The sequence below is a fragment of the Endobacterium panacihumi genome (genome assembly GCF_050847465.1).
GTDB classification, from domain to species: Bacteria; Pseudomonadota; Alphaproteobacteria; order Rhizobiales; family Rhizobiaceae; genus Neorhizobium; species Neorhizobium panacihumi.
Genome location: NZ_JBOZRA010000001.1, coordinates 113,593 through 227,080 on the forward strand (window position 1 = coordinate 113,593; position 113,488 = coordinate 227,080).

The following is a 113,488-nucleotide window of genomic DNA, read 5'->3' on the forward strand; positions in this document are numbered from 1 at the left end:
GTCAGCACCGGCCGCCTGACCGACGAGGAGATACAGGCACTCTATCGCAAGGCTGCGGCGCTGGTGTTTCCGAGCATTTACGAAGGGTTTGGCATTCCGCCGCTGGAGGCGATGGCGGTCGGTTGCCCGGTGATCGCCAGCGATATTCCACCGGTGCGCGAGGTCTGCCGCGATGCCGTTGTCTATTTCGATCCGCATCACGTCGCGTCGATCACCTCGGCCATGCGCGATGTGGTTGACGGAACCGTCGATATCGCTGCCGTGCGGGAGAGGGGGCTTGCGCGAACACGAGATTTTTCTTGGAAAAACAGCGCCGAACGGCTGCTGGCCATGGTCGGTGACGTCGAGCGCGACAACCGGATTTCATATCGAACACATGCAGGTTCTCAAGACTGAGAGCCAGAGCTGACAAGAACCAGCGGCAGTCTCGTCGCGCTTTGGGAATGCCGATACATGCGAATTCTGAAGAAGCTGAACAGTTTTGCGAACCTTGGCCTGCGGGCCTCGACGCTGGTCTTTCGCTTCCTGCTCACCTTCTACATCGTCAAATATCTGGGTTATGAGGCAGCCGGTATTTATGGCCTGACGCTCGGTGCCGTCGGCATCATGCCGGCTTTGATCGGCTGGGGGCTGAACTATTTTGTTGCCCGCGATGCGGTCGGCGTGCCGGTCGTGACGGCGGCGGCAAAGATCAAGACGCGGCTGGTGGTGACGACGATCTCGCTGACACTGGCGACGCTTCTCGCCATCGGGCTGGCTTTCGCCACCGGTTATCCGCTCACCGCCATCTATATCCTCATCATCGCGCTAGTCTGGCTGGAAACCTATGCGCTCGACCTGCATGTGCCGATGATCGCCATGGAAATGGCTTTGCAGGCGAATATTCTGGTGTTCATCCGCTCGGCGCTGTGGGTGCCGGTCATCGTCGGCCTTGGCCTGTGGTTGCCGGAACTGCGAAGCCTTGAGGCGGTGTTTGCCAGCTGGATCCTCAGCTATGTCGTTGTCTTCGCAGTGCTCTACTGGCTGATCCGCAAGTGGCCGCTGGGCGAAATCGCCAAGGCGCCGCTGGAAGGGGAGTGGATCAAGGGGCGCCTGAAAAAATCCTGGTTCATCTATTTCAGCGATCTCGGCCTTGTCGGTCTGGTCTATGCGGACCGTTACATCGTTTCCTTCATGCTCGGCCTGACGCTGACCGGCGTCTACACCTTCTACTGGTCGCTCACCAATGCGCTGCAAACGCTGATGACCACGGCCGTGGTGCAGCTGGCGCTGCCGGTCCTGTTCAAGGCCTATAATGCCGGCTCGGCTTCCGACTGGAAGCGCATCATGAAAAACCAGTTCATCAAGGTGGCCGCACTTTCGGTGGTGCTGGGGGCGGGTGTGTTCGTCGCCAGTGAAATCCTCATCCATTTCCTCGACATGAAGGATGTCACCGAATACCGCTCGATCTTCATCATGTTGCTGCTAGCGGCCGTCATTCGTTCCTGCTCGGATCTCCTGAATGTCGGCCTGACCAGCATGAAGAAGGACAATCATTACGCCACGATCAATCTTCTCGGCGTTTTCCTGTCGGTGGCCATGGCCTTTGCCATGATCGACATCTTTGGTTTTGCCGGCACCGGCATCGCGGCACTGGCGACAGCGATCCTCGTCGCCATCGCCCGTGCGATTTTCCTCTTCAGGTTCTCGAAAACCATCGGAGTGGCGGCGTGATCGTTCTTCCGAAAAGTGACAGTTGCGCAGATTTATGCTGCGTTGCGGTAGACAGGGCTTGAATCATTGATGTACGTTTTAGCTGTCCGTCAAACGACCCATTGCGGCGGCAGCCAGATCAACCTGGTGGGGGTCGTTGTGACCCCACATCGCGCGAAAGGGTAAACATGCGCTATCTCATTACCGGCACTGCGGGCTTTATCGGTTTCCACCTGGCCAAGCGGCTGCTCGACGAGGGCCATTTTGTCGTCGGTTTCGACGGCATGACGCAATATTACGATACGAAGCTGAAAGAGAAGCGCCACGAAATCCTGGCCCGCTCCAACGGCTTCAAGGCGGTTGTCGCGCAGCTGGAAGACAAGGATGCACTGGACAAGGCCGCCGAGCTTGCCGAACCGGACGTGATCGTCCACCTCGCCGCACAGGCCGGCGTGCGTTACAGCCTTGAAAACCCGCGTTCCTACGTGGATTCCAATCTGGTCGGCTCGTTCAACATCATCGAGCTTGCCCGCCAGATCCAGCCGAAACATCTGCTGCTGGCCTCGACCTCATCCGTTTACGGCGCCAACGAAAAAATCCCGTTTGCCGAAAGCGACAAGGCCGACGAGCAGATGACCATCTATGCCGCGACCAAGAAGTCGATGGAGCTGATGGCGCACAGCTATGCGCATCTGTTCAAGGTGCCGACCACCGCCTTCCGCTTCTTCACGGTCTATGGCCCATGGGGCCGCCCGGACATGGCGCTGTTCAAGTTCGTCGATGCCATCCGCAACGATCGTCCGATCGATATCTACGGCGAAGGCAAGATGAGCCGCGATTTCACCTATATCGACGATCTCGTCGAAGGCATCGTCCGGCTGATGGCGGTGCCGCCATCCGAGGAAAACCGCGTCGTTTCCGAAGGTGTTGTCGATACGCTGTCGCAGCACGCGCCGTTCCGCGTCGTCAATATCGGTGGTGGCCAACCGGTGGAGTTGATGCGCTTTGTCGAGACCATCGAGGAAGCCATGGGCAAGCCGGCGATCCGCAACATGCTGCCGATGCAGAAGGGCGATGTGCCGCGCACCTTTGCCTCGCCGGACCTGCTGGTGGCGCTGACGAAATTCAAGCCTGAGCTGGATCTGGATTATGGCGTTCGGCGCTTTGCCGAGTGGTATAAGGAATTTTACAGCTAAAATTCGTGACAACGTCACACTTTTGCCAGATGATGGGGTTATCAGGCACCCGCCTGACGCTGATCTGACGGCCTTTAGGAGCGCTGGATGCGGAAGACAACGGCGAAAGCCTGCATAGCGATAACAGCCATGCTGATGCTTCAGTCGGGTGTCGTATTCGCGGCCGACAGCGCTTCCATTTCCTTCGACCGGGCCGATCTGGTTGCCCGTCCGGAGCCTCTGGTCATCGGCGTCGGCGTGCATTTCGGCATTGGCGGCGAATACAATTACGTGGCGGGAAAATCCGCCGCGCTCATCAAGGATATGGGTTTCAGCTCATATCGCGATGATCTGGCATGGCCGGCATTCGATCAGCCGGGTGCAAAACAGGGCCGGCCCGAGCCAAAGCAGCTTTTCGACTTCATGAAGCTGAAGCCGGCGCGGCCGCTGCTGATACTCGGCCATGGCCATCCGCAGGTGGCAGGCGGCGATCCGCCGATCACCGAAGCGGGGCGCAAGGCATTCGCAGACTTTGCAGCGCGGGCAGCGGCGGCGGCCGAGCCGTTCGATCCGATCTATGAAATCTGGAACGAATGGAACCTCACGGCGCGTTTCTCGTTGCCGTTCCTAACCGGACCCGGAAAACCCGATGATCCGCGCGCGGCGATGCATTATGCGGCGCTTGCCAAGGCGGCTGTTCCGGCGATCGCCGAGGCGGCGCCGGGCGCTCCGCTTCTGGTTGGCGCCGTTGGTGTCGACAGCGGCTGGCAGTGGACAAAAGCTGTCGTCGATGATGGTGCCGTGATGGCGCCAGCCGGTCTGTCGGTACACATGTATAACCACTGCGAGCCGGACGAGACCAAACGCAATGCGACTGAGCTGGTCGACCGTCTGGAAGACCTGCAGAAAATGCTGTCTGAAAAGGACGGCAAACAGGTGCCGATCTCGGTGACGGAATTCGGTTGGCCGACGGCAAAAAAGCCCTGCGTGATCAGCACCCAGGCACAGTCCGATAATATCGCGCAGTTTCTTCTGTGGTCCGCCGCAACGCCCTGGATGAAAGGCGCCTGGGTCTATCAGTTGAAGGACCAAGGCCGCGACGAGAACGATCTGGAGGCCAATTTCGGTCTCTTCGATTACGACTACAAGCCGAAGCCCGCGGCCTGCGCCGTGCATGAAGTGATCCGGCTTGTGAAAGATGCGAAATCCTTTCACCTGAGCCGCCCGATGCCCGACGTTTTTGTTCTGGCGATGGGTAACGGCGAGGATGTGAAACTGGCGGCATGGACGACACGCCCGGAAATCCGGGCCGAAATGTCGATGCCGGCGGGAAGGGTGGCAAAGGCGCAAGCCTTGTGCGCTTCCGAACCGCTGGCCGCGGATGCAGGTTTTGAAATAGGGGCGACACCGGTTCTGGTGGAGCTTGCAAAGCATAATACTACAGATTTTTCAGCAGATATTTCAATCAAGTAAGACGTTTTACGCCCGATTTTAAAACGGGTGGTGATGATTTCGGCGGCGCAAGGCCGACCGAGCCGGAGCAAACCAAGCGGACATAGTTCCGCGCTCCAGGCAGCATTTACCGGGGAGGGACGACCGCGATCTGCATCCAAGGGTGCATCGCGTCCCGGCTTTGGGCCGGCAGATTTGGGCAGGTGCCGCGCGGGATCGCTTGACGTGTCCCCGGCCGACGCCCTGTGCCGACACGGCACAATGTCAGGTTTCGCGGTGCGCAAGCGTCCGAAAAGCGATCAGGGTCCGGTCGTTAAAATGCAGTCCAATCCCAAAAGGGGCGATTTACAGGTTCATGTTTCACTAATTTAACGAACGGGGATGAATGATGACGGAAAATCATACAGTGGTCAGTGCGGCGACCTTCGTGAACTCCATTGGTATCAATACCAAGGGATCCACCTATAGCGACGGCTACAAGAACTCGAGCCTGATACTCGAGAGCCTGGACTATCTCGGGATCAGCAAGGTTCGCGATTCCTTCGCCGAACACGGAAAGGCCTCTCCTGTCGTTGATGCGATGGCAGATGCGGGCGTACAGTTCGATTTCCGCGTAACCTACACGCTGCCGGCCAAGGGCGACGAGGGCATTGAAGGCCACATCACCGGTCTCAAGGCATTCATGGCAAAACACCCGGGTTCGGTTATCGCCATCGAAGGCGTCAATGAAGCCAATGTCAACAGCGTCAGCTTCAACGGAATGGTCGGGCTCGATGCGGCCATTGCTTTCCAAAAGGCGCTTTACACGGCAGTGAAAGCGGAGCCGGAGCTTGCCGGCGTCACCGTCATCAACCTCAGCCTCGCCTATGACAATATCGCCGATTATGCCAAGCTTGGTGATCTCGGCGACTATTCGGATGCAGCCAACGCCCATACCTACACCCATACCGGCAAGGTTGCAGACGGGCAGGTGGAATATACGCTGGATCTGGCCAAGGGTGCTTCTGTCGGCGACCGGCTGATCGTCACCGAAACCGGTCATACGACGCTGAAGAGCGAGCCGGGCATCGGTACGTCGGAAACCGCGCAGGCCAAGTTGTTGCTTTCGGACCTTCTGCTGTCCTACGAGAACGGTGCGTCGGAAACCTATATCTACGAACTGTTCGACAACGAGGCGAGCGCACCTCGCGGCGAAAAGGAAGTCTATTTCGGCCTGTTCGAGCAGGATGGAACGCCTAAGGAAGCAGCCATCGCGCTGCATAATCTCACCACCATCCTCGGCTTCGGCGATGATGGCACCGCCGATGGCGTGCTGGATGTCGATTACACGCTCACCGGCGAACCATCCGACACGCACACGATGCTGATGGAAAAATCCGGCGGCGTCTACGATCTGGTCGTCTGGCGTGATGCTCTGGTCTTCAACGACATCACCGATACCGACATCGTCAATCCGCCGCAGACCGTGACGATCAATCTCGGCCGCACCGAAAGCATCATCCGCATCTATGATCCGATGCAGGGCCTGACGCCGATTGCCGTTTACCAGAATGTCAGCGAGTTCACGATCCCGCTCAGCGACAGCCCTCTCATCATCGAGGTTGGCGCACCCGAAGCCGTGCATGAGCCGGTCACCACCGTCGATGCCGACCTCACCATGACTGCCGCCGATTTCGTGTCGCAGATGCACAAGCTCGATGATGCGCAGGGGCTGGAAACCGTAACCCTGACGGATGGCAACGTGCTGGCCGTCTCTTCTGTCGAGACCATGGCCTACATGATCGCCAATTACGGCGCGCTGCTCGCCAAGGTGCAGGGCGGCTTCTCCTTCTCCGTCACCTATGGCGAAGCGCAGTGGACCAAGGTGCAGGAATTCGATTCCTCCGGCAATCTGACCCTCACGACCGATTACGGCATCGAAGGCGGCATCCCGGTCAGCAAGGTGAACTATTATACCGATGGTTCGCACGAGACCTGGAATTATTACATCACGGGTCAGGATTACGCGACGATCCACCAGAAGTTCGACACCAACGGCAATCTCACGCTGCTGGAACGTCTGTATGAGGATGGCTCGTTCAATTACCGGGAAATCCGGTCCGCTGATGGCACCAAGGAATACATGTATTACGATGCCGCCGGCCGGCTGGTGAACGATGTGACGGTGACCACCGATGGCACCAACACGACGCTGACCTATGACCCCGCCACCGGCAATCTTCTGACCAAGATGGTGAAGGAGGCCGATGGCGACATCTTCACCACGCAATATACCAATGGCGTGCGCACTGTTTATGCGGTGACCAGCAACGAAGGCTGGAAACAGCAGATCACCTATGATGCCACGACCGGCCAGATGCTGACCGATTACGTGGTGCAGGCGAATGGCAGTGCGGTCAACAAGACCTATGTCGACGGTGTTCTGACCAAGCTGAACACCAAGAATGCCGACGGCACCTATGACAACTGGTCCTACAACATCAAGGGCCAGGCCTATGAAACGATCCACCAGAAGAATGATGCAGCCGGCAATATCACCCTGATCGAGCGTCTGCGGGCCGATGGCACCTATGAATATCGCGAGGTGCGTGCGGCCGACGGCTCCAAGGAGTTCTTCTATTACAATACCGCCGGCAAGCTGGTGACGGATGTGCAGGTGGCCTCCGATGGCACCAGCACCACCTTCACCTATGATCCGGCGAGCGAGCAGATCATTTCCAAGGTCGTCAAGGAAACCGATGGCGATGTCTTCACCTCGCAATATACCAATGGCGTGCGCACGCTTTACGCCGTCACCAGCCATGAAGGCTGGAAGCAGCAGATCACCTATGATGCCAAGACCGGTGTCATTCTGGTGGATTACAAGCTCAATGCCGATGGCAGCGCCGTCAACAAGACCTATGTCGGCGGCGTGCTGACCAAGGAAAACACCCAGAATGCCGATGGCACCTATGACAGCTGGAACTACAACATCACCGGCCAGACCTATGTGACCATCCACCAGAAGAGCGATGCCAACGGCAATGTCACGCTGATCGAGCGCCTGCATGCGGATGGCACCTATGACTACCGCGAAATCCGCGCGACCGACGGTTCCAAACAGTATCTCTATTACGATGCGGCCGGTCGTGTGCTGAACGACGTGCAGGTGGCGGCTGACGGCACCAACACGACGTTCAAATACGATCCGTCCAGCGGCAGCGTGATTTCGAAAATGGTCAAGGAGCCGGATGGGGACCTGTTCACCAGCACCTATGTCAACGGTGTGCGCACGCTCTATGTCGCCACCAGCCATGAGGGCTGGAAACAGACGATCACCTACGATTCCAAGACCGGCATCATGCTGACCGATTACATCGCCAATGCCGATGGCAGCGCGACGAACAAGACCTATGTCGGGGGCGTACTCACCAAGGTGAACACCCAAAATATCGACGGCACGCTGGACAACTGGTCCTATAATATCAAGGGTCAGACCTATGTGACCATTCACCAGAAGAATGATGCGGCCGGCAATATCCTGCTGATCGAACGGCTGCACACGGATGGCACCTACGATTATCGCGAGGTGCGCTCCACCGACGGTACGCGCGAATACATGTATTACGACACAGCCGGCCGGCTGCAGAACGACGTGACGGTGGCGCCTGACGGCACCAACACGACGCTGAAATACGATGTGGCCAGTGGCGACATGGTCTCCAAGATGGTCAAGGAGCCGGATGGAGACCTGTTCACCACAACCTACACGGATGGCATCCGCACCGGTTATAATTATGTCGGCCACCTGGGGGACAAGCAGACGACGACCTATGACAAGGCCGGCGTGATGCTGACCGACTATGTGCTCAACACCGACGGCAGCGCATCCAACAAGACCTATGTCGGCGGCGAGCTGATGAAACAGAACATCCTGAATGCCGATGGCACCATGGACAACTGGGCCTATAACGTCACCGGCAAGACCTATGTCACCGAACATCAGTCGACCGATGCCAGCGGCAAGATCACGGCGATCGACCGTTTTCACGCGGATGGCTCCTACGATTACAAGGAGCAGCGCTTCTCCGACGGATCGAGGGATGTCAGCACCTATGATGCCAAGGGCACGATCCTCTACAAGTCGGAGATCGAGGCCGATGGTTCGCGCATCGTGCATGCCTACAAGCAGGATGGCACGGGCGATATCTGGAGCGATCACATGAACGCCAACGGTGACATCTTGTCGCGTGACATCACCCATGCGGACGGCCGTCACGATCTTTATGCCTATGCCAACGGCCAGACGCTGGATGGCGGCGCCGGCAACGACACCTTCTATTTCCGCACCACCAGCGACGGAAAAATGCTGTACGAAGGTGGCAAGGACACGGTGTTCAACTTCAACAACGATGCCAGCGGCCCAGACTATATCGATATCGACAGCAACTGGGCTGCCAGCTTCGACGACCTGAACATGGCGCAGCAGGGCAATGACGTGCTGATCACCTTCAACGACCAGAACTCGATCCTGATCAAGCAGTCGACGGTTTCCGCCCTCCAGCAGCATCACGACAACTTTGTCTTCAGCTGATCCTTGCTGAACCCGCAAGCTTGGAACCCGTCGCCACATTGCGTGGTGGCGGGTTTTCTGTTCATGCTTTTCGGGATGGCCAAGTGCGGCTTTGCTATGGGCCTGTCCGCCCTTATGGTCGCTCGCAGTTAAGGCGGGTGGGACCATGAGTTTTTCGAACCACGACATCATCATCGTCGGCGCGGGTTTTTTCGGCGCCACCATTGCCGAGCGGGTGGCGAGCGAACTCGGCAAGCGCGTTCTGCTGATCGACCGCCGTCGCCATATCGGCGGCAATGCCTATAGCGAAAACGATCGCGAGACCGGCATCGAGGTGCACAAATACGGCGCGCACCTGTTCCATACGCCAAATCGGGTTGTGTGGGATTATCTCAACCGTTTCACCCAATTCACCGATTATCGCCATCGGGTGTATTCGACCTATCAGGGTCAGGTTTATGCGATGCCGATCAATCTCGGCACGATTTGCCAGTTTTTTGGAAGGCATATGAGCCCCGATGAAGCGCGGGCGCTGATGGCGGAACAGGCAGCGGAACTTGCCGGGCGTGAACCGCAGAACCTTGAAGAAAAGGCGATCTCGCTGATCGGTCGTCCGCTCTACGAGGCCTTCATTCGCGGTTACACCGCCAAACAGTGGCAGACCGATCCGCGCGAACTGCCGGAAGGTATCATCACCCGCCTGCCGGTGCGATACACGTTCGATAACCGCTATTTCAACGACCCCTATGAGGGACTGCCGGTCGATGGCTATACGGCGATTTTTGAGCGCATGCTCGGCAATCCGCTGATCGAGACCCGGCTTGGCGTCGATTATTTCGACGTGAAATCTGAAGTCCCGGAGTGTGTGCCGCTCGTCTATACCGGGCCGATTGACCGGTATTTCGACTATCGTGCCGGCGAGCTGAAATGGCGCACGATCGATTTTCAGGAAGAGATTTTGCCGGTCGGCGATTTTCAGGGCACGGCTGTCATGAACTATGCCGATGAGGATATGCCCTATACCCGCATCCTCGAATTCCGGCATTTTAATCCGGAGCGCAGTTACCAGACGGAAAAGACCGTCATCGTGAAGGAGTTTTCACGGTTCGCCACCCGTGCGGATGAACCCTATTACCCGATCGATACGGTTGAGGACAAACGCGTCTACCTTGCCTACAAGGCGCTGGCGGACGAGGAAAAAAACGTCATCTTCGGTGGGCGGCTCGGCACCTATCGTTATCTCGACATGCATCAGGCCATTGCCGCAGCGCTAAAGTCTTTCGAGAGTGAGGTCAGGCCGGCACTGACATGAATATTTCCCCGGCAGAGTTCATCCGCAACAACCTGCGTGTCGAGCCCGCTCGGTTTTTGCCGGAAATTTCTCTCTACACAGCGCATCCCGGCAGTCGTCTCAGCCAGCTCGGCGGGTATGAAGGTGAACCGCCTTACTGGGCTTATGGTTGGGCCGGCGGCACGGTTCTGGCGCGGCATTTGCTGGATTTCCCCGAGACGGTGCGTGGCAGGCGCGTGCTCGATCTCGGTTGCGGCTCCGGTGTGGTCGGCATCGCTGCCGCCAAGGCTGGTGCCTCACATGTTCTGGCTTCGGATATCGATGCCTATGCGCTTGCGGCGACACGGCTCAATGCGGCGCTGAACGAAGTGGAGATCGATCTTGCGGAGGGTGACCTGACCGGTGGTCCGCTGCCGGAGGTCGATATCGTTCTGGTCGGTGATCTGTTTTATGACAAGGCAACGGCGGCAAGGATTTTGCCGTGGCTGTCTGCCTGTCGGGCGGCTGGCAAAACCGTATTGATCGGCGACCCATTTCGCGCCCATCTGCCCCAAGACAGTTTAAAGCTTGTCGCCAGCTATGACGTGCCGGATTTCGGCTCGGGCAATGGCAGGGCAGGCGTGTTCAGCCTGCCCTGAATTGCTTCAGGCCTTCACCTTCGGCTTTTGCCAATAGGCGCTGATGCTCATCAGCTTGCGATCATGACCGCGGCTTTTCAGAAAATCGCGGATGGCACGGGCCTCGGTCTTTTCGCAGCCGCCCCAGATATAGGTGTTTTCAGGCGCAGTCTCGGCGGCTTCCTTTACGCGCGCTTCCAGCAGGCGCATCGTGCCGGCCTTGCCGCCATTGCGGTGCAGCCATGTCACTTCGAGATTGGCCTTCGAGACGAGTTCCTGCTCTTCCGCCGCATTATCGACTTCGATAAAGGCACGGATGGTCGAGGTTTTTGGCGCTTCCGCCACCATGCGGCAAATGGCGGGCAGGGCGGCTTCATCGCCGGCGAGGATGATCGAGCGCGCATGCGCCACGCCGTCGCCTCCCGGGCCCATGATGCCGATCACGTCGCCGGGCTTGGCCGACACGGCAAACTCTGCGCCCGGCATCGCTTCGCCATCGCTCTCATGCAGCACAAAATCGATATCCAGCTGGCCACGTTCGCGATCGACGCTGCGGATCGTGTAGATGCGCACCGCCATGTCCTTTTCGTCCGGCCATGCCACGCGCCCGTCCGGGCGCATGCCGGGCCAGACCGGCGTGCCGTCATGCTGGGGGATCAAGAGACGCACATGCAGACCGACGCCGATGAACTGCTCGACATTGCGGCAGGAGACAGTGACCCGGCGCATATGCGGCGTGATCTCTTTCGTCCCGACCACCGTCGCCTCGCGAAAACTCGGCAGCGCATCCGGGTTCGGTTCTTCCGCCCAGATCAGGTCCAGCGGCTCGTCACCGGCGAATTCAAACAGGTGTTCGGCGATCATGCTGCGCGCCGACACGATGAATTTCTGAGCCGGGCAATCGAGCTCGATGGCGAGTTTGTTGTCGACGATATCGATCCGCGCATTGCCGATGATGGTCACCAGCGTCGCGCCGTTTTCATGGCGGTGCACATCGGCATGTTCGACAAAATGCTCGCAGATTTCCTCCAGCATGCGGTGGGTATCGGCGGGCACGGCGGTGCCGGAGAGGGTGAAATGTTCAGCCATCATCATGGCACACGTCCTTTCGGTTGATCAAACGGGTTTGCGCCGGCATCGGCGTCACAGAAGGTAGCTCACCGGTTCCTGTCGAACCGGATGCATGAAGACGCCCATGTCGATGCCAAAGATTTCCTGCAGCCTGTCGGCGCGGACGATATCGGCCGGTGTGCCGCGCGCAACGATACGGCCATTGCCGAGCGCCACCATGCGGTCGCAATAACGGGCGGCGAGATTGATGTCGTGCAGCACGACGATGACGGTCAGGTCGCGCTCGTGGCAGAGATCATGCACCAGCGAGAGCACGCTGGCCTGATGCGAAAGGTCGAGCGCCGAGGTCGGTTCATCGAGCAGGATGCAACGGGCGTCCTGCGCCAGCATCATGGCGATCCAGGCGCGCTGGCGCTCGCCACCCGACATGCTGTCCACCAGCCGATCCTCGAAACGGACAAGATCGGTGCGCTCCAAAGCTTCATCCACCTTGGCACGGTCGGCATCGGAAAAACGGCCGAGCGCGCCATGCCACGGAAACCGGCCGAGCGCCACCAGTTCGCGCACCGTCATGCCGTCGGTCTGCGGGGTAAACTGCGGCATATAGGCGAGATGCCGCGCAAACGCACGATTGCCCCATTCGCCGGTCGCCTTGCCATCCCACACGATATTGCCGGCGGTGGCGCCGATCTGACGCGCGATGATTTTCAAAAGCGTGCTCTTGCCCGATCCGTTCGGGCCGACAAGCCCGTAGACATGGCCCGGCTCCAGAGAAAGGTCGATATCGTGGAGGATATCCTTGCCGGTGGCCGAATATCTGATGCCGGAAAGTAAAAGGAATGTCTGGGCCACTTTTGAGAAAGCTCCGGTCGGAAATGCATAAGGGCGGAAGGATGATTTCCTTCCGCCCCCGATTACCTGCAAAACCTTTCCGACAATGTCAACTTACCAAGTCTTGCTGACCTTGAAAGTGATCGTGCGGGCGTCACCGTAACCGCATGCACCGTTGGTGCGGCAGGATTCGACATAGGTCTTGTCAAACAGGTTGGTTACGTTGAGCGATGCCGCCCAGCCTTCCTTCTTGTAGCGGATGGCCGCGTCGAAAACGGTCGAATCCGGTACCTGCAAGGTGTTGAGTTCGTCGGCCCAGGATTTGCCCTTGTGACGGACACCCGCACCAAGGCTGAGGCCTTCGAGAGCACCTTCGGTGACACTGTAATCGACCCACATCGAGGCCATGTAATCCGGCACGATGTAAGGGGTCTTGCCGATCAGGTTCGGGTTTGGATCGTTTCGGGTGACTTCGACATCATTGTAGCTGAACGAGCCGAGCAGCTTCCAGTTTTCGTTGATGTTGACCTTGCCTTCAAGCTCGAAACCCTTCGATTCCACTTCGCCAAGCTGGTCGGTGAACGGGGCGACGGGGATGGATACCGAGTTGTTCTTCTTGTTGATGTGGAAGACGGACGCCGTGAACGAGGCATCCATGAAGGTCGGATCGTACTTGATGCCGGCTTCGTACTGTTCACCTTCTTCCGGCTTGAGCGGTCCCTGGGCACCGCGACCGACCAGAGGGTTGAAGAAGGTGGCGGCGCTGACATAGGGCGTCACGCCGTTTTCGAACTCGTAGGCCAGACCTGCGCGGCCGCTCCAGGCGCTGTCGGAATCCTTGAAGCTGCCGGAGGGTGTCAGGCGGTTCTCGAAGTCGGTGTCGACATAATCATAGCGGCCGTTGAGGGTGACCAGCCAGCCGCTACCGAAGCGGATCTGGTCTTGCGCGTAGAGGCCCACCTGGTTCATCGTCACGTCTTCGCTGTAAAGCGCGCCGGGCGTCGGCTGGGTCTGGCCGTAGTTCGGGTTCAAGACATCAATGTTGCCGTTGTAAGGCTGTGGCGGCGAGAAGCCCGCGCCAAAGACCGAGTTCTGGACGTTGTCGATATGGTAGAGACGATAATCGACGCCGACCATGATCTTGTGTGTCGCGCCACCGAGTTCGAATTCGTTTTCAATGCGGTTGTCCCAGGCCAGCGTATCGCTGCTGGTATCACCCATGAAGTTGATGCGCTGCAGTTCGGTCGGGCTGGCCCAGAGCGACGGGTAGACAAGGTACTCGTACTTGTCGAGATGGCCATAACGCGCGTTCGAGGAGAACTTCCAGCCGCCTTCGAATTCATGCTCGAACTCGTAGCCGATCATCTGCTGGTCGTAACGGCCGGTGTCGAGATCCGGTTCGCCGGGGAAGAACTTTCGGGAAATCTTGCCGACGCCGGGGCGATCGACGACCGTGCCTTCGTAAGGCAGGAAGCCATTGCCCGTATGAACCTGATCGAGGCCACCGGCATAAGCCCAGATGGTGAATTTGGTCGCTTCATCCGGAGTGAAGGTGAGCTGCGGCATGATGAAGCCGCGCAGGTCGTTCGTGTAGTCGGTATAGCCGTTGCCGCCGGCAATCTTGCCGGTCAGGCGGTAGGTCATCGTTTCGCTGGCACCGACCTTGTCGGAAATATCGAAACCGGTGAAGGCATTGCCGTTCGTATTGATGCCGGCCTCGGTGTAATAATAGGGTTCGTCGGTCGGCCGCTTGCGAACCATGTCGACGATACCGCCGGCATTGGCGCCGCCGTAAAGAACCGATGCCGGGCCCTTCAGGATGTCGACGCGTTCCAGCATGAACGGATCAACCTGGAAATTGCCGAAACCGTAAGCGAAGAGATTGAGGCCATCCAGATAGACGCCGGTCTGGCTCGCATCGAAACCGCGGATGTAATACCAGTCGGTATCCGGGTCGGTGCCGAAATTCTGGGTGGCGACGCCGGCCGTGTAACGCAGTGCCTCATCGACCTTGTTGACGACACCGCGGTCCTCGAGTTCTTCCCGACCGACGACAGAAACCGCCTGCGGTACCTCATTCAGGGGCGTATCCGTCTTCGAGCCGGCTTTCGTCTGCTTGGCGACGTAACCCTTGACCGGGCCGGTGCCGGTGCCATTGCCCTGACCTTCGACGACGATCGTCTGGAGCTGCGTCGAATCCTGCGCGACGGCCGGGAAAGCCGCCATGATGGCAATCGCCGCCGCAGAGGCCTTCAGGCCGAGACCGATATTCACAGACTTAGTTTTCTTACGCATATGCACCCCTCAATGCCCCCTCGGGCCTTGTCATTAAGTTGAGCAGTTAACTCAAATTAATCTTCGCGGATTGCTGCGATCTGGGAAAATTGAAGCTTTTTGGGCAAAATTGAATGCGGCGAGCAAATGTCGTCAAAGTGTTGCCAAAAGGGCAGCGCGGCTGTTCTCAGGTGATCTGCGTTCGTTTCCAACGCGCCGGTGTCGTGCCGATATGCTGGCGGAAAACGCGGGTAAAATGCGCCTGATCGGAAAAGCCAATTTCGGCCGCAATCGTGGTCAACGGTTGGTCTGAACCGGTGAGCAAGGCCTTCGCCTTGTCCAGTCGCGCCTTCATCTGCCACTGGTGTGGCGCCATGCCGGTCGAAACCTTGAACGAATGGCTGAAATGCGATTGCGACAGGCCGGTCAGGTCCGCCAGTTCTTCCAGCCGAATATTGCGCAGGCAATGCGCGTCGATGAATTCGGTGGCGCGCCGCAATTGCCATGGCGCGAGCGCGCTGCGTTTACGGGCACTAACTTTTTCGATCTTCAACGCCGAGATGATCAGCGCCAGGCAAAGGCTGTCACCGTAGAGGTCATGCAGCGGGGTCGGATTGGAAATCTCGGCTGCAATCAGTTCTGCCAGCGACATGATGCTGGCATCGGCAAAAAGCAGGTTGGGATGGTTGAGGCGGTCGGGGTCGATCTCGTCCATCAGACGACGGCCGATGCCGTTTGCGTCAAAATGCAGATCGAGATGGCGCAGGCGCTGAACGCCTTCGATGTCGACCCATAATTCCATCTCGGCCGGTACGTAGGAGATCGGGCTGGTGTTTCTGTCCTGTCGGCCGCCGCCCTCCGTAGGGGAGCGCTTGACCGTCGGGCAACCCTTGCCGCTGTGATCAAGAACGATGAACAGGCGAGGGTCCTGGGCCACATAATGGCCGCCGGCATAACTGCCGCATTCGACATCCCAGAGATCGGCAACAATACCGTTCCATGCACGGCGGTGCAGGCTGCCGACGGCAAAGCCCTCAATCCTGTTCTGCATCCTCGGTTGGAATGTCATGTGCCCCTCAGGCTTTTCTTCTTAAACCTTCCTTTCTTTATCAAGTATTTTTCAGGCTGGCAATCCGAGCCCATAAGCGTTTTCTGATAAGCATGGCGCCGCCTTTACGCCCGCCACTGCCCATATCGGCCATCCAGCGCCCGATCGAGATAGAACGCGGCGCTGATCAGGGCGAGATGCGTAAAGGCCTGCGGGAAATTGCCGAGAAAGTTGCCCTTGCAGTCGAACTCTTCCGCATAGAGCCCGAGATGATTGCCGAGCAGCAGCAGCTTTTCGAAATTGAAGCGGGCTTCCGGCAGGCGGCCGGCGCGGGCGAGGCATTCGACATACCAGAAGGAGCAGGTCGCAAACGAGCCTTCGTCGCCATCCAGGCCGTCTGCATCCTTGTAGCGCATGACGAGGCTGTCATCGGCCAGTTGTTCGCCGATCACGTCGAGCGTCGACAGCCAGGCCGGATCGGTGGCGCTGATGAAGCGTACCAGCGGCATCATCAGGATCGCGCCATCCACTTCCGTTGTGCCCTTGGCTTTCACGAAATGGCCGCGCTCGGCATCGAAAAAATTCTCCCAGATATCGTGGGTGATAGCATTACGCGTCTCGATCCAGCGGCCGAACGGGGCCGCGAGCGAGCGTTTCTGCGCCAGCCGCAAGGCGCGGTCGACCGCGACCCAGCACATCAGCCGGGAATGGAGATGTTCGCGGTCCTCGCGGCGGATTTCCCATATGCCCGCATCCGGCTGTTGCCAGATCTCGCAGACATGGTCGACCACATCGCAGATGCCGAGCCAGTCGCGGTGGGAAATCGCCTCGCCGTATTTGTTGCTGATATAGATCGAGTCCAGCAATTCGCCGTAGATATCGAGCTGCAATTGCGTGGCGGCGCTGTTGCCGGCGCGCACCGGCTGGGCGCCGCCATACCCAGCCAGATGGTCGAGATCGGCTTCCTGCACCTGGGGGCCGCCGTCGAGCTTGTACATGATCTCCAGCCGGCCGCGATGGGAGATATCGGCGCGATCGGCCACCCATTTGGTGAAGGCGGTCGCCTCTTCCTGATAACCGAGCCGCATCAGCGCATAGACGGTGAAGGATGCATCGCGGATCCAGCTGGCGCGGTAATCCCAGTTGCGGCTGCCGCCCGGCGCTTCCGGCAGGCCGAACGTGGCGGCGGCGGCGATCGAGCCATGCTGTTTTGAGGTGAGCAGTTTCAGCGCCAGTGCGGAGCGGTTGATGGCCTCGCGCCAGCGGCCACGATAGCTGGAATGGCCGGCCCATTGCTGCCAGTATTTGATCGTGTCCTTGATCTGCGCTGTTACGTCTTCGGTGGAAAGACGCTTGTTGTTCTCCTCTTCCGAGGTCAGATCATCCAGCACGAGATCGATCTGCTCGCCTTCCTTCAGATCGATCTCTGCCGTCAGTTCGTCATCGCTGAACTGGAGAGGGATGTCGGTTTGCAGGCGCAAGGCCAGACCGTTTTTATCGGTGACGAAAGCAAAACCGTCTGCCTGTTGGAATGTCGGAATGTTTCGGGCGTAATCGGTGCGCGGCCAGAAGCGCAGCCGGATTTTTGCCTTGCCGCGGGTCACCTTGAGGCGACGGATCAGGCGGCCCTGCACCTTGCCGTCATCGGAAAGAAGCGGCATCAGATCCACCACTTCGGCACTTCCCGTGTCACCCAGCCAGCGGGTCAAAAGCACGTTGGTATCGGGAATATACATCTGGATCGGACGGGCACCGGGAATGTGTGGCGCGAGCTCAAAACCGCCGCCATGCTCCGGGTCCAACAGCGCGCAGAACAGGCTCGGGCTGTCGAGGTCGGGCCAGCAGAGGAAATCGATCGTGCCATCGGTGGCAACCAGCGCCGTTGTCTTCAGGTTGCCAATCACGCCGTGTTCGGAAATCGGGCGCGGGATTTCTTCGGTATGCCTCGATTTCCGGGTGGTTTCGGCTGCATCGGGTCGGCCGCCATTTTCGTCGATCCGCTTCATGCGCTTTCCTTTCGTTAGATCGGAGAACGCAAGGGGAGAATATCAGTTGCAAACCGAGCAAGGTTCCCAGAATTCAGATGCTGTCGCCCACCATTTCGCGGCGGCGCAGTTCCAGTTCTTCGGAATAACGGCGCAGCGTATGGCTTTCGCTCAGCTGGCCAACAACCTTGCGTTCGATCATGTTGTCGATCACGGCCAGCGCTTCGCTCTGGGTCTTTTCAAAAATGGCCGCCGCCTGCTTGGCGTTCATCTGGGTTTGCAGCACATCGTTCTTGAACCGGACATATTTTTCCAGGCTGTCTTCCTGGTCACCGGTATCGGTCAGCGAGCCATGCACTTCCGGCACAAGCACCATGCCGGCATATTTGCCGCTATCGTCGGTGAGGATGACGCGCTGGGTGGCGCCGAGCGGAAAATCGCGGCGGAAATCACCGAGCGACATGGTGGCCTGTGCGGTCTTCACGTCGGAGCGCATCATGCGGCCGACGGTGAGGTTGCGGATCCAGCCGACATCGTGGGCGCTGCGAATGCTTTCACCGCGCAGGTGGAAACGCCATGTGGCGAACGAGTAACCAAAGGTGGTGCGCACGATCAGCGACGAAGTGATGACGGCGGCGAGCACGAGTGCGGTGATCGGAAAGTCGCCCGTCAGTTCCAGTGCCAGAAACGTCATGGTCAGTGGCCCACCGATGATGGCGACAGCCAGCGCGCTCATGCCGACAATGGCGAGCACGACCGGTGCGAGCAGGACGAGACCGAGGGCGGCGGTGGAGAAGGCAAAGATCTTGCCGAGCAGGGCACCGAGAAACAGCGAGGCGAAGAACAGGCCGCCACGAAAACCGGCGCCGATGGACACCGCCGAGGTTGCTGCCTTCATCAGAAAAATGCTGATGAGAACGGGCAAGGCAACGTCGTGGGCAAGGTTGAGATGCAGCGCGCCGTGGCCACCGGACATGACCTGCGGGCTAATCATCGCGAACAGGCCGACGACGATGCCGCCGAGCGTGGGGCGCAGCCATGCCGGAATGGAGCTTTTGCGGGAAAGCTCCTCGATGGTCGCGACGCCCTTCATGAGCACGATGCCGACGCCGGCGCAGCAGGCGCCGAGGATGATGGCGGGGACGAAATCGCTCGGGCTGACGCTTTGCAGCATGCCCATTTCGACAATGAAACTGATGTCGATGAACTGGCGGGCGACCAGCGTGGCCACTAGTGCCGAAACGACGACCGGGGCGAGCGAGGCGGTGGTGTAGGAGCCAATCACCAGCTCGAAGGCGTAGAATGCGCCGGTCAGCGGGGCGTTGAAGGCGGCGGAGATGGCGCCGGCAGCACCGCAGCCCACAAGAATGCGCATGTCGGCGCGGCGGAGAGCCAGCTTGTTGCCGATCTTGGAGGCGAAACCGGCGGCAAGCTGGGTGTAGCCGGCCTCCAGGCCGACCGAAGCGCCAAAACCGTTGGACACGAGGTTCTGGTAGACGATGATAAAGCTGTCGGTGAGCGACAGTTTTCCGCCATGCAGGGCATTGGCCTCGATCGGGTCGACCATCGGGCGTTTGCGGAAGCGGGCCAGCACCAGAATGGTGATGCCGAGAATGATGCCGCCGACAATGGGGGCGGAGAGGAGCAGGATCGTGTCGCTGACCTCGGATGAACTCAGGCGCTCGTCGCTATTAATGCCGAAAATGTTCTGATGCATGGCGGCGGCGGCAAGGTTCATTGCGGTGACGACGAGGCCGGAAATGACTCCGATCGCGGCGGCGATGACGATGATGCCCCATTCGTTGCGGCGCACGAGAATGCGCAGGTCAAGCCCGGCAAGATAGCGCCACAGCATTCGCAACCGTAACGACGCCCTGTCCGAAATGTCCGATCTTCGCGAGGCGACCTGTTCCTGAACGTCTGGCCGTTCAGCCTCGGACTGTTCTTGTGGTTTTACCTGCGACTGTACCTGTGACTCGGGCGGCGGCGTCATTACGGGAACCTGGGGCTATGCCCATTGGATGCGAATAAGGATGTGCGGCGTCGGGATAAGGCAGGACTTAGGCGATAAACGTCATTTTCAAGTCCGTTGCTACCCTCTCAAGCAGTCAAATGCGGCGAAAGATCAACGATCCGGTGATTGCGGCCGGTCTCGTTGTGAAGCTTGATGATCATCATCCTACGCGAATCGGAGGATTGACAGCCCGGTCGCTTGAGTTATTCTGTTATAAAAATGCACATAACATAATAATGGAACATCAAGAAAACCGGGAGCCTGTCATGAAGTTGAAGCTCGCATTCCTTGTCGCCACGGCGCTCATTGCCGCACCATCTTTCGCTGCCGCCCAGGAAAAGGGTGGTGTCATCAATGTCGCGACGATCGGTGAGCCGCCGACGCTCGACCCGATGGCCTCGACCGCCGATCTGGTCGGCATCGTCACCCAGCACATGTTTGAAACGCTCTATACGTTCGACAAGGGCTGGAAGACCGTGCCGCTTCTGGCTGAAAGCCTGCCGGAAATCAGCGCCGACGGCAAAACCTACGTCATCAAGCTGCGCTCCGGCATCAAGTTTCATGACGGTTCCGACATGGCGTCGGACGATGTCGTCGCCTCGCTCAATCGCTGGGTAAAGGTTGCCTCGCGCGGCAAGCAGGCGGCAAGCTTCCTCGACAAGATCGAGGCCACTGATGCTTCCACCGTGACGATCACGCTGAAGCAGCCTTATGCGCCGCTCGTGTCGCTGCTCGCCTTCAACAATTCGGCGGCGATCATTCTGCCTGCTGAAAAGCAGGACGAGCCGATGAAGGAGTATATCGGCACCGGTCCCTACATGCTGAAGGAACGCAAGGCCGACCAGTATATCCAGCTTGCCCGTTTCGACGGCTACAAGTCGCGCGGCGGCGAGGCCGATGGTTATGGCGGTGCGCGTCACCAGTATCTCGACGAGATCCGTTTCGTGCCGGTGCCGGATGCCAATACCCGCGTCGAGGCCGCAGTGTCCGGCCAGTATGATTATGTCGACCAGCTGCCGGTCGAATCCTTTGCCAAGGTGGAAGGTTCTTCGACCACCGAGCCGGTCGTGCTGAAGCCGTTCGGTTATCCGGTCTTCGTGTTCAACACGGCGGAAGGCGTTGCCAAGGATGTCGCCATGCGCAAGGCGATCCGCCAGGCGCTGAGCATGGAAGACATGCTGGCCGCCGCGTTCGGCAGCACCGATTTCTACGCGCTCGACGGCAATATCTATCCGAAGAACTTTGTCTGGAGCACCGATGCCGGTGTCGAGGGCAATTACAATGTCGCCGATCCGGAAGGCGCTGCGGAAGCTGCCAAGGCTGCCGGTTACGATGGCGAGAAGCCGATCCGCATTCTGACGAGCCGCCAGTACGAGTTCCATTACAAGATGGCGCAGGTGGCGGCCGAATATCTGAAGCTTGCCGGCTTCAAAGTCGACATGCAGGTGGTGGACTGGGCAACGCTCACCCAGCGCCGCGCCGACAAGGGCCTTTGGGATATCTACATCACCCACAGCCCGTTCCTGCCGGAACCGGCGCTGATCGGCTCATTGGCGCCAAGCTCGCCGGGCTGGTGGGATACGCCTTTGCGCAAGCAGACGGTCGAGGCTTTCTCGGCCGAAGCCGATCCGGACAAGCGTCTCGCCCTGTGGGCCGATGTGCAGAAGGCCATGTATGAGGAAATCCCCTACATGAAGATCGGCGATTTCAACGCCGTCGCCGCCAAGAAGAAAACGGTTGAAGGCGTCGAGCCTGCTCCGTGGCCCTACTTCTGGAATGCTTCGATCAAGAAGTGATTGGGGATGGCAATGATCTCTTACTCCCCGTCATTCCTGTACCTCGGGTTTTCCCGAGGGATGTCACAGGAATCCAGCAGCGCCATGTCCATGGCGCGGAAAAGTCCTCTCACGGCGCAGACGCGCCGTGGCTGGATCCCTGTGACAAGCACAGGGATGACGGAAGTAGAGGTCGTTGCTTCTCATGACCTGCATCTATCTTTCAGACACGGAACCATTTTCCCATGATCCGTTATATTCTCCAGCGCCTGGCCGGCATGATCGTCGTGATGTTTCTCGTCGTCACGATCGTTTTTGTCATCGTGCGCGTCACGCCGGGTGATCCGGCCGCCGTCATGCTCGGGCCGGATGCATCGGCCGCCGACATTGCCGACCTGCGCACACGATTGGGCCTCGATCAGTCTCTGGCGGTTCAATATTTCTATTATATCGGCCAGATGCTGAAGGGTGATCTCGGCCAGTCGATCTTCCTCAACATGCCGGTCACCTCGGCTTTGCTGGATCGCGCCGAACCGACATTCTTCCTGACGCTGTTCTCGCTGGCGATCGCCACGATCATCGCGCTGCCGATCGGCATCTATGCCGCCTATCGCCGTGGGTCCTTCGTCGACCAGGCTGCGACCACGATCGCCATGCTGGCCGCCAGCATTCCAAGCTTCTGGCTCGGCCTGATCCTGATGCAGTTTTTTGCCGTGCGGCTGAACATCTTTCCGGTCTCCGGTTATGGCGGGCCGGGCTCCAGCTTCATGGATCGCATGTATCATCTGACGCTGCCGGCCTTCGCGCTCGGCATCGTTTCCTCGGCGCTGATCCTGCGTTTTACCCGCGCCTCCATGCTGGATGTTCTGGGTGACGATTATATCCGCACCGCCCGTGCGAAAGGTCTGGTCGAGCGCCGGGTGATCATGAAACATGCGCTCAAAAACGCGCTGATCCCGATCCTCACCGTCATCGGCCTCACTGCCGCCGTGCTGATCTCCGGTGCCGTCGTCACCGAGACCGTGTTCGGGCTTCCGGGTGTTGGCAGCCTCGTCGTTTCGGCGGTGCTGCGACGTGACTATCCGGTCATTCAGGGGGCGCTGCTCGTCATTGCAGCACTCTACGTTCTCATCAATTTCGCGATCGACATGCTCTATCTGCTGATCGATCCCCGCGTGCGTTATTAAGGGGGCGACGGATGACGGATATCGCTGTTACCGAGACCAAACCCGCCGAGAGCGAAGGCTCGAAATTTTTCAAGCGGTTCATCAAACGCAAGACTGTCGCCTTCGGTCTGATCGTGCTGGTAATTTTCGTGACGCTGGCCGTGCTGGCGCCGTGGATCGCGCCTTATTCGCCGTCGAAGCTTTCCATCGTCAACCGGCTGAAGCCGCCGGGCGAGATGTTCTGGTTCGGCACCGACGAATTTGGTCGCGACGTGTTTTCCCGCACGATCTATTCGGCCCGGCTGTCGCTGCTGATCGGTGCCTCCGTGGTGATCCTGTCGGCGGCCATCGGCGTCACGCTCGGCCTGCTCGCCGGTTTCTTCCAGAAACTCGACACGCCGATCGCCCGCCTGATCGATGCGATGATGGCCTTTCCCGACATTCTGCTCGCCATCGCGCTGGTGGCGGCATTGGGTCCGTCGCTGACCACGGTCATCGTGGCGCTGTCGATCGTCTATTCGCCGCGTCTTGCCCGCATCGTGCGCGCCTCGACGCTGGTGATCCGCGAATTGCCTTATGTGGAAGCGGCGCAGGCGCTCGGCATCTCGACCTTCCACATCATGACGCGGCATGTGCTGCGCAATCTTCTGTCGCCCATCCTCGTTCAGGCCACTTTCCTGTTCGCCAGCGCCATGCTGGCGGAAGCCGGCCTGTCGTTTCTGGGGCTTGGCGTCAGCCCCGAGATTCCGACCTGGGGAACCATGATCGCCGCCGGCCGCCAATATATCGGGCAGGCCGACTGGATGACCTATTTCCCCGGCTTTGCCATCATTCTTTCCGTGCTCTCGCTGCAGATGGTCGGCGACGGGTTGCGGGACATGCTCGATCCAAGACTGCGAAGGGACCTTTGACATGACCGGTGAAAACAACACACCGCTCCTCCTCACCAACGTCAAGCCGATGGCTTTTGGCGCGACCGCACAAACTGGCACGACCGACATTCTCGTCGGCGGCGACGGCAAGATTGCTGCCATCGGCCAGTCGATTGCGGCTCCTGCCGATGCGCGTCGTGTCGATGGCAAGGGCGCCTGGGTTTCTCCGGGCTGGGTCGATCTGCATGTGCATATCTGGCATGGCGGCACGGATATTTCGATCCGCCCATCCGAATGCGGCGCCGAGCGCGGCGTCACCACGCTGGTCGATGCCGGTTCCGCCGGTGAAGCCAATTTCCACGGTTTTCGCGAGTACATCATCGAGCCGTCGAAGGAACGCGTCAAAGCCTTCCTCAATCTCGGTTCGATCGGTCTTGTTGCCTGCAACCGTGTCGCCGAACTGCGCGATATCCGTGATATCGATCTCGACCGCATCATCGAATGTTACGCCGAAAACAGCGAGCATATCGTTGGCCTGAAGGTGCGTGCCAGCCATGTCATCACCGGTTCCTGGGGTGTGACGCCAGTCAAGCTCGGCAAGAAGATCGCCAAGATTCTCAAAATCCCGATGATGGTGCATGTCGGCGAACCGCCGGCGCTTTATGACGAGGTTCTGGAAATTCTTGGGCCCGGTGACGTCGTCACCCATTGCTTCAACGGCAAGGCCGGTTCCTCCATCATGGAAGACGAGGACCTGTTCAACCTGGCCGAACGTTGCGCTTCCGAAGGCGTGCGTCTCGATATCGGCCATGGCGGCGCGTCCTTCTCGTTCAAGGTGGCGGAAGCGGCGATCGCGCGGGGCCTGCTGCCACATTCGATCTCGACCGATCTGCACGGCCATTCGATGAACTTTCCGGTCTGGGATTTGGCGACGACGATGTCGAAACTGCTGTCGGTCGGCATGCCGTTCGACAAGGTGGTCAATGCCGTCACGCATGCGCCGGCCGAAGTCATCAAGCTCGATATGGAAAACCGTCTTTCGGTTGGCCAGCGCGCCGATTTCACCGTGTTCGACGTGGTGGATTCCGATCTGGAGGCCACCGACTCCAACGGCGACGTGTCGCAGCTGCGCCAGCTGTTCGAGCCGCGTTATTCGGTCATCGGATCGGAAGCGATCACCGCCAGCCGCTACATCCCGCGCGCCCGCAAGCTCGTGCGCCACAGCCATGGTTATTCCTACCGCTAAGGCGGTGGGAATTCCCTGACACAAATTGCATGACACAGGAGTTTGCGTGACACAGTCCCCGATCAAAGTCGAAGCGACGGCGACCACGCCTTACGACAGGCTCACCGCGCTCGGCATCACCCTGCCGCCGGCACCGCCGCCGATCGCCAATTTCGTCACGCATGTGATCGAAGGCAATATGCTCTATCTCTCGGGGCAGGGGCCGCGTGAGGCGGATGGTTTTATGCATGTGGGCAAGGTCGGCACGGAGGTTTCCGTTGAAAAGGCCTATTCCGATGCCCGCCTGACCGGCGTCAATCTGCTGGCCGTCATGCAGGATGCGCTGGGCGATCTGTCCCGCGTTCGTCGCGTGGTGAAACTGCTCGGCATGGTCAATGCGGCGCCTGATTTCGGCGATCACCCGCAGGTCATCAACGGCTGCTCCGATCTCTTCAACGCCGTGTTCGGCGAAGCGGGCCAGCATGCCCGTTCCGCCGTCGGTTTCGGTTCGCTTCCCGGCAATATCACCGTCGAGATCGAAGCCATCGTGGCTCTTCACGACTAAGGGCGGAGGAAAACGGTCAGTGGTTGCGCCAGCCCATCACCTTCTCGATACGGGCCGCCGATTCCTTCACACGGTCGGCGTAACCGGCCTTGTCGGCAAAGGCCTTCTGCTCGGGAAGAACGATGGAAATCGTTGCCACGCAATCGCCCCGGCTATCGACGATCGGCGAGGCGATGCAGGCGACCGAATAGTCGGATTCACCGGCCTGGATCGACAGGCGCTCATCGAACGCCACTTTTGCCGCGCGCGCCAGTTCGGTCGGGTCGATGGTGGCACGGCCGGTCGGCGAAATGCGTGCACCGCGCTTGAACAGGTCGACACGTTCGGCTTCCGGCATGTGGCCAACGAGAAGGCGGCCCGAGGCCGTCCAGTTGAGCGGCACGCGGGTGCCGACGCGCGAGGCGACCTGAAAATGGCTCGGTCCGTCGGCCATGGCCAGAACCAGCATGTGTTCGGCGTCACGACCGCAGACCTGCACGGTTTCACCGGCCTCACGGCAGAGATCGTGCATTTCATGGGTGGCGACGCTCATGAAATCCAGCGAGCGGGCGTAAGCGAGACCGTAGTGATACAGCCGCGCGCCGAGCCACAACGTGCCGTCGGCATTGCGGGCGAGCATGTTCTTGTCCACCAGATCGTCGATGATCACGTAGACGGTGGAGAGTGGCGCCTTCACCGCCTTGGCGATTGCGTAAGCCCCCGCTGGCGCGCCGGTTTCATACAGGTAATCGATCACCTGCAAGGCGCGGTCTATGCCGCTGACGCGCGAGCGTTTCGCCTTGGCATCACCGTCAACAGACGTCGCGTCGGAAAGAGTGCCTGCTGATGTCTTCGTATCCAAAACCACGCTCCTGCGCCTTAAAGAACCTATTGCGTTATTATGGCATAGGTGGGTCGAGAGCAACCGAAATCCGCATTTTGTTGCGCGGAATACAACCTGGAGAATGACAATGTCCGATGATATCCGCCCGCAGATCGGCCTTCGCCCGGTCATCAACGTATCCGGCACCATGACCAGCCTCGGTGCGTCGATCGTCGTTCCCGAAGCCATCAGGGCGATGACGCAGATCCTGCCGCAATTCGTCGAGATCAACGACCTGCAGCGCAAGGCGAGCACGATCATCGCACGGCTGACCGGCGGTGAAGCCGGTTTCGTCACCGCGTCCTGCTCGGCCGGTATCAGCCTTGCTGTTGCCGGTGCCATTACCGGGCCGGACCTGCTGGCGATCGAAAAGCTGCCGGAAGTGACGACCGACAAGAACGAGGTTCTGGTGCAGATGGGCCATGTCGTGTCCTACGGCGCGCCGGTCGATCAGGCGATCCGCCTTGCCGGCGGCAAGGTGGTGATGATCGGCCAGTCGACCTCGACCCATCGCTACCACATGGAAAACGCCATCACCGACAAGACGGCCGCCGCCGTTTATGTCGTGTCGCACCATGTGGTCGATTACGGCCTGTTGAACCTCAAGGAATTCGTCGAGATCGCTCATGCCAAGGGCGTGCCGGTCATCGTCGATGCGGCCTCCGAATATGACCTAGAAATCTTCCTCGAGCAGGGGGCGGATATCGCACTTTATTCCGGCCACAAGTTTCTCGGGGGGCCGACCTCGGGCATCGTTGCCGGTCGCAAGGATCTGGTGCGCAATGCCTTCCTGCAGAACATGGGCATCGGCCGTGGCATGAAGGTGGGCAAGGAAAGCGTGTTTGGCGTCATGGCGGCGCTGGAAGCGTGGGAAAAGCGCGACCACGCCGGCATTCGTGAACGCGAGACCGGGTACCTCAATCTCTGGAAGCAGACGCTGGACAACCGTCCGGGCGTGACCGCGCTGATCGAGCCCGACCCGACCAACAACCCGCTCGACCGCCTGCGTGTGATCATCAAGGCCGAAGAAGCGCATATCACCGCCTGGGATCTGGCGGCGGCTTTGCGCAGCGGCTCGACACCGATCATCGTGCGCGACCATGAGGTAGAGCATGATTATTTCTATCTCGACCCGTGCAACCTGCATCCGGGTCAGGAGACCGTGGTGGCATCGCGTCTGGCCGAGGAACTCGACAAGGCGCGTGCGTCTAATGAGATCATCGCAACGCCGTTCGAGGATTTGAGCCGTCATCGGTTTGATGGTGCTTTGAAGTGGCCGGATTGAGTGATGCCGGGTGGGGGCGTGCCCCTCATCCGCCTGCCGGCACCTTCTCCCCGTAAAAACGGGGAGAAGGGCACAAGCCGCTTTCTCCTTGCCCCAATCGGGGCACGTCCCCTCTCCCCGCAAGCGGGGAGAGGGCTAGGGTGAGGGGCACCTACACGGCACTTCGAAAAATGCCGCATCTAATAAAAGGGAACGCCGATGAACACCGCAGCAAAAATCATGTCCTCCACCGATCCGGTCCTGTCCGTCGAAAAGCTGCGGACATCCTTCATGGTCGAGGGAGAATGGAAGCCGGTCGTTCGCGATATTTCCTTCACCGTTGCGCCCGGTGAAACGGTGGCGATCGTCGGCGAGAGTGGCTCCGGCAAATCCGTCACCTCGCTGTCGATCATGCGCCTGCTGCAGCCCGATACCAGCCGTATCGAAGGCAAGGTTTTCCTCGGCGGTCGGGACCTTCTGGCCCTGCCGGAGCATGAGATGCGCAAGGTGCGCGGCAATGATGTGGCGATGATCTTTCAGGAACCGATGACGAGCCTCAACCCGCTCTTCACCATCGGAGACCAGATTTCCGAGGCGCTGCTGGCGCATTCGTCGATGAGCAAGGCGGAGGCGAAGGCCGAAACCATCCGCATTCTCGAAAAGGTGCGCATCCCGTCGGCCGCCTCGCGCTTCGACGAATATCCGCATCGTTTTTCCGGCGGCATGCGCCAGCGCGTGATGATCGCCATGGCGCTCGCCACCAAACCAAAGCTGCTGATCGCCGACGAACCGACCACCGCGCTCGACGTCACCATTCAGGGCCAGATCCTCGACCTCATCAAAATGCTGCAGGAAGAGGAGGGGACGTCCGTCCTCTTCATCACCCATGACATGGGCGTGGTCGCGGAAATCGCCGACCGCACCGTGGTGATGTATCGCGGCGAGCAGGTCGAGACCGGCGATACCGCCGACATTTTTCATCGGGGAAAACATCCGTATACGCGGGCGCTTCTTTCGGCCGTGCCGGTGCTGGGCTCGATGCAGGCCTATCAGCGGCCACTGCGCTTTCCGGTGGTCGATGCCGCGACGGGCCTTTCCGATGTGCCGGTTGAAGTCGCCGATACGGTGGCCAGCGGCGAGCCGGTGTTGCAGGTGAAAAACCTCACCAAGCGCTTCGACATCCATTCCGGCCTTTTCGGCAAGCTGAGCGGCCGCGTGCATGCGGTCGAGAACGTCTCTTTCGAGCTGGCTGCCGGCGAAACCCTGTCGCTGGTGGGGGAGAGCGGTTGCGGCAAATCCACCACCGGCCGCGCCATCATGCGGCTGATCGAGCCGGAAAGCGGCTCCGTTCTGGTCGAGGGCCGAGAGGTGCTGGCGCTCGACAAGAAGGATATGCGCGAAATGCGCAAATCCGTGCAGATGATCTTTCAGGATCCGTTTGCCTCGCTCAACCCGCGCATGACGGTGGGGGCAGCGATTGCCGAGCCTTACCTCGAACACAAGATGGGCGACGCCAAACAGGCGAAGGCGGTCGTGGCCGACATGCTGGTCAAGGTCGGGCTGACGCCGGATATGGCCAAGCGCTATCCGCACGAGTTTTCCGGTGGCCAGCGCCAGCGTGTCTGTATCGCCCGCGCGCTTGCGCTGCGGCCGAAGGTGATCGTTGCGGATGAAAGCGTGTCGGCGCTCGATGTGTCGATCAAGGCGCAGGTGATCAACCTGATGCTCGACCTGCAGCAGGAACTGGACCTCGCCTTCCTGTTCATTTCCCACGACATGGCGGTGGTGGAACGGGTCAGCCACCGGGTTGCGGTGATGTATCTGGGGGAAATCGTCGAGATCGGGCCGCGTGCCTCGGTGTTCGGCAATCCGCAGCATGCCTATACGAAACGCCTGATGTCGGCCGTGCCGGTGCCGGACCCGGAGCGTCGGCGCATCAAGAACTCCGCCGTTGTGGAAGAGCTGAAAAGCCCGATCCGGCCGGTGGATTACAAGATCATGCCGATGGAATACCGCGAAGTCTCTCCCGGCCATCTCGTGGCCGAGAGCTGAGGACATGCGCCATGCTCAGTAGCGTGAAACGCTGCCGCTGCGGGTGACGGTATTTCCGCGCGGGCCGGTGGTGGTGCGGCCATAAGAGTAGCTCCCGGGCGCGGTCTTGGTGACATAACCGGATCGGCTGGCGGAATTTCCGTAAGGGCCTGTCACCACCTTGCTGCGCGAGCATGTGCCGCCGGCGCAGCCGCTGCTGGCGTGGCCGGAATAGGTGCCGTGCGGTGTGTGGACGTGACCGTGGCGGGACCATGCATTGGCACTTTCCGCGGCCATGCCGAACAGGACGGCGGTGGTGGCGAAAATCGAGAGCGTCTTGATCATGGAGGCGTTTCCTTCTTCGGTGACTGGGGCGTTTGTGATCAACGGGACAAAGGATGCGGTCATCAGTTTTCCGGCGTTTTGCAGAAACAGCCGGATTTTTTGCATTTTGTAACAGCGTCGCCATGGCGCTTGCCTGTCGCCACCGGGCGTGAACAATGGCCTCATGAACAACCGCCATATTCTGATCGTTGAGGACGACCGCGATATCCGCACGCTGCTGACCGAGTTTTTGACCGGTGAGGGTTTTGTCGTCGATGCTGCTGACACCACCAGTGCCGCCGAGAAGCGAATGGCGCTGCGCAAGCCTGATCTCGTCGTGCTCGACCTGATGCTGCCGGGGGAGGACGGGCTGTCTTTCTGCCGCCGCCTGCGTGGAAAAAACAGCGACCTGCCGATCCTGATGCTGACGGCAAAAGACGAGGAAATCGACCGCATCGTTGGGCTGGAAATGGGCGCCGACGATTATCTCGGCAAACCGTTCAATCCGCGCGAACTGCTGGCCCGCATCCGCGCCATCCTGCGCCGTGGCGGTCTGCGTAATGGCGCTGCCAAACATGAAGAGGACGGGGTTGGTGAAGGCCCTAACCGAAAGGCTTTCTGCGGGCTGGTGCTCGATCTCGATGCGCGCACCGTTGGCCCCGCCGAAGGGGAAAGCGTGTTCCTGACATCCGCCGAATTCGATCTGTTGATGTGTTTTGTCGAACGCCCGCGCCGTGTTCTGTCGCGTGACCAGTTGCTGGACTGGACCCGCAGCCGCGTCGCCGATCCGTTCGACCGCACCATCGATGTCACCATGTCGCGCCTGCGCAACAAGCTGACACCGCTGATGCCGCCGGGACAGGCCTTCATCACCACCGTGCGCAGCGCCGGCTATATGCTGTCGGCGCAGGTGACGGACGCCTAACCATGGCAAGGCTCGGTATTTTCTGGCGTATCGTACTGATCGTGGCGCTGGCCCTGTTCGTCATTCAGGTCGTGGTGTTCGAAGGCGTTCGCCGCCACAAGGCGGATGCGACGGTGGAGCGCCGGTATTCGGTCGGCGAACGCATCGTACCTTATGTCCAGCTTCTCGACCGGACGCCGCAGGATGAGCGTCCGACTATTGTCGCGCTGGCAAGAACCAATGGTATTGATCTCAGTTTTTCCAACACGCCGCCCACCGATGAAGCCTCACATTTCGGCACCGGTCTTGTGCGCCTGTCCTTCCTTGTCGGGCATGAACTGGAAAGGCAGGGAATGGGCGACCGCTTTTTCGCTGTCGGCGATGGTGAGGATCGCGGCGATGGCGGCGAGGATAATGATGACGAGGAACAGCGCATCGTGGTGCAGATCGGGCTTGCCTCCGGAGAGGTTGCGCGGTTCGATGTGAACGATACGCTGACGGTGCGCATTCTCGGCTGGCCGATCGGTTTTGGCGCCGGTGCGCTCGGTTTCATCGTCGCGATCGTGGCGCTTGTGGCGGTGGCGCGCGAGGCGCGGCCGATCGCAGCCCTGTCGCGTGCCGTCGACCGGCTGGGCACGCGTCTGCAGCCCGAGCCGTTGCCGGAAGCGGGTGCCAAGGAAGTGCGCACGCTGATCCGTGCCATCAACGCCATGCAGCACCGCATCGCCAACCTGATCAACAACCGCACTTTTGTCATCGGCGCGATTTCGCATGACCTGAAAACCAACCTGACGCGTCTGCGCCTGCGGCTGGAAATGATGCCGGACAATCCGCACCGGGCCCGCGCGCTGCAGGATGTGGAGACCATGCAGGGGCTGATGACCGATGCGCTGATCTTTGCCAAGGCGGCGCTGGCGGTGGAGGAGGTCGAGGCGATCGATGTCGCCGACATGCTGGCCACCGTGTTTGCCGAACGTGCCATCGTGCCGGATGTCCTGACGCTCGCCGACGGGCCGGATGCCGCTATGGTGCGCATCCAGCCGGCGGCGCTGCGGCGGGTGATCGACAATCTCGTCGACAATGCCCTGCGGTATGGCGAGGGTTATCTGGCCGTGTCGCTTGTGGGCGAAGGCCAGCATGTGGTGATGGCGATCCGCGATCGCGGACCGGGCATCGCCAAGGATATGCGGGAGGCGGTGTTCGATCCGTTCGTGCGGGTGGAGGGTTCTCGCAGCCGCGATACCGGCGGCTCCGGCTTGGGACTGACCATCGTGCGGCAGATCGTCGAGGCCTATGGCGGCACGGTGCGGCTCGGTAATGTTGAGCCACAGGGGCTGGAAGCGGTGGTGACATTACCGCGCATGCAGGCCACTGTTACAAAATGAAAAGAACCTGACGCATTCGGGAGAACTGCTTCGGCCACATTGATCCTCATCCACCATGAAGAGGATCACGACATGAAAATCGCAATCTATGCCGCAGTTCTGGGGCTGACCGTCGCCAGCCTTTCCACCGCCGCCATCGCGCAAACCGCAACGCTTCGCAACGCCATCGAAACCGGCAGGACGACTGTCTCCGACGTGAACGAGTACGACGGTTTCGATGATTATGACGATGGCTACTGCGCCCACTCCGCTTTCGAGCGTGGCATGGCGTTCAGCGAACATGCCATGTTTTTGCGCGATCACTACAATCCGATCCGTATACGCGTGCTGATCGCTTCCGGTTTGTCCATTCAGGAGACCACGATCGGTATTCGCACCGACCAGCAGGATGCCTGGCGGGCTTACACCAACGCGGTACTGGCCATGGTGCCTGAACGCGAGGTCATCACCCATCTTTTTGGCAAGGATGGTGAAAACAAGGATGGTCCAGACGCCTTCGCTCGCTCGGAAGCCGTTGCCGACATGGTGCTGGCCGGCAACGCCAAGGCCGAGATCCTGAAACGCGCAATCGCCGACCTGCGTGCAAAACTCAGTCCGGAACAACTCGAGGCTGCCCGCCTGCCGCGCCTGATCGGCCGGATGTAACGGGGAAAGACGCTGACATGTCCATATTCAACAAGGGCAGACGCCTGCCGACATCGCTCTGCGCCACCGCCATTCTGATTGCCGGGTTTGCCATGGCCTCGGAAGCGAGCGCTGCCACGCCGGCTGTCACCACCAACGCCGTCAACCTGCGCGCCGGGCCCGGCACCGTTTATCCGGTGGTGACGACGCTTCCGCCTTCCGCTTCGGTGACGACCTACGGCTGCCTTGCCGATCGGTCCTGGTGCGATATCGGCTGGGGCGGCCAGCGCGGCTGGGTGTCTGCTGCCTATCTGCAGGTGATCTATGCCGGGCGTCCGGTTCTGATCACGCCATCAGTCGCACCAGCCATCGGCATCGCTGTTGTCGCCTTCAACCAGGCCTATTGGCACAACCATTATGTCGGGCGCCCATGGTACGGCCATTGGGGGCGTTATTACCCGGTGCCGCCGCATGTCGGCCCGCATCCCCCGCGTCCGCCCCATGTCGACCGCACGGTCACGCGCTCCTGCGGCGGCCGGGTCTGCAGCCGCACCGGCGTCGTCACCGGCCCGAACGGCGGTCACATCGTGCGTCACGGCACGATCAGCCGCTGGTAGTTCTTCCCTATCGTAAAACGGGGATCGTCATGATCAGAAAGATACTCACCATCGCTATCGTGCTGTTCGCCGGCGCGGTCCATGCACAACAGGCCAGTCAGGCGCAGATGCAGGCTTGGCGCGAGGCCTGCGCTCCGGATGTAAAACGCCTTTGCCCCGGCATTTCTCCGGGCGGTGGCCGGTTGAAAGCGTGCATTCGCGAGCATGCGAGCGAGTTTTCCAAACCTTGTATGGATGCGATGAAAACTGCGCGCGCTGCCCGAAATCCTTGACGCATTGTCCTTGCATGCCGGCTGCGAGCGCTTCGGTCGTGGCCGGAACACTCTCCCGGTGGCCACGCTATTCGTGGTCAGCCACCGTCAAGCTGGGGCAACAAGCTTGAGGAATACCAGCGCGAGACCGGAGAGGAAGACAAGCGACAGGGTGGCGGCGCCGATGACGCGCGTGCCGGATCTGCGGATGCTGCGGATATCGACCGACAGGCCAAGAGCGGCCATCGAGACAATGGTCAGGATCCCGGATGAGGCGGAGATCGGGGCAAGCGCGGCTTGCGGGATCATCTCGGCCGAGCGCAAGGCCATCAACACGGCAAACCCTGTAATGAACCAAGGGATCATGCTTTTCCAGCAGGGCTTGCCACCGGTGGTGCGGCCGTAAAGAACAGAGAGCGTGGCGATGACCGGGCCGAGCATCAGCACGCGGATCAGTTTGACCAGTGTGCCTGTCTGCACACTGACGAGGCCGGCCGGTGCGGCTGCTGCCAGAACCTGCGGCACGGCATAAACGGTGAGGCCGGCAAATACGCCATATTCCGAGGAACCCAATGAAAGTGGCGCCTGCAAAAGCGGCAGGGCGAGCACGAGAACCACGCCGAGGACGGCGGTAAAGGCGATCGACGAGGCGATCTCGTCCGGTTTGGCGTGGATGACCGGCGCGGCAGCGGCAATAGCCGAATTGCCGCAAATGGAATTGCCGCATGCCACCAGTGTGGCGACCCGTGGAGAAAGGCCGGCGAGACGACCAATCAGATAACTGCCGGTGAGCGACAGTGCCACAATCACCATGATCGCGACGACCAGCGTCAGGCCGGCATGCTCGATGGCTGAAAGGCTGATGGATGCGCCGAGCAGCACCACGGCCAATTCCAGCACGGTTTTTGCGCAGAACTGTATGCCGGCTTCCAGCGATTGCGGCAGATTGAAACAGGAGCGCACCGTCATTCCGACGAGGATGGCAAGCACCAGGCTTTCGATCCAGCGCCCGCCCAGAAAATGAATTTCAGCGACTTCGAGCAGCATGGCTGTCGCCGTGACCACGAGCGTCGCCAACACGCCCGGCAACAGACGGGTGAGGGTGCGGTGCGACAGTTGATCGGTATAGGCAGCGAGAGCCATTGGCGACATCCATTAGGGTTCTGTGACGATGCGCTTCCGCTCTCTGCAATTCCATCGTATATTTTGCTACGTTTCATTCGGTAAAATAGAACGATCAGCCTTGACCTTCGAACAACTCGCCATTTTTGTTGCTGTCGCCGAGCGTGAACATCTGACCCGTGGCGCCGAGGCCGTGGGGCTGACGCCGTCGGCCGCCAGTTCCGCCATCCGCAATCTCGAAGGCTTTTATGGCGTCGAACTGTTCCACCGGGTTGGACGCCGCATCGAGCTGACAGCGATCGGGAAAAGCTTTCTGGGGGAAGCAAGGGCAACGCTTTCGCGGGCAAAAAGCGCCGAACTGATGCTGTCGGAAATGAGCGGTCTGGCGCGCGGCGAAATCAGTGTGTTTGCCAGCCAGACGATTGCCAGCTACTGGCTGCCGCCCATCCTTTTGAAGTTCAAGCGACTTTACCCCGGCGTGAGGTTGAAGCTGACGATCGGCAATACCCGCATGGTGGCCGATGCCATTCGTGATGGCTTGGGTGAAGTCGGGTTTATCGAAGGCCTGATCGATGAGCCGGCGCTTTCGGTTCTGCCGATCGTGGCGGATCGCCTGGTGGTGGTGGCAAGTCCGGTGCATCCATTTGCCGATGGCCGTGCGATCGCACGCGACGACATAACAGCGGTCACCTCCTGGGTGTTGCGCGAAAAAGGCTCGGGCACACGCTCGGCCTTCGAGGAGGCGTTGTCGGGTATGGGGATCGCTGTCAGGGACATTTCGGTTGTTCTGGAACTGCCGTCCAATGAGGCGGTGGTATCGGCTGTGCGCTCCGGCGATTGCGCAACGGCGGTATCGGGCATGGTGGCCGCGCCCTTTCTTCGGCAGGGGCTGCTGGTGCGGGCGGGGATTGAACTGCCGGCCCGCAATTTTGCAATCCTGCGCCACAAGGAACGGCATCGCGGCAGGGCCGCGCAGGAGCTGGAGCGCATCAGCCGGGCGGCGGCGGATGAGCACAAAGTGGGCCTGATGGGATTGTAGGTCTGGCCAATCTCGCCTGGATCGTGACCAGCGGGGTTTGCCAAAACAGCGCGATAGCGCCGAGGTTTCGCGCGATTTTTCGTTTTCCACACGCGGTATAATGTATATACATAAAGGGCGTGGTGCCGGAACGACATCTTGTGAGCATTCGGCATGCAGTGAGGAGTTCTGGGGATGGCGATCTTTGCGCAATCGGCCCTGCTGGCGGGCGGATGGGCCGAAAATGTCCGGCTGACGATGAACGACGGCCGTATCGCCCTGATCGAGACCGGTGTTGAGCCGCAGCCCGATGACGAACGTCATGCCGTACTGCTGCCGGCCATGCCCAACTTGCACAGCCATGCCTTTCAACGGGGCATGGCGGGGCTGGCGGAGGTGCGGGGACCTTCACGCGACAGTTTCTGGAGCTGGCGCACCGTCATGTACAAGTTCGCTTTGTCCATGACGCCGGAGCATGTCGAAGCCGTGGCCGCACAGCTTTACATGGAAATGCTGGAGGCCGGTTTCGGGCGGGTCGGCGAGTTTCATTACCTGCATCACGACCGAAACGGTACGCCTTATGCCGATCCTGCCGAGATGGCTGCGCGTATTGCCGCCGCCAGCGAGCGCACAGGCCTGTCGCTGACGCTGCTGCCGGTGTTTTATGCGCATTCCGGTTTTGGTGCGGCGGCTGCGAGTGACGGACAGCGGCGGTTCATCCATTCGCTCGACGCATTCGAAAAGCTGATGATGGCCTGTGCCGATCTGGTTGGCGATCTCGATGGCGGCGTTCTGGGTGTTGCGCCGCATTCGCTGCGCGCAGTCACGCCGGATGAACTGGCAGCAGTGACAGCGATGGTTGAAGGCCGGCCGGTACATATCCATATCGCCGAACAGTTGAAGGAAGTGAAGGATTGCATCGCATGGTCGGGCGCGCGGCCTGTCGAATGGTTGCTCGACCATGCGCCGGTCGATGAAAACTGGTGCCTGATACACGCCACCCACATGACGGACGCGGAAACGCGGGCGATGGCGAAGCGCAAGGCGATGGCCGGTCTTTGCCCGATCACCGAGGCCAACCTGGGTGACGGCATCTTTTGCGCACCGGCCTTTCTGGAGGAAGGCGGGCAGTTCGGCATCGGTTCGGACTCCAACATCCTGATCTCTCTGGTGGAAGAATTGCGAACGTTCGAATATTCGCAACGCCTTGCTCAGCACGCCCGCAATGTCGTTGCGACAAGCGGTGGATCGACGGGCCGAAGATTGTTCGATGGCGCGCTGTCCGGCGGCGCGCAGGCGCTCGGTGTGGCGGCCGGCCTCGTTGAAGGACATCCCGCCGATCTGGTCTCGCTCAAAGTCGATGCCGTGCCCTATCTGGGGCAGGACCGCATTCTTGATCAGTGGCTGTTTGCGGGTGGCGTGTCTGTCGATTGCGTCTGGACCCGCGGCGTGCGCCAAGTCTCGGGTGGGCGACACAAACACCGTGACGAGATCAATCGCCGCTTTCAGATGACGATGAAAGAGCTTTTGGCGGAATGAGGGTTTTAAGGGCTTCGGTGCGCATGCAGTCTGACCGGACTGCTCATGCCTCTGCGATTGACCTGCTGAGGTGATCAGTAGGCGCTGCGCACTGGTGGCAAAACGGGAAGCGGGTGGCCAGAGGGATAGATCGGCGAGTTTGATATTCGCCAATTCGCGGCTGCCCTCCACTCGATTTCATTGTATACGCCCAAACATAAGGCTTCCCAAGCGTCTGCGCTTCGATATATTTGCGGAAATATTTCGTTTCAGGAGAACGTACCCATGCAAACCCAACGTCGTCACTGGTTGAAGGTTGCCGCCGCTTCGGCCACGGCGCTCTGGCTCGGCCTGACTGTCATGGCCGCGCCGGCCGTGGCGCAGGAGAAGGTGACGGTATTTGCCGCCGCCAGCATGAAAAATGCACTGGATGCCGCCGATGCCGCATGGTCCAAGGAAAGTGGCAATCAGGTCACGGTTTCCTATGCCGCAAGCTCGGCGCTCGCAAAACAGATTGAGGCTGGCGCTCCGGCCGATGTGTTCATCTCCGCCGACCTTGACTGGATGGATTACGTCGCAAAGAAATCGCTGATCAAGGCCGATACCCGCTCCAACCTGCTCGGCAACCGCATCGTGCTTGTCGCCGAAAAAGGCAAGGCACAGAAGGTCGACATCAAGACCGGTTTCGATCTTGCCACCCTCGTCGGCGATAGCAAGCTCGCCATGGGCGCCGTCGACAGCGTTCCGGCCGGCAAATACGGCAAGGCTGCGTTGGAAAAGCTTGGCGCATGGGCGGCGGTCGAAAAGAAGGTTGCCGGCGCCGAAAGCGTGCGTGCCGCTCTCGCGCTCGTTTCGCGTGGCGAAGCCGCTTACGGCATTGTCTATCAGCCGGATGCCGCTGCCGATCCAGGCGTCGAGATCATCGGCACCTTTCCGGAAGACTCGCATCCGGCCATCATCTATCCGGTTGCGCTTCTGTCGGAATCCAAGAGTTCCGCAGCCAGCGCCTATCTCGATTTCCTGAAGTCCGATAAGGCGGCTCCTTTCTTCGAGGCCCAGGGCTTTACGGTTCTGAAGAAGTAAGCGCCTTATAGGCTTCACGATGAATCGCGGCTCCCGCCGAGAGGTGGGAGCCATCTTTTTGATACGGGCTGGCTTCTCTTGGACTGGTTGACACTCAGCGATGAGGAATGGACGGCGATCCACCTCAGTCTGCGGATATCGGGCATTGCCATGCTCGTCAGTCTGCCTTTCGGCATTCTCGTCGCGCTTGCGCTTGCGCGTGGAAAATTCTGGGGCAAATCGATCCTCAACGGCATCGTGCATCTGCCGCTCATCCTGCCGCCCGTCGTCACCGGTTTCATTCTGCTTGTCCTGTTCGGGCGCCGCGGTGTGATCGGCGCCTTTCTCGACCAATATCTCGGTATCGTGTTCTCCTTTCGCTGGACGGGCGCTGCGCTCGCCTGCGGTGTGATGGGCTTTCCCTTGATGGTGCGCTCCATCCGCCTGTCGATCGAGGCGGTCGACAGCAAGCTGGAAGAAGCGGCCGGCACGTTGGGGGCAAGCCCCGTCTGGGTTTTCCTCACCGTCACGCTGCCGTTGATCCTGCCCGGAATCATCGCCGGAGCTATCTTGTCCTTCGCCAAGGCGATGGGCGAGTTCGGCGCCACCATTACCTTTGTTTCCAACATTCCCGGTGAAACGCAGACCCTGTCGGCCGCCATCTACACGTTCACGCAGGTTCCGGGCGGCGATGCCGGCGCGCTGAGGCTCACCATCGTGGCGGTGATCATCTCCATGGCGGCGCTGCTGGCCTCGGAATTCATGGCCTATATGGTCGGCAAGCGGACGAGGCTCGAATGACGCTGACCGTTGACGCCAGAAGCCGGCTCGGCACATTTTCGCTGGATGTCTCTTTTTCATCCGAACAGGGGGTGACAGCCTTGTTCGGTCGTTCCGGTTCGGGGAAAACCTCGGTGATCCGCATGATATCAGGCCTGTCGCGGCTTGATCAGGGCCGCATCACGCTCGATGGCGATGTGCTGGTGGATACGTCGCGCCGCATTTTTCTGCCGCCGCACAAACGCCGCTTCGGTTATGTGTTTCAGGAGGCACGGCTTTTTCCGCATCTGGATGTGCGCAGGAACCTCAATTACGGGCGATGGTTTGCGCCCCGGTCTGACCGGCCTGATACGTTCGACCAGGTGGTCGATCTGCTCGGTATCGAAACACTTCTCGACCGGAGGCCCGGAAAATTGTCGGGTGGCGAACAGCAGCGCGTGGCGATCGGGCGCGCGCTCTTATCGTCGCCACGCCTGCTGCTGATGGATGAGCCGCTTGCGGCGCTGGACGAAAGCCGCAAGAGCGAGGTTCTGCCCTATCTGGAGCGACTGCGTGACGAACTCGGCCTGCCGATCGTTTATGTCAGTCATTCGGTGTCGGAAGTCGCGCGGCTGGCGGACCATGTCGTGCTGATGAAGGACGGGCGGATCGAGGCGACCGGCGGTGCGTCGGACGTGCTGAGAGGGCTCGGTGGCGATACCCGCGAGGCGGCGAGCGTTCTGTCCGGCACCGTGGAGGCGGTGGATGGGGTTCACCGGCTGGCGCGGGTCAAGACCGGCGCCGGTACCTTGCTTGTGCCGGCGGAGCAGGCGCAGGTGGGCAAGGTCGTGCGTGTTCTGGTGCCGGCGCGCGATGTGATGGTCGCCACGACAAGGCCCGAGGGGCTGAGCGCGCTCAATATATTGCCGGGAACGGTGGAGCAAATCGATGCCGACGGCGAAGGCATGATCGGCGTTCGGATAACCTGTGGCGGCGAAACCATTCTGGCGCGGATCACCGCGTTTTCCGGCGGCATGCTGGGGCTGGCGCCGGGGCAGGCCGTGTTTGCTGCGATCAAGACGGCAGCGCTGGAGCGGCGTTAAGATCGTTCCTATCAATAATGAGCGGCGTTAGCCGTCTAGGGTTTCGGTAACGGTCACCGGCGCGCGGTGTTTTTCCAGCCAGTTCAGGTCCGCGTCCATGGCCTTGACGACGGTTGCCTGTACTGCGTGCATGCGGGCGAGCAGTTCTTCGCCGAAAGCGGTCAGCGCCGCACCCCCGCCCTGTTTGCCGCCACGCTGGCTCTCCACCACCGGCTGGCGGAACATGCGGTTCATTTCATCGACGAGCAGCCAGGCGCGGCGATAGGACATGTCCATGGCGCGTCCGGCGGCGGAGATCGAGCCGGTGGCGCGAATGTGCTCCATCAACTGCACCTTGCCGCGCCCGAGCCGCATCTCGCCCGGAAAATCAATACGCAGGATGAGCGCCAGTTCATTCGCCTTTGTTTTCGTCATGTTACGGTCTGCTTCTCCCGCCCCGTCTTTGTGGGCCTATCATAACGCCACGCGAAAGCGCAGGGAAACCCGCCTGCGCTGTTTCCGGTGTTGCGCCTCAATATCCGGCCTTCAAATCAACTGTTTTGGGCAATTGCCCGGTCTGGCGCCAGTGGCGGATATTGGCGGCAACGATGCCGGCGGCGGTAAAGCGATCGGTTGGCCCGGAGACGTGTGGCAGCACTGTGACGGAAGGGTGTGCCCAGAAGGGTGAGGGCGCGGGCAGCGGCTCTTCGGAAAAAACGTCGAGCACCGCATGCGACAGGCGGCCGGCATCCAGTGCTGCGACCAGATCGGCATCAACGATGATCGGGCCGCGGGCAAAATTGATGATGGCGGCACCCGGCTTCATCTGGCTGAGGCGGCGTGCATTCAGCATGCCGCGTGTTTCTGCCGTCAGTGGCATCAGGCAGACAAGAATATCGCTGACGCCCAGAATCCGGTCAAAACCGCCTTCACCGGAAACGGTCTCGATCGTTCCCAGCATCTTTGGGCTGCGGCTCCAGCCGATAACGTTGAACCCGGCGTCTTTCAGGCGTTCGGCTGCCGCCTTGCCGAGTTCGCCCAATCCGAGAAGGCCCACGGTGACGTCGCGCGGATGCCGGTAATCGCGTGGCGCCCATTCGGCTTTCTGCTGGCTTGCCCGGTACGCCGGCATGTCGCGGTGCAGGTAATAGGTCCAGGCGAGCACCGCTTCCGCCATGACGCGGGCAAGCTCGGGATCGACGAGGCGCACGATCGGTGCGGCATCGGCCCCAAGCTCCGCCACCAGCCGCTCGACACCGGCCCACAGGCTGTGGATCCACTGAATGCCGGCAAGTTCGGCCACATCGGCCGGATCCGGATTGGCGACGATCGCCACTTCCGCTTCGGCGCGTTGCCGGGCGCTCATGTCGCGAAAGGAAAGAATGGTTTCCTCCGGCAGCGCATCGGCGAGCGTTTCCTTCCAGACGGCCTCGGTTGCGACATCCATACGAGTGACAAGGGCGAGCGGTTTTGGCATGGCGGCGTCTTTCCGGGTGTTGTTGTGAAGGCTGGCAGGAGCGTCCGTGCGACATGTAGCATGCGCATGCAGGTCCCTCCAATCATTGCACCTTGTATTTCAATGGGATGATGATGTGGTGCAGTTTCGCGCGCAATGGTATCGATTCGGTCTCGTGCTTCGCGCCGATGTTTGATCAGAAAAGACCCAGTCAGGAACACTCATGACCCGCACCGTTTATCTCAATGGCCAGTGGCTGCCTGAAGACCAGGCGAAAGTCTCGATCTTCGACCGCGGCTACACATTCGCCGATGCGATCTATGAGGTGACGGCGGTGATCGGCGGCAAGCTTCTCGATTTTCCCGGCCATACCGCTCGCCTGAAACGGTCGCTGGCGGCGATCGGTATTCCTATGCCTGTGAGCGAAGCCGAACTTCTCGACCTGCATCACGAGATCGTTGAAAAGAACGGTCTGAGCGAGGGGCTCGTCTATCTGCAGATCTCGCGTGGTGCCGAGGATCGGAATTTTTTGTTTTCCGACACTCTGACGCCGACCTTTTCGATGTTCACGCAGGTCGCACCGTTGCTCTCCAACCCGAAGGCGGAGACCGGGCTAGCCGTCCTGTCCGTGCCTGACGGACGCTGGGCGAACCGGCAGATCAAGACGGTGCAGCTGCTGTTTTCCTCGCTCGCCAAGATGGAAGCCAAACGGCAGGGCGCCGATGACGTGATCTTTGTCGAGAACGGGCTGATCACCGAAGCAAGTTCGGCGAATTTTCATATCATCACCAAGGCAGGTGTGCTGGTGACGCGGCAGCTCTCCAATGCACTTCTGCACGGCATCACCCGCGGTTCGGTGCTGGGATTGGCGGCCAAGGCCGATCTCACATTCGAGGAGCGGGCGTTTTCGGTGGAAGAGGCGCTCGATGCAAAGGAAGCTTTTATCACCTCTGCCGGCGCTTTTGTTCTGCCCGTGGTGACGATCGACGGCAAAGCCATCGGCAATCGCAGGCCCGGCGCCCATACGCTGAAATTGCGTGAAATCTATATCGAAAACCAGATCGCAAACGCCATCGGTCGCTGAGGCAGGACTAGGCCATATGCACATGAGGTGGGCGACGCAGAAATAAGCGTCGTCCAATTTTGCGGCAAGAATGCCCATAAATTGACTTTTTGCATAAAAAGTCGGCGATGATCTGCCTCAGTTCGGGCGGCCGGGTTTCTTGTCGTCTTCGTGCAACGCCACTTCATGATACCAGGAGCCGCCGAAAGCGAGATCGGAAAGTGCTGCGCTTGGCGCTGTCTCTGGTGCCGATGCGGTCTGGGTGCGGGATGGGCTCTTGCCCTGCCAGCCAGCGCGGCCGCCGACCGGAAATTGCAGAACTGTTGCTGTCTGTCTTTCGAAACTCGTAGCCATGATTTTCGTCCGATGTCGTGTGGTTACGTCCGCACGGCCGTATTTGCACATCATTTATTCCATAAGCCTGAAATTAAGTCAAGAATCAGGTGAATAAATGTGCATTCTGCATATTATTTGATCATATTGGCCGAATTGTCTTTCGGCATGGTCAAAGTGCTTGTTTTATGTGCCAACGGTTGCCGGTTGCAAATTGTTCCTCAGGTAGAACTGCCGCAAAAATCCTCATGGTGCATTTTTCATCTCTTTCGATGTCCGGCTCTTGATCGACTTTGTGCGCTGCGGAATCGATTTTTTCGGGCTGAAATTGAATCTGGCACGGCGCGTGCATCGTATCTGGCATCCATGATGGACCGGTCCCAATGTGTGGTCGGCCGTTTGGTGTTGCGCTCATTCAGACAGCATCAGTAGAGAGAAGAGATGACGAAATTTAAGCTCGAGTACATTTGGCTGGACGGCTACACTCCGGTTCCGAACCTTCGCGGTAAAACGCAGGTCAAGGAATTCGACGCCTTCCCGACGCTGGAACAGCTGCCGCTCTGGGGCTTTGATGGTTCGTCCACGATGCAGGCCGAAGGCCGCTCGTCCGACTGTGTTCTCAAGCCGGTCGCCATCTATCCGGATCCGGCCCGCACCAATGGTGTGCTGGTCATGTGCGAAGTCATGATGCCGGATGGCGTCACGCCGCACGCGTCCAATTCCCGCGCCACCATCCTCGACGACGAAGACGCATGGTTCGGCTTCGAGCAGGAATATTTCTTCTACGAAAACGGTCGCCCGCTCGGCTTCCCGGAACAGGGTTATCCGGCTCCGCAGGGTCCGTATTATTGCGGCGTCGGCGCCAGCAATGTCGGCCCGGTCGCGCGCGAAATCGTCGAAGAGCATCTCGACCAGTGCCTTGCTGCCGGCATCAACCATGAAGGCATCAACGCTGAAGTGGCCAAGGGCCAGTGGGAATTCCAGATTTTCGGCAAGGGCTCCAAGCGCGCCGCCGACCAGATTTGGATGGCCCGTTACCTGCTGCAGCGCCTGACGGAACAGTACGGCATTGACGTCGAATACCACTGCAAGCCGCTCGGCGACACCGACTGGAACGGCTCGGGCATGCACTGCAACTTCTCGACCAAGTACATGCGCGAAGTTGGCGGCAAGGACTATTTCGAAGCCCTGATGGCGCAGTTCGAAAAGAACCTCGATGCCCACATCGCCGTTTACGGCCCGGACAACGACAAGCGCCTGACCGGCAAGCACGAAACGGCTCCGTGGAACAAGTTCTCCTACGGTGTCGCCGACCGCGGTGCCTCGATCCGCGTTCCGCATTCCTTCGTCAACAACGGTTACAAGGGTTACCTTGAAGATCGCCGTCCGAACAGCCAGGGCTGCCCTTACCAGATCGCTTCTCAGGTTCTGAAGACGATCTCGGAAGTGCCGCTGGCGAAGTCCGCTGCCGCTTAAGTCTCCCAAGACTTTTTAGAAAAGCCGCCGATTGCGAAAGCAGTCGGCGGCTTTTTGGTTTGAGAATTTTGCGGCACCGTTACGCTGCGCCGGCCGGGTCGCCCACCGGTAGCAGTGCCGGGTCAAGTGGTGGGTCGTTCGGATTTTTGCTGTCGCCGGGGTCCTTTACAGGCGGAACCGGCGGTTTCTCCTGTACGCGGTCGGGGATGCCGGGTGTTGGGGTTGGGCCGCGCGGGGTGTCTGCTTCCGGGGTCGGGATCGGATCGCGATTGGGCATGTCCTGTCTCCTTGTCCTTGTTTTCATAAAGACAACCAGCGCCGCGGCCAGAGGTTCCCGATCGTGATCGGACCTGCGCGCATTTACCAATCCCCATATAACTGTCGTAAAACGCGAGTGAAGCTGCATTTTCGATTCGACAAGAACTCCGACATTCGTTACCGGTTAAACGATTAATCACCTGCATTACTGTCCACTCGGCGAACGTTGCTTTGATGTCACGTCAGAAACCTAGGCTTGCAAGAATTGCGGATGCCCTTGGCGTTTCCACCGCCACGGTTTCCAATGCTTTGTCCGGCAAAGGGCGCGTATCGCCTGAACTGGCAGAGCGTATTCGCGCTACGGCGACCGAACTCGGTTATGTGCCGAGCGTTGCCGGTCGGGCGCTTCGTACCGGCCGCAGTGGTGTTCTGGGTCTGGTTCTGGCCGATATCAGCAATCCGCTGTTTCCGAAGCTTGCTCAGGCGATCGAAAATGCCGCATCCAAGCTCGGTTACGGCATTCTGATCGCCGACTCCCATGGGGATGTGGCGGCGCAGACGCAGGCGATCGAGAGGCTGATCGAGCGTGGTGTCGATGGCATGATCGTCGTTCCGCGCCGAGGCACCTGGGTGACGGGGGCCAGCTGTCCGGTTGCTGTTATCGATAGTCCTTCGACGCCCGGCAACACGGTCGCCGCCGACCACTGGTCCGGCGGGCAGGGCCTTGGCCTTCATCTTTGTTCCCTTGGTCACAAGCATGTGCTTCTGCTCGGCAACAGCACCGCATCCAACGTGCAGAACGATCGCCTTGGCGGCGTGAAGGCGGGGCTCGGCAATGCCAGGGTCGAGACGGTCTGGATCGAAAAGCTGGAATCGCAGACGGGGCAGGGCTGTTCGCTGGGCTTAGCCGATGCGGTGGCGCGCGGTGTGACGGCGATTGCCGCAGTTACTGATCTTGTGGCGCTGCGTGCGCTTACCGAATTGCAGCGTGCCGGTATTGCCGTGCCGGAAGATGTCAGCCTGACCGGTTTCGATGATCTGATCTGGTCCTCGGTGGTCACGCCCGGGTTGACGACCATGCGCATGGATGTCGCGACCATTGCCGATATTGCCATCGCCGCGGTGCTGGAGGCGATCAATCTGCCGCATTCCCATGGGCCACGCGGTACTGACGGTAACACCGTGACGGCCAGCCGGCCGAAAGTGCCGATGGAGCTGGTAATCCGCCAATCCACCGGGCCTGCCAAAACATCTGCATCCCGTAACGATAATAAACCAACACACCTCACAGCAGGAGAACTGATCCCATGAACAAGGTCATGCTCGCATCGAGCGTCGCGCTGATGCTCTCCACCGGAGCCGCCCATACTGCGTTTGCGCAGGAAAAGACCCTGACGATTTCGGTCTATGCGCTGGCGCAGGATGAATACAAGAAGATCGTCTATACCCCGTTTGAAGAAAAATGCGGCTGCAAACTGGTTGTCGAGACCGGCAATAGCGTCGAACGCATTGCCAAGATGGATGCCAACAAGGCCAATCCGGTGGTCGACATGGCCGTGGTTTCGATGGCGGATGCGCTGTCGGCTGCTCGCGCCGGCCTGATCGACAAGATCGATACCTCGAAGATCGCCAGCTTCAACCAGCTTTATGATATCGCCAAGGACCCGAACGGCGACGGCATGAGCATCGGCTACACATTTTACGCCACCTCGATCGCCTATCGTTCCGACAAGATGAAGATCGAAAGCTGGGCCGATCTCCTGAAGCCGGAATATGCGGCCCATATCGCGTGGCCGAATGTCACCACCAATCAGGGCCCGCCGTCGCTTTACATGCTCGGTCAGGCGCTCGGCAAGGATACGCCGGATCTCGCCGCCCCGATCGAAGCCGTTGGCGCCGCCAAGGACGATATCGTCACCTTCTATGAAAAGTCCTCGCAGTTGGTTCAGCTGATGCAGCAGGAAGAAATCTGGGCAGCGCCGATCGGCCGCTTCACCTGGGCGCCCTTCACCAAGCTCGACATGCCGATCGCATGGGCAACGCCGAAGGAAGGCCAGACCGGCGGCATGAACGTCATGATCGTCACCAAGAACTCCAAGAACCGTGATCTGGCGCTTCAGTTCATGGATTTCTGGCTCTCGGCCGACACGCAGGCAAAGCTCGCCGAAGCGCTGATCGACAGCCCGGCCAATAAGGAAGCGAAGGTTTCCGAAGCGGCTGCCAAGAACCTGACCTATGGCGAGGAAACCGCCAAGAGCCTGAAACTGATCCCGTCGGCTGTGGCGCTCGATAACCGCGCCGGCTGGCTGAAGAGCTGGAACGAGAAGGTCGGGCAGTAAGCTTTTGATTGGGGCAAGTTGCCCCTCACCCTGACCTTCTCCCCGTTTTGACGGGGAGAGGGGACTTGCCTTGCTTGCCGTTCAGTCATTGGGGCAAGGCAGTGCCACATCTCCCTTCTCCCCGCCTGCGGGGAGAAGGTGCCGGCAGGCGGATGAGGGGCAACCCCACCCGCCGTGGCAGACTTGATACGACACCGAAGAAAGACAAAACATGTTCCAAAACAGGGCCGAGGCCCTCGCACTGGCATTGCCGGCCGCGCTGTTCGCAGCGGCGGTCTTCATTGCGCCGGTGGTGATCCTCCTCTCCGATGGTTTCAGGGCGCCGGGTGGCGGCTGGACGATTTCCGCCTATACGGAATTTTTCTCCAGCTCGCTCAATCAGGCGGTGTTCCTGCGCACGCTGAAACTCGGTGTGCTCGTCACCATCGTGGCGGCGGTCATCGGTTATGCGGCGGCATTCGCCATCGTCAGCCTCGAACCCGGCAAGAAGGGCAAGGTCACCGGCCTGATCGTGCTGCCGCTGATGATTTCGCCCGTTGCGCGCACCTATGCGTGGATCGTCATTCTCGGCCGCACCGGCATCGTCAATCAGGCGTTTCAGGCGCTCGGCATCAGCGAAGCGCCGTTGCGCATCCTGTTTTCGGAAACCGCCATCTTCATCGGCCTTCTGCAGCTTTTCCTGCCGCTGATGATCATTTCGCTGATCTCGGCGCTTGAAAACATGCCCAAGGACGCGATTCCGGCGGCCCGCGTGCTGGGCGCCAACTGGTTCCAGGTGTTCTGGAAAGTCATCCTGCCGCTCACCAAGGAAGGTGTCGTCATCGGCGGCACGCTGGTCTTCACAGGCTGCCTCACCGCCTATATCACGCCCGCCATTCTCGGCGGCTCCAAGGTGCTGATGCTGGAAACCCTGCTGTATCAGCAGGTCACGGTTTCGAACAACTTTGTCGCCGCCAGCGTTATCGCGCTGATCCTTATCGTCATGAGCTTTGCCGCCAATATCCTGCTGAAACGTGTCGCCACCGCGCGCAACAAAACGAGGACCGCGCGATGATGGCCCGCAATCTCTTCATTCCGATCACGCTCGGCCTCGTCATCGCCTTCCTGATCGGCCCGTTCCTGATCATCGTCGCCGCCTCGTTTTCGGCCGGCGAAACGCTGGCCTTTCCGCCGCAGGGCTTTTCGCTACGCTGGATTGCCAAAGTCTTCACCGTCGAAAGCTTTCGCGACAGTTTTTACATGTCGATGTTCCTTGCCATCGGCGGCACGCTCGCGGCCCTGATCCTCGGCATCCCGGCTTCCTATGCGCTGTCGCGCTACAAGCTGCCGGGCGCTGAAACCATTCGCACCATCGTGTCGGCACCGATCATCGTGCCCGGCATCATCGTCGGCCTGTCTCTGCTGCGTTACATCGTCGTGCCGTTTCAGGTCGGCATCACTCTGGCGCTGTTCCTGGCGCATACGGCGCTGATCCTGCCCTATGCGGTGCGTGTCGTCTCCGCCAGCCTCGGCAACCTGCGCTCCGACATCGAGGAGGCGGCGGTTCTGCTCGGCTCGTCACGGCTCGGCGCATTTTTTCGCGTCGTGCTGCCCAACATCCGCGGCGGCATCATGTCGGCCTTCATTCTCGGCTTCGTCACCTCGTTCAATCAGGTGCCGGTCTCGCTGTTTCTCTCGGGTCCCGGTGTGCGCACGCTGCCGGTCGACATGATCGCCTATATGGAAATCGTCTTCGACCCCTCCGTCGCAGCCCTCTCTGCGCTGCTCGCCTTCATGTCCATCGGCATCGTTTTCCTCGCCGAACGTTTTCTGGGGTTCTCCCGTTATGTCTGATCCAAATTTCCTCACCCTCGAAAACCTGACGCTTGCCTATGGCGACACCGTTGCCGTCAAGGACCTCAACCTCACCATCGGCAAGGGCGAACTCGTCGCTTTCCTTGGGCCATCGGGCTGCGGCAAGACCACGACCATGCGTGCCATCGCCGGCCTTTTGTCGCCGGCCTCCGGCCATGTGAAGCTGGATGGTATCGATATCACCCGCGTTTCGGCCAACAAGCGCAATGTCGGCCTGATGTTCCAGTCCTATGCGCTTTTCCCGCATCTTTCGGTTTATGAAAATGTCGCCTTCGGCCTGCGCCTGAAAAAGACTCCGGCAGCCGAACTCGACAAGCGCGTCAAGGCAGGCATCACTTCCGTCGGCCTGACCGATTATGCCGATCGCAAGCCGGGCGAATTGTCCGGTGGTCAGCAGCAGCGCGTGGCGCTCGCCCGTTCCATGGTGATGGAGCCAAAGGTTCTGTTGCTCGACGAGCCGTTGTCCAACCTCGATGCCCGCCTTCGCCTCGACATGCGCTCCGAGCTGCAGCGCGTGCAGAAGGAAACCGGCGTGACGATGATTTTTGTCACGCATGATCAGGGCGAAGCACTTTCTTTGGCTGATCGCATTGTTGTGATGAAGCGAGGTGCTATAGAACAGATAGGATCGCCGGAAGATATCTATAACCGCCCCACTTCCGCCTTCGTTGCAGACTTCGTTGGCTTCGAGAATATCTTTGAACTTTCAGACGGACGACTGAAGACCCAAAAGGGTCCGGTCGAACTTTCCGGACCAGTCCCGGTAGCGGCGGGACTGGCCTGGCGGCCGCGCATGGTCACCCTGGGCTCAGGTCCTTTCCAGGGAACCGTGCGCGGTGCATCCTTTGCCGGCAACAGCCGCGAATACCTGCTCGATACGCCGCTTGGGCCGATCAAGGCCGAAGTCGATGCTGCCCTGCCGTCGCATGAACTCGGTGCCGAACTGGCTTTCGATCTGCCGGTCGGCGCCGCTGCGCAATTGCGCACGTTCGGTTAAGGCGGGTAACGGGCATGGGTGTGTGGATCGATACCGATATGGGTTTTGACGACATCGCCGCCATCATGGTGGTCGATGCCGCAAGCCAGTCGCGGCCGGAATTTTCCATCGATGGCGTGTCGTTGGTTGTCGGCAATGCGCCGCTCGATCAGGTGAAGCGCAATGCGGCCGGTGCTGCTCATGCCTTCGGCTGGCGGTTTCCGATCTACTCCGGCCGTGCGTTGCCGGTGCTCGGCAAGCTGGAAACCGCCACCTCCATCCTCAGCGATCATGGTATGCCGACTGCGGGTCAACGCCTGCCCGAGGTTGCCATGCCTGCCATGGGCGATGCCTTCGAGGCCTTGTGCCGCTGGCTGGAAGGCGAGGGGCCGCGCCGCATCCTCGCGCTTGGCCCACTCACCAATATCGCCGCCGTGGCGCTGGCAAGGCCCGATCTTGCCGCCCGCATCACCGATCTCGTGTGGATGGGCGGTGCAGTGACATCAGGCAATCACACGGCATCGGCCGAATTCAACGCCTTTGCCGATCCGGAAGCGATCGCCATCGTGCTGGCGCATGGCATTCCGTTCAAATTGGTCGATCTCGATCTTTGCCGTCAGGTTCTGGCAGCCCCTTCGGATGTCGAACCGGTGCGTGGCTCCGGTGGCCGCAATGCGGCCCTGATCGCCGATCTTCTTGACGGGTTCATCGCCATCGCAACCAGCCGCGGCCGCCCTGCCATGGCGCTTTACGATGCCGTCGCGGCCGTCGCCTTTATCGATGAAAGCCTCGTCGAGTGGCGACCGGCGCGCATCGATGCCGAACTTGCGGGAACCGTCACACGCGGCCGCACCGTGGTCGAAACGCGATCCGGCAAGGCCGAATTCAACGCCGCCTATGCTGCGGCGATCGAGGTCGATCCTGCGCGGTCGATTATTCTGGAAACTTTGCGACTGGAGGGAAGCCGTTGAACGATATCATCATCAACGTCCACAAATTCACCGATCCCGACCTGCGCAGCCGCGCCATTGCCGCTGCCCGCGGCGATGCGCCTTTCGATATCCTCATCACCGGCGGTACGCTGGTGGATGTGATGACCGAAGAGCGCCGCCTGGCAGATATCGGCATTGTCGGACCGATCATCGCCAGCGTACATGCGCCGGGCAGCCGTTCCGATGCTGCTGAGATCATTGATGCCAGTGGCGCCTTCATCACGCCCGGCCTGATCGACATGCACATGCATATCGAAAGCTCGATGGTGACGCCCTCCACTTACGCGGCCTCCGTCATGCCGCATGGCGTCACCACGATTGTCTGGGACCCGCATGAATTCGGCAATGTGCATGGCGTCGATGGCGTCCGCTGGGCCGTCGAGGCGATCAAGGAACTGCCGCTGCGCTCCGTCGTGCTGGCGCCGTCCTGCGTGCCGTCTGCTCCCGGCTTTGAGACTGCAGGCGCCGATTTCGATGCTTCGGTGATCGAGGAACTGCTGCTCTGGCCCAAGATTGGTGGTCTCGCCGAAGTCATGAACATGCGTGACGTGGTGAGCCGCGAACCGCGCATGGCGGCCATTATGCAGGTGGCGCTTGCTTCCGAAAAGCTGGTCTGCGGCCATGCGCGCAGTCTGACGGGCGGCGATCTCGCCGCCTTCATGGTTGCCGGTGTGACCTCCGATCACGAACTGACCTCCGCCGCCGACCTGATGGAAAAGCTGCGTGCCGGCCTGACCATCGAATTGCGCGGCTCACACGACCATCTGCTGCCGGAATTCGTGGAAGCGCTGAACACGCTTGGTCATCTGCCATCCGCGCTGACCTTGTGCTCCGATGATGTCTTCCCGGACGATCTGCTGAAGGGCGGCGGTCTTGATGATGTCGTGCGCCGTCTGGTGCGTTACGGCATGAAACCGGAATGGGCGCTGAAGGCGGCGACCATCAATGCCTCCAACCGTCTCGACCGCGCCGATCTCGGCCTGATCGCTGCCGGTCGCCGTGCCGATATCGCCATTTTCGAGGATCTTGCCGATTTCCGCGCCCGCCATGTGTTTGCAAGCGGCACCGAGGTGGCGCAGGCGGGCAAGATGACCGTGGCAACGCCGCTGATCGATACGTCGCCGCTGACGGATTCCGTCAAGCTCTCGCAGCTCACGGAAAACGATTTCCGTGTTGCTTCCAACGGTTCACGGGTGAAGCTCGCCGTGATCGACCGTCCGCGCTTTACGCAATGGGCGGAAGCGGAAGCCGATGTCGTCGACGGTTATGTCGTGCCGCCTGCCGGCACCACGATGATTGCCGTCACGCATCGTCACGGTGTTGCGGAAACCTCGACCAAGGTCGGTTTCCTCGGCAGCTGGGGCAATTGGCGTGGTGCGTTTGCAACGACGGTTGCGCATGACAGCCATAACCTCACCGTGTTCGGCGGCAATGCCGTCGACATGGCGGTGGCCGCCAATGCGGTGATCGAAGCCGGTGGCGGTCTCGCCGTCGCATCAGAGGGCAAGGTTATCGCAATCCTGCCTTTGCCGCTGTCCGGCCTCGTGTCGGATGCTCCATTGTCGGAGATCGCGGAAGGCTTTGCCGCGGTTCGCTCGGCTATGGACACGATCGTTGAATGGCAGCCGCCCTATCTCGTCTTCAAGGCATGCTTCGGCGCAACGCTCGCCTGTAATGCCGGGCCTCACCAGACTGACCGGGGCGTTGCAGACGTCGTGACCGGAAAGCTTCTGGAGACACCCGTCATCGAGACGTTGCGCTGATGCGTTCGCCGGGGGCGAGGCCTACAGCGCCGTGCGCCATATATGGCGCACAAAGGACGCTGTAGTTCTTTGGACTGGTGCATCGTACTTTCCGAAAACCGTTCCGGTTTTCGGAAAGTACGATGCATTAGGACCTCGTCTCCGGCGACATGGCACCGGCAAACATGTAACCGACACCCCGTACCGAACGGATCAGGTGCGGCTTGGCGGGATCGGCCTCAATCTTCTTGCGTAGACGGGCCACCTGCGCGTCGATAGACCGGTCGAACACGTCGAGATCGCGGCCGCGCGTCTGGTTCATCAGCACTTCGCGGGTGAGAACGCGGCCGGCATTGCGGGCGAGAACCGTCAGCATGTCGAATTCGCCGGTTGTCAGTTCTATCTCCTGACCTGCCGGATCCAGCAGCCGGCGGCGTGACTGTTCCAGCCTCCAGCCATCGAATTCGATCGTGTCGGATGGTTCTGCGACATGCACCTCCACAGGCCTGCGGCGGCGCAAAATGCTGCGCACGCGAGCAAGCACTTCACGCAGGTGAAACGGTTTGGCCATGTAATCATCCGCACCGACTTCCAGTCCGACGATACGGTCGAGGACATCGTCGCGGCCGGTCAGCATGATGATCGGGATATCGGACGTGGTACGGATTTCGCGCGCCAGCGTCAGCCCGTCCTCGCTTTGCGGCAGAACGAGATCAAGCAGGATCAGGTCGATCGTGTGTTCGGCCAATGTCTTGCGCATGCCGGCGCCATCCGCAGCACCATGCACGACAAAACCCTCATCCTCGAAGTAGCGCTGCACCATCTGGCGAATTCTCGCCTCGTCATCCACAATCAGGATATGGTCCGCACGCTTCTCGATTTTCGCCATTCGCAGCCCGACTCAAAGTCTCTGTTACACACCGTTACACGATTTAACGCACGGTAACATGCACGGCATCAACGTGTCACCGCGACGCAGCAAAAGAGAACCTGTCAAATGTCATTGGGGTTTCAGGGGATTTCGAGATGCTCTCGGTTGCATATAGTGCTGAAGCAAAACAGGTAACAGCTGCACGGCTTGTTCCGCAGCCGGAACGGTTGGAAGAACTTTTTTGCGCAGTGCCGCGCGAATCTTTTGAAGCTGGCGAAGGTGTGTTCTGGGAAGGCGATCAGGCTGACCACGTGTTCAAGGTTTCGGAAGGCGTTCTGCGCGTTTTCAAGATCATCGCAGACGGTCGCCGCGTCATCACCGGTTTCCTGTATGCCGGTGACCTCGTCGGTCTGTCGCTGAAGGATCGGTATCTCTACAGCGCCGAAGCGGTCACGCCGGTTCGCCTGCGTCGCCTTGCTCGCAAGCCCTTTGCCGAAGCGCTGGAAAAATGGCCCGACCTGCGGCCGCAGTTCTTCGCCCGCGTTTGTGACGAAATGGCAACCGCTCAGGACCAGATGGTGCTTCTGTCGCGCAAGAGCGCCGAGGAACGTGTCGCCACCTTCCTGATGCTGCTTGCCCGTCGCCTGCACGGTTGCCACCCGATCGGTCGCCGCATTCATCTGCCGATGAGCCGCCTTGATATGGCCGACTATCTCGGGCTCACCATCGAAACCGTCTCGCGCACGCTGACCAAGCTGGTCTCGCGCGGTGTCATCAGTCCCGAAGGTCGCCATGATTTTGCGATCTGCAAACCGGGAAAACTGCTTGCGCTCTGCGGTGATGGCGATAGTTACGAAGAGGCGATCGACCGCGAGCCGAAGATGCGGCAGGCGATCTGGCCGCACTAAGGCCAGGATTGGGATACGGCATGGACGACCAAATTCTCGAACAGGGCGAGGGCGACCTCGCCCTCAAGCTTTCTGCACTCGACCCGTTGCACATCGTCGTGCACGATTCGGAAGGCATCATCCGCAGTTGGAGCACCGGCAGCGGCAGGCTTTTTGGCTGGTCCGCGTCTGATGCGGTCGGCAGCACTCTGACCGATATTCTGGCGCCTGAAGAAACGCTGTCCATCCCCGAGATCGACGCTGTCATCCGTATGTATGGTCGCTGGAAGGGTAATCTGGTTTATCGCCACCGTGACGGTCACCCGATCTCGGTTCTCAGCCGGTGGCTGCATCTGCCGCGGCCGAACGGCCAGCCGCCGCTGATCATGCAGGTCAACGAGGATTTCGAGGCGGCCGCGACCATCCGTGAGGATCTTGCCGCACGCGAAGCGCATTTCCGCTCCATCCTGCAGACCGTGCCGGAAGCCATGGTCGTGATCGACGAACTCGGCATCATCACCTCCTTCAGCTCCGCTGCCGAAGACCTGTTCGGTTACCAGGCAAGCGAGGTCGAGGGACGCAACGTCTCCATGCTGATGCCGAATCCGGACCGCGAGAACCACGACCGCTACATCGGCAAATATCTCGCCACCGGCCATCGCCGCATCATCGGCATCGGCCGCGTCGTCAAGGGTCTGCGCAAGGACGGGACGACATTCCCCATGGAACTGGCGGTTGGCGAGGCTCTCTCCAACGGCAAGCGTGTGTTCACCGGTTTCGTGCGCGACCTCACCAGCCGCCACAAGATCGAGGAAGAATTGCGCCAGGCGCAGAAGATGGAAGCGATCGGCCAGCTGACCGGCGGTCTCGCCCACGATTTCAACAATCTCCTCACCATCATCAGCGGCAATCTCGAAATCGCCGAGGCCAAGGTCACCGATCCCAAGGTGCAGGTGCTGCTGCGCGAAGCGCAGGGTGCCACCGATGACGGCGCCAAGCTGACCGGCCAGCTTTTGGCGTTTGGCCGCAAGCAGCCGCTCAACCCCAAACTGACCGATCTCGGCCAGATGATCGCCAGCTTCTCCGAGCTGATCCGCCGCACGATCGGTGACCGCATCGAGTTGCGCACGGTCGTCACCGGCGGCGCCAACGAAGCGCTGGTTGACGGGCCGCAATTGCAGAACGTGCTTTTGAACCTGACGCTGAATGCCCGCGATGCGATGCCGGAGGGCGGCGAGCTGTCGATCGAGGTCAGCCGCGTCTATCTCGATCAGGATTATGCGCAGATGTACCCGGAAATGCGGGCCGGCGAATATGTGCTGATCGCCGTCACCGATACCGGCATGGGCATGAGTGAGGATGTGAAGGTACGCGCCTTCGAGCCGTTCTTCACCACCAAACATGGCGGCGGCGGAACGGGTCTCGGCCTGAGCATGGTCTATGGTTTCGTGCGCCAGTCGGGCGGCCATATCCAGCTGGAAAGCGAATTGGGTCAGGGTACAAGCCTGCGGTTGTTCCTGCCGTCCGTGACGCGCCAGTCGATGGCGCTGGAGGATTCCTCGGCGACGATCGATCAGCCGGCAATTGCGGCAGGCCATGAGCCGGTTCTGGTGGTGGAAGACGATGCGCGTGTCCGCCGCATCGCCGTGGCGCGGCTGGAGACGGCGGGTTACACGGTGCATCAGGCCGGTGGAGGCGTGGAAGCGCTGGAAATTCTCGGCAACAATCCGGAGATCGTGCTTCTGTTCACCGATGTTGCCATGCCCGGCATGTCGGGAGACAAGCTGGCGCAGGAGGTGCGAAAGCGCCGGCCTGACATCAAGGTGCTGTTCACCTCAGGTTTTGCCGAGCCTGACGTGGCGCTGCGTCAGTTCGCAGAACATTCGGCGTGGCTGAAGAAGCCGTATACGGCGCGTGACCTGGCGGCGCAGATGCGGGCATTGCTGGACTGAGGTTCTCGCTTGTGGTTCGGCTGGTATTTGTTGGGAGCTAGACGGTGCGGCTTGCCTCTTCTCCCCGCCTGCGGGGAGAAGGTCCGGAGCGACAGCGAGGGGATGAGGGGCTGCCGTAAACGCTGAGTTTGAGGCCTTTGCCCCTCATCCGCCTGCCGGCACCTTCTCCCCGTTTTACAGGGAGAAGGGTCTATGCCGCACCGTCCATTTCCGCACGCAAATGACCCAGCCACTTACACCGGCTGCAAATGTATCGCCCGCGATTTCATAGTCTCCTGAAACATTTCCTGACGGCCGATATAGATTATCGCGGTCTCTTTCATCTCGTCCATCACTTTGAGGATCTCTTCCTGCGTTTCCGGCTCCAGCCCTTCCAGCGCATCGTCGAGGATCAGCCATTTTGGCGCGGTGAGGAGCACGTTGGCGAGGCGCAGACGGGCCTGGTCATCTTCTTCCAGAATTCTGTCCCAGCGCTCGTGTTTGTCGAGATCCGGTATCAGGCGCTCCAGCCCGGCGCGCTTGAGCGCATCGCCGATTGCGGAATCGCCAAATACTGATGCATCGCGTGGATAGGTAATGGCGTCGCGCAGTGCCGTGTCGGGAAAATAGCGTTTCTGCGGCATGAACAGGATATCAGCCTGAGGCGGCAGCCGGATTTCACCCTTGCCCCATTGCCATAGGCCGGCCATCGCCTGGAACAGTAGATGGCGGTTGACGCTGGCATCGCCGTTGACCATCACCCGCTCGCCCGGACCGATGACGATTTCCGCTTCGGGGATCTTCAGGCCACGATCTGTGGGTGTGCCGGGTGGGCCGGGCAGGATGCTAAGGTTGCGCAGCACCATTTGCTGTTCTTCACCGTATGCCTGCGTCAGGTCCGATTGGACGATATCGGGTTCATCCATTTCCAGAAGTGCCTTGCGGAAGGTGGAGACGCGATAGAGAGCGGCCTTCCAGTCGGCGATCTGGCGGAAATTGTCGATATACCAGCGCAGGGCCGCATTGACCTGGGTAAACGCGCCGACCGCCACCATCAGCCAGCCGAAGGACAACATGCCGTTGAAATAGACCGGTGAGGCGATCAGGATCGGCGCCACCAGTGTCAGCCAGCCAAAACCGGAGGAGACCCAGGTGAGGTTGGTGATGGCAATCGCCTGCCGCCAGATGACGGCGAGAACCGTCGTGACCGCATGCTGGATTTGCCCACGTTCGCTGCCTTCGCCTCTGGCCAGCGTGATCGAGGCAAGGTTCTCGTTGGCATGCATCAGCGAGAAGCGCAGTTCGGCTTCCTTGGAATACCGCTCGGCATTGATGGCCGGAAGGCGGCGGCCGACAAAACTGCTGAGCAGCGAGGCCGTGCCGGCGTAAACAAGCGCTGCCCAGACCATGTAGCCGGGAATGGCGATATGGTGGCCATAGAGATTGAAGGCGAAATCGGCGGAAATTTCCCAGAGCACGCCGATGAAGCTGACAAGCAGGATCGACGAACTGACGAGGCCGATCGACAGCGAGGTGGTGATTTCTGCCAGATTGCGGGCATCTTCGTGCAGGCGCTGGTCGGGATTGACGCCGATTGCGCCAAAATTGGCAAGCTTCATGGCCCGCCCGGCCTTCATCCATTGATCGATCAGGTCGCGTGTCAGGCCCTCGCGCATGTAAAGCGCCATCATCTGGTTGAGAAAGGCCTGAATGACATTGAGCACCAGCAGTACGCCGGCAATGACCGCAAACACTTCGAGCTGGATCAGGAAGGCATCGAGATCGCGGCGCTGCAAGCTGTCATAGAACGGCGCGTTCCAGCTGTTGAGGCGATATTGGAAGTAGGTGGTGGCAAGGATGATGACGAGGAGGAAAACAGCGAGGGCGACGATACGGGTCTTGATCCTTGTGCCCCAGAAGGCTCCGAGCATCATGCGCAATTGTGCGAGAAAACCGAAATTCGCGGAGTTGATATCAAGCTGGGCGAGTTGTGTTTCGCTCTCGGTTATCTGCGCCATGCAATCATTCCATCACAGCAAGCGGGATGCAGCTTTCATCCTTGATGATAACTGCAAAAGGTTAAGCGGGTTTTCTTGCGTGGATGCAAGTCGCCGCATCCTGCAACTCATGGCGCAAACCCTTGTAAAACCGCCGTCTGGCCCGGTGGGAGATGCAAAAGGCGGTGCTGGCCTGTGGAAGTTTTCGCGCAACTGTGAGATGGGAAGAAAAAAGCCTGTGCGGACGAAGAATGCCGGACGGCCACAAGACCATGGAACAGTCGAACCAACGGGAGCATGCCATGAAGCCCTTTCTGTCCGCAGCCACGCTGGCGCTTAGCCTCAGCGTTTCCTCTTTCGCGGTTGCCGAGCCGATCAAGATCGGCCTGATCACCACGCTGTCCGGCGGTGGCGCCGGCCTCGGTGTCGATACGCGCGACGGTTTCATGCTGGCCATCAAGGAAGCCGGCAACAAGGACATTACCGTTATCACCGAGGATGACGCACAGAAGCCGGAACTGGCGGTGCAGATCGCCGACAAGATGATCCAGAGCGATCAGGTCGATATTCTGACGGGTATCGTCTGGTCGAACCTGCTGATGGCAGTGGCGCCGAGCGCCAATGCGCAGGGAAAATTCTATGTGTCCACCAATGCCGCACCAGCGGCTCTGGCCGGTGCAAAGTGCAACCCGCTCTATTTCAACGCCGCCTACCAGAACGACAATCTTCATGAAGCCATGGGCGAATATGCCAACAAGGACTACAAGAAGATTTTTATCATGGCGCCGAACTATCCGGCCGGCAAAGATTCGCTGACCGGCTTCAAGCGTTATTACAAGGGTGAGCTGGCGGCGGAAATCTATACCAAGGTCGGCCAGACCGATTATGCCGCCGAAATCGCCCAGATCCGTGCGTCCGGCGCCGATGCCGTTTTTGCCTTCCTGCCGGGCGGCATGGGCATTTCCTTCATGAAGCAATATGCCCAGTCGGGCGTCAAAACGCCGATCATGGGGCCGGGTTTTTCCTTCAGTCAGGACGTGTTGCCGGCGATCGGCGATGCAGCACTCGGCGTGAAAGCGTCCGGCCAGTGGGTGAAAGATCTCGACAACGAGGCGAACAAAAAATTCGTGCCGGCCTTCCAGAAGGAATATGGCCGTCTGCCGTCGCTTTATGCGGTGCAGGCCTATGATGCGGCACAGCTGATCCTGTCGGCCGCATCGAAGGCGAGCGTCAAGGATGCCAAGGCCTTTGGTGAAGCGATGAAGGCTGCCGATATCCAGTCGCCGCGTGGAAAGTTCAAGTTCAACACCAACCTGCATCCGATCCAGGACATCTATGTGACGGAAGTGGTGAAGGAAGACGGCGTGCTGACCAACAAGACGGTGTCGAAAATCTTCACCGATCACGGCGATGCCTATGCCAAAGACTGCAAGATGTAAGGGTTTTTGGTGATCCTGTCTCTTGCCCTCGAGCAACTGCTCAATGGCCTGCAGCTCGGCGTCATGCTGTTTCTCATGGCGGCCGGGCTGACGCTGATCTTCGGCGTCATGGGCCTGATCAATCTCGCCCATGGTTCGCTCTACATGGTCGGCGCCTTTGCCTGCGCGGGCGTGGCGGCGGCCACGGGTTCGTTCTGGCTCGGTCTCATCGCAAGCCTTGTCTGTGCAGCTGCGGCCGGGGCGATCGTCGAGTTTCTGGTGATCCGAAAGCTGTATGATCGCGATCATCTCGATCAGGTTCTGGCCACCTTTGCGCTGATCCTGATCTTCTCCGAGGGCGCGCGCTGGCTGTTCGGGTCGTTTCCGCTTTATCTCGACATTCCGCCGCTGCTTTCGGGTGCCGTACCGCTGCCGGGCATTGAAGCCTATCCGCTTTATCGTCTCGCGATTATCGGCGTCGGCGCGCTGGTGGCTTTGGGCCTTTATCTGCTGATCTCGAAAACCCGGCTCGGCATGCGCATCCGCGCCGGTGAAAGCGACCGTGAAATGATCGCCGCCCTCGGTGTCGATATCCGCACGCTTTACACGGTCGTGTTTGCGCTCGGCTCGGCCTTGGCCGGACTTGCTGGCGCGCTGGTAGGCGCGCTGCAATCGGTGCAGGTCGGCATGGGTGAACCGGTGCTGATCCTCGCTTTCGTCGTCATCGTCATCGGTGGCATCGGCTCGATCAAGGGGGCATTGGTGGGCGCACTGATCGTCGGCCTCACCGATACGCTGGGGCGTTTTCTGTTGCCGTCGCTTCTGGGTCTCGTCCTGCCGGCTTCGACGGCAGGTACGGTCGGCGCGTCGCTGTCGGCCATGCTGATCTATATCGTCATGGCGCTGGTGCTGGCGTTTCGGCCGCGCGGCCTTTTCCCGGCAAAGGCCTGACCGGCATGAGCATGACCCGCGAAAACTTCATCAATCTCGTTCTGGCGCTGCTGCTGCTGGTCGTGCCGGTTGCGGCCAGCCAGATGGGCCAGCCGTTCACCGTCACGCTTGCCACCCGCATCGCCGTGCTGGCGCTCGCCGCCACCGGCCTCAATATCGCGCTCGGCCTCGGCGGTCTCGTCTCCTTCGGCCATGCGGTGTTTTTCGGTATCGGCGGTTATGCGGCTGGCATTCTGGCAAGCCATGTCTTCTCCGGCGAACCGATGATGTTCGGTTTCGAGGGCAGCAACCAGATGCCGGTGATCTGGATCTTTGCCGTGATCGCATGTGGTCTGGCGGGATTGGCTATCGGCGCGATCAGCCTGCGCACATCAGGCGTCTATTTCATTATGATCACGCTCGCCTTTGCGCAGATGGTCTATTATTTCGCCTTCTCCTGGCCGACCTATGGCGGCGAGGACGGGCTGTCCATTCTGGTGCGCAACCAGTTTCCGGGCATCAACACCATGCTGCCGCTGAGCTTTTTTCTGCTCTGTTATGGCGTGCTCATCGCCTGTATCGGCCTGTTCGCCCTGTTGCGCAGCTCACGTTTCGGAACGGCATTGCAGGCGGCGCGGCAAAACGAGGTGCGTGTCGCCTCGGTCGGTATCTCGCCTTATGGCATTCGGCTCACGGCCTTTGTGATCTCGGCGATGATGACGGGGCTTGCCGGCGCGCTGTATGCGGATCTCAACAAGTTCGTCAGCCCCTCCATGCTCTCCTGGCACATGTCGGGCGAGTTGATCGTGCTGATCATTCTCGGCGGCACCGGCCGATTGTTCGGGCCGGTGGCGGGGGCGATGCTTTATGTCATCTTCGAGTTCGCACTGGGCGGTTTGACCGAACGCTGGCAGTTCTTTCTCGGGCTGATCCTGCTCGGCGTCGTGCTGTTTGCGCGTGGCGGGCTGATCGGGCTTCTGGCCGGAAAGGCGCGTCATGGCTGATCTTGTCGCTCAACCGGTTCTCGAAATCACCGATCTCGTCAAAAAATTCGGCGCATTGCGCGCCACCGATGGCGTGACGCTCGATCTGCGTCCGGGCGAAATCCATGCGCTGATCGGCCCCAATGGCGCGGGCAAATCGACGCTGATCCACCAGATCTGCGGCACGGAAAAACCGGATAGCGGCACGATCCGGTTTGCGGGCCAGGATATCGGCCGCATGGGCGTTGCCGAACGCGCGTGGCTAGGGTTGGGGCGGACGTTTCAGGTGTCGTCGCTGGCGCCGGAGTTTTCGGCTCTGCGCAATGTCATGCTGGCGGTGCAGGCAAAGGCCGGGTCGAGTTTTCGTTTCTTCAAGCCGGTCATGCGTGATCGCAGCCTGATCGATCAGGCCATGGTGATGCTGGAGCGGGTCGGGCTTGCAAGCCGTGCAAAAATTCCGGCGGCGGAGCTGTCGCATGGCGAGCGACGCCAGCTGGAAATTGCCATTGCATTGGCGCTCGGTTCCAAGGCGTTTCTGCTGGATGAACCGATGGCGGGCATGGGGCCGGAAGGCTCGAAACGGCTGACCGGTTTTCTCGACGGCCTGCGCCACGAAGCGCCGATCCTGCTGGTGGAACACGATATGGATGCGGTGTTCGCGCTCGCCGATCGTATCTCGGTGCTGGTTTATGGCCGCATCATCGCCACCGGTACGGTGGAGGAAATCCGTCGTGATCCTGCGGTGCGCGCCGCCTATCTCGGAGATCATGCCTGATGCTGCTCGAGGTTCAGGACATCACCACATTCTACGGCAGCAGCCAGGCGCTTTTTGGCGTCGATCTGTCTGTTGCCGAAGGCGAGGTCGTGGCGCTGATGGGCCGCAACGGCATGGGCAAATCGACCACCATCAGGTCGATCTGCAATCTCATGCCGCCGAAATCCGGCAGCATCACCTTTGCCGGTCGATCGACGGAAAAGCTGCCGCCGCATAAGGTGGCGCGGCTGGGCCTCGGGCTTGTGCCGGAAGGGCGTCGTTGTTTTGCGAACCTCACCGTGCATGAAAACCTCGTCGCCGCCGCGCGCCAGGGCGCGTGGACATTGAAGCGGGTCAATGACCTGTTTCCGCGTCTCGATGAACGGCATGCGCAGATGGCGAAATCGCTGTCGGGCGGCGAACAGCAGATGCTGGCAATCGGCCGGGCGCTGATGACCAATCCACGCCTGCTGATACTGGACGAGGCGACCGAAGGACTGGCCCCCGTTATCCGGCAGGATATTTGGCGAGCGATCCGTTCGCTTAAAGAGAATGGCCTGTCCATTCTCGTGGTCGACAAGACGTTGGCTGAACTTCTGCCGGTGGCGGATCGCTGCGTCATTCTCGAAAACGGCCGCAGCGTCTGGAGCGGTCAGCCGGATGCTCTCACGCCCGACCTGCAGGATCGTTATCTCGGGATTTGATCTGTTTCGGAACCAAGTCTTCTCAAGGCATGTTATCCTTCCTGAAACGGCAGGAGGACCCGTCATGCAGGACCGTACCGGAAACGAAAGCCAGGAAGCCCGCAAGTTCGGCAGCAGTCAGCCCAATATCGCCCGCTCGTGCGGCACGGGTGAGGCGCCGCATCATGCCCGCGATCCCATCACCGCCGATCTGCGCCGCGCCAAGAAGGAATTTGAAGGTGACCGGCCGGCCGGTCATGCCAGCCATATCGTAGATGCCGGGGATTCTGGCGGTTACGTCGCGCCTTACGAGATCGACATGGATGACGATCCCGCCGAGCGCGAGGCCCGGCGTGGGCGTGAAGAGGCAGAGTAGAGCCTCAACGTCATTTATTGTGGATTGAGGACGGTGCCTATTGCTCCCAATAATCTCCCCCTTGAAGGGGAGATGTCACCGAAAGGTGACAGAGGGCGGTAAGCAACGGTGCGGCAGGTGTGGCGAAAGCGGTATTTGTGCCAGCAACACCCCTCTCTGTCCTGCCGGACATCTCCCCCTCAAGGGGGGGAGATCGGCTGAACGGCACCGACTTCCTATGATAGCATCACGCCTTCGCCGCCAGCCGTCCCGCGAGCGCCGCAACCCGTTGCATCGCGGTTGCTAGCACATCTTCCGGCACTGTCAGCGAGATGCGCAGGAAGCCTGCTGCCTGATCGCCGAACGAGGTGCCGGGCATCACCGCCACCTTTTCCTCGCGCAAAAGCTCCCAGGCGAATTCCTCACCGCCGAGACCGGTGGCGGTGACATCGAGCAGGATGAACATGCCACCTTCCGGCATCATCGGCTTGATCAGATTGCTGCCTTCAAAGCTTTTGGCGACGATGGCAGCGCGGCGTGCGTAGTTGGCGCGCATCACATCGGCCGTATCGAAATGTTTTGACAGCGCCAGTGCCGTCATATCCGAGATGAACGGCTGTACGCCGAACAGCATGGTTTCCGATACCGGCAGGACCTTTTCACAAAACTCTTCCGGCCCGGCAGCCCAACCGCTGCGGAAACCCGGTGCGGCATGCGATTTCGAGATTGACGAGACGGCGATGGTGCGGTCGGCCAGTTCCGGGATGTCGAAGGGCGAGGCGAATTTCACGCCTTCAAAAATCAGTTCTTCATAAACTTCGTCCGACACAATCCAGAGATCATGGCGGCGGCAGACCTCGCCGATGGCGGCGACTTCTGCTTCGGTCAGTACGGCGCCGGTCGGGTTGTGCGGGGTGTTGAGCAGCAGCACGCGGGCTTCCGGCGTGATCGCGCGTTCGAGGTCGGCTGCCTGCAGGTGGAATTTTTTCTCCGGGCGCAGCGGCACGGGGATCATGTGGGCGCCGGTGGAGGCGATCACGCCTTCATATGTCGCGTAAAGCGGATCACCGACCAGCACGCCATCACCGCGTTCGACAAGGCCGGTCATGACGCCGTAAAGCGCCGTCTGGGTGCCGGGGAAGCAGAGAAAGTTGCGTTCGCTGATGCCGGCGCGGCGCTTCGAATACTTTTCCACCAGCGCCTTCAGCACCGCCGGTTCGCCGCGACCGTTGGAATAACGGGTGCGGCCGGCATACATGGCGCGCGAGGCTTCATCGAGCAGTGCCTGGTCGGGGGCGACATCCGGTTCACCGATCGTCAGTTCGATAATGTCCTCCCCTGCCGCTTTCATGCGGCGCGCATTGGTGTGGAGGGCCCAGCGACCGGAGCCGAGATGGGCAAGGCGGTCGGTGATGGAGGCGTAACGCATCAAATGTCTTTCTCGGTTGGTGCGATGACCGGGAGGTTATGTGTGCCCGGTGCAATGTGTTCTGATGGGGAAAGTTCGCCGGTTTTGAGGCCAAGCAAGGCTTCTACGGAGCGAAAGGCGAGGGTGGATAGTTCGCCGTCGGCAAAGAGGTCGTTGGCCAAAGTTGCCTCCAGCCACAGCCCGTCCAGCAGGCCGGTCAGCGCAACCGTGTGGTGACGGCAGCGGGGGATTTCGTCGGCGCGCCCGTTTTCCGTAAAGAAATCGCGCAACAGGTTTTCGAGCGCGGACAGGATCGTCGTATAATGCTCGCGGTGGATGGCGGCAAACACCGGATCGTGCGGTATATGGCCGATAAAGGCCGCCCACAGCGACAGCATGCGCGGATCGGTGACGGTGGCCGAATGGTTGGCATCGATGAAACGGCCAAGCCGCTGTTTTGCCGTGCCGGCGCTGTTGGCCGCCTCGATGGAACCGGATGTCATGGCCGCCATCATCTCGCGATAGGCGGCCTGCATCATCTGGTCCTTGCTGTCGAAATAGTGGCGGATCAGGCCGCCGGTCACGCCGGCGCGGGCCGCGATCTGGCGCACGGTTGCGCCCTGTATGCCGAATTCGGCGATACAGTCGAGCGTTGCGGCAATGAGGTCCTCACGCCGCTCCGCTTCGCTTGCCCGATGAAAGGTCCGTCGGCTCAATTTTTCTCCCTGAGGATGGGGCGGGTGAGGCAGGTTGGTCCGCCTTCGCAGGCGATGCACAATGCATCTGCCTCGAATGTTTCGACCGTGCAACCATGGGCTTCCATCGCCGCCTTGGTCTCCGGAAAACCGCTGACCATGATGACATGGTTCGGTGTGACCGGCAAAACGTTGAGATTGAGGCCGTTGCTGGCGGCAAAATCCGCTTCCGGCGCATGGATCAGCGTGTAGCCGCGCTCGCGCAGCAGCATGTAAAAGGCTGCGGGCATCAGCGGCGCATGCACGAGCGCCAGTTTCGGCGCCAGCGGGCTCATCACCGACATCAGGTGCAGGCAGGCTTCCTCGCCCTGCCACAGCGGCAGGTCGAAACCCAGAACGGTGACGCCGATAGGCTTCAGAATGGCCTGCATCTGTTCGATGCCGGCCTGGTTGGAGCGCACGCCGCGGCCGATCGCCAGCGTCTCGTGATCCACCCAGATGCAATCGCCGCCTTCGACCGTGCCCGGCGCTTCGATGCGCCCGAGGATCGGGATACCGGCATCGCGATAGGTGTTTTCATGCAGATCCGGCTCGGCGGACCTGAGCGGCTTGCCCATGCGCAGGATCACCGCACCCTTGTCGGTCATCAGCGAAGGGTCGTGGGTGAACATCGCGTCGGCGAGCCCATCGCCGTTATCCTCGATCCACAGCACCTGCGCGCCGGACTTTTCCACAAGGCTTGCGAACACCTTGTGTTGATCGATTGCCTTGGCCGCGTCGAAGGTTGGGCCGTAGTGCCACTTTGCCGCATCTGCGCCAAGAAGGCTCGGTCCCGGTCGACGCATGACTACACGCAAAAGCCGCTCCGACATGGCCTGGCAACCGTAATCACTCATGTAAAACCCCTGGAAATGTGTGGGTGGATCATATGTGGATGGCGCAAAAGCCCTGCAGGGCCTTGCTGAATGCTTATTATACGCTTGAGTAATTTTTGGACAAGTGCAAAAGTTGCACCAAAATCGGGCTGCAAGACCAGCGAGGCGGCCCAGAGATATGCGCTGGGGGAACAAGTCAAAACAGCAGATCGGGCGGCAAAAGCCCGGCGGTGACGGTGTGAATGAGTGATACGGCGCAAGCCATCGAGGTCAAAGACCTCCACAAGCGGTTTGGCCCGCTTGAGGTCCTGAAGGGTGTGTCCCTGACGGCCAAACAGGGTGACGTGATCGCCATTATCGGCGGTTCGGGTTCCGGCAAGTCGACGCTCCTGCGTTGCATCAACATGCTGGAACTGCCGAGCGCCGGTTCTGTCACGGTGCATGGCGAAGAAATCCAGATGAAGTCGGATGGTGACGGCGGACTGATGCCGGCCAACCGTCGTCAGGTGCAGCGCATCCGCACCCAGCTCGGCATGGTGTTCCAGAATTTCAATCTCTGGCAGCACATGACGGTGTTGCAGAATGTCATCGAAGTGCCGGTGCATGTGCTCAAACAGCCGCGTGACGAGGCGATCGCGGTGGCCGAAACGCTGCTGAAGCGCGTCGGGCTGTATGAGAAGCGCAATGCCTATCCCGCCTTTATGTCCGGTGGCCAGCAGCAGCGCGCGGCGATTGCGCGTGCGCTTGCCATCCAGCCGCTGGTCATGCTGTTTGACGAGCCGACATCGGCGCTCGATCCCGAGCTGGTGGGCGAAGTGCTGTCGGTCATCGGCGATCTGGCGCAGGAAAAGCGCACCATGATCCTCGTCACCCATGAAATGAAGTTTGCCCGCCAGGTGGCGAGCCATGTGGTGTTTCTGCATGGCGGCGTCATCGAGGAACAGGGGCCACCACAGGCGATTTTCGAAGATCCGAAATCGGAGCGGCTGAAGAAATTCATCAGCTCCATTCATTGAAGCACCAAAAAATCCTGCAAACTTAAGGGGACAAACCATGAAAAGCATTTTGAAGACCGTGGCGCTCGCAGCGCTGGTTGGCGTCGCCGCTGTCGGTGCCGCATCGGCCGCACCGATCAAGATGGGCGTTGCCGCCGAACCCTATCCGCCGTTCACCTCGCCGGATGCCAGCGGCAAGTGGGTTGGCTGGGAAGTCGACCTGATGAACGCCGTCTGCGCCGAAGCCAAGCTGGAATGCGAGATTACGCCGATCGCCTGGGATGGTCTCATTCCGGCGCTGACCAGCAAGAAGATCGACACCATCCTGTCGTCGATGTCGATCACCGACGAACGCCTGAAGACGATCGATTTCTCCGACAAGTATTACAACACACCCGCATCGCTTGTCGGCCCGAAGGAAGCAACCTTCACGGCGGATGCAGCCGGCCTGAAAGACAAGATCCTCGGCGTGCAGGTTTCCACCATCCATGCCGAATATGCCCAAAAGCATTTCAAGGACTCGGTGAGCGAGATCAAGGAATACCAGACGCTGGACGAAGCCAATAACGATCTGGCCGCCGGCCGCGTCGATGCGGTTTTCGCCGATGCGATCACGCTCGATGCCTTTCTCAACTCGGAACAGGGCAAGGCCTGCTGCGACAAGAAGGGCGATGTTGCCGATGATCCGGCCGTTCTGGGCGCCGGTATCGGTTTTGGCCTGCGCAAGGGCGATGACGAACTGAAGGGCAAGCTGAACGCCGCCATCAAGGCGATCCGCGACAACGGTACCTACGAAAAGTTCTCGAAGAACTATTTCGACTTCGACGTCTACGGCAAGTGATTGCCTGATTGATCGCGGTTCCGGCGGTTTGCCGCCGGAACCGTTCTGTTTTGATCCCTCCTGACGGAGCCGATCCTAGAATGGCGGTAATTCCATGGACCTGAGCCTGCTTGCTCTTTCTCCCCCCGGCTGGGGCGGCGTTCTGCTGGCTGGTCTTTTCAGTTCCCTGCAGCTTGCGGTCGGCGGTTATCTGCTCGGCCTCGTCATCGGCATCGGCGGTGCTTCCGGCAAGCTTTATGGCGGGCCGATCGTTCGCGACCTTCTGGAAGTCTACACCACGCTGGTGCGGGCCATTCCCGAACTGGTGCTGATCCTGCTGCTCTATTATGCCGGCACCGATCTGGTGAACCAGTTTCTGGCGCTTCTCGGCCTGCCGTCTGCCGATATCAGCGGCCTTGCCGCCGGCATTTTTGTCATCGGCGTGGTGCAGGGCGCCTATTCCACCGAGGTCTTGCGTGGCGCCATCAAGGCCATTCCACCGGGGCAGGTCGAAGCGGCGCGCGCCTACGGCATGTCGCCGTTGCTGGCGCTGCGTCGTGTCACGCTGCCGGCCATGCTGCCTTATGCGGTGCCGGGCCTGTCCAATCTCTGGCTTATCGCCACAAAGGATACCGCACTGCTTGCCGTCGTCGGTTTCAGCGAGTTGACGCTGGTGACGCGGCAGGCGGCCGGTTCGACCAAACATTACATGACCTTTTTCCTTGCGGCTGGTGCGCTTTATCTCGCCGTCACGCTCGTCTCCAATATCGTCATCGGCATGATCGAAAAACGCTCGCGCCGGGGCATGGTGCGGGAGGCATGAGATGATCAAGGACGAAGCCACGATCCTGCCTGCCTATAAGCCACCAAAGGCCCGCAGCCTGTTGGAGCCGCACCGGCTGTTCCTCATGGCGGTGTTTGCCGGCATCTTCGCCTGCGCCGTCATCTACATGCGCTGGGACTGGCTGCCGAAATATCAGGATCGCCTGATTGCCGGCATCTGGCAGACGCTGGTTCTGCTGGTGACGACCTCGTTTTTCGGTTTCCTGCTCGCCGTGCCGCTCGGCCTCGTGCAGGTCACCGGACCGCGACCGCTGAAATGGCTCGCCAACGGTTTCTGCACGATCATCCGTGGCACGCCGCTGCTGCTGCAACTGTGGTTGCTGTATTACGGGCTCGGCTCGCTGTTTGCGCAGTTCCCGGAAATCCGCCAGTCCTTCATGTGGCCTTATCTGCGCCAGGCATGGCCCTATGGTTTTACGGCGCTGCTTCTCTCCTTCGCGGCGTATGAGGGCGAGGTGATGCGGGGTGCCTTTGCCGGGGTGCCGCGCGGCGAACTGGAAGCGGCACGCGCTTTCGGCATGGGCCGTTTCACATTGTTCCGCCGCATCTGGCTGCCGCGCGCCATCCAGCGTTCGCTGCCGATATTGAACGGCGAAACCGTGCTGCAGCTGAAATCGACGCCATTGGTTGCCACCATCACGGTCGTCGAAACCTATTCGGTGATCTCCAAGGTGCGCCAGGACACGTTCCTGACTTATGAGCCGCTTTTGCTTCTGGCGCTGATCTATCTGGTGTTGACCGGCATTCTGGTCGTGGGTTTCCGCTTCCTCGAAAACCGTATTCCGAGCCGCGGAGCCTGATCTCTCCCAAAAGAAAGGCGCTTCCCTTTCATCAAGGGAAGCGCCAGAGGGGGAGGTATCCATGACGTGCCGACGTGGTTGTAGACGCCGACACATACCATCAACAGCGATCGCGTGATTTGGTTCCGTTGTCCTACAAATCGACCGTCACACGCAGCGGCAGGTGGTCCGAGGCAAGCCGTGTCAGCGGTGTCGATACCGCTTCGGCTTTGACGATCTTCGGTCCATCGGCAACAAAGACATGATCCAGCCGCAGCAGCGGAAAGCGTGAGGGAAAGGTGCGGCTTGCCACCTTTCCGGTCTCCACACCGATATCCCGCATCGCGCCCGAAAGCTGGCGATAGGCCGGCGAGGAGGGAATGGAGTTGAAATCGCCCATCAGCAGACGGGGTTTTCCAAAGGCGTCGGGATGATTGATCCAGTCCGGTCCGGTGATAATCGATGATTGCCGTACGCGCTCGCGGCGGAACAGGCCGAGATGGGTGTTGAACACCTGCAATGGACGTCCGCCGATGTCGATTTCCGCCCAGAGCGCGCCGCGCGGCTCGCCATAGGAGGGCAGGGCGCCGGCCTTGATGAGGCGCATCGGAAAGGCGGTGAGAATGGCGTCGCCATAGTGCTCGTCTTCCACCTTCAATGCCGGATGAAAGTGAAAATGCATTTTCAGAAGCGAGGCGAACACATGGGCCTGATCGATGCTACCGCTACGCCTCCGGCCGACATCGAGTTCCTGCAAGCCGATGATATCCGGCTCCAGTCCGGCAATGACATCGGCGATACGGGCCGGATCGAGCTTTTTGTCGGTGCCGATGCAGGAATGCACATTGTAGCTGAGGATTTTTAGGCGCCGGGTCTGTGTGGCGGCCACGGCTGGCGTCAAAATTGTCGGACGGTCGTTCATGAAGCAGGGAACACCTTTGCCCGGCTTTTCGTTCCGCTACGACAATCGAAAACAGATGTCGCGGGCAGGGAGTATATCACAGGTGAAGCGCCAGTTTATCAGGATCGTTATCGCGCTTGCCGTCTGCATTGCCGCCTGGCTCGTCTACAGGGCGCTTGGGCGCTACAGCATTGCCGATATTCGCGCGTCGATGGGTGAGATTCCGGCCTGGCGCATTGCCAGCGGGTTTGGCTTCGTGATCGGGTCATATGTCTGCCTCAGCTGGTTCGACATGCTCGCGCTCAAATATGTCGGGCGGCCGCTGCCTTATCGCAAAGCCGCGTTGACATCGTTTACGGCATTGTCCATCGGCCACAATATCGGCGTGGCCGCGCTTTCCAGCGGCACGGTGCGTTATCGCTTTTACGCGCGTTGGGGTCTCTCCGGTGAGCAGGTGGCCAAAGTCATCCTGTTTTGCGGCGTTACCGTCGCGCTCGGCCTGATGACACTTGCCGGTCTGGCCCTGGTTCTGCAGCCGGGCGATGGGCTTGACCTGCTCGAACTGGATGGTGATGCAAAGCGCGCGCTTGGTTTCCTGCTTCTGGTGGGGCCGGTCCTCTATGTCGGCTTCTGCGCCAAGGTGCGGCGCACCTTGCATGTGCGATCGTGGAGGCTGGAACCGCCGACCGCCGAAATCGCCATCGCGCAGGTTGCCATCGGCACGGCCAATTTCGCCTGCGTGGCGGCAGCGCTTTACCAGTTGATGACGGCGTTTACCGATGCCGGCTATCTGGAGGTCGCGGCCGCTTATGTGACCGCCATGCTGGCCGCCATCCTCAGCCATGTGCCGGGCGGGCTCGGCGTGCTGGAGGCGGCCATGCTCAGCCTGATGCCGGCCAGCGCCTCCATCGGTGCGCTGGTGGTGTTCCGGGCGCTTTATTATTTCGTGCCGCTCTTGATCGGCGTGCCATTGCTGATCGCCAGCGAAGCGTATTTTCGCCGTCGTCCGGTGCGTTCAGCGCAGCAGCCCCAGCGTCAGCCGCGAGAGGCTTAGGCGAAACAGCGAACGCACCTGCTGATAAGGCCAGAACGGCCGTTTCGGGTCCGCAATACTGGTGCCCAGCACGGAATCCGTCTCGCCCCTGGTAAGATCGACATTGAAAGGTCGAAGTCCGCGGGCACCTGCATTGTAACGATCGATCGTCACCAGCATGGATCCGGTTTCCGTCATCGAAGCCGTGATCTCGGCCGGGGTCACGCCCAGATGTTCGGCAAGCAGGTCGTCGCGCATGGCGGTGATGGCCTTGCGGCCTTCTTTCGTCACCGGCTCGAAAGCCAGGTCGGATTCCGTATCCAGCCCCTCCGAGCGATAATTCAGGTTGGACGAGCCGATGCGCAACAGCCGGTCGTCGATGACGATCAGCTTGGAATGCACGATGATTTCCCGTTCAAGGCCCGCCGCATCCGATGTCACGGCAAAATAGACACGCAGCCGGTTGAACCGGTCAGCGCGTTTCAGCTTGCGGATCAGCCGGTTGCGGTTGTTGCCCATCATCACCTTCTCGAGAAATCCATGGGATTCCCGAGTGACGAGGATGACGATTTCCGGCCCGTCTTCTTCCTGCAGCCGCGTGGCGATGGTGCGGGCGACGCCGAAAGACGCGAGATACTGGGATTCGAGATAAATGTGACGTTGGGCGGCACGCAATGCATCATGCGTCAGCCGGATCGACTCCCGGTGTCCGCGCTTGCCGTGCCAGCGCCACGGCATGGTAAGCGCCAGTCCGGTCGGACAATTTTCGAGCGCCGCTTCCAGATCGTCCGGCCACAAGGTTTTGGCATGCTGTCTGTCGCCTTCGGCATCGAGCGGCACGATTTCGCGCGTTGCCCGTTTCCAGCGTTTGCGCGCCACTTCCCCGACAATGCGGGCTGCTTCACCTGAAACAATGCCCTGCATATCATGCACGGGGCCGTAAGGTTTGCCATCCGGGGAGATGCGCAATGGCTGATCGATGGCATGGTCACGCGTATCCCACCGGCGCGCCGTCAGGTCGATGCCGCCGAGGAACGCGACGGAATCGTCGATGCAGACAATCTTCTGGTGATGGCTGGCGCGCAGGGGATGGCCGAAATCGAACCGAAGCGAGATGCGCTCATGCGCGTTCCACTCCATTTCCCTGAACATACGAAAACTCTTGCCGGAATAGACCGGCCCCATGCCCCAGACGAGGATACGAATCTCAAGACCCGGTTCCTCCTCGACACGGCGGCGCAGAAGCGCACCGATCGTTGGGCTGTCGGCATCACCGGGACGCAGAAGAATGTCGGGATTGAAATCCCAGCCGATGATGAAAATGGATTTGCGGGCGCGCAGGATGACTTGTTCGAGGCGGCGGTAATAATCGGCGCCGTCGATGAGAAAAGCGGCTTTGGTGGCGACCGCCGTACGCCACGCATTGCGCCCATGCCTGATAATGGATTCCGCTACCTTTGTTTCGGAATGACTGCTCGTCTTGGATATCGGATACACGTGGTCACGCCCTAAAATTCCGTCGTGGCCGATAACGCGCAAGGCCTGCGGCTTGTTCCCATATGGAGCAAGCTTCTGCAGGCCGGATCCGCTTCAAGTCCGTGTATTCGCTAGAGGTGTCTGGAGTGCAGTGGTGGTGCGTCCGTTTCGTCGGGATTGGGAAGCGGCACCTCATCGGGAAGCCTGTCCGGCTCCGGTTCCTGGATCGGTGGTTCCGGTGCCCAGTCGGGGGCCGGCATTGGTGGCTGTTCGCTCGGTTCGCGAGGATCTGGCATGAAATATTCCTTCGTCTGCTTTGCGGAGCCTCTTTCGGAAACAGGGCAGCGCGGGGATTGTTCCGTCGCAAAATGCCCGTTTCTCGGAACCGCCTCAGTATTGCCGACGTTATCGGCCTGATTGAAACGCATGCGCAGCAGAGAGGAGAGGTTGAGCGATGACCCATGTCCAAGATCATTTCAATATCTGGCTTCGCGATGCATTTGCCGCAGAAGGCCAGTCGATCACCATGCTGACCAGCCAGGTCAACCGGATCCAGAACTATCCGGATCTCAAGGGTCGATTGGAGGAGCACCTGGTCGAAACCGAAGCCCAGCAGGAATTGTTACGCGGCCTTCTGGAACGCAGTGCGGGGCCACCGCTGATCCGTACGGTAGCTGGCAAGCTCAGCACCGCGGCGCAGGGCATAAGCGGCATGCTGGCGGGTGACGAGATCATCAAGGGCGCGATGTCGACCTATATTTTCGAGCAGGGAGAAATTGCCAGCTATCGGGTTCTGCTGGCCGCCGCCGATGAACTCGGCGACGACGAGGCGGAAGACGTGCTGTCGCGTATCCTCGAGCAGGAGGTCGCCATGGCCAACTGGCTGCATGACCATCTTGACGTGCTGACCCGCATCTACCTGATGCGGGACGAACGCGACCTTCAGGCCAAGCGCTAAGTAGCGGTCAATAAAAAGCCGCCAGTTGGAAAGCTGGCGGCGGTATTTTTGAGGGACAAACCGAGATGCCGTCAGGGCTTTCAAGCATTGACGTGACGTGTGAGGTCGCTCTCGGTGCGCGCACCTTTCTGGTATGACAGCATGATCCGCGCTGCGAGATCCTGCGCTGCGAGGCTGTCACCCTGGAAACCATGCTCGGCGCAGGCCTCGTTGTAAAACTTCTGCAGGAATGCGAGCTCTCTCGGATCGAGCGTCGGATAAGCCATGGATGAATACATGTTTCTGCCTCCACATGGGGGGCGAAAGCGTTGCAGGCTTGTCCGTAGCCTGCTCTTCCAGTCGCGGCCGCCCTTTATCGTCCTGGCCGTCGATGGGCAAAGCCTACGCCTTTGCAGGGGCTTTGCAAGGCTATTGCTTGCTGCGATACGGTATCGGGCATGGCGGGAGCGCCAAGCTGCAGCATCCTTTCACTCAGGTGTGAGGATGTGTCATCTTCAACCCAGTGCAAGACGCTGAAAACGTTGGCTTTATCGGAGATGTTGGATGGCTTGCACGAGGTCTCGCAACGGTCGATGACCAAGCTTTCACAAAATTGCGAGATAACGCCGCTGCCGGCGAAATCCTGTGAAATCAGGCGGAAATGTAGCGTGGACGGGCGTTACGGAGATAACCGAGAAGTCCGAAAACCAGTGCAAGCCCGGTGCCGATGATCGCACCGGCCACCGCGCCGCCGGCGATCAGAACCGCCGTGGCCGGTGGCCAGCTTTTGGTTTTCGGCGGAACGGGGTTGGAGATCACCCGCACATTGCTGGTGTCGATTTCCTGCCGTTCACTGATCTGGTTGGTGCGTGCGAGATAGGTCTCGTAAACGGCAGCCTTGGCGCGGGCATCGCGCTCCAGTTCCCGCAACTGCACCTGCGCATCATTGTTGGTGTAGACCGTCGCGCGTTCGGTGTCCGAACGGCTGCGCAATTGCGTCAGCGTGGCGCGTGCCTGATCGCTATCCTGCTTTGCCTGCTGCAGGATGCGGTCGGCTTCCTCGGCGATCGCTCTTTCCAGCGTGGCGCGCTCCGATTGCATGGCGACAAGGCGCGGGTGACGGCTGCCATAGGTGCGGGCCATGGCGCCGATCTGCTGCTCAAGCGTGGTGAAATTGCCGCGCATCGTGGTCATCGCGGCGGAATCGAAAACGGTGGCGCTGGCGATCTGGCGTCCGGCCACCGCCGAGCGCATCTGGTTGTAGCGTGCTTCTGCCTGGATCAGGCGTTGCTGGGCATCGAGAACCTGGGTGTCGAGCGCGCTGGAAATGCGGCTGCTGGTCAGTTCGCCGGCGCTCGATTGCAGTTTGTTGTCACGCTTGAACTGCTCGACCTTTTCTTCCGTTGCTGTCACGGAGGCGCGCAACTCGTCCAGTCGGGCATTGATGCTGGCGGCGATGCGGCCGGCGCTTTCGGAAGAGGATTGGAAAAGCTGCGCCTGAAACGCTTCGACGACGGCATTGGACAGGCGGATGGATTTTTCCGGATCGGAGGTCCACACGGACAAGACGACGACGAACGACCGTTCCTCACGTGTGGCCTTGATGCGTTCTTCGAGCGCGCGCTGGACCGACAGTTCACGGGCTTCCTGCGAATTGTCGCCACCGCTGCTGCCGATCAGTGAGGAAAGGAGGCTCGGCTTGAAGAACTCGGTGTCTTCCGTCAGCTTCATGTCGCGGATGACCTGACGCAGGACGTTGCCGGAGGTCATGACGCGGATCTTGCTGTCGACCTCAAGCAACTGCGAATCGCGCTGCGGATTGACGGCAGTCAGGTCGTCGGGGGTGACGTTGAAATTGGACGGGTCAACGATCAGATCGGTATAGACGGTGTAGCGTGGCGTCGTCGTTGCGCTATACCCGAAGGCGATCACGGCACCCAAAATGGCCATAAACAGGATGAGGGCGATACCACGCTGCAGCCAGCGCAGGATATGGCCGATGCCGATCCGTGTCACGCTCTGCCACTGTGCCTGCAGGCGGGCCTCCAGCGCCGAGGAGCCGTCGTCGTCCCATGCGGTTTCCGGCTGCGGTGCGGGGTTTGCAGCGGCTGCGGGTTCGGCATCACGGTATGTGCGGCGTACCGGCCCGGTCTCATCCACGACCACATCCGCTTCCGCCTGATCGAGCAAGGAGCCGGAGGAAGGCGCACGGCGGAGCGCGGCGTTTCCCCGCGTCGAACGGTGGTTGTCTTCGGGCTCGTTGGAGCGGAACATACACATCCTCCATCCCAAACGGCGAACCGCAGGGAGAATTCACATCCCTCCCAACATCGGCCAATCGCATGAAAATCAGGTTAATTTAGCAATGTTGATTATTGGTCGGTTTTTCCTGTCACGCAGCCTGCGATGCGCCGATCACCGGGGTTACAAAGGTGCGACGCCAGAGTTCCGTCGATAGAATGCCGACAAAGGCGGCATTGTCGCGAAACCCTGTCGCCGGTTTTGCCGCGCATTTTCGAGCCAGCATGGCAACGGCACCGGGATCGAACAAACCACCTTCGGCAATGGCCGCTTCGTTCAGGATCGCCGGTACGTAGGCCAGTCCAGTCGCGGTGGCAAACGAGGCGCTATCGGGCGCGCGATAAGGCTGTTTTGGCCTGTTGGCGACGACCGGGGGCAGGAGATCGCGGGCGACGCGGCGCAGGATATGCTTTTCCTCCAGTCCTTTCAGCTTCAGACCGGGCGGTAGGCGGTTGGCAAATTCCACGAGGCGGTGATCGAGGAAGGGAAAACGTCCCTCGATACCGTGTGCCATGGCCATGCGGTCACCCTGGCTGGACAGGATGTAACCCGGCAGCAGAAAACGCATTTCCAGATATTGCGCCTGATTAAGCACGTGCCAGCGCGCGAAATCGGCCGGCAGGCGCGAAACAAGGTCTTCCGCCGCATCGTAACCTGCAAGCTGCTGCTTGAGGTTTTCCGAAAAGAAAATTTTTGCCGATCCGGTATTGCGAAGCCGCGGGCGCAGGGGAAACAGGGGATCGTCGAGAGCGTCCTTCGTCACGCCGAAGAAGGACGATAGGTAGCCGGCCGACTGCTGTTTCAAGCCGGGCAGGTAGGGATAGAGTTTCTTGAACAGATGAGGGCGGATTTTTGATCCCGGCTGCCGGGCGCAGAAACGCCGCACCTTGGCCTCTTTGAAAATGTCGTAACCGGCAAACACCTCGTCGGCGCCTTCGCCGGTCAGCACCACCTTCATGCCGTTTTCACGCACGAGGCCGGACAGCTGGAAGAGGGGTGCAGGCGCGGTGCGGATGACCGGCCGTTCGGTGAAGCGGATCACATCGGGAAAACTCCCGGCGATCTCGGTCGGGCCGCAGGTGATGGCGTTGTGGCGGGTGCCGAGCGCCATGGCGACGGCCATCTGGTGCAGGCTTTCGTCATGTTCCGGGCTGTCGAAGGTGACGGAAAAGGTGCTGAGACCGGCAGGCGCCATAGGGGCGGCAATCGCGGTGATCAGTGATGAATCCAATCCACCCGACAGGTACGCGCCGACCGGCACATCGGCGCGCATGCGCAAGGCGGTGGCATCGGTCAGCAGCGCGCGCAATTCTTCCACCGCGTCGTCTTCGTCCATCGCGATATGATCGCCGGCATCGGCAAATTGCGGCTGCCAATAGGCGCGGATATCGACACGGCCGTTTTCGATGGTGATGCGGTTTGCCGGTTCCAGTTCAAAAATGTCGCGAAAGGCGGTGCGCGGCGCGAGCGGTGCCCAAAGCGTAAAAATCTGGTCCAGCGCGAAGGGGTCGAGTTCGGCGACCATACCGGGCACCTGCAGCAGCGCCTTCACTTCCGAGGCGAAATAGAAGGTGCCGTTACGCTGCGCATAAAACAGCGGCCTGACCCCCATCCGGTCGCGGGCCAAAAACATGCGGTGGCGGCGGGCATCCCAGATGGCGAAGGCAAAATCGCCATTGAGGCGCTGCAGGCAGTCATCGCCGAAAGCCTGATAGAGATGCAGGATGACTTCGGTATCCGAGCCGGTACGGAAGCGGTGGCCGGCGGCCTTCAGCTCGTCGCGCAGTTCGACGTAATTGTAGATCTCGCCGTTGAAGACGATGGTGAGGTTCTCGTCGCCATCTTCCAGACGCATCGGCTGCTGGCCATCACCGAGGCCGACGATCGACAGGCGCACATGCGCAAGGCCAAGGCCGGGCGCGGCAAGAATGCCTTGTTCGTCGGGGCCGCGATGGGCGATTGCCTGTGCCATCGCCGTCAGCAATCCCTGCGATTGCTCCATCGGCACGCCATCACCCAGAAAGCCCGCAAAACCACACATAAAAAACCCTCAGCACCAGAGATCACCTAAGCAAACCCGGTTGGAGGGTCGGTTAATGGAACGCACTTCTCCCGGGGAGATGTAGAACGCGGTAAAGCTTCGGTTAAAGACGACGCATCGACAGTATCAAGGTCGGCCAGAGTTCCGAGACAGTCGGGTGGATCGGTACGGCCCAGCGCAAGGTATCGTAAGACACGCCGGCATTCATCATGTCGAGCACGCCATGGATCGCCTCGTCACCGCCGGTACCGAGAATGGAGGCGCCGAGAATTTTGCGGCTGTCGGCGTCGGCGATGATCTTCATGAAGCCCTGCGTCTCGCCCTTTTCGATGGCGCGGCCGACGCGGCTCATCGGGCGTGTGCCGACGAGGATGTTTCTACCGGTCTCCCGCGCCTGCTTTTCGGTCAGACCGACACGGCCGAGCGGCGGATCGATGTAAAGCGCGTAACCCAGGATGCGGTCGGAGACTTTTCGATGTTCGCCATCGAGCAGATTGGCGGCGACGATCTCGAAATCGTTGTAGGCGGTATGGGTAAACGCACCACGCCCATTGCAATCTCCCAGCGCCCAGATGCCTTCGACATTGGTCGAAAGATCGTCGCCGACCTTGATGTAACCGCGTTCGTCCCGTTCGACGCCGGCCTTGTCGAGGCCGAGATCATCGGTATTGGGCCGGCGCCCGACGGCGAGCAGCACGTCGGAGCCGATCACTTCCGGCTCGCCCTCAGTGCAGTTTACACCGACCGCCACGCCATTTTCTTGGCGGCGAAAACGGATGCATTCCGCGCCGGTGCGCACGGTGATACCCTCGGCTTCCAGAATGTCCCGGATGGCATCCGACACGTCCTCATCCTCGCGGGAGACCAGACGCGGGCCTTTTTCGACCACCGTTACCTCTGCCCCGAAACGCCGAAAAATCTGCGCAAATTCCAGCCCGATATAACTGCCACCCACCACGACCAGATGTTTTGGCACGCGATCCAGCATCACGATCGAGGTGTTGTCGAGGTAGGGGACTTCATCAATGCCGGGGAAATTCGGAATAGTGGCGCGACCGCCGACATTCAGGAAAATCTTTGGGGCAGTGATGACCTGATCGCCGATGCGCACCGTGTTGGCGTTTTCCAGACGGGCATGGCCTTCGATGAAGGTACAGCGCTCCATGCCGCGCAGCCATGTCTCGTTGTTGTTGCGGGCATTCAGCGTCACCTGATGCGAGCGCTGTTTGACCCGCTTCATGTCTATGCCGATTTGCCCGCCGATCGTTACGCCATAGTCATTACCGCGACGGGCGAGATGAGCGGCGTAAGCACTCGCCACCAGCGCCTTGGTGGGCATGCAGCCGGTGTTGACGCAGGTGCCGCCGACCAGTTTCCGTTCGATGATGGCGACGGTCTGTCCAGCTTCGGTCAAGCGACCGGCCAGCGAGGGCCCGGCCTGGCCGGTGCCGATGATGATGGCATCGAATTGTTGGCTCATGTGGCGACCAATGTCGCGGGGATCGTCGAAATGATCAGATAGGCCGCGATAATCGCAATGCCATCCTCAATCAGAGCTGCAGGAGGATCCTTTTTGAAAACCGCAGCGAGTTTTGCCCGCGCCGCCGCACCGCCATAGGTGCCGATGACCGCGCCGATCACGCCGGCAATCAGCCCGCCTATCCACACACCACTGCCGGCACCGATGGCGGCACCCGTCAGCGCACCCATGACCAGGCGTGCGCCGAATTGCTGCGGTACCTTGCGGCTGGGCGTCGAGGGAAGCTGGTCCGTGACCAGTTCGATTACTGCAAGCACGGAAAAGATGGCGACGGCCCAGAACGAACCCATGAAGGACAGCCACGTGGCGGACAGGTTGAGCAAGCCGAGATAGGCGGCCCAGCTGATGGCGGCGGGTGCGGTCATGGCCCTGAGGCCCGCCACCACGCCGATGAGAAGCGCAAGCAGATATGTCATGAAACCCCACTCCCTCGCATGTGCTGGCGCCAGACGGGACGAAAGGCACTCGCAGCCGTTACAGAGATAAGCATTGTTCAGGTTCTTGCGAAAGCTTCATTTTTCAACGGTCAAATCGGTCGGCATTCCCGTGGCGTGGTGACAATCGTCACGTCTTCACTACAATGACGTCTTCGTTAAGTGCGGGAGGAGGAGCCCGGGCTTTCTTGAAGATACGTCTTGTCCTGATTTTTGGCGGACTGGCGGCTGTGGTGCTGGCGCTGATCGTGCACGGCAGCCATGTCGCCGGGCGCAGCTATATGCGCGAGGCATCCGAGCAGGCCGGCACGACCTTGCGTCTTGCCGTGTCCGCGCTGGATGGTCATCTGCGCCGCTTCGAGGCATTGCCGGCGCTGATCGCCGACCATGACGATGTCGAGGCGCTGATCGTCGATCCCGCCAATCCGGCTTTGCGCGATGCCACCAATCTTTACCTGAAAGAGATCAATACACTGCTGAAATCCTCGGACATCTACGTGATGACCATGGATGGCTTGACGATTGCCGCCAGCAATTTCGACAGCGACACCAGTTTCGTCGGCGAAAATTTCAGCTACCGGCCATACTTTCAGGAAGCGGCGGCAGGCCAGCAATCGCGTTTCTACGCACTCGGCACGACATCCGCCAAGCGCGGCTACTATTTCTCCTCGCCCATCGAGATCGGCGGCACGATTTTTGGCGTCATCGTCTTCAAGGTGGATATCGACGGGATCGAGGCGTCCTGGGGCGATGGGGACAGCCGCATCGTCGTGTCCGACCCGGAAGGCATCATCTTCATGACCGGCACGCCGCGCTGGCTCTATAGCAGCTTTCTGCCGCTGACGCCGGAACGGCTGGCCAATACGAAAGCGTCGCGTCGTTATTCCGATGCGGTCTTACGCGAACTGCCGGTGCAGCGTGCCCAGGACGGCGAGCATGCCATGCTGTCGATTTCGGAAGAGGGCACGGACAAGGAGTTTTTGGTTCTGTCGCAGCCGATGCCGGAAGCGGGCTGGACGGTGGCGGTGCTGATGGACACGGCGTCCGTGCGGGCACAGGCGCAGATCGCTACCATTGTTGCGGTCCTGCTTGTCTGCCTCGCCTTCCTCGGCGGCGCCATTCTTGTGCAGCGGCGCATGCGGCTGGCGGAGCGCATCAAGCTGCAGGCGGAGGCGCAGGAAAATCTGGAACGGCGGGTGGAGGAACGCACCGCTGATCTCGCCCGCGTCAATGCGCAGATCAAGCAGGAAATAGCTGAACGGCGGCTGACCGAACGGCGCTTGCGGCGCACGCAGGCCGATCTCATCCAGGCCGGAAAACTGGCCGGGCTGGGACAGATGTCGGCGGCGCTGAGCCATGAGTTCAACCAGCCGCTTGCGGCAACAAAAACCTATGCGGACAGTGCTGCGCTGCTGATCGAGCGTGGTCGTCCGGGGGAGGCAAGCGACAATCTGCGGCGCATTTCGGCGCTGATCGACCGCATGGCCTCGATCAGCCGCCACCTGCGCAATTTTGCCCGCAAGCCGGAGGAAAAATTGTCCGTCGTTTCCTTCGATGATGTGATGCGCGATACGCTGGAGATCGTCGATGCACGGCTGCGTGCCGCAGATGCCGACCTGACGATCGAGATGGATACGCCGCTGCCGGTGGTGCTGGCCGGGGCGGTGCGGCTGCAGCAGGTGCTGGTCAACGTCATTACCAATGCCGCCGATGCCATTGAGGGATTGGAGGATCGCCGTATTATCGTTTCGGCTGCGCGCAGCGATGACAGGCGCGTCGTGATTTTGATACGCGATCATGGTCCGGGTGTGCCAGCCGCCATTCGCGAGCGCATTTTTGATCCCTTCTATACGACCAAGGGAGTCGGAAAGGGGCTGGGGCTTGGCCTGTCGATCTCCTACAATATCGTCAAGGATTTTGGCGGAAGCCTTGTCGTTACCGATCATCCAGAGGGCGGCGCGGTGTTTGCCATCGAACTGACCTCGGCCGATGCCGCCATCGGGAGGGCCGCCGAATGAACGAGCAGCGTGTGCTTCTGATTGATGATGAGGAAGAGCTGCGGCGTTCCACCAGCCAGGCGCTGGAACTGGCGGGCCTGCATGTGCAGACCTTTTCCAATGCCGACCATGTGCTGGAACTGACCGGCTTCAGTTTCGACGGCATCGTGGTGAGCGATATCCGCATGCCGGGGCTGGATGGCATGACGCTTCTGCACCGCATCCGCGAACTCGATGCGGAAATCCCGGTCATCCTCGTCACTGGCCATGGCGATGTGCAGCTGGCGGTGAAGGCTATGCGCGAAGGCGCCTATGATTTTCTGGAAAAACCTTTCACCGCCCAGCATCTGGCCGGCATCATTCGTCGTGCGCTGGATCGTCGCGCGCTGGTTCTGGAAAACCGTCGCCTGAAGGCGGTGGCCGGCAAACGCGACGATCTCGAAGCCCGGCTGCCGGGGCGCACGCAAGCGATGGTCGATCTGCGCTACGCCATCCGCGCTATTGGCGCGACCGATGCCGATACGCTGGTGATCGGCGAAACGGGGGCAGGCAAGGAAGTGGTGGCGCGGGCGCTGCACGATGTCAGCCCGCGCGCTACCCGGCCGTTCGTCGCCATCAACTGTGCGGCCCTGCCGGAAAATCTCATCGAGAGCGAGCTTTTCGGGCACGAGCCGGGCGCTTTTCCGGGCGCGCTTCGGCCGCGTTATGGCAAATTCGAACATGGGCGGGGCGGCACCATTCTTCTCGACGAAATCGGCTCCATGCCCTTCGATTTACAGGCGAAATTCCTGAGGGTGCTGCAGGAGCGGGTGATCAACCGGCTCGGCTCCAACGAGACGGTGGAACTGGATGTGCGGTTCATCGCGACGAGCAAGGTGGATCTGGAGGCGGAAGTTTTGGCGGGGCGTTTTCGCGCGGATCTTCTTTACCGGCTGAATGTTGCGACGGTGCATGTGCCGTCCTTGCGGGAAAGACGCGCGGATATCCCGCTGCTCTTCCTGCAATTGGTGCGGGAGGCGGCGGCGCGATACGGGCGTGAAGATCATCCGATCTCGCACGAACTCCTGTCTGCCGTTGCGCAGCGCGATTGGCCGGGCAATGTGCGCGAATTGCGCAATGCCGCCGATCGTCTTGTCCTCGGGTTGGACCTCAATCCCGCCGATCCTTCCGCGGCGGTGAAATCCGCTGACGGGCGACTGGCGGAGCGGGTGGCGGCCTTCGAGCGCACCGTGATCGCAGACGCCATCGCCGCGCATGGCGGAGCTTTGCGGCCTGTCTACGAGCAGCTCGGCATTTCCCGCAAGACGCTTTACGAAAAGATGCAACGGCACGGGCTGGACAAGAAATTGCTGGGGGCGGAGTAGGGGGTAAGGGGGCGATTTAAAAGGGTGAGCTTGGAAAGTGGAGGGAGCGTCTTGCCTCTTCTCCCCGCCTGCGGGGAGAAGTGCCGGAGCGATAGCGAGGCGATGAGGGGCTGCCGCAGGCGCTGATGTTAAGGTTCGCCCCTCATCCGCCTGCCGGCACCTTCTCCCCGTTTTGACGGGGAGAAGGGAGGATGCGGCACCGTCCTCGCTCCGCCCCACATTCCCAATGTGTCGAAATCCACCCATGGCCCAAGCGTTATGGGTGAAACTCCACCCATTGCTCCCTCGGAACCCCTTGAAAAACTGGCAAGTGCAAAGCCGCTGATTGCGCGCCGCGCCGAAGCTGCGGACACATAAAACATTCGGACGAAGCGGGAGGAGCCGTGGCCGTCCGGTCGGTTTATCTGGGAGGGTAACAATGAAAATCCTGAATACGATTCTGGGCGCGACGGTTTTTGCCGCTGCTGGCGTCATGGCATCCGGCGCATTCGCGCAGACTTATCCGACACGCTCGATCACCATGGTCGTGCCGTTTGCGGCCGGTGGCCCTACCGATACGGTCGCTCGCCTCGTCGCCGAATCCATGTCGAAAGATCTCGGCCAGCAGATCATCGTTGAAAATGTCGGTGGCGCCGGTGGCACGCTCGGTGCCGGTCGTGTCGCCAATGCCGATGCGGACGGTTACACCGTGCTTCTGCACCATATCGGCATGGCCACCAGCGCCACGCTTTACCGTAAGCTGCCCTATGACACGCTGAACGCCTTCGAATATGTCGGCCTCGTCACCGATGTGCCGATGACCGTCGTTGCCCGCAAGGATCTCGACGTCAAGGATTTCAAGGGTCTGGTGGAATATGCCAAGGCCAATAGCGACAAGGTGACGGTCGCCAATGCCGGTATCGGCGCTGCCTCGCATCTCTGCGGCATGTTGTTCATGTCGGCCATCGAAACGCCTCTCGTCACCGTGCCTTACAAGGGCACCGGCCCGGCCATGACCGATCTTTTGGGCGGTCAGGTCGATATCATGTGCGACCAGACCACCAACACCACCAAGCAGATCCAGGGGGGCACGATCAAGGCCTATGCCGTGACCTCGCCGGAGCGCCTTTCGATCTTCAAGGATATCCCGACGGTTGCCGAAGAAGGTATGCCGGCCATGCAGGTTGGCATCTGGCACGGCATCTACACGCCCAAGGGCACACCGGGGGAAGCCAATGAGCGCCTGTCCAAGGCATTGCAGGTGGCGCTGAAGGATCCGAACATCGCCGCGCGTTTTGCCGAACTCGGTACGCTGCCGTCACCGGAAGCGGATGGCACGCCGGCCGCGCTGAAGGCGAAGCTGGAAAGCGAAATCGCCCGCTGGGAACCGGTCATCAAGGCGGCCGGCCAGTACGCGGACTGAGCCTTCGCGTTCTTTCACTGGTCTTGGTTTTGCCCCTCACCCTAACCCTCTCCCCGTAATGACGGGGAGAGGGGACGTGCCTTACGCCATGTTTTGATTGAGGCAATGGCGGTGCCACAGCTCCCTTCTCCCCGCTTGCGGGGAGAAGGTGCCGGCAGGCGGATGAGGGGCGGATTTCCGCACACGGCTAACCAAGGCGGATGAGCGACAACACCACCCGATCCACACGCATCGGAGACACCATGAACTCCCTGAAATTCGACAGAACCAATCTTATCTGCGGGCTGATCTTTGTCGGCCTCGGCATCTTTTTTGCCCTGCAATCGCTCGATCTGGAACTGGGCACGGCATTCCGCATGGGGCCGGGTTATTTCCCGTTCATTCTGGCGCTCGCGCTCATCCTTTTCGGCGGCATCATTCTGGTGCAGTCGCTGCGGGTGGTGCATGAGCCGATCAGCGGCATCGCCTGGCGCGGCATGTTTTTCATCCTCGCCGCGCCCATCCTCTTCGGCATCACCGTGCGTGGTCTTGGGTTCGGGCCGTCGCTGTTCATCTGCTCGTTCGTTGCCTGCTTTGCCTCGGCGCGCATGAAGCCGCTTGCTGCTGTCGCCCTGTCGGTGGCGGTCACGGTGTTTTCGATACTGGTGTTCACCTATGGGCTGGGCCTGCCTTTCCGCATTCTCGGCCCCTGGCTCGGTTATTAGGATCAGCGCGACATGGAACTTTTCAGCAATCTCGCGCTCGGATTTTCGACCGCAGGCTCCATCGAAAACCTGTTTTTCTGCCTGATCGGCGTGCTGCTCGGCACGCTGATCGGCGTGTTGCCGGGCATCGGCGCCACCGCTACCATCGCCATGCTCCTGCCGATCACCTTCCAGCTGGAGCCGGTTTCCTCGCTGATCATGCTGGCCGGCATCTATTACGGCGCGCAATATGGCGGCTCCACCACCGCCATTCTCATCAACATGCCGGGCGAATCCTCGTCGGCCGTTACCGCCATCGACGGCTACCAGATGGCCCGCAAGGGCAAGGCCGGAGCGGCATTGGCGATCGCGGCAATCGGCTCGTTCTTCGCGGGCACGGTGTCGACCTTCCTCGTCGCCATCTTTGCGCCGCCGCTGACCGAAGTGGCGCTGCAATTCGGGGCGGCCGAATATTTCTCGCTGATGGTGGTCGGCCTCGTCTCATCCATCGCGCTGGCGCATGGTTCGGTCGTCAAGGCGCTGGCCATGGTCTCGCTCGGCCTTTTGCTCGGCCTTGTCGGCACCGACATCTATACTGGCGCACCACGCTTCACGCTCGGTATTCGTGAATATTCCGACGGCCTGAACTTTGTCGCCGTCGCTGTCGGTATCTTTGGTATCGCCGAAATTCTGCGCAATCTGGAAAATGAAAGCACCCGTTCGGTGCTGATGTCCAAGGTGAGCGGACTGATGCCGAGCCGCGAGGATTTTCGGGCGATGATCGCGCCCATCCTGCGCGGCACGGCGGTCGGCTCCATTCTCGGCATTCTGCCGGGCGGCGGGGCAGTGCTTGCGGCGTTTGCCTCCTACACGATCGAAAAGAAGGTTTCCAAACATCCGGAGGACTTCGGCCATGGCGCGATTGCCGGTGTGGCGGGACCGGAAAGCGCCAACAATGCCGGTGCACAGACCTCGTTCATTCCGCTCCTGACCCTCGGCATTCCGGCCAACCCGGTGATGGCGTTGATGATCGGCGCGATGATCATCCAGGGTATCGTGCCCGGCCCGAACGTGGCGGTGGAGCAGCCGGCGCTGTTCTGGGGCATCATCGCCTCGATGTGGATCGGCAACCTGATGCTGGTCATCCTCAACCTGCCGCTAATCGGGCTGTGGGTTAAACTGCTGACCATCCCCTATTATGTTCTCTTCCCGATCATCATGGCCTTCTGCTCGATCGGAGTTTATAGCGTTAATTCAAACGTTTACGACCTCTATGCCGTGGCGTTCTTCGGCTTTATCGGTTACGTGCTGGTGAAACTGCGCTGTGAGCCGGCGCCGCTGCTTCTGGGTTTTGTGCTCGGGCCGCTGCTGGAAGAGAACCTGCGCCGCGCGATGATCCTGTCTCGTGGGGATGCTACCACGTTTGTCACGCGGCCGATCAGCGCTGGCCTGCTGTTCATTGCGGCGCTGGTGCTGGTGGTTGTCTTCCTGCCGGCGGTCAAGGCCAAGCGCGAAGTGGTGTTCCAGGAAGAGGATTGATGGGGGCTGCTCGGGCATGAAGTCTCCACCATCGTCATTCCTGTGCTCGTCACAGGAATCCAGCGACCGCGCGTCTGCGCGGTCAAAGGAGTCTTCTCAGCCCAAAGACTTGGGCTGGCTGGATCCCGGCTCAAGGCCGGGATGACGTCAGAGAAGGAGGTGGCTCTTCCGCCAATCTCTGCAAATGCTGCAACTCGTCAACCGCCACAGGCCCGCCGATGCGCCGCAGCAACAATTGCCCCATCAGAAGACCTGCCTCCGACAGATCCTCGTAGATCGTGTCAATCCTTGGCCTGATCTGGTCGAACAGGCCCGACGTCTGTTTGGCGACGAAATCCACCTCGCGGCCGGGCAGAAGACCGTGGTCGTAACAGGCGGCCATGATCGCCATCGCCACCACTTCACCACCACAGACAAAACCATCCGGCGGCGAGGGCTGGCCAAGGCGCTTGTCGAAATAACGACGGATATCGTCGGACTTGCTGTCCAGCGAAATGCCTGTCGCGATCTCGTAACCGACGCCTTCCTCGCGTACCGCCGTCATGAAACCGTGGCGCATGTGGTGGGCGAAGGTAAAGGTTTCCGGCGGCAGCACGATCGTCAGTTGTGCGCAGCCCGATGCGATCAGCTTCTTTGCCGCTCGATAGGCGAAACCGTAATTGTCGTAATCGACGAAGGGATGCGGTGTCGCAAGCTCGGTGCGGCCGTGACAGATGAACGGAAAATCGTTCTGCATCAGTAGTTTCACCCGGTCGTCGGTGGGTTGTGTGCGGGTAAATATGATGCCGTCCGCCAGTCGGTTGCGCAGGATGTGCTCGACCGGTTCGATCTGCGGGCTGTCGGAAAAATGCGGCGAGATGACGAGGTGATATTGCGTGCCACGCAGCGCCGCCGTCAGCCCGTTGATCATCGATGTGGCGTAACCCAGAATTTCCTCGTGCGGATCGAGGATCAGGCTGATCACATGGGTGCGGCCGGTGCGCAGGCGCTGGGCGGCGCGATCCGGCAGGTAACCGATTTCGGCCGCCACCTGCGCCACACGCTGACGGGTTTCGAGCGCTATCTGCGGCGCGCCGGCCAGCGCCCGCGACACGGTGGTGACGGCAAGGCCGGTCAGGTCGGCAATCGTTCGCAATGTTGGTTTGGCGGCATCGCTGCCGGGCGCAGCAGTTTTTGCGCGCCGTGCGGGACGGCGCTCCTCCAGATCGTCCAGCGGCATCAGGCAGTCCTCCTCCACGACGCACGGCCGGCTGGAGGCCGCACGACATTGTGAAAACGTTGCAAAAGCCAACTGATATTTCAAGTTCTGTTTTGTCTATCCGTTCGTTTTCAATGAAATCAATGCTTTAAATGAATATGTACATTTGTTGGCAAACTGCAAATGACGGGTTGACACCCACCGTAGTTGTATCGTTATAAATTTGCATATCCGGAGAGGAGCCCGGATCTGAGGGAGAGACATCATGAATATGCGTATGTTTGCCAGCCTTGCGGCTGGTGCTGCACTTATTGCGCTGGTTGCCGGTTCGGCAAAGGCTGCCGAAGAGGTTGAAGTCCTGCACTGGTGGACTGCCGGCGGTGAGGCCGCAGCGCTCAACGTGCTCAAAGAAAACCTCGCCAAGGAAGGTGTTTCCTGGAAGGACATGCCGGTTGCCGGCGGTTCGGGCGTTCAGGCCATGACGGCGCTTCGTGCCCGCGTTACCTCCGGTGATCCGCCGACTGCCGTGCAGATGCTCGGTTTCGACATTCGCGACTGGGCCGAACAGGGCGTCGTCGGCAATCTCGACGATCTCGCTGAAAAGCAGGGCTGGGCAAAAGTCATTCCGGAAGCGCTGCAGGCGTTTTCGAAATATGACGATCACTGGATCGCTGCCCCGGTCAACGTGCATTCCACCAACTGGCTGTGGCTGAACAAGGCCGCTTTCGACAAGGCCGGTGGTAAGGAGCCCGCCAATATCGACGAGCTGATCGCGCTGCTCGACAAGTTCAAGGAGCAGGGCCTGACGCCGCTCGCTCATGGCGGTCAGCCATGGCAGGATGGCACGTTGTGGGAATCCGTCGTTCTGTCGACCGGCGGCATGGATTTCTACAAGAAGGCTGTCATCGACCTCGATCCGGCCGCTCTTTCGGGCGACCAGATGAGACAAGTTTTCGACACGATGACCAAGCTTCGCACCTATTTCGATCCCAACTTCTCCGGTCGTGACTGGAACCTGTCGACGGCTCTGGTCATCGAAGGCAAGGCCGGCGCGCAGCAGATGGGTGACTGGTCGAAGGGCGAGTGGCTGCGCGCCAACAAGAAGCCGGGCACGGATTTCGTGTGCATGCGCTTCCCCGGCACGCAGGGCAACGTTCTCTTCAACGCCGACCAGTTCGTGATGTTCGATGTGGGTGAAGAAAAGCGCGACGCGCAGATGAAGCTTGCTTCGGCTGTCGAGGATCCGGCTTTCCAGATCGCCTTCAACACCGTCAAGGGTTCGGTTCCGGCCCGCACCGACGTCCCCGGCGACCAGTTCGACGATTGCGGCAAGAAGGGCATCAAGGATGTCGCCGATGCTGCCAAGGCTGGCACGCTGGTCGGTTCGCTGGCGCATGGTTACGCCCAGCCCGGCGCCGTCAAGGAAGCCATCTTCGACGTCATCACCCAGCACCTGAACGGTCAGATCGATACGGCTGCTGCGCTGAAGCGTCTGCCGGAAGCGGTTGCTGCTGCGAAGTAATGGTGTCGGGTGAGATTTGCCCCTCACCCAGAGAGCAGCATGCTGCTCTCCACCTCTCCCCGCGCGCGGGGAGAGGGGACTTGCCACGCTCATCGTCAACGAAAAATGGCAGACTTTCGCCCTTTAGGCCTGCTTGAGGCGGCGATGGTGCCACATCTTTCTTCTCCCCGTCAGAACGGGGAGAAGGTGCCGGCAGGCGGATGAGGGGCTTTTGCGGCACCCATGAGCGCAACCCATCATTCGACAGCCTGCCGACATTTTTCCGAATTCTGCCGGAGATCATCATGACCACAATCGAACCGGCCACCGCATCACTGCCGCGCCGCTCCTTCGCCGACAGCCTGCGCGGCTGGTTGCCGAAACTCGTGCTGGCGCCGTCCTTTGCGGTGATCCTGCTGTTCGTCTACGGTTTCATTCTTTGGACCGTCTATCTGTCCTTCACCAATTCGCGCATTCTGCCGGTCTACAAGCTGGTCGGTTTCGATGCCTATGTGCGCCTGTGGTCGCAGCCGAACTGGTATATGGCGATGAAGAACCTCGCCATTTTTGGCGTGCTTTATATCGGCATCTGCATTTCCATCGGTCTCGGCCTTGCCATCCTGATGGACCAGCGCATCCGCGCCGAGGGCATCTTGCGGCCGATCTTTCTTTATCCGATGGCGCTGTCCTTCGTGGTGACAGGCACGGCCTGGAAATGGTTCCTGAACCCCGGCCTCGGCATTGAGAACACCATGCACAATCTCGGCTGGGAGAGTTTCAAGTTTGACTGGCTGGTGAACCCGGACATGGCGATCTACACCGTCGTCATCGCCGGTGTCTGGCAGGCATCCGGTTTCGTCATGGCGATGTTTCTGGCGGGCCTGCGCGGCATCGATGGCGAGATCATCAAGGCTGCCCAGATCGACGGCGCGCCGCTGACAAAGATCTATCGTCGTATCATCATCCCGATGTTGCGCCCGGTCTTCCTGTCGGCCTTCATCGTGCTCGCCCATATGGCGATTAAGTCCTATGACCTCGTGATCGCGCTGACCGGCGGCGGCCCCGGCAATGCCACCGAACTGCCGTCCACCTTCATGTATTCTTATACGTTCACCCGCAGCCAGATGGCCGTCGGTTCGGCCAGTGCGGTGATGATGCTGATGGGCATTACGGCGATCATCGTTCCCTATCTCTATTCCGAACTCAGGGAGAAACGCTGATGAGCGGCGCTGTCAACGAAACCGTCAGCGGCGGCTCGGCAAAGACCGCCCGCGTGGTGATCTACGGCCTGCTGCTACTGCTCGCCGCCATCTATCTTCTGCCGCTTTACGTGATGCTGACCACCTCGCTGAAATCGCTCGACGAGATCCGGGGCGGCGACATGCTGTCGCTTCCATCCTCGCCGTCGATCGCGGCCTGGACCAAGGCTTGGGGCGAAGCCTGCATCGGCGTCACCTGCACCGGCATCAAGGGGTATTTCTGGAACTCCATAAAAATGGTGGTGCCGGCGGTGATCATTTCGACGCTTCTCGGCGCATTGAACGGTTACGTGCTGACCAAGTGGCGTTTTCCGGGCCACAAGATCGTCTTCGGCATGATGCTGTTTGCCTGCTTCATCCCGTTCCAGGCGGTGCTGATCCCGATGGCGCGCATGCTCGGCATGATGGGCATCGCCAACACCACGACCGGCCTCGTTTTCGTGCACGTGATCTACGGCCTCGGTTTCACGACGCTGTTTTTCCGCAATTATTACGAGGCGTTTCCGGACGAGCTGATCAAGGCGGCAATGATGGATGGTGCCGGTTTCTTCCGCATCTTCTGGCGCATCCTTCTGCCGACCTCGGGACCGATCATCGTCGTCACCGTCATCTACCAGTTCACCAATATCTGGAACGACTTTCTGTTCGGCGTGTCCTTCTCGTCCGGCGGTTCCTCGCCGATGACGGTGGCGCTCAACAACCTCGTTGCCTCCTCCACCGGCGTGAAAGAATACAATGTCGATATGGCCGCGGCCGTCTTTGCCGCCCTGCCGACCCTGTTCGTCTACATCGTCGCCGGACGCTATTTCGTGCGTGGCCTGATGGCCGGCGCAGTCAAGGGATAAACTCATGAGCTTTCTTGAAATCAGGAACCTGCGCAAGAAGATCGGCAATGTCGAAGTCCTCAAGGGCATCGATATCGAGCTGGAGAAGGGCGGGTTTCTCGTTCTCGTCGGCCCGTCCGGCTGCGGCAAGTCCACGCTGCTCAATGCCATTGCCGGCCTGTTGCCGCTGACCTCGGGCGACATCGTCATCGACGGGCAGGTGGTCAACGACCTGCATCCGTCACAGCGCGATATCGCCATGGTGTTCCAGTCCTACGCGCTTTATCCGAACATGACGGTGGAAGAGAATATTGCCTTTGCGCTGGAAATGCGCGGCGTGCCGAAGGATGAGCGCGCGGCGGCGGTGAAGGTGGCGGCAAAGACGCTGCAGATCGAGCATCTCTTGACCCGTCGTCCCAGCCAACTGTCCGGCGGTCAGCGCCAGCGTGTCGCCATGGGCCGCGCGCTGGTGCGCAAACCGCGCGTTTTCCTGTTCGACGAACCGCTGTCCAACCTCGATGCGAAACTGCGCGTCGAAGTGCGTGCCGAGATCAAGTCGCTGCACCAGAATACGCACGCGACCATCGTTTACGTCACCCACGACCAGATCGAGGCGATGACGCTGGCGACCAAGATCGTCGTGCTGAAGGAAGGCACCGTGCAGCAGATCGGCACGCCAGCCGAGATATACAACCTGCCGGCCAACCTGTTTGTGGCCGATTTCATGGGGTCTCCGGCCATGAACATGCTGGATGGCAAGGTCGTGGGCACCGGAGCCGAGGCGCGTATTGCGCTGTTTGGCGACCAGAACATCACCGTGCCGGTTCCGCCGACTGTGGCCGCCGGTGCCGTCACAGAAGGCCAGTCGGTTCTGCTCGGTCTGCGCCCGGAAGCGATCACCGATACCGGCCTTGCTGATCCGCAGGCACGCTCGGTGACCCAGATCGAGGCGCCCGTGATCATGACCGAGCCGACCGGTTCCGACACGTTTGTTACGGCCGAACTTGGGGGCAAACATTTCACCGCCCGCACCCGTGCGGAAGTGTCCTGCCAGCCGGGAGACACGTTCCGTTTCGCCTTCAATCTCGACAAGGCGGTCGTCTTCGATCCCTCGAACGGCCTGCGCCTTTAATCTTTTTTCTACTAGCAGATCATCAAGGGAAGTCCCGGTTATACGGTGGCTTCCCTTTGCATTTGCGCAGCTGTTCACGGTTAGATCGCTAAAAATCCTTTTAAATTATAGGCTTATTCGAGGTGAAAATTTCGATTTCATGAGCATCGCACACAATCCAACTTGGCCTCGCGCTCGAATTCGGTTAGAAGGCGTTAACCTCTTTGGATGGGACGAGGGTCAGGATAGTCGGAATGCAAGTGGCGGGGGCCGTGAAAAAATCGCAGGGCTCGAAAGAGTTGAGCGTATTGCATGGGTAGGTTTTCGCACCTTTTCCCCAAGGCGACGATTGGTGCCTATCTGATCGCTTTCGCCGCCGTCATCGCTCTTCCGCTGTTAGCCTTCGTCGTCTTCCTGATGTTCCAGCTGGAGCAGAACGAGCGCGAAAAGCTCAACAGCGAAACGGCAGAGGACGCACAGATCCTTGGTCGCGCCGTCGACCGCGAATTGCGCGACATGGCAACAACACTGCGCCTGCTCAGCAATTCCCCGGAAATCGAGCGGGGAGAGCTCGCCGATTTCCATCGGCGCACGCAGTCCAGCCTGCGTGGCACTTCGCTTTACGCGCTTCTGGTTGCCGAGGATGGGCAGCTTCTTCTCAATACACGCGTGCCGTTCGAAACCGCGCTCGGCAAGATGGGCAACATGCCGGCGCTCGCCTCTGCCTTGCGGTCCGGTCGCACGGAAGTCTCCGATGTGTTTCGTGGTGCCACCAGCGGCAACTGGGTGTTCAATGTCACGTTGCCGCTGCCCAAGGAAATGCGCGGTGATGTCGGCGCCCTGATCCTGACGCAAAATGTGTCGGAACTTAAAAACGTGCTGTCGACCGAAGGCCTGCCGAAAGACTGGTCGGTGGCAATCGTCGACCAGACGGGCAAGATCGTGGTGGCCGATGGCGCGACCGAGTTGGGGGTCGCAAGTTCGTTCCCGGCCAACATGCTTTCTCTGATGAGGGGGCAGAACGGCACGATCGAGGATGTCGGCGGCTCGCCGCGACAGATGTATGGTTATTATACCCATCCCGAATGGTCATGGCGTGTTGTCGTCTGGGGACCGATTGCCTCTGCACAGGAAAGCATTCTCAGCACCTGGCGTTATCTGATCGCCGGGAGCGGGCTCTTGCTGCTGATCGGTTTTGGTTTTGCCTGGCTGGTGGCGCGGCAGCTGCGTGTGCCGATCCGGCAGATTTCCGACATGGCAGACCGCATCGGCCGGGGCGAGATCGTATCGCCGGTCGAAACCAAAATCATCGAAGCCAACCACGTGGCGATCGCTCTTTCCAATGCTTCGTTCGACCGCAGCCAGGCGGAAGACCGCATTCACCTGATCCTGCATGAACTCGTGCACCGCACCAAGAATATCCTGACACTGATCCAGGCGATGATGCGCCAGTTGGCGCGGCAGGATACCACGATGGACGAGTTCCAGAAGGCGATCAGCACACGCCTGCAGGGGCTTGGCCGCTCGATCGAGGCTTTGGCACGCGAGCAGTGGGCCGGTGTGCCGATGAAGCGTGTCGTGGAAATTCACCTTTCCAACTTTTCGGAAACGCTGGACCGGGTCGAAATGCGCGGTGAAGATTTTGTACTGAAGGCAGAGGCCGTGCAGAATCTCGGCCTCGTTCTGCATGAACTCACGACCAATTCGATGAAATACGGAGCGTTGTCCTCGCAGAGTGGCCGCGTGCAGATTTCCTGGTCGGATGTCGCCACCGAAAGCGGCGAGCGCACGCTGAAACTGGTCTGGGAAGAACGCGGCGGGCCACCGGTTCGTGCTCCGTCTTCCACCGGTTTCGGCACGACGATCATCAAGCGCCACGCTGCCGCAGCCTTTGCCGGCCGGGCCGATGCCGAATATCCGGTCGAAGGTTTCCGCTGGACGCTGACGGCACCGCGCAACCAGCTGGAGCGCACGGCAGAGGATCGTCGCCGCGAAGCCGCGCGGCTTGGCTGAGCGGTGCTCCGGGCACGCTAACGTACCAACATGAATGTTACGGAACCAAGCGGATGACATCGCCGTTCAGCGGGAATGGACGCGTATTCATCCACTTCCGTTTCAGAGCCCGGTGAGGGGCTCGCCATCCTTTCCACGATCGGGCTGACCTATGTCAGCGATTCCGAGCCGGGCATACGGCGGCTGAGGCGCGGCAAGGGGTTTTGCTACAAGCTGCCGGACGGTTCGCTGCTTTCCGAAAAAGCGCACAAACTGCGTATCGGCGCGCTCGGACTGCCGCCGGCCTATGAGAACGTCTGGATCTGCCTTGATCCGAGCGGCCATCTGCAGGCCACCGGTTTCGACAGTCGCGGGCGAAAACAATATCGTTATCACGCTGACTGGCAGTCGTTTCGCAGCGAGCAGAAATACGACCAGATGATCGATTTCGCTGAGGCCCTGCCGCGAATCAGGCGCAAAGTGCAACGTGATCTCGGTGAAGGTCTTGGTGGGCCGCAGGCCGTGATCGCCGCGCTTGTGGCGCTTCTCGATGCCACGCATCTGCGGGTCGGCAATCGCGCTTACGCCAAGGAAAACAAAACCTATGGCGCAACCACACTTTTAAAGCGTCATATGGTGTTGTCGGATGACAGCATGGTGCTGAAATTCACCGCCAAGGGCGGCAAGCGTGTCAGTCACACCATTCGTCATCCGCGCCTGCAACGCATTCTTGAGAGCATTGCCGATCTGCCGGGCCGCCAGCTATTTTCTTGGCCGGATGAGGATGGCGTGCCGCGCGGCATCGACAGCGGACGGCTGAATGCCTATCTCGCCGCTGCTTCCGGCTTGCCGATTTCGGCCAAGACGTTTCGGACATGGGGCGGCAGTCTTGCCGCTTTCATGGCGGCGTGGAAGGCTGTGACTGAGGAGGAAGTGGTGCGGATAAAAATGCTGACGGCAGCCGCATCGCAGGAATTGCAGAACACGCCGGCCGTGTGCCGCTCCAGCTACATCCATCCCGGCATTCTCGCCTTGGCGGAGGACGTCTCGCCGCTTGAAAAGATCATGGCGACGCCAAAATTGGTGGAGAAGGAAACGAGTGGTCTCAAGGCCGATGAACGGCGGTTACTGGCATTTTTGAAGCTGGTGGGGTGAGGGGGAGAATAGGGGGCTGCGCTCTCCGTCGTCATCCTCGGGCTTGACCCGAGGACCCACGCTGCACCCTCGGAGCTTTTGGTTTTGGGTCCTCGGGGCAAGCCCAAGGATGACTGCGGAGAGGTTGAGCGATGACAAACACAACAAAAAACGCCCGCCAAAAAGTTGGCGAGCGTTTCTTACATTTCATACCAAGCAGCTTCAAGCCGCCCGTCTGTGCAAACCTTCCTGCACTTCCTCGACGATCTTGCCGACAAAGGCAGGCAGATCATCCGGCGAGCGCGAGGTGATGATGCCGTTGTCGACCACCACTTCCTCATCCTTCCAGGATGCGCCGGCATTCTTCACGTCGGTGCGGATCGAGGGATAGGAGGTTGCCTTGCGACCACGCAGCGCGTCTGCCTCGATTAGCAGCCACGGCGCGTGGCAGATGGCCGCCACCGGTTTGCCGCTGCGCACGAAATCACGCACCACTTTCATGGCGTCCTTGTCGGCGCGCAGCTTGTCCGGATTGATCTGGCCACCGGGCAGAACCAGGGCATCGAAGTCCGCGGCGTTGACATTGGCGGCCTCGAGATCAACCGTGACACTGTCGCCCCAGTCCGTCTTGTCCCAGCTCTTGATTTCGCCGGTCTTGATCGATGCGATCTTCACATCGGCGCCCTTGTTCTTCAGTTCGTCAAGCGGCACGCGCAGCTCGGAGCGCTCGTAGCCGTCTGTTGCGAGAATGAGGATTCGAGCGGAGTCGATCTGTGTCATGCACTTCTCCTTTTGTTGTTCGTTACGGCCATCACAGACGGCCGGTGGAAAGATCGCGTCCATTGATAGAGGCGGGAACGCTCATTTCTTCCCGAGGGGATCGCGGCAGCGGAAGCTCCACGGCTTCCGGCACGACCACGTGAGGCTCATGGTTCGACACGGTGTTCACCGGTTGCGGAACCCGAGTGATGGGGAAGAGACGCCTCAGTCTCCATAAAATATGGGCCATCGTATTTCTCCCGTCGCCCGAAAAGGTGTTTTGCCTTTTCCTGAATAGCTAACCGTGGGCGTTGGGATTCGTTCCATCGGGGAACGGTGGAGCGATCTTGAGACAATACCGCTCACGGTCGGCAGGTTCAGTGCGCCGGACCGGTGCTCAGATCGGCACGACCAGCATGGCGCACATGGCGACTGCGAGAACGACACTGGCGGCTTCGAACCATTCTTTGGTCATTGTTTTTTACTCCCTGATTGGTGGGTAAAGAACGATGATCGCGCCTTTCTGTTCCACACAATTGCCACATATGTGGAGCGGCGCCACATATGTGAACATTCCCTTAATTGCCGTTGTCGATCTTTTGCTGTGCCTTCATGCGGGCACGAGCCGCCTCGATGATGGAGCGGGTTTCACGCGCCGTCGATGTTTCGATGGCAAAACCTTCACCGGGTGTCAGGCCGGGATCCTCTTCGTGATCCTTGAAAGTGGCATCCTCGGTAAGCCTGTGCAGCAAGGCCTTGGTGGTTTCTTTGCCGCCCATCATGGCGGCAAGCCAGGTGATCATCAATTCGCGATGCGCATTGAGCCGGCCTTCCAGTTCTTCCGGTGAGAGTGCGGGCATGGTGGGTCCTCCTTCGCGTGACGGTCAGATATCGGCACATAGAGGAGAGGTTGGAAGAGGGAAGTCTTGCCGGCCGCCTGCCATATTTTGTTCCGTGCAGGGAACGAAATGCGGCGCTGCATCATTAATGGCCGAACCTTTAACCCTCAAGCGCGCGGCATGGATATGACATTGAAGACTTTCGAGATCACGGCGGGATCCTGGACCCAGCTTGGCGCCAATTTTGATGGGGAAGGTACCAATTTCGCAATCTTCTCCGCCCATGCCGAACGCGTCGAGCTTTGCCTGTTCGATGACAGCGGGTCTACCGAGATCGCTCGCCTGACGCTGCCGGAATATACCAATGAGATCTTTCATGGTTATGTTCCGGGCCTCAAGCCCGGCCAGCTTTATGCCTATCGTGTTCACGGTGCCTTCGACCCGGAAGCCGGCCACCGCTTCAACGCCAACAAGCTGCTGCTCGATCCTTACGCCCGCGAACTGGTGGGCGAATTCAAGTGGAACGAGGCGCATTTTGGCTATGATCTGCTTGCCGAAGACAAGGACCTGACCTTCAACACCCTGGACAGCGCCCCCTATACGCCAAAATGCAAGGTCATCGACCCCTATGGTTTCGACTGGGGCAAGGATGCCTCGCCCAATATTTCCTGGCCGGCGACGATCGTCTACGAAACCCATGTGAAGGGCTTTACGCAGCTCAACAAGGCGATCCCGGAAAAGCTGCGCGGCACCTTTGAGGGCATGGGCCACAAGGCGACCGTGGATTATATCAAGAGCCTCGGCATCACCTCTGTCGAACTCATGCCGATCCATGAATTCCCGCAGGACCAGCATCTGCTGGACAAGGGGCTTGCCAATTTCTGGGGTTACAACTCCATCGGCTTTTTCGCGCCAGCCTCGCGGTATTATGGCCCCAACGGCATTGCCGGTTTCCGCGACATGGTTCGGTCGTTCCACGATGCCGGCATCGAGGTCATTCTGGATGTGGTCTATAACCACACGGCTGAAGGCAACGAGCTTGGTCCGACGCTCTCCTTCAAGGGCATCGACAACTTTTCCTACTACCGCACGCTGCCCGACCAGCACCGCTATTACATCAACGATACCGGCACCGGAAACACGGTGAACACGTCGCATCCGCGCGTGCTGCAGATGGTGATGGACAGTCTTCGTTACTGGACCGAACACATGCATGTGGACGGTTTCCGCTTCGACCTCGGCACCATTCTAGGCCGCGAGCCGGAAGGGTTTGACGAACGCGGCGGTTTCTTCGATGCGGTGACGCAGGACCCGGTTCTTTCGAAGACAAAACTGATCGGCGAGCCGTGGGATATCGGTCCGGGCGGCTATCAGGTCGGTGGTTTTCCGCCGGGCTGGGCGGAGTGGAACGACAAGTATCGCGATACGGTGCGTGAATACTGGAAGGGCGACAACGTGCCGACCGATTTCGCCGCTCGTCTTCTGGGTTCTGGCGATATCTACGACCAGCGCGGCCGCCGGCCGTGGTCGAGCGTCAATTTCGTCACCGCTCATGACGGTTTTACTCTCAACGACCTCGTTTCCTACAACGAGAAACACAACGAGGCGAATGGCGAGGACAATAACGACGGCCATAACGACAATCGTTCCTACAATTACGGTGAGGAAGGCCCGACCGAGGACGAGGGCATCAATGCCGTACGCGAGCGCCAGAAGCGCAACTTTCTGGCCACGCTTCTCTTTTCCCACGGCACGCCGATGCTCTTGGCCGGCGACGAGTTTGGCCGCAGCCAGATGGGCAACAACAATGGTTATTGCCAGGACAGCGACATTTCATGGGTCCACTGGGAGGACCTGCCGGAGAGCTGCGAGGAGCTGCGCGAATTTACGCGCCAGATCATCGCTCTCCGGCAGACTCAGCCATTGCTTCGCCGCGAGAACTGGCGCGACGGGCTGGATGTGAAATGGTTCAATGCCGGCGGTGGCTTCCAGACCCCGGAACAGTGGGAGGAAGGTTCGACCATCGGTCTTTACCTCGGCCGTGGCGACCTGAAGGAGGAAGAGGGCATCTGGCACGATGTGCTGCTGCTGTTCAATCCGTTCGAAGGCACGGTGCCGTTCCGCATCCCGCAATTCGGCGAGGGCGGTTGGGTGCTGGAACTGACCACGGCAGATCTTTCACGGCATGGTCAGGTGATCACCAAGGAAAAGGATTTCGAACTGGAAGGCCGCAGTCTGGTGCTGTTCCGCCGGCCGTGAGGGCGGGGAAGGGGCGATATCGCACGAGGTTAATAAGGCGGTCGCTGAGAGATCAAGCGCGTCATCTATGCCCAAAGGCCAGGATGACGCCGTCCTCTGACACAAGTGGCTGCCAGCCACCGTCCCACACCTTATAAATTAGTTCAAAAGCCCTATCGCGGCGAGGATCGAAGCCGATTCCGGTCACCCAATCACGCAATTCATAAAAATTACCAGCAGCAGCATAAAGCGGCTCAGTCAGGAAAAGCTGGGCTGCGAGGGCCGAAAGCTCCTTTTCCGGCGTCGGTTCGAGGAGGTTTTCTGAAAACAGCACCTCGATTCGGTCGCATTCCGACAGGTTGTCGAGCGCGTCGGCGTCGTCCCTGTTGACGATTGTGACACGGCTCCAATCGACCTGTTCATCTGGCGACGCGGCATCGACGGCCTTTCCCAAGTCGGAAACGAGCTGTCGAGCTTCTTGTTCTGATAGCTGCTGGCGCGTGCCGGTTACGAAAGCGTCGAACCGTCGGTGCATCTCTTCACCATTCGCAAGCATCGCAAAACAGCGCCTGCGCGTTTCCTGTTCGGCATGGAAAAGACCAAAAATCAGGCGATAATCGCTATCGATGTCATCAGGAAGCGGATCGGGACGTTCAAAGTCACCTTTCGCTTGCAAGGTCCTGTCCTGATCGAAAATATCATGCCAGGCGAACTGCCATTCCTTGTAGCGTTCCTTTATCCACTCGTTCTGGCGTTCGCGCATTGCGTCGCGATCGCTTTCTGAACCGCTCGCTACAGGTACCGGTTCTGCTGCCGAGATTTTCTCCGGGGGCGTGGGAGCAGCCTGCGACTTGCCGGAAAACAGCGAGCGCAACCGCTGGAAAAGGCCTGGTTTTAGCTGGCTGACCGGCGGCATTCTGTCATCATGATCCGGCATGTTCACCCACATTCGTCTTTAATCGTCACGCCCGTCATGGTCGGGGTCGAAGCGACCGGTGAGCATGTAGTGTCCGCGATGCTTTTTGCAATCGGATCGCAGCCACTGCCTTTCTTCTCGTCGTGTGAGGTCGCAATGGCTTGATCCATACGCCCTATTTTGCGATCACCTACGGGTTCACTTTGGGGAGACGCATCATACCGCCCGCCGACGACAAGCAACAAACTTCCCTTTTGCGTAATCTGGCGCGGAAACTGCCGATGCCATGGAAAATGGCGGCGCTGGTCTGGCTGACGGTTGCCCTTTTGATGCTGGCAGGTGCTGCGGCACAGTTTTTTGGCTGGTACGCACTTTCCACCCGGCTGTTTGCCTATATGGCGCTCGGATTCGTCGGTTTTTTCGTGTGCTGGCTTTGCTTGGCCTATGTCACGGCAAAAGAATTTTCGGCACGACGCAAGGCGAAAAAAATGGGTGAACAGCCATGATGCTGTTCTTCCGCAGTTACCTCATGACCTTTGGTCTTCTGCTTGCCGGCATCGCTATGCTGGTGATCTACCTCGACAATAGCGGCGCGATTTCGATGCATTGGGGTTTTGCCGTTCTGGCCGCCAGCGCTGTCATTGCCGGGCTTTTATTGTTTCTCACCGGTGCAGTCGGTCGACCGGCCACGGTGGAGCGATGGGCTGACAGGACATCGGTGCATGAAGAAGGTACGGCCTATGTGGCGCTGCTGGCGCTGCCGGTCTATATGGTCTTGGGGTGTTTCAGCCGGGGTGATGATCGCCCGTCCGCCACGCTTCCCATCACCGAGATGCGCAACAAGCGAAAACGGCGGCGGGAGCGCCGTCAGTAAACCTGACGGCGAACATTGTCATCGCTGCTGGTGGTGCCGCGTACGAGGCTTGAATAGACATTGGCGTATTGATCGGCGCTGCGTTCCCAGGAAAATTTCGTCTTCATGCCCTGGTTCTGCAGACGCGCCCAGCTGCGCGGATCGGCATAGGCATCGAGCGTGCGACGCAAGGCCAGTCGCAGGCCATCGGTATTGACCGGATGGAACTGGAACCCGGTGGCGACGCGTGCGGAAATCGCCGCATCATTGGCGTCGATGATGGTTTCCGACAGGCCACCGGTGCGCGAGACGACCGGCACGCAGCCATAACGCAGGGCGTAAAGCTGGGTCAGGCCGCAAGGCTCGAAACGTGACGGCTGCACGATCGCGTCCGAACCGGCATGGATGAGATGGGCGGTTGGTTCACCGTAGCCGATATGCACCGCCATGCGGCCGGGAAAGCGGGCAGCGGTATCCAGCAGCATCTGTTCGATCTCGTGATCGCCCTGACCGAACACGATGATGCGCCCGCCTTTGAAGATCACTTCGTCGGCCGTGTCGGCAAACATGTCCATGCCCTTCTGCCAGGTCAGGCGGCTGACGGCGGAAAAGATCGGACCATCGCCACGATCAAGACCAAAATGGTCGAGCAGTGCGTTGCGGTTGGTGCGTTTGCGGCGCAGGCTGGTGCTGTCATAGGTCTGTGGAATATGCGGATCGGTAGCGGGATTCCAGATATCCATGTCGATGCCGTTGACGATGCCGCGCAGGATCGTCACGCGCTCGTTCAGCACGCCATCCAGCCCCATGCCGAAACGTGGAGTGAGAATTTCGCGGGCATAAGTGGGACTGACGGTGGTGATCGCATCGGCTGTCTGCAGACCACCCTTTAGCGTGCTGATATCGCCGAAATATTCGAGGCAATCCATCGACATCGTGCTTGCCGGAAGGCCCATGAAGGGCAACAGGCTTGCCGCATACTGGCCCTGGAAAGCCAGGTTGTGGATGGTCAGAACTACCGGCGTCGTGCAGCCCATTTCACGCATGTAGACCGAGGTAAGGGCTGACTGCCAGTCATGGGTGTGGACGATATCCGGTACCCAGCCCGGCAGGATGCCGTTGGCGATCTCCGCACCGGCAAGCGACAGGGCGGCAAACCGTTTCCAGTTATCGGGATGATCGTTGCCGAACTGGTCGACATAAGGTCCACCGGGGCGGTCATAGAGAGTGGGGATATCGAGGACGAAGAGCTCGAGATCATCGACCTTGCCATGCAGAAGCGAGGCGCGCTCACCGAGCAGATCTTCGAAGACGAGAAGAGGGACACCGGCGGCGTCGAGCTTTTTCATCACAGCCGGATAACCGGGCACAAGCGTCGTGGTTTCGATGCCGAAGGAAAGCAGTGCCTTTGGGAGCGATCCTGTCACATCCGCCAAACCGCCCGTCTTGATGAGAGGGAAGACTTCGGACGTCACTGACAAGGCACGCATTGAATGAATTTCCCCCTTACGGAATGCTGATCGGCGGTTACGGGCGAAAGTCTTGCGCGCAACCGCTGCGCCTTGCGTCGGATCACGCATGCCGATCTGGTCGAAGGTCACAGGTGCATTCATCATGCCTGCCTCCAATATGCCTGCCTTCGGGGCATTACGCGAAATTGCCTGCCGTTGGCATCTGCATGGAAAAGAGCGTCCTCAACTGTCTCAAGGTTCCACGCAAAAGGTAAACGAAACCATTGCTTCACAACAAAACTCGTCGATTACAGACAAAAACAATGCGTTTGCCGCGGAGATATCCGCGGCAGCGCCGTAGGTTTTAAAGTCGAGACCGTTTTATTCGGCGACGAGCTTTTTCGATCTGGTCTTGGCAGCCGGTTTTGCTTCGGCAGCAATTGCCTTGGCTTTGGCCGGCTTCGCAGCGGATTTCTCCGGTGCCGACTTCGCCGCCGGTGATTTGACGGCAGGGGTCTTTGCCGGCTTGGCCGTTTTCGGCTTTGCAACCTTGGCTACGGCCTCAGGCTTTGTCGCTGCTGCCTTTTCAGTAGCAGTACCGTTGGCCTTAGGTTTCTTGCCCTTGGGCAGACCCTTGGTCACACCGAGCGGTGCAAACAGCAGATATTCCTGCCGCGCCCTCTCCCAGTGCTCGTTATCCTTGCCTGTCGGATAACCTTCCTCTTCCCACAACGCGTAGGCGCGCCTGCTAATCCACTCGTGTTCGGATTCCGCCATGATTACGTCTCCGTTCGCCCGACTGTCACAACAGATGACACTCGCAAAAGTTCCGTTACGCAAGGCATATTTTTGTGCGGTGCTTCATTTTTTATCGGAACCTTTTTCAGAGTTCGTCGTTCGGGCACCGGGAGGAAATCAGCCATGCAAAATTATTTCGATATTCTGCCGCATTCGACAGGCTGGATTTACGTCATCGGCGGCCTGCCATCGGCGTCCTATCCGAGCTACGCGTTGGCCCTGCAAGCCGCTCATGCGCATGCCGAACGTGACAAGCACCGATTGCAAAAACCCGTTTTCCGCCGACAGGAAATGGACGGCGGAATGGCGCCTTGCGATCAGAACGTGACCACGCCCTATCCGCAAATACGCTCCTGAAAAGACATTCAGATGACATAAAACGGCCCGCCATTGGCGGGCCGTTTTATGTTGCGGCGCAATGTCGTTACGCTGCTTTTTTCGCGGCGGAGTTGACAGCAGTGGTGGCAAGGGTCGTCAGCGTCTCGTCGGTCTTGCTTTCTTCGGCGAGCGTTTCTTCAAGAAGCGCTGCGGCTTCCTTCAGACCAAGCTGCTTTGCCCAGGCGGCAAGCGTGCCGTAACGACTGATCTCGTAGTGTTCGACAGCCTGCGCGGCGGCAAGAAGACCGGCATCAAGTGCAGGCGTGCCCTTGAACTCGTCAAGGATTTCCTCGCCTTCCGACAGGATGCCCTCGATCGCGTCACAGGTCTTGCCCTGGGCACGCTTGCCGATGATCTCGAAAACCTGTTTCAGGCGGTCGATCTGGCCTTCGGTCTCTTCCTTGTGGGTCAGAAAGGCCTGCTTGAGCTTCTCGTCCTGAGCGCCGCGCGCCATCTTCGGCAGCGCTTTCACGATCTGACGTTCAGCGTAATAGATGTCCTTGAGGGTTTCGTAGAAGAGATCTTCCAACGTCTTCGTGGTTGCCATGATCGGCGTCCTCCTGATTTGCGGGTGATCTTTGTAAAGATATGTCTGATCGACATGGGTGATCGACGGGCAGTTAACCGACAGTCTGTCGATTTGTTCCGGCCCGTCCGCAATCGTACGAACGTGAAAAACCATGGAACCCGATGCGACGGCTGACCGGATCGGTTCACATCAATGGTCTGATGGAGAGAGAAAAATCAGGTCTTGTCGGCGAACTTGTCGTGGAGGGCTTTTTGCAAATCCTGCGCAAGCTTCAGCAGCCGATCAGGAACCTCTTCCTTTTCGATTTCGGTCAGAAGAACGGCGACTTCCTGCGTCACCCGGCCACCGAGCCTGGCTGGTTCTTCTGCAATGCGTTCGCTCTCTGTCGTCATTCTGACCTCTGCCGCATGACACTGCTGGATCGCATCGGGCAAAACGCCCGCAAGCGATATAGCCTACAGGCACATGCTTACCGAACTATTCGAAAGCCCGGAATGGCGGGCGGTGTCAATGCCGTGTGGGCGCATGTCACCTATGCAGGCCCTGTTGCGATGCATTCCGCTGAAGCCTGTAGCGCGAATGCGACAGGCGGAGACAGGCACCGGCTCCGATCGTCCGTCCTTGCCGAGTGTTCACAACATGACGAAACCGGGCGAGCGCCATCTGGCAGCGGAACCAAATGAGGCGGGCAGGCGTTTGCACCCGTCATTCCCATCCGCGAGTTTATAAGAGGTGCGCCCGGTGTCTGAATCACAATTGAATCGTGATCCTGCACGCGCCGATATTGTCCGGCTCATTCCGGCCCTCCGTGCTTTTGCCCGTACCTTCTGCCGTAATCCTTCCGATGCCGACGATCTCGTGCAGGAGACCTTGATGAAGGCGCTCGGCAATCTCGACAAGTTCGAGCCGGGAACAAAGCTGAAGTCGTGGCTGTTCACCATCATGCGCAACACGTTTTACACCCGCGCGAAGGTGCTGGGCCGTGAAGCGCCGGGGCTTGAGGAAAATGTCTCCGGCGATACGCCGATTGCAGCCTCGCAGGAAGTTGCCGCCCGCGCCAAGGAGGTGCAGCGCGCCCTGCAAAAACTGCCGCCGCATTATCGCGAAGTGCTGACGCTGGTGGCGATTCTTGGCGAAAGCTACGAATCCGCTGCCGAAATCTGTGATTGCGCCGTCGGTACCGTGAAGAGCCGCCTCAACCGCGCCCGCCACCAGATCCTGCTTGAACTCGGTGAGGATAACGAAGACGAGGCAACGCATGTCTGACCGACATTGTCTGATAAAACAGGGAGAGACACTATGAAAACCATCGCAGCTTTTGCCGCCATTGCTCTGGCCTCCGGTGCTGGTTTTGCCGCCGCCGCAGATCAGGTGGCGGCACCGGCCACTGCTACCGGATCCGCAAAATTCGTCGGTGCCAAGGGCGAGGATGCCGGTAAGGCGGATCTGAGCACAACACCGTCGGGCGTGCTGATCAATGTCGAGATCAAGGGGCTGCCTGCCTCGCAATGGGTGGCTTTCCACGTGCATGAAACGGGCAGCTGCGATGCGGCGTCCCACCACGAATCCGCCGGCGGTCATTTCAATCCGGACGGCAAGGAACACGGTTACCAGGCGGCCAATGGCCCGCATGCCGGTGACATGCCCAATCAGTATGTCGGTGCCGATGGTGTATTGCGTGCGCAGGTGATCAACGATGCGGTGACGCTCGACAAGGGTGATGCCGGTATCGTCGGCCGCGCGCTGATGGTTCACGCCAAGCCCGATGACTACAAAACGCAGCCCTCCGGTGCCGCCGGCGATCGTCTGGCCTGCGGCGTCATCGAATAAGGCTTTCAGGAAGGCGGGACCCGGCTCAAGCCGGGTCCCGATCCAGTTCCGGATAGTGGCGGAAGACGTCGGATTCGTTGAAGTCCAGGCGCCGCTGCGAGGCCAGATATGCGGCAATGTTCGGCCGTGTCCCCACTTTTTCATGCAGTGCCATCACTCTGGGATATCGTTTCCCGAAATCCGAGGTCGCACGCGGAAAAGCGTAACGTAGTCCATCCACCACATGGAAAAGCGAGAGATCGACGGTGGTAAGGCCATCGCCGACGTTGAACCCGTTTCCGGCCGCGTTGAGGCTGATCACTCTTTCGAAATAGCCGAGAAATTTCGGGATACGGTTTTCGATGAAAGCCTTCGACCGCTTTTTTGCCTCCGCTTTCTGATCCTCGTAATAATCATCGATCCCGAGCGGGTGGTGCGTATCGTGCGCCTCGGCAACAAAATCCGTCAGCGTCAGCTGTAAGCCTTTCGCAAACACGTGATCCTGCTGTTTTGCCGGTGCAAGCCCGTGTTTGGGGCCAAGATAGTCGAGGATGTTGGCAACATGTGAGACGATCAGATCGCCATCCTTCAAAAAGGGAGGCGCGAATGGGGGATAAGGGCCAGCCTTGTCGCCGAGGTGGTCCATGATTGCCTTGCTGCCGGCGCTGCCTTTGCCCATGTCGCGATATGCGGCGCCGACTTCCTCGAGAGCCAGCCGAACAAATTCGCCACGTCCTGGAATTCCGTCCCAATAATATAGCTCGTAGGTCACGATGTTCCTTCCTGGTGATGTTCGGGTGTCTCGAACAACACGGGAGCACAAGGCCGGTTCCCATCCGGACCCGCTAAAAACTGTCACGGAACTTTTTGTTTGCTGCCCTGTTGACGGGCGAGCGTAACGCGCAATTTCCAGCGCAGATACCGCTATTCAACACATTGCTTGTGCAGCAGGGGGCCGACATGGCGATCACCGTTACCGCGATCCTTTTCACTCTGATCGGGATCGCGCTTGCCGCCGGTGGCGGTCACCTGATGATGATTGGCGGCAGCGCCTATTACCTGATCACGGGCATCGCCTTCGTCCTCACTGCTATACTGTTATTCATGCGCCGGCCGCTGGCTCTCTGGCTCTACGCGGCCATCATTCTCGGTTCGCTCGGCTGGGCGGTGTGGGAGGTCGGGCTCGACTGGTGGCAGCTTGGACCTCGCGGTGGTGTGATCATCGTGCTCGGCATCTGGCTGCTGACGCCGTGGATCCGCCGCCCGCTCGGTTTTTCCAGCCCGACTACCGGTTTCCGGTATGGCGCCGATGTGCGGCCGCTGGCCGTCTCCGTCTGCATTGCCGTTCTGGTGGCGCTCGTCTCGATGCTGTTCGATCCGCATGACCAGTCTGGCGACCTGCCGGAGGATGTGGTCGCGGCCGCCCCCGATCTCGGCGGCAACGTCCCGCCCGGCGACTGGCACCAATATGGCCGCACGCCTTATGGCCAGCGTTACTCGCCGCTCGACCAGATCAACAAGGAAAATGTCGCGTCACTGACGGAAGTCTGGCGGTTCCAGACCGGTGACGTGAAGCTGCCGGAAGATGTGGGCGAGACCACCTATCAGGTGACGCCGCTGAAAGTCGGAAATACGCTGTTCCTCTGCACGCCGCACAACTGGGCGATCGCGCTCGATGCGACGACCGGAAAGCAGATCTGGAAATTCGATCCGAATGCCGGTCTCAACCCGGACCGCCAGCATCAGACCTGCCGCGGCGTCACCTATTACGCCGATCCGGCTGCTGCCGCCGGCAGCCTGTGTGCTGCCCGCGTCTATCTGCCGACATCCGATGCACGTCTGATCGCGCTCGATGCCGGCACCGGCCAGACCTGCGAAGGCTTTGCCAACAAGGGCACGCTGCAGCTGGAGACCGGCATGCCGTATAATCCGGCTGGTTATTATTACTCCACGTCGCCACCCGCCATTGCCGGAAACAAGATCATCGTCGGCGGCGCCGTCAACGACAACTATTCCACGCAGTCGCAGTCGGGCGTCATCCGCGCCTTTGACGTCAATACCGGACAGCTGATCTGGAACTGGGACAGCGGCAATCCGAGCCAGACGACACCGCTGCCGGAGGGTCAGAAATACACGGTCAACTCGCCCAACAGCTGGTCCGTGTTCAGCGTCGATGAAGCGCTTGGCCTCGTCTATATCCCACTCGGCAATCAGGTGCCTGACCAGCTCGGCATGGGCCGCAGCGAACATGTCGAAAAATATTCGTCCTCCATTGTCGCGCTCGATCTCAACACCGGCGCGGACCGTTGGGTCAAACAATTCGTGCATCACGACCTGTGGGACATGGACGTGCCGGCCCAGCCGACGCTGATCGATCTCAAGAAGGCGGATAACAGCACTGTTCCAGCCCTCGTTGGTCCGACCAAGCAGGGTGACATCTACGTGCTCGACCGCCGCACCGGCGAGCCGATCATCCCGATCACGGAGGAGCCCGCTCCGACCGGCGCGATCGCGGGCGATTTCACCGCACCGACGCAGCCGACTTCGGGCCTCAGCTTCAAGCCGCCAAAGCTGGAAGAACGCAACATGTGGGGCATCACCATGTTCGACCAGATGGTGTGCCGCATTCGCTATCATTCGCTGCGTTACGAAGGCCGCTATACGCCACCGTCCTTGGAAGGCTCGATCATCTATCCCGGCAATTTCGGCACGTTCAACTGGGGCGGCGTGGCGGTCGATCCGGAACGGCAGGTGATGTTCGGCATGCCGACCTATCTGGCCTTTACCTCGCAACTGGTGCCGCGCGACCAGATCCCGCCGAAGGGTCAGGACGAAAAGGGCAGCGAACAAGGGCTTAACCGCAATGACGGCGCACCTTACGGCGTCAAGATGGGGCCGTTCCTGGGGCCGTTGCAGGTTCCCTGCCAGGCGCCGCCGTGGGGGTATGTCACCGGCGTTGATCTGCGCACCGGCGAAACGGCCTACAAGCACAAGAATGGCACGGTCTATGACATGACGCCGCTGCCGCTGCCCTTCAAGGTCGGCGTGCCCGGCATCGGCGGACCAATGATCACCAAGGGCGGCATCGCCTTCCTCGGCGCGGCGGTCGATGATTATCTTCGTGCCTATGACCTCACCAACGGCGAGCAGCTTTGGGAGGCTCGCCTTCCGGCCGGCGGTCAGGCGACGCCGATGAGTTATGCGGTGGAAGACGGTCGCCAGTTCGTGGTGATGGTGGCGGGCGGCCATGGTTCGGTCGGCACCAAGCCGGGGGATTACGTGATCGCCTATGCGTTGCCGCGATAAGGGGCAGCCATAGCGAAAAAAAAGGCCGGGGTGGCAACGCCCCGGCCTTATTTATGAAAAACATGCTGATTTAATGCAGAAAACCGCCGCTGCGGATGAAGTTTTGAACCTTGCTGACACCTTCGACGCACGCGGCTACCTCCGTCGCGCGGGCAATCTCTTCAGCGTCGAGGACCGTGCCTGTCAGCGTGATTTCCGACCCGTCTGCCACCACCGTCACATCGCTGGCATCGACACCAAAATTGGTGGCGAGTGCATCGGCAACGCGGGTTTCCAGTTCAGCGGCAGGCGGGTTCTCCACCTCGATTGTCGGTTCCTTGTCGTAAAACATCGGTGGTTTGAAAACCATGTCCATTCCTCCTTGGTTGTTTCGACAGATCAACGCGAGGAGGCGGGCTTTGGTTCAATGCGTCGCCGTGCCAACGATCTCTTTCAGCTGCGCCTGTGTGAACGGTTTTGCCAGACGGGGCAGTTGCTGGTCGGAGCCGGCGGGCAGTTCGGCATAACCCGTCGCCAGGATCACCGGCAGGGTTGGCCTCAGTTTGGCGATCTCCAGCGCCAGTTCCGAACCGGTCATCTGCGGCATCGAATGGTCCGTGATGACGAGGTCTAAAGCCTCACCGCTGTTGATCACCGACAGTGCATCGGCGGCGCTATAGGCCTCTATCACCGTGTGGCCGAGATCTTCAAGCATCAGCGTCGTGTTCATCAATACCAGCGCGTCATCATCGACGGCCAGAATGGTGAGCGGGCGAGTGTTGTCTTCCGGCAGGATCAGCGGCAGTTCGGGTTCGAGGATTTCCTCATCCTCACCGGCCACCGGCAGACAGAGAAAGATCGTCGTGCCGTCGCCGCGCGCACTTTCGATGGAGAGCGCGCCGCCGGATTGTTCGATCAGGCCCTGCACCATGGAAAGGCCGAGGCCGGTGCCACGACCGACACCCTTGGTGGTGAAGAAGGGTGTTGTCGCATGCGCCAGCGTTTCGGCATCCATGCCTTCGCCATCGTCCTTCACGCTGATGCAGAGGTAGCGACCCGGCTTCAGCCTGCCATCCGTCTCGGTGATGTCCTGCGGGACGGCGGAAATGGTGATGGTGCCGCCATTGGGCATGGCATCACGGGCATTGACGATGAGGTTCAGGAGCGCCGTTTCCAGCTGGTTCGGATCAGTCTGCACATAGGGCAGATCGTCTGCAAACTCAGTCTCGATGGCCAGCGTCTGGCTGAGCGAGCTTTTGAGGAAATCCCGCATGCCATGAACGAGTTTGGGCACATCGACCGGTAGCACATTCAGTTCCTGCCGGCGCGAGAAGGCCAGCATACGTTGTGTCAGCGCCGCACCGCGCTCGGCGCCGCGAATGGCGTTGTCGATCAACGGCAGCAAAGACGGGTCTTCCGGTAGGCGCTTGCGCAGCATTTCCAGGCTGCCCATGATCGCCATCAGCAGGTTGTTGAAATCGTGGGCGACGCCGCCGGTCAGCTGGCCGATCGCCTCCATTTTTTGCGCCTGAAACAGTTCCTCTCGCGCCTTTGCGAGCGCTTTCTGGGCTTCCATGCGTTCGCTGTTGTCGCGGGTGATCTTTGCAAAGCCGATCACATGGCCGGCATCGTCGTGGATGGCGTCGATGACGACATGCGCCCAGAAACGGCTGCCGTTGCTGCGTACCCGCCAGCTTTCCTTTTCGAAGCGACCTTCACGGCGGGCAATGGTCAAGGCGCGCTGCGGCTCGCCGCGGGCGCGCTCCTCATCGGTATAGAAACGCGAGAAATGCGCGCCGATAATCTCTTCGGCGCGAAAACCCTTGATGCGCTCGGCACCGGAATTCCACGTCGAAACATGACCGTCGGCATCCAGCATGTAGATGGCGTAATCGGTGATGGAATCCAGAAGCGTCTGGTAGAGCCCGTCGCTCGTCAGCATAGCCGGATGGCCCTTGGCCAGATTCATGGTCGTCCCGTCGCTCCCTCAAGGTCTCACAAGAATACCCTAATACGGAATTCGTTCCAAAACCGATAATTCATCGGAAAGGGTTGCCGAGCGATTGACAAATCGGCTCTGTCGAATTACGACTGACGAAAATTAAAATTCGTCAGTCGTAACGGAGCAGACATGAGCGATAGCCTTCCGGCCAGTCATGCCGCCGCGAGCGCCCATACCGCAGATGTGCGGTCGGAAAATATCACGCGCATTCTCGACGCTGCCGAACGGCTGTTCCGGCACTACGGTTATACCAAGACCAATGTGGCCGATATCGCCAAGGAACTCGGCATGTCGCCCGCAAATATTTACCGGTTCTTCGCCTCCAAAGCGGAGATCCATCAGGCATTGGCGCGCCGAATGCTGGCCGCAAGCTATGATCTGGCGGTTGCCAATGCTGCTGCCGGTGAAACGGCCGCAGAGAGTTTGCGCCTTTATGCGCTTGGGCAGCATCGCATGACGCTTGAAACCATGGTGCATGAGAATAAGGTGCACGAAATGGTTGTTGTTGCCATTGCTCAGCAATGGCAGGTCATCGAAGAGCATATCGAACGGGTTCGCGTTCTTGTCGCGGAACTGATCGATCGGGGCATCAAGGCCGGCGAGTTTCGCCAGCAGAATGTCGAAGTTGCATCGGATTGTTTCATGCAGGCGACGGTGGCGCTGTGCCATCCTCAGATCATTGCAGACTGTCTTTCTGAAAGCCGGCAGGCAACGCCGGAAGATCTCGTTGAATTCGCTATCAGGGCGCTGCGCTGATCCCGTTGAGGGCAGCTGCGCCGGGTTTCAATCGCATGGGAGTGCGGTCATGTCGTCGTTTTCGAAA

At 60.0% G+C, this 113,488-nt stretch carries 106 protein-coding genes (2 of these 106 running past the window's edge); 67 read left to right on the forward strand and 39 right to left on the reverse strand.

All coding sequences use genetic code 11. From position 1 onward, the window contains the following. From ACRQ1B_RS00540 to ACRQ1B_RS00570, 7 genes are all read left to right on the forward strand, one after another. On the forward strand, positions 1-396 hold the 3' end of the coding sequence (locus ACRQ1B_RS00540) for a glycosyltransferase family 4 protein (protein ID WP_432291731.1). It extends 747 nt beyond the left edge of the window; the window shows 396 of its 1,143 coding nt (coding positions 748-1,143); its start codon lies off the left edge, out of view; it ends in the stop codon at positions 394-396. Between the two features lie 57 nt (positions 397-453). After that, a complete protein-coding gene (locus ACRQ1B_RS00545; RefSeq protein WP_432291732.1) occupies positions 454-1,713 on the forward strand; it encodes an MATE family efflux transporter in 1,260 nt (419 codons plus the stop codon). A 167-nt stretch (positions 1,714-1,880) separates the two neighbouring features. Continuing rightward, entirely contained in the window at positions 1,881-2,888 is a 1,008-nt protein-coding gene (locus ACRQ1B_RS00550) for an NAD-dependent epimerase (RefSeq protein ID WP_432291733.1), read from the forward strand. Between the two features lie 87 nt (positions 2,889-2,975). Beyond that, positions 2,976-4,340, forward strand: coding sequence for a glycoside hydrolase 5 family protein (locus ACRQ1B_RS00555; protein WP_432291734.1), 1,365 nt, complete (start codon positions 2,976-2,978; stop codon positions 4,338-4,340). A gap of 367 nt (positions 4,341-4,707) precedes the next feature. Next, positions 4,708-8,892 carry a hypothetical protein gene (locus ACRQ1B_RS00560; protein WP_432291735.1) on the forward strand — a complete coding sequence of 1,395 codons (4,185 nt, stop codon included), beginning with the start codon at positions 4,708-4,710 and terminating at the stop codon, positions 8,890-8,892. 145 nt (positions 8,893-9,037) lie between these two features. Further along, positions 9,038-10,183, forward strand: coding sequence for a UDP-galactopyranose mutase (gene glf / locus ACRQ1B_RS00565; RefSeq protein ID WP_432291736.1), 1,146 nt, complete (start codon positions 9,038-9,040; stop codon positions 10,181-10,183). Beyond that, positions 10,180-10,800 (forward strand): class I SAM-dependent methyltransferase, encoded by a 621-nt coding sequence (locus ACRQ1B_RS00570; protein ID WP_432291737.1) that lies wholly within the window; start codon positions 10,180-10,182, stop codon positions 10,798-10,800. Before glf ends, ACRQ1B_RS00570 begins: the two co-directional genes overlap by 4 nt. Positions 10,801-10,806: 6 nt before the next feature. Here ACRQ1B_RS00570 and ACRQ1B_RS00575 read toward each other — a convergent pair whose 3' ends face one another. From ACRQ1B_RS00575 to ACRQ1B_RS00600, 6 genes are all read right to left on the reverse strand, one after another. Next, positions 10,807-11,874, reverse strand: coding sequence for a DUF2218 domain-containing protein (locus ACRQ1B_RS00575; protein ID WP_432291738.1), 1,068 nt, complete (start codon positions 11,872-11,874; stop codon positions 10,807-10,809). Positions 11,875-11,922: 48 nt separating this feature from the next. Then, a complete protein-coding gene (locus tag ACRQ1B_RS00580; RefSeq protein ID WP_432291739.1) occupies positions 11,923-12,702 on the reverse strand; it encodes an ABC transporter ATP-binding protein in 780 nt (259 codons plus the stop codon). Between the two features lie 93 nt (positions 12,703-12,795). Then, positions 12,796-14,976, reverse strand: a complete 2,181-nt coding sequence (locus tag ACRQ1B_RS00585) for a TonB-dependent siderophore receptor (protein ID WP_432291740.1) — start codon at positions 14,974-14,976, stop codon at positions 12,796-12,798. A gap of 166 nt (positions 14,977-15,142) precedes the next feature. After that, complete coding sequence (locus ACRQ1B_RS00590) at positions 15,143-16,024, reverse strand: helix-turn-helix domain-containing protein (RefSeq protein WP_432291741.1); 882 nt, start codon at positions 16,022-16,024, stop codon at positions 15,143-15,145. Between the two features lie 104 nt (positions 16,025-16,128). Continuing rightward, entirely contained in the window at positions 16,129-18,009 is a 1,881-nt protein-coding gene (locus ACRQ1B_RS00595) for a glycoside hydrolase family 15 protein (protein WP_432291742.1), read from the reverse strand. 73 nt (positions 18,010-18,082) lie between these two features. Then, positions 18,083-19,843: a chloride channel protein gene (locus ACRQ1B_RS00600; RefSeq protein WP_432291743.1), complete on the reverse strand. Its 1,761-nt coding sequence runs from the start codon at positions 19,841-19,843 to the stop codon at positions 18,083-18,085. A 425-nt stretch (positions 19,844-20,268) separates the two neighbouring features. Between ACRQ1B_RS00600 and ACRQ1B_RS00605 the strand changes: the two genes are divergently transcribed. The 5 genes from ACRQ1B_RS00605 (at position 20,269) to ACRQ1B_RS00625 (ending at position 25,605) form a co-directional block, all read left to right on the forward strand. Continuing rightward, positions 20,269-21,798, forward strand: a complete 1,530-nt coding sequence (locus ACRQ1B_RS00605; RefSeq protein WP_432291744.1) for an ABC transporter substrate-binding protein — start codon at positions 20,269-20,271, stop codon at positions 21,796-21,798. Positions 21,799-22,022: 224 nt separating this feature from the next. Beyond that, complete coding sequence (locus ACRQ1B_RS00610; protein WP_306830975.1) at positions 22,023-22,964, forward strand: ABC transporter permease; 942 nt, start codon at positions 22,023-22,025, stop codon at positions 22,962-22,964. A gap of 11 nt (positions 22,965-22,975) precedes the next feature. Beyond that, positions 22,976-23,854, forward strand: a complete 879-nt coding sequence (locus ACRQ1B_RS00615; RefSeq protein WP_432291745.1) for an ABC transporter permease — start codon at positions 22,976-22,978, stop codon at positions 23,852-23,854. A 1-nt stretch (position 23,855) separates the two neighbouring features. Then, positions 23,856-25,061, forward strand: coding sequence for an amidohydrolase/deacetylase family metallohydrolase (locus tag ACRQ1B_RS00620; protein WP_432291746.1), 1,206 nt, complete (start codon positions 23,856-23,858; stop codon positions 25,059-25,061). Positions 25,062-25,107: 46 nt separating this feature from the next. After that, positions 25,108-25,605, forward strand: coding sequence for a RidA family protein (locus ACRQ1B_RS00625; RefSeq protein WP_432291747.1), 498 nt, complete (start codon positions 25,108-25,110; stop codon positions 25,603-25,605). A 16-nt stretch (positions 25,606-25,621) separates the two neighbouring features. On the opposite strand, the gene ACRQ1B_RS00630 is transcribed toward ACRQ1B_RS00625, so the two are convergent. After that, on the reverse strand, positions 25,622-26,446 hold the full coding sequence (locus ACRQ1B_RS00630; protein WP_432291748.1) for an IclR family transcriptional regulator: 825 nt from the start codon (positions 26,444-26,446) through the stop codon (positions 25,622-25,624). Between the two features lie 109 nt (positions 26,447-26,555). On the opposite strand from ACRQ1B_RS00630, the gene ACRQ1B_RS00635 reads away from it, so the two are divergent. Continuing rightward, positions 26,556-27,752: an aminotransferase class V-fold PLP-dependent enzyme gene (locus ACRQ1B_RS00635; RefSeq protein WP_432291749.1), complete on the forward strand. Its 1,197-nt coding sequence runs from the start codon at positions 26,556-26,558 to the stop codon at positions 27,750-27,752. 198 nt (positions 27,753-27,950) lie between these two features. Beyond that, positions 27,951-29,783 (forward strand): ABC transporter ATP-binding protein, encoded by a 1,833-nt coding sequence (locus ACRQ1B_RS00640; RefSeq protein ID WP_432291750.1) that lies wholly within the window; start codon positions 27,951-27,953, stop codon positions 29,781-29,783. Positions 29,784-29,798: 15 nt separating this feature from the next. Here ACRQ1B_RS00640 and ACRQ1B_RS00645 read toward each other — a convergent pair whose 3' ends face one another. Then, positions 29,799-30,107: a hypothetical protein gene (locus ACRQ1B_RS00645; RefSeq protein ID WP_432291751.1), complete on the reverse strand. Its 309-nt coding sequence runs from the start codon at positions 30,105-30,107 to the stop codon at positions 29,799-29,801. 163 nt (positions 30,108-30,270) lie between these two features. Here ACRQ1B_RS00645 and ACRQ1B_RS00650 point away from each other — a divergent pair, with 163 nt between their 5' ends. From ACRQ1B_RS00650 to ACRQ1B_RS00665, 4 genes are all read left to right on the forward strand, one after another. After that, the gene (locus ACRQ1B_RS00650) at positions 30,271-31,011 is read left to right on the forward strand and encodes a response regulator (protein WP_432291752.1); all 741 of its coding nucleotides are present in this window, start codon (positions 30,271-30,273) and stop codon (positions 31,009-31,011) included. 2 nt (positions 31,012-31,013) lie between these two features. Further along, the gene (locus tag ACRQ1B_RS00655) at positions 31,014-32,375 is read left to right on the forward strand and encodes an ATP-binding protein (RefSeq protein ID WP_432291753.1); all 1,362 of its coding nucleotides are present in this window, start codon (positions 31,014-31,016) and stop codon (positions 32,373-32,375) included. Positions 32,376-32,447: 72 nt separating this feature from the next. Next, on the forward strand, positions 32,448-33,020 hold the full coding sequence (locus ACRQ1B_RS00660) for a hypothetical protein (RefSeq protein ID WP_432291754.1): 573 nt from the start codon (positions 32,448-32,450) through the stop codon (positions 33,018-33,020). Between the two features lie 17 nt (positions 33,021-33,037). Then, positions 33,038-33,616 carry an SH3 domain-containing protein gene (locus tag ACRQ1B_RS00665; RefSeq protein WP_432291755.1) on the forward strand — a complete coding sequence of 193 codons (579 nt, stop codon included), beginning with the start codon at positions 33,038-33,040 and terminating at the stop codon, positions 33,614-33,616. Here ACRQ1B_RS00665 and ACRQ1B_RS00670 read toward each other — a convergent pair. Together ACRQ1B_RS00670 and ACRQ1B_RS00675 are read right to left on the reverse strand one after the other, a co-directional pair. Further along, positions 33,592-33,822, reverse strand: a complete 231-nt coding sequence (locus ACRQ1B_RS00670; protein WP_432291756.1) for a hypothetical protein — start codon at positions 33,820-33,822, stop codon at positions 33,592-33,594. The two genes, ACRQ1B_RS00665 and ACRQ1B_RS00670, sit on opposite strands and share 25 nt — an antisense overlap. A gap of 153 nt (positions 33,823-33,975) precedes the next feature. Then, positions 33,976-35,010: a YeiH family protein gene (locus tag ACRQ1B_RS00675; RefSeq protein WP_432291757.1), complete on the reverse strand. Its 1,035-nt coding sequence runs from the start codon at positions 35,008-35,010 to the stop codon at positions 33,976-33,978. A gap of 100 nt (positions 35,011-35,110) precedes the next feature. On the opposite strand from ACRQ1B_RS00675, the gene ACRQ1B_RS00680 reads away from it, so the two are divergent. The 5 genes from ACRQ1B_RS00680 to modC all read left to right on the forward strand — a co-directional run bounded on the left by ACRQ1B_RS00680 (position 35,111) and on the right by modC (position 40,449). Then, positions 35,111-36,028 (forward strand): LysR substrate-binding domain-containing protein, encoded by a 918-nt coding sequence (locus tag ACRQ1B_RS00680; RefSeq protein WP_432291758.1) that lies wholly within the window; start codon positions 35,111-35,113, stop codon positions 36,026-36,028. A gap of 174 nt (positions 36,029-36,202) precedes the next feature. Then, on the forward strand, positions 36,203-37,546 hold the full coding sequence (locus ACRQ1B_RS00685; RefSeq protein WP_432291759.1) for a formimidoylglutamate deiminase: 1,344 nt from the start codon (positions 36,203-36,205) through the stop codon (positions 37,544-37,546). Positions 37,547-37,810: 264 nt separating this feature from the next. Next, positions 37,811-38,608, forward strand: coding sequence for a molybdate ABC transporter substrate-binding protein (gene modA / locus ACRQ1B_RS00690; protein ID WP_432291760.1), 798 nt, complete (start codon positions 37,811-37,813; stop codon positions 38,606-38,608). A gap of 78 nt (positions 38,609-38,686) precedes the next feature. Next, entirely contained in the window at positions 38,687-39,388 is a 702-nt protein-coding gene (gene modB, locus ACRQ1B_RS00695; protein WP_432291761.1) for a molybdate ABC transporter permease subunit, read from the forward strand. Continuing rightward, positions 39,385-40,449 carry a molybdenum ABC transporter ATP-binding protein gene (gene modC, locus ACRQ1B_RS00700; protein WP_432291762.1) on the forward strand — a complete coding sequence of 355 codons (1,065 nt, stop codon included), beginning with the start codon at positions 39,385-39,387 and terminating at the stop codon, positions 40,447-40,449. The genes modB and modC overlap by 4 nt, the downstream gene beginning before the upstream one ends. A gap of 27 nt (positions 40,450-40,476) precedes the next feature. On the opposite strand, the gene ACRQ1B_RS00705 is transcribed toward modC, so the two are convergent. Continuing rightward, positions 40,477-40,863, reverse strand: coding sequence for a winged helix-turn-helix domain-containing protein (locus ACRQ1B_RS00705; protein WP_432291763.1), 387 nt, complete (start codon positions 40,861-40,863; stop codon positions 40,477-40,479). Positions 40,864-40,960: 97 nt separating this feature from the next. After that, entirely contained in the window at positions 40,961-41,905 is a 945-nt protein-coding gene (locus ACRQ1B_RS00710; RefSeq protein WP_432291764.1) for a 2-hydroxyacid dehydrogenase, read from the reverse strand. A 202-nt stretch (positions 41,906-42,107) separates the two neighbouring features. On the opposite strand from ACRQ1B_RS00710, the gene ACRQ1B_RS00715 reads away from it, so the two are divergent. Then, on the forward strand, positions 42,108-42,968 hold the full coding sequence (locus ACRQ1B_RS00715; RefSeq protein WP_432291765.1) for a D-amino-acid transaminase: 861 nt from the start codon (positions 42,108-42,110) through the stop codon (positions 42,966-42,968). Positions 42,969-43,085: 117 nt separating this feature from the next. Here the strand turns inward: ACRQ1B_RS00715 and ACRQ1B_RS00720 are convergent, their stop codons facing one another. Both ACRQ1B_RS00720 and ACRQ1B_RS00725 read right to left on the reverse strand, forming a co-directional pair. Then, a complete protein-coding gene (locus ACRQ1B_RS00720; RefSeq protein ID WP_432291766.1) occupies positions 43,086-43,301 on the reverse strand; it encodes a DUF2735 domain-containing protein in 216 nt (71 codons plus the stop codon). A gap of 151 nt (positions 43,302-43,452) precedes the next feature. Then, positions 43,453-43,644 carry a hypothetical protein gene (locus tag ACRQ1B_RS00725; protein WP_432291767.1) on the reverse strand — a complete coding sequence of 64 codons (192 nt, stop codon included), beginning with the start codon at positions 43,642-43,644 and terminating at the stop codon, positions 43,453-43,455. A gap of 77 nt (positions 43,645-43,721) precedes the next feature. Here ACRQ1B_RS00725 and ACRQ1B_RS00730 point away from each other — a divergent pair, with 77 nt between their 5' ends. Then, positions 43,722-44,756: a glutamine synthetase beta-grasp domain-containing protein gene (locus ACRQ1B_RS00730; protein ID WP_432291768.1), complete on the forward strand. Its 1,035-nt coding sequence runs from the start codon at positions 43,722-43,724 to the stop codon at positions 44,754-44,756. 79 nt (positions 44,757-44,835) lie between these two features. Here ACRQ1B_RS00730 and ACRQ1B_RS00735 read toward each other — a convergent pair whose 3' ends face one another. Beyond that, positions 44,836-45,033, reverse strand: a complete 198-nt coding sequence (locus ACRQ1B_RS00735) for a hypothetical protein (RefSeq protein WP_432291769.1) — start codon at positions 45,031-45,033, stop codon at positions 44,836-44,838. 215 nt (positions 45,034-45,248) lie between these two features. Here ACRQ1B_RS00735 and ACRQ1B_RS00740 point away from each other — a divergent pair, with 215 nt between their 5' ends. The 7 genes from ACRQ1B_RS00740 to ACRQ1B_RS00770 all read left to right on the forward strand — a co-directional run bounded on the left by ACRQ1B_RS00740 (position 45,249) and on the right by ACRQ1B_RS00770 (position 52,938). Beyond that, positions 45,249-46,325, forward strand: a complete 1,077-nt coding sequence (locus ACRQ1B_RS00740) for a LacI family DNA-binding transcriptional regulator (protein WP_432291770.1) — start codon at positions 45,249-45,251, stop codon at positions 46,323-46,325. Beyond that, a complete protein-coding gene (locus ACRQ1B_RS00745) occupies positions 46,322-47,353 on the forward strand; it encodes an ABC transporter substrate-binding protein (RefSeq protein WP_432291771.1) in 1,032 nt (343 codons plus the stop codon). Before ACRQ1B_RS00740 ends, ACRQ1B_RS00745 begins: the two co-directional genes overlap by 4 nt. A 211-nt stretch (positions 47,354-47,564) precedes the next feature. Continuing rightward, on the forward strand, positions 47,565-48,407 hold the full coding sequence (locus ACRQ1B_RS00750; protein WP_432291772.1) for an ABC transporter permease: 843 nt from the start codon (positions 47,565-47,567) through the stop codon (positions 48,405-48,407). Beyond that, positions 48,407-49,186, forward strand: a complete 780-nt coding sequence (locus ACRQ1B_RS00755) for an ABC transporter permease (protein WP_432293773.1) — start codon at positions 48,407-48,409, stop codon at positions 49,184-49,186. The genes ACRQ1B_RS00750 and ACRQ1B_RS00755 overlap by 1 nt, the downstream gene beginning before the upstream one ends. Beyond that, the gene (locus tag ACRQ1B_RS00760; protein WP_432291773.1) at positions 49,179-50,204 is read left to right on the forward strand and encodes an ABC transporter ATP-binding protein; all 1,026 of its coding nucleotides are present in this window, start codon (positions 49,179-49,181) and stop codon (positions 50,202-50,204) included. Before ACRQ1B_RS00755 ends, ACRQ1B_RS00760 begins: the two co-directional genes overlap by 8 nt. Positions 50,205-50,218: 14 nt before the next feature. Beyond that, on the forward strand, positions 50,219-51,154 hold the full coding sequence (locus tag ACRQ1B_RS00765; RefSeq protein ID WP_432291774.1) for a nucleoside hydrolase: 936 nt from the start codon (positions 50,219-50,221) through the stop codon (positions 51,152-51,154). Next, on the forward strand, positions 51,151-52,938 hold the full coding sequence (locus ACRQ1B_RS00770; protein ID WP_432291775.1) for an adenine deaminase: 1,788 nt from the start codon (positions 51,151-51,153) through the stop codon (positions 52,936-52,938). The genes ACRQ1B_RS00765 and ACRQ1B_RS00770 overlap by 4 nt, the downstream gene beginning before the upstream one ends. Before the next feature lie 127 nt (positions 52,939-53,065). Here the strand turns inward: ACRQ1B_RS00770 and ACRQ1B_RS00775 are convergent, their stop codons facing one another. Continuing rightward, the gene (locus tag ACRQ1B_RS00775) at positions 53,066-53,806 is read right to left on the reverse strand and encodes a response regulator (RefSeq protein WP_432291776.1); all 741 of its coding nucleotides are present in this window, start codon (positions 53,804-53,806) and stop codon (positions 53,066-53,068) included. Positions 53,807-53,943: 137 nt separating this feature from the next. On the opposite strand from ACRQ1B_RS00775, the gene ACRQ1B_RS00780 reads away from it, so the two are divergent. Further along, on the forward strand, positions 53,944-54,696 hold the full coding sequence (locus tag ACRQ1B_RS00780; protein ID WP_432291777.1) for a Crp/Fnr family transcriptional regulator: 753 nt from the start codon (positions 53,944-53,946) through the stop codon (positions 54,694-54,696). A 20-nt stretch (positions 54,697-54,716) separates the two neighbouring features. Then, positions 54,717-56,627, forward strand: coding sequence for a hybrid sensor histidine kinase/response regulator (locus ACRQ1B_RS00785; RefSeq protein WP_432291778.1), 1,911 nt, complete (start codon positions 54,717-54,719; stop codon positions 56,625-56,627). 233 nt (positions 56,628-56,860) lie between these two features. On the opposite strand, the gene ACRQ1B_RS00790 is transcribed toward ACRQ1B_RS00785, so the two are convergent. After that, positions 56,861-58,624: an ABC transporter ATP-binding protein/permease gene (locus tag ACRQ1B_RS00790; RefSeq protein ID WP_432291779.1), complete on the reverse strand. Its 1,764-nt coding sequence runs from the start codon at positions 58,622-58,624 to the stop codon at positions 56,861-56,863. A 281-nt stretch (positions 58,625-58,905) separates the two neighbouring features. Between ACRQ1B_RS00790 and ACRQ1B_RS00795 the strand changes: the two genes are divergently transcribed. The 6 genes from ACRQ1B_RS00795 (at position 58,906) to ACRQ1B_RS00820 (ending at position 63,747) form a co-directional block, all read left to right on the forward strand. Further along, on the forward strand, positions 58,906-60,042 hold the full coding sequence (locus tag ACRQ1B_RS00795) for an ABC transporter substrate-binding protein (protein WP_432291780.1): 1,137 nt from the start codon (positions 58,906-58,908) through the stop codon (positions 60,040-60,042). A gap of 9 nt (positions 60,043-60,051) precedes the next feature. Continuing rightward, a complete protein-coding gene (locus ACRQ1B_RS00800) occupies positions 60,052-60,972 on the forward strand; it encodes a branched-chain amino acid ABC transporter permease (RefSeq protein ID WP_432291781.1) in 921 nt (306 codons plus the stop codon). An 11-nt stretch (positions 60,973-60,983) separates the two neighbouring features. Beyond that, positions 60,984-61,955 (forward strand): branched-chain amino acid ABC transporter permease, encoded by a 972-nt coding sequence (locus ACRQ1B_RS00805; RefSeq protein WP_432293774.1) that lies wholly within the window; start codon positions 60,984-60,986, stop codon positions 61,953-61,955. After that, positions 61,948-62,709: an ABC transporter ATP-binding protein gene (locus ACRQ1B_RS00810; protein WP_432291782.1), complete on the forward strand. Its 762-nt coding sequence runs from the start codon at positions 61,948-61,950 to the stop codon at positions 62,707-62,709. Before ACRQ1B_RS00805 ends, ACRQ1B_RS00810 begins: the two co-directional genes overlap by 8 nt. Then, a complete protein-coding gene (locus ACRQ1B_RS00815) occupies positions 62,709-63,392 on the forward strand; it encodes an ABC transporter ATP-binding protein (protein WP_432291783.1) in 684 nt (227 codons plus the stop codon). Before ACRQ1B_RS00810 ends, ACRQ1B_RS00815 begins: the two co-directional genes overlap by 1 nt. Before the next feature lie 64 nt (positions 63,393-63,456). Then, entirely contained in the window at positions 63,457-63,747 is a 291-nt protein-coding gene (locus tag ACRQ1B_RS00820; RefSeq protein WP_432291784.1) for a hypothetical protein, read from the forward strand. A gap of 226 nt (positions 63,748-63,973) precedes the next feature. Here ACRQ1B_RS00820 and ACRQ1B_RS00825 read toward each other — a convergent pair whose 3' ends face one another. From ACRQ1B_RS00825 to ACRQ1B_RS00835, 3 genes are read right to left on the reverse strand one after another with little or no spacing between them, the layout of a single operon-like run. Next, positions 63,974-65,155, reverse strand: coding sequence for a pyridoxal phosphate-dependent aminotransferase (locus ACRQ1B_RS00825; protein ID WP_432291785.1), 1,182 nt, complete (start codon positions 65,153-65,155; stop codon positions 63,974-63,976). Then, positions 65,155-65,850: a TetR/AcrR family transcriptional regulator gene (locus ACRQ1B_RS00830; RefSeq protein WP_432291786.1), complete on the reverse strand. Its 696-nt coding sequence runs from the start codon at positions 65,848-65,850 to the stop codon at positions 65,155-65,157. Before ACRQ1B_RS00830 ends, ACRQ1B_RS00825 begins: the two co-directional genes overlap by 1 nt. After that, complete coding sequence (locus ACRQ1B_RS00835) at positions 65,847-66,725, reverse strand: dimethylarginine dimethylaminohydrolase family protein (protein ID WP_432291787.1); 879 nt, start codon at positions 66,723-66,725, stop codon at positions 65,847-65,849. Before ACRQ1B_RS00835 ends, ACRQ1B_RS00830 begins: the two co-directional genes overlap by 4 nt. A gap of 221 nt (positions 66,726-66,946) precedes the next feature. On the opposite strand from ACRQ1B_RS00835, the gene ACRQ1B_RS00840 reads away from it, so the two are divergent. From ACRQ1B_RS00840 to ACRQ1B_RS00855, 4 genes are all read left to right on the forward strand, one after another. Next, on the forward strand, positions 66,947-67,720 hold the full coding sequence (locus ACRQ1B_RS00840) for an ABC transporter ATP-binding protein (protein WP_432291788.1): 774 nt from the start codon (positions 66,947-66,949) through the stop codon (positions 67,718-67,720). Positions 67,721-67,757: 37 nt separating this feature from the next. Further along, a complete protein-coding gene (locus ACRQ1B_RS00845) occupies positions 67,758-68,540 on the forward strand; it encodes a transporter substrate-binding domain-containing protein (protein WP_432291789.1) in 783 nt (260 codons plus the stop codon). Positions 68,541-68,634: 94 nt separating this feature from the next. Then, positions 68,635-69,342 (forward strand): ABC transporter permease, encoded by a 708-nt coding sequence (locus ACRQ1B_RS00850; RefSeq protein WP_432291790.1) that lies wholly within the window; start codon positions 68,635-68,637, stop codon positions 69,340-69,342. A gap of 4 nt (positions 69,343-69,346) precedes the next feature. Next, positions 69,347-70,162, forward strand: a complete 816-nt coding sequence (locus ACRQ1B_RS00855) for an ABC transporter permease (protein ID WP_432293775.1) — start codon at positions 69,347-69,349, stop codon at positions 70,160-70,162. A 133-nt stretch (positions 70,163-70,295) separates the two neighbouring features. Here the strand turns inward: ACRQ1B_RS00855 and ACRQ1B_RS00860 are convergent, their stop codons facing one another. Next, complete coding sequence (locus tag ACRQ1B_RS00860) at positions 70,296-71,063, reverse strand: endonuclease/exonuclease/phosphatase family protein (RefSeq protein WP_432291791.1); 768 nt, start codon at positions 71,061-71,063, stop codon at positions 70,296-70,298. Here ACRQ1B_RS00860 and ACRQ1B_RS00865 point away from each other — a divergent pair. Continuing rightward, positions 71,062-72,096: a lysylphosphatidylglycerol synthase domain-containing protein gene (locus ACRQ1B_RS00865; protein WP_432291792.1), complete on the forward strand. Its 1,035-nt coding sequence runs from the start codon at positions 71,062-71,064 to the stop codon at positions 72,094-72,096. The genes ACRQ1B_RS00860 and ACRQ1B_RS00865 overlap by 2 nt on opposite strands. Here ACRQ1B_RS00865 and ACRQ1B_RS00870 read toward each other — a convergent pair. Both ACRQ1B_RS00870 and ACRQ1B_RS00875 read right to left on the reverse strand, forming a co-directional pair. Next, positions 72,058-73,572: a phospholipase D-like domain-containing protein gene (locus ACRQ1B_RS00870; RefSeq protein ID WP_432291793.1), complete on the reverse strand. Its 1,515-nt coding sequence runs from the start codon at positions 73,570-73,572 to the stop codon at positions 72,058-72,060. The genes ACRQ1B_RS00865 and ACRQ1B_RS00870 overlap by 39 nt on opposite strands. A 110-nt stretch (positions 73,573-73,682) precedes the next feature. Further along, on the reverse strand, positions 73,683-73,847 hold the full coding sequence (locus ACRQ1B_RS00875) for a hypothetical protein (RefSeq protein WP_432291794.1): 165 nt from the start codon (positions 73,845-73,847) through the stop codon (positions 73,683-73,685). Between the two features lie 158 nt (positions 73,848-74,005). Here ACRQ1B_RS00875 and ACRQ1B_RS00880 point away from each other — a divergent pair, with 158 nt between their 5' ends. Then, on the forward strand, positions 74,006-74,509 hold the full coding sequence (locus tag ACRQ1B_RS00880) for a ferritin-like domain-containing protein (protein ID WP_432291795.1): 504 nt from the start codon (positions 74,006-74,008) through the stop codon (positions 74,507-74,509). 80 nt (positions 74,510-74,589) lie between these two features. Here the strand turns inward: ACRQ1B_RS00880 and ACRQ1B_RS00885 are convergent, their stop codons facing one another. The 5 genes from ACRQ1B_RS00885 to ACRQ1B_RS00905 form a co-directional block, all read right to left on the reverse strand. Continuing rightward, on the reverse strand, positions 74,590-74,787 hold the full coding sequence (locus ACRQ1B_RS00885; protein WP_432291796.1) for a hypothetical protein: 198 nt from the start codon (positions 74,785-74,787) through the stop codon (positions 74,590-74,592). 352 nt (positions 74,788-75,139) lie between these two features. Next, on the reverse strand, positions 75,140-76,762 hold the full coding sequence (locus ACRQ1B_RS00890) for a GumC family protein (protein ID WP_432291797.1): 1,623 nt from the start codon (positions 76,760-76,762) through the stop codon (positions 75,140-75,142). Positions 76,763-76,880: 118 nt separating this feature from the next. Further along, complete coding sequence (asnB, locus tag ACRQ1B_RS00895) at positions 76,881-78,830, reverse strand: asparagine synthase (glutamine-hydrolyzing) (protein ID WP_432291798.1); 1,950 nt, start codon at positions 78,828-78,830, stop codon at positions 76,881-76,883. A gap of 103 nt (positions 78,831-78,933) precedes the next feature. Next, positions 78,934-80,310, reverse strand: a complete 1,377-nt coding sequence (locus tag ACRQ1B_RS00900) for an FAD-containing oxidoreductase (protein ID WP_432291799.1) — start codon at positions 80,308-80,310, stop codon at positions 78,934-78,936. Further along, entirely contained in the window at positions 80,307-80,786 is a 480-nt protein-coding gene (locus tag ACRQ1B_RS00905; protein WP_432291800.1) for a DUF4126 family protein, read from the reverse strand. Before ACRQ1B_RS00905 ends, ACRQ1B_RS00900 begins: the two co-directional genes overlap by 4 nt. 164 nt (positions 80,787-80,950) lie before the next feature. On the opposite strand from ACRQ1B_RS00905, the gene ACRQ1B_RS00910 reads away from it, so the two are divergent. The 5 genes from ACRQ1B_RS00910 to ACRQ1B_RS00930 all read left to right on the forward strand — a co-directional run bounded on the left by ACRQ1B_RS00910 (position 80,951) and on the right by ACRQ1B_RS00930 (position 87,789). Then, the gene (locus ACRQ1B_RS00910) at positions 80,951-82,822 is read left to right on the forward strand and encodes a sensor histidine kinase (protein ID WP_432291801.1); all 1,872 of its coding nucleotides are present in this window, start codon (positions 80,951-80,953) and stop codon (positions 82,820-82,822) included. Further along, positions 82,819-84,165, forward strand: a complete 1,347-nt coding sequence (locus ACRQ1B_RS00915) for a sigma-54-dependent transcriptional regulator (protein ID WP_432291802.1) — start codon at positions 82,819-82,821, stop codon at positions 84,163-84,165. The genes ACRQ1B_RS00910 and ACRQ1B_RS00915 overlap by 4 nt, the downstream gene beginning before the upstream one ends. Before the next feature lie 418 nt (positions 84,166-84,583). Further along, a complete protein-coding gene (locus tag ACRQ1B_RS00920; RefSeq protein ID WP_432291803.1) occupies positions 84,584-85,567 on the forward strand; it encodes a tripartite tricarboxylate transporter substrate-binding protein in 984 nt (327 codons plus the stop codon). Positions 85,568-85,809: 242 nt separating this feature from the next. Further along, a complete protein-coding gene (locus tag ACRQ1B_RS00925) occupies positions 85,810-86,271 on the forward strand; it encodes a tripartite tricarboxylate transporter TctB family protein (protein ID WP_432291804.1) in 462 nt (153 codons plus the stop codon). Between the two features lie 12 nt (positions 86,272-86,283). Continuing rightward, positions 86,284-87,789, forward strand: coding sequence for a tripartite tricarboxylate transporter permease (locus ACRQ1B_RS00930; RefSeq protein WP_432291805.1), 1,506 nt, complete (start codon positions 86,284-86,286; stop codon positions 87,787-87,789). 130 nt (positions 87,790-87,919) lie between these two features. Here ACRQ1B_RS00930 and ACRQ1B_RS00935 read toward each other — a convergent pair whose 3' ends face one another. Further along, positions 87,920-89,008: a LacI family transcriptional regulator gene (locus ACRQ1B_RS00935; protein WP_432291806.1), complete on the reverse strand. Its 1,089-nt coding sequence runs from the start codon at positions 89,006-89,008 to the stop codon at positions 87,920-87,922. Positions 89,009-89,258: 250 nt separating this feature from the next. On the opposite strand from ACRQ1B_RS00935, the gene ACRQ1B_RS00940 reads away from it, so the two are divergent. From ACRQ1B_RS00940 to ACRQ1B_RS00965, 6 genes are all read left to right on the forward strand, one after another. Beyond that, a complete protein-coding gene (locus ACRQ1B_RS00940; RefSeq protein ID WP_432293776.1) occupies positions 89,259-90,509 on the forward strand; it encodes an ABC transporter substrate-binding protein in 1,251 nt (416 codons plus the stop codon). Between the two features lie 284 nt (positions 90,510-90,793). Next, on the forward strand, positions 90,794-91,708 hold the full coding sequence (locus tag ACRQ1B_RS00945) for a carbohydrate ABC transporter permease (protein ID WP_432291807.1): 915 nt from the start codon (positions 90,794-90,796) through the stop codon (positions 91,706-91,708). Further along, entirely contained in the window at positions 91,708-92,592 is an 885-nt protein-coding gene (locus tag ACRQ1B_RS00950) for a carbohydrate ABC transporter permease (protein ID WP_432291808.1), read from the forward strand. Before ACRQ1B_RS00945 ends, ACRQ1B_RS00950 begins: the two co-directional genes overlap by 1 nt. A 4-nt stretch (positions 92,593-92,596) precedes the next feature. Continuing rightward, the gene (locus ACRQ1B_RS00955; protein ID WP_432291809.1) at positions 92,597-93,703 is read left to right on the forward strand and encodes an ABC transporter ATP-binding protein; all 1,107 of its coding nucleotides are present in this window, start codon (positions 92,597-92,599) and stop codon (positions 93,701-93,703) included. 291 nt (positions 93,704-93,994) lie between these two features. Then, entirely contained in the window at positions 93,995-95,695 is a 1,701-nt protein-coding gene (locus tag ACRQ1B_RS00960; RefSeq protein WP_432291810.1) for a sensor histidine kinase, read from the forward strand. Between the two features lie 75 nt (positions 95,696-95,770). Further along, on the forward strand, positions 95,771-96,829 hold the full coding sequence (locus ACRQ1B_RS00965; RefSeq protein ID WP_432291811.1) for a DNA topoisomerase IB: 1,059 nt from the start codon (positions 95,771-95,773) through the stop codon (positions 96,827-96,829). Between the two features lie 201 nt (positions 96,830-97,030). Here ACRQ1B_RS00965 and ACRQ1B_RS00970 read toward each other — a convergent pair whose 3' ends face one another. Both ACRQ1B_RS00970 and ACRQ1B_RS00975 read right to left on the reverse strand, forming a co-directional pair. Further along, a complete protein-coding gene (locus ACRQ1B_RS00970; RefSeq protein ID WP_432291812.1) occupies positions 97,031-97,588 on the reverse strand; it encodes a type 1 glutamine amidotransferase domain-containing protein in 558 nt (185 codons plus the stop codon). A gap of 557 nt (positions 97,589-98,145) precedes the next feature. Then, a complete protein-coding gene (locus ACRQ1B_RS00975; RefSeq protein WP_432291813.1) occupies positions 98,146-98,427 on the reverse strand; it encodes a hypothetical protein in 282 nt (93 codons plus the stop codon). A 165-nt stretch (positions 98,428-98,592) separates the two neighbouring features. Between ACRQ1B_RS00975 and glgX the strand changes: the two genes are divergently transcribed. Continuing rightward, positions 98,593-100,665, forward strand: coding sequence for a glycogen debranching protein GlgX (gene glgX / locus ACRQ1B_RS00980; protein WP_432293777.1), 2,073 nt, complete (start codon positions 98,593-98,595; stop codon positions 100,663-100,665). Between the two features lie 61 nt (positions 100,666-100,726). Here glgX and ACRQ1B_RS00985 read toward each other — a convergent pair whose 3' ends face one another. Then, positions 100,727-101,581: a hypothetical protein gene (locus tag ACRQ1B_RS00985; RefSeq protein ID WP_432291814.1), complete on the reverse strand. Its 855-nt coding sequence runs from the start codon at positions 101,579-101,581 to the stop codon at positions 100,727-100,729. Positions 101,582-101,721: 140 nt separating this feature from the next. Here ACRQ1B_RS00985 and ACRQ1B_RS00990 point away from each other — a divergent pair, with 140 nt between their 5' ends. Both ACRQ1B_RS00990 and ACRQ1B_RS00995 read left to right on the forward strand, forming a co-directional pair. Continuing rightward, positions 101,722-102,066, forward strand: coding sequence for a hypothetical protein (locus ACRQ1B_RS00990; protein WP_432291815.1), 345 nt, complete (start codon positions 101,722-101,724; stop codon positions 102,064-102,066). Beyond that, positions 102,063-102,434, forward strand: coding sequence for a hypothetical protein (locus tag ACRQ1B_RS00995; RefSeq protein ID WP_432291816.1), 372 nt, complete (start codon positions 102,063-102,065; stop codon positions 102,432-102,434). The genes ACRQ1B_RS00990 and ACRQ1B_RS00995 overlap by 4 nt, the downstream gene beginning before the upstream one ends. On the opposite strand, the gene glgA is transcribed toward ACRQ1B_RS00995, so the two are convergent. Beyond that, positions 102,428-103,903: a glycogen synthase GlgA gene (gene glgA, locus ACRQ1B_RS01000; protein ID WP_432291817.1), complete on the reverse strand. Its 1,476-nt coding sequence runs from the start codon at positions 103,901-103,903 to the stop codon at positions 102,428-102,430. The genes ACRQ1B_RS00995 and glgA overlap by 7 nt on opposite strands. Before the next feature lie 88 nt (positions 103,904-103,991). On the opposite strand from glgA, the gene ACRQ1B_RS01005 reads away from it, so the two are divergent. Continuing rightward, positions 103,992-104,225, forward strand: coding sequence for a hypothetical protein (locus ACRQ1B_RS01005; protein ID WP_432291818.1), 234 nt, complete (start codon positions 103,992-103,994; stop codon positions 104,223-104,225). A gap of 20 nt (positions 104,226-104,245) precedes the next feature. Here the strand turns inward: ACRQ1B_RS01005 and ACRQ1B_RS01010 are convergent, their stop codons facing one another. Further along, positions 104,246-104,641: a DUF2934 domain-containing protein gene (locus tag ACRQ1B_RS01010; RefSeq protein ID WP_432291819.1), complete on the reverse strand. Its 396-nt coding sequence runs from the start codon at positions 104,639-104,641 to the stop codon at positions 104,246-104,248. Between the two features lie 144 nt (positions 104,642-104,785). On the opposite strand from ACRQ1B_RS01010, the gene ACRQ1B_RS01015 reads away from it, so the two are divergent. After that, positions 104,786-105,019, forward strand: coding sequence for a hypothetical protein (locus tag ACRQ1B_RS01015; RefSeq protein WP_432291820.1), 234 nt, complete (start codon positions 104,786-104,788; stop codon positions 105,017-105,019). A 67-nt stretch (positions 105,020-105,086) separates the two neighbouring features. Here ACRQ1B_RS01015 and ACRQ1B_RS01020 read toward each other — a convergent pair whose 3' ends face one another. Next, positions 105,087-105,587 (reverse strand): YciE/YciF ferroxidase family protein, encoded by a 501-nt coding sequence (locus tag ACRQ1B_RS01020; protein ID WP_432291821.1) that lies wholly within the window; start codon positions 105,585-105,587, stop codon positions 105,087-105,089. Between the two features lie 197 nt (positions 105,588-105,784). Next, positions 105,785-105,961, reverse strand: a complete 177-nt coding sequence (locus tag ACRQ1B_RS01025) for a hypothetical protein (RefSeq protein WP_432291822.1) — start codon at positions 105,959-105,961, stop codon at positions 105,785-105,787. 349 nt (positions 105,962-106,310) lie between these two features. Between ACRQ1B_RS01025 and ACRQ1B_RS01030 the strand changes: the two genes are divergently transcribed. Together ACRQ1B_RS01030 and ACRQ1B_RS01035 are read left to right on the forward strand one after the other, a co-directional pair. Then, on the forward strand, positions 106,311-106,835 hold the full coding sequence (locus ACRQ1B_RS01030; RefSeq protein ID WP_432291823.1) for a sigma-70 family RNA polymerase sigma factor: 525 nt from the start codon (positions 106,311-106,313) through the stop codon (positions 106,833-106,835). Between the two features lie 33 nt (positions 106,836-106,868). Next, on the forward strand, positions 106,869-107,399 hold the full coding sequence (locus ACRQ1B_RS01035) for a superoxide dismutase family protein (protein ID WP_432291824.1): 531 nt from the start codon (positions 106,869-106,871) through the stop codon (positions 107,397-107,399). Between the two features lie 25 nt (positions 107,400-107,424). Here the strand turns inward: ACRQ1B_RS01035 and ACRQ1B_RS01040 are convergent, their stop codons facing one another. Next, a complete protein-coding gene (locus ACRQ1B_RS01040) occupies positions 107,425-108,150 on the reverse strand; it encodes a glutathione S-transferase (RefSeq protein ID WP_432291825.1) in 726 nt (241 codons plus the stop codon). A gap of 188 nt (positions 108,151-108,338) precedes the next feature. Between ACRQ1B_RS01040 and ACRQ1B_RS01045 the strand changes: the two genes are divergently transcribed. Continuing rightward, on the forward strand, positions 108,339-110,684 hold the full coding sequence (locus ACRQ1B_RS01045; RefSeq protein ID WP_432291826.1) for a glucose/quinate/shikimate family membrane-bound PQQ-dependent dehydrogenase: 2,346 nt from the start codon (positions 108,339-108,341) through the stop codon (positions 110,682-110,684). A gap of 70 nt (positions 110,685-110,754) precedes the next feature. Here ACRQ1B_RS01045 and ACRQ1B_RS01050 read toward each other — a convergent pair whose 3' ends face one another. Together ACRQ1B_RS01050 and ACRQ1B_RS01055 are read right to left on the reverse strand one after the other, a co-directional pair. After that, positions 110,755-111,033, reverse strand: a complete 279-nt coding sequence (locus tag ACRQ1B_RS01050) for a BON domain-containing protein (protein WP_432291827.1) — start codon at positions 111,031-111,033, stop codon at positions 110,755-110,757. Positions 111,034-111,087: 54 nt separating this feature from the next. Next, positions 111,088-112,632, reverse strand: coding sequence for a PAS domain-containing sensor histidine kinase (locus ACRQ1B_RS01055; RefSeq protein WP_432291828.1), 1,545 nt, complete (start codon positions 112,630-112,632; stop codon positions 111,088-111,090). Positions 112,633-112,794: 162 nt separating this feature from the next. On the opposite strand from ACRQ1B_RS01055, the gene ACRQ1B_RS01060 reads away from it, so the two are divergent. Together ACRQ1B_RS01060 and ACRQ1B_RS01065 are read left to right on the forward strand one after the other, a co-directional pair. Then, positions 112,795-113,421, forward strand: a complete 627-nt coding sequence (locus ACRQ1B_RS01060) for a TetR/AcrR family transcriptional regulator (protein WP_432291829.1) — start codon at positions 112,795-112,797, stop codon at positions 113,419-113,421. Between the two features lie 49 nt (positions 113,422-113,470). Beyond that, on the forward strand, positions 113,471-113,488 hold the start of the coding sequence (locus ACRQ1B_RS01065; protein WP_432291830.1) for an efflux RND transporter periplasmic adaptor subunit. It continues 1,125 nt past the right edge of the window; the window shows 18 of its 1,143 coding nt (coding positions 1-18); it begins with the start codon at positions 113,471-113,473; its stop codon lies beyond the right edge, outside the window.

Excerpts from the sequence above, each read along its gene's own strand:
- ACRQ1B_RS00610 (WP_306830975.1), top strand. The coding sequence starts at position 22,023 with ATGATCCGTTATATTCTCCAGCGCCTGGCCGGCATGATCGTCGTGATG.
- ACRQ1B_RS00575 (WP_432291738.1), bottom strand. The coding sequence starts at position 11,874 with ATGATGATGGCTGAACATTTCACCCTCTCCGGCACCGCCGTGCCCGCC.
- ACRQ1B_RS00670 (WP_432291756.1), bottom strand. The coding sequence starts at position 33,822 with ATGCTCGCGAATGCACGCTTTCAACCGGCCACCGCCCGGAGAAATGCC.
- ACRQ1B_RS00950 (WP_432291808.1), top strand. The coding sequence starts at position 91,708 with ATGAGCGGCGCTGTCAACGAAACCGTCAGCGGCGGCTCGGCAAAGACC.
- ACRQ1B_RS00825 (WP_432291785.1), bottom strand. The coding sequence starts at position 65,155 with ATGCGTTACGCCTCCATCACCGACCGCCTTGCCCATCTCGGCTCCGGT.
- ACRQ1B_RS00545 (WP_432291732.1), top strand. The coding sequence starts at position 454 with ATGCGAATTCTGAAGAAGCTGAACAGTTTTGCGAACCTTGGCCTGCGG.
- ACRQ1B_RS00590 (WP_432291741.1), bottom strand. The coding sequence starts at position 16,024 with ATGACATTCCAACCGAGGATGCAGAACAGGATTGAGGGCTTTGCCGTC.
- ACRQ1B_RS00745 (WP_432291771.1), top strand. The coding sequence starts at position 46,322 with ATGAACAAGGTCATGCTCGCATCGAGCGTCGCGCTGATGCTCTCCACC.
- ACRQ1B_RS00650 (WP_432291752.1), top strand. The coding sequence starts at position 30,271 with ATGAACAACCGCCATATTCTGATCGTTGAGGACGACCGCGATATCCGC.
- modC (WP_432291762.1), top strand. The coding sequence starts at position 39,385 with ATGACGCTGACCGTTGACGCCAGAAGCCGGCTCGGCACATTTTCGCTG.
- ACRQ1B_RS00740 (WP_432291770.1), top strand. The coding sequence starts at position 45,249 with ATGTCACGTCAGAAACCTAGGCTTGCAAGAATTGCGGATGCCCTTGGC.
- ACRQ1B_RS00765 (WP_432291774.1), top strand. The coding sequence starts at position 50,219 with ATGGGTGTGTGGATCGATACCGATATGGGTTTTGACGACATCGCCGCC.
- ACRQ1B_RS00890 (WP_432291797.1), bottom strand. The coding sequence starts at position 76,762 with ATGTTCCGCTCCAACGAGCCCGAAGACAACCACCGTTCGACGCGGGGA.
- ACRQ1B_RS00970 (WP_432291812.1), bottom strand. The coding sequence starts at position 97,588 with ATGACACAGATCGACTCCGCTCGAATCCTCATTCTCGCAACAGACGGC.
- ACRQ1B_RS00795 (WP_432291780.1), top strand. The coding sequence starts at position 58,906 with ATGAAGCCCTTTCTGTCCGCAGCCACGCTGGCGCTTAGCCTCAGCGTT.
- modA (WP_432291760.1), top strand. The coding sequence starts at position 37,811 with ATGCAAACCCAACGTCGTCACTGGTTGAAGGTTGCCGCCGCTTCGGCC.
- ACRQ1B_RS00715 (WP_432291765.1), top strand. The coding sequence starts at position 42,108 with ATGACCCGCACCGTTTATCTCAATGGCCAGTGGCTGCCTGAAGACCAG.
- ACRQ1B_RS00910 (WP_432291801.1), top strand. The coding sequence starts at position 80,951 with ATGACGTCTTCGTTAAGTGCGGGAGGAGGAGCCCGGGCTTTCTTGAAG.
- ACRQ1B_RS00620 (WP_432291746.1), top strand. The coding sequence starts at position 23,856 with ATGACCGGTGAAAACAACACACCGCTCCTCCTCACCAACGTCAAGCCG.
- ACRQ1B_RS00750 (WP_432291772.1), top strand. The coding sequence starts at position 47,565 with ATGTTCCAAAACAGGGCCGAGGCCCTCGCACTGGCATTGCCGGCCGCG.
- ACRQ1B_RS00550 (WP_432291733.1), top strand. The coding sequence starts at position 1,881 with ATGCGCTATCTCATTACCGGCACTGCGGGCTTTATCGGTTTCCACCTG.
- ACRQ1B_RS00810 (WP_432291782.1), top strand. The coding sequence starts at position 61,948 with ATGGCTGATCTTGTCGCTCAACCGGTTCTCGAAATCACCGATCTCGTC.
- ACRQ1B_RS00705 (WP_432291763.1), bottom strand. The coding sequence starts at position 40,863 with ATGACGAAAACAAAGGCGAATGAACTGGCGCTCATCCTGCGTATTGAT.
- ACRQ1B_RS01060 (WP_432291829.1), top strand. The coding sequence starts at position 112,795 with ATGAGCGATAGCCTTCCGGCCAGTCATGCCGCCGCGAGCGCCCATACC.
- ACRQ1B_RS00995 (WP_432291816.1), top strand. The coding sequence starts at position 102,063 with ATGATGCTGTTCTTCCGCAGTTACCTCATGACCTTTGGTCTTCTGCTT.
- ACRQ1B_RS00665 (WP_432291755.1), top strand. The coding sequence starts at position 33,038 with ATGTCCATATTCAACAAGGGCAGACGCCTGCCGACATCGCTCTGCGCC.
- ACRQ1B_RS00780 (WP_432291777.1), top strand. The coding sequence starts at position 53,944 with ATGCTCTCGGTTGCATATAGTGCTGAAGCAAAACAGGTAACAGCTGCA.
- ACRQ1B_RS00930 (WP_432291805.1), top strand. The coding sequence starts at position 86,284 with ATGGAACTTTTCAGCAATCTCGCGCTCGGATTTTCGACCGCAGGCTCC.
- ACRQ1B_RS00675 (WP_432291757.1), bottom strand. The coding sequence starts at position 35,010 with ATGGCTCTCGCTGCCTATACCGATCAACTGTCGCACCGCACCCTCACC.
- ACRQ1B_RS00615 (WP_432291745.1), top strand. The coding sequence starts at position 22,976 with ATGACGGATATCGCTGTTACCGAGACCAAACCCGCCGAGAGCGAAGGC.
- ACRQ1B_RS00975 (WP_432291813.1), bottom strand. The coding sequence starts at position 98,427 with ATGCCCGCACTCTCACCGGAAGAACTGGAAGGCCGGCTCAATGCGCAT.
- ACRQ1B_RS00815 (WP_432291783.1), top strand. The coding sequence starts at position 62,709 with ATGCTGCTCGAGGTTCAGGACATCACCACATTCTACGGCAGCAGCCAG.
- ACRQ1B_RS00685 (WP_432291759.1), top strand. The coding sequence starts at position 36,203 with ATGGCGATCTTTGCGCAATCGGCCCTGCTGGCGGGCGGATGGGCCGAA.
- ACRQ1B_RS00635 (WP_432291749.1), top strand. The coding sequence starts at position 26,556 with ATGTCCGATGATATCCGCCCGCAGATCGGCCTTCGCCCGGTCATCAAC.
- glgA (WP_432291817.1), bottom strand. The coding sequence starts at position 103,903 with ATGCGTGCCTTGTCAGTGACGTCCGAAGTCTTCCCTCTCATCAAGACG.
- ACRQ1B_RS00645 (WP_432291751.1), bottom strand. The coding sequence starts at position 30,107 with ATGATCAAGACGCTCTCGATTTTCGCCACCACCGCCGTCCTGTTCGGC.
- ACRQ1B_RS00805 (WP_432293774.1), top strand. The coding sequence starts at position 60,984 with ATGACCCGCGAAAACTTCATCAATCTCGTTCTGGCGCTGCTGCTGCTG.
- ACRQ1B_RS00790 (WP_432291779.1), bottom strand. The coding sequence starts at position 58,624 with ATGGCGCAGATAACCGAGAGCGAAACACAACTCGCCCAGCTTGATATC.
- ACRQ1B_RS00640 (WP_432291750.1), top strand. The coding sequence starts at position 27,951 with ATGAACACCGCAGCAAAAATCATGTCCTCCACCGATCCGGTCCTGTCC.
- ACRQ1B_RS00820 (WP_432291784.1), top strand. The coding sequence starts at position 63,457 with ATGCAGGACCGTACCGGAAACGAAAGCCAGGAAGCCCGCAAGTTCGGC.
- ACRQ1B_RS00760 (WP_432291773.1), top strand. The coding sequence starts at position 49,179 with ATGTCTGATCCAAATTTCCTCACCCTCGAAAACCTGACGCTTGCCTAT.
- ACRQ1B_RS00555 (WP_432291734.1), top strand. The coding sequence starts at position 2,976 with ATGCGGAAGACAACGGCGAAAGCCTGCATAGCGATAACAGCCATGCTG.
- ACRQ1B_RS01010 (WP_432291819.1), bottom strand. The coding sequence starts at position 104,641 with ATGGCGGAATCCGAACACGAGTGGATTAGCAGGCGCGCCTACGCGTTG.
- ACRQ1B_RS01015 (WP_432291820.1), top strand. The coding sequence starts at position 104,786 with ATGCAAAATTATTTCGATATTCTGCCGCATTCGACAGGCTGGATTTAC.
- ACRQ1B_RS00835 (WP_432291787.1), bottom strand. The coding sequence starts at position 66,725 with ATGAGTGATTACGGTTGCCAGGCCATGTCGGAGCGGCTTTTGCGTGTA.
- ACRQ1B_RS00845 (WP_432291789.1), top strand. The coding sequence starts at position 67,758 with ATGAAAAGCATTTTGAAGACCGTGGCGCTCGCAGCGCTGGTTGGCGTC.
- ACRQ1B_RS01020 (WP_432291821.1), bottom strand. The coding sequence starts at position 105,587 with ATGGCAACCACGAAGACGTTGGAAGATCTCTTCTACGAAACCCTCAAG.
- ACRQ1B_RS00730 (WP_432291768.1), top strand. The coding sequence starts at position 43,722 with ATGACGAAATTTAAGCTCGAGTACATTTGGCTGGACGGCTACACTCCG.
- ACRQ1B_RS00850 (WP_432291790.1), top strand. The coding sequence starts at position 68,635 with ATGGACCTGAGCCTGCTTGCTCTTTCTCCCCCCGGCTGGGGCGGCGTT.
- glf (WP_432291736.1), top strand. The coding sequence starts at position 9,038 with ATGAGTTTTTCGAACCACGACATCATCATCGTCGGCGCGGGTTTTTTC.
- ACRQ1B_RS00875 (WP_432291794.1), bottom strand. The coding sequence starts at position 73,847 with ATGCCAGATCCTCGCGAACCGAGCGAACAGCCACCAATGCCGGCCCCC.
- ACRQ1B_RS00570 (WP_432291737.1), top strand. The coding sequence starts at position 10,180 with ATGAATATTTCCCCGGCAGAGTTCATCCGCAACAACCTGCGTGTCGAG.
- ACRQ1B_RS00560 (WP_432291735.1), top strand. The coding sequence starts at position 4,708 with ATGACGGAAAATCATACAGTGGTCAGTGCGGCGACCTTCGTGAACTCC.
- ACRQ1B_RS00840 (WP_432291788.1), top strand. The coding sequence starts at position 66,947 with ATGAGTGATACGGCGCAAGCCATCGAGGTCAAAGACCTCCACAAGCGG.
- ACRQ1B_RS00755 (WP_432293773.1), top strand. The coding sequence starts at position 48,407 with ATGGCCCGCAATCTCTTCATTCCGATCACGCTCGGCCTCGTCATCGCC.
- ACRQ1B_RS00955 (WP_432291809.1), top strand. The coding sequence starts at position 92,597 with ATGAGCTTTCTTGAAATCAGGAACCTGCGCAAGAAGATCGGCAATGTC.
- ACRQ1B_RS00725 (WP_432291767.1), bottom strand. The coding sequence starts at position 43,644 with ATGCCAGATACGATGCACGCGCCGTGCCAGATTCAATTTCAGCCCGAA.
- ACRQ1B_RS00600 (WP_432291743.1), bottom strand. The coding sequence starts at position 19,843 with ATGCTGTGGCGCTATCTTGCCGGGCTTGACCTGCGCATTCTCGTGCGC.
- ACRQ1B_RS00900 (WP_432291799.1), bottom strand. The coding sequence starts at position 80,310 with ATGAGCCAACAATTCGATGCCATCATCATCGGCACCGGCCAGGCCGGG.
- glgX (WP_432293777.1), top strand. The coding sequence starts at position 98,593 with ATGACATTGAAGACTTTCGAGATCACGGCGGGATCCTGGACCCAGCTT.
- ACRQ1B_RS00935 (WP_432291806.1), bottom strand. The coding sequence starts at position 89,008 with ATGCCGCTGGACGATCTGGAGGAGCGCCGTCCCGCACGGCGCGCAAAA.
- ACRQ1B_RS01035 (WP_432291824.1), top strand. The coding sequence starts at position 106,869 with ATGAAAACCATCGCAGCTTTTGCCGCCATTGCTCTGGCCTCCGGTGCT.
- ACRQ1B_RS00885 (WP_432291796.1), bottom strand. The coding sequence starts at position 74,787 with ATGTATTCATCCATGGCTTATCCGACGCTCGATCCGAGAGAGCTCGCA.
- ACRQ1B_RS01005 (WP_432291818.1), top strand. The coding sequence starts at position 103,992 with ATGCCGATCTGGTCGAAGGTCACAGGTGCATTCATCATGCCTGCCTCC.
- ACRQ1B_RS00710 (WP_432291764.1), bottom strand. The coding sequence starts at position 41,905 with ATGCCAAAACCGCTCGCCCTTGTCACTCGTATGGATGTCGCAACCGAG.
- ACRQ1B_RS00785 (WP_432291778.1), top strand. The coding sequence starts at position 54,717 with ATGGACGACCAAATTCTCGAACAGGGCGAGGGCGACCTCGCCCTCAAG.
- ACRQ1B_RS01025 (WP_432291822.1), bottom strand. The coding sequence starts at position 105,961 with ATGACGACAGAGAGCGAACGCATTGCAGAAGAACCAGCCAGGCTCGGT.
- ACRQ1B_RS00965 (WP_432291811.1), top strand. The coding sequence starts at position 95,771 with ATGGACGCGTATTCATCCACTTCCGTTTCAGAGCCCGGTGAGGGGCTC.
- ACRQ1B_RS00660 (WP_432291754.1), top strand. The coding sequence starts at position 32,448 with ATGAAAATCGCAATCTATGCCGCAGTTCTGGGGCTGACCGTCGCCAGC.
- ACRQ1B_RS00860 (WP_432291791.1), bottom strand. The coding sequence starts at position 71,063 with ATGAACGACCGTCCGACAATTTTGACGCCAGCCGTGGCCGCCACACAG.
- ACRQ1B_RS00720 (WP_432291766.1), bottom strand. The coding sequence starts at position 43,301 with ATGGCTACGAGTTTCGAAAGACAGACAGCAACAGTTCTGCAATTTCCG.
- ACRQ1B_RS01050 (WP_432291827.1), bottom strand. The coding sequence starts at position 111,033 with ATGGTTTTCAAACCACCGATGTTTTACGACAAGGAACCGACAATCGAG.
- ACRQ1B_RS00905 (WP_432291800.1), bottom strand. The coding sequence starts at position 80,786 with ATGACATATCTGCTTGCGCTTCTCATCGGCGTGGTGGCGGGCCTCAGG.
- ACRQ1B_RS00925 (WP_432291804.1), top strand. The coding sequence starts at position 85,810 with ATGAACTCCCTGAAATTCGACAGAACCAATCTTATCTGCGGGCTGATC.
- ACRQ1B_RS00595 (WP_432291742.1), bottom strand. The coding sequence starts at position 18,009 with ATGAAGCGGATCGACGAAAATGGCGGCCGACCCGATGCAGCCGAAACC.
- ACRQ1B_RS00655 (WP_432291753.1), top strand. The coding sequence starts at position 31,014 with ATGGCAAGGCTCGGTATTTTCTGGCGTATCGTACTGATCGTGGCGCTG.
- ACRQ1B_RS00915 (WP_432291802.1), top strand. The coding sequence starts at position 82,819 with ATGAACGAGCAGCGTGTGCTTCTGATTGATGATGAGGAAGAGCTGCGG.
- asnB (WP_432291798.1), bottom strand. The coding sequence starts at position 78,830 with ATGTGTGGTTTTGCGGGCTTTCTGGGTGATGGCGTGCCGATGGAGCAA.
- ACRQ1B_RS00775 (WP_432291776.1), bottom strand. The coding sequence starts at position 53,806 with ATGGCGAAAATCGAGAAGCGTGCGGACCATATCCTGATTGTGGATGAC.
- ACRQ1B_RS00865 (WP_432291792.1), top strand. The coding sequence starts at position 71,062 with ATGAAGCAGGGAACACCTTTGCCCGGCTTTTCGTTCCGCTACGACAAT.
- ACRQ1B_RS00985 (WP_432291814.1), bottom strand. The coding sequence starts at position 101,581 with ATGCCGGATCATGATGACAGAATGCCGCCGGTCAGCCAGCTAAAACCA.
- ACRQ1B_RS00940 (WP_432293776.1), top strand. The coding sequence starts at position 89,259 with ATGCGTATGTTTGCCAGCCTTGCGGCTGGTGCTGCACTTATTGCGCTG.
- ACRQ1B_RS00735 (WP_432291769.1), bottom strand. The coding sequence starts at position 45,033 with ATGCCCAATCGCGATCCGATCCCGACCCCGGAAGCAGACACCCCGCGC.
- ACRQ1B_RS01055 (WP_432291828.1), bottom strand. The coding sequence starts at position 112,632 with ATGAATCTGGCCAAGGGCCATCCGGCTATGCTGACGAGCGACGGGCTC.
- ACRQ1B_RS00945 (WP_432291807.1), top strand. The coding sequence starts at position 90,794 with ATGACCACAATCGAACCGGCCACCGCATCACTGCCGCGCCGCTCCTTC.
- ACRQ1B_RS00880 (WP_432291795.1), top strand. The coding sequence starts at position 74,006 with ATGACCCATGTCCAAGATCATTTCAATATCTGGCTTCGCGATGCATTT.
- ACRQ1B_RS01045 (WP_432291826.1), top strand. The coding sequence starts at position 108,339 with ATGGCGATCACCGTTACCGCGATCCTTTTCACTCTGATCGGGATCGCG.
- ACRQ1B_RS00920 (WP_432291803.1), top strand. The coding sequence starts at position 84,584 with ATGAAAATCCTGAATACGATTCTGGGCGCGACGGTTTTTGCCGCTGCT.
- ACRQ1B_RS00605 (WP_432291744.1), top strand. The coding sequence starts at position 20,269 with ATGAAGTTGAAGCTCGCATTCCTTGTCGCCACGGCGCTCATTGCCGCA.
- ACRQ1B_RS00960 (WP_432291810.1), top strand. The coding sequence starts at position 93,995 with ATGGGTAGGTTTTCGCACCTTTTCCCCAAGGCGACGATTGGTGCCTAT.
- ACRQ1B_RS00585 (WP_432291740.1), bottom strand. The coding sequence starts at position 14,976 with ATGCGTAAGAAAACTAAGTCTGTGAATATCGGTCTCGGCCTGAAGGCC.